Annotated in this window: 102 protein-coding genes and 1 pseudogene (1 of these 103 running past the window's edge); 54 read left to right on the forward strand and 49 right to left on the reverse strand. The window is 65.9% G+C overall.

The window, feature by feature from the left end:
- The 4 genes and pseudogenes from AC1DBN_RS11955 to AC1DBN_RS11970 all read left to right on the forward strand — a co-directional run.
- A pseudogene (locus AC1DBN_RS11955) lies at positions 1–188 on the forward strand (amino acid permease); the annotation flags it as partial.
- Between the two features lie 40 nt (positions 189–228).
- Positions 229–1944, forward strand: a complete 1716-nt coding sequence (locus AC1DBN_RS11960; RefSeq protein ID WP_477723266.1) for a thiamine pyrophosphate-dependent enzyme — start codon at positions 229–231, stop codon at positions 1942–1944.
- A 205-nt stretch (positions 1945–2149) separates the two neighbouring features.
- Positions 2150–4237 (forward strand): ABC transporter ATP-binding protein, encoded by a 2088-nt coding sequence (locus AC1DBN_RS11965; protein WP_477723267.1) that lies wholly within the window; start codon positions 2150–2152, stop codon positions 4235–4237.
- A 248-nt stretch (positions 4238–4485) separates the two neighbouring features.
- Positions 4486–5223 carry a hypothetical protein gene (locus AC1DBN_RS11970; RefSeq protein ID WP_477723268.1) on the forward strand — a complete coding sequence of 246 codons (738 nt, stop codon included), beginning with the start codon at positions 4486–4488 and terminating at the stop codon, positions 5221–5223.
- Between the two features lie 671 nt (positions 5224–5894).
- Here the strand turns inward: AC1DBN_RS11970 and AC1DBN_RS11975 are convergent.
- On the reverse strand, positions 5895–7661 hold the full coding sequence (locus AC1DBN_RS11975) for an ATP-dependent nuclease (RefSeq protein ID WP_477723269.1): 1767 nt from the start codon (positions 7659–7661) through the stop codon (positions 5895–5897).
- Positions 7662–7998: 337 nt separating this feature from the next.
- Between AC1DBN_RS11975 and metH the strand changes: the two genes are divergently transcribed.
- Together metH and AC1DBN_RS11985 are read left to right on the forward strand one after the other, a co-directional pair.
- Positions 7999–11643, forward strand: a complete 3645-nt coding sequence (gene metH, locus AC1DBN_RS11980) for a methionine synthase (protein WP_477723270.1) — start codon at positions 7999–8001, stop codon at positions 11641–11643.
- Positions 11644–11970: 327 nt separating this feature from the next.
- Positions 11971–12384, forward strand: coding sequence for an ester cyclase (locus tag AC1DBN_RS11985; protein ID WP_056077946.1), 414 nt, complete (start codon positions 11971–11973; stop codon positions 12382–12384).
- A 119-nt stretch (positions 12385–12503) separates the two neighbouring features.
- On the opposite strand, the gene AC1DBN_RS11990 is transcribed toward AC1DBN_RS11985, so the two are convergent.
- From AC1DBN_RS11990 to AC1DBN_RS12000, 3 genes are all read right to left on the reverse strand, one after another.
- Positions 12504–15125, reverse strand: a complete 2622-nt coding sequence (locus AC1DBN_RS11990) for a GH32 C-terminal domain-containing protein (protein WP_477723271.1) — start codon at positions 15123–15125, stop codon at positions 12504–12506.
- Positions 15126–15385: 260 nt separating this feature from the next.
- Positions 15386–15679, reverse strand: a complete 294-nt coding sequence (locus tag AC1DBN_RS11995) for a putative quinol monooxygenase (RefSeq protein WP_056077941.1) — start codon at positions 15677–15679, stop codon at positions 15386–15388.
- Between the two features lie 53 nt (positions 15680–15732).
- Positions 15733–16731 carry a LacI family DNA-binding transcriptional regulator gene (locus AC1DBN_RS12000; protein ID WP_314215107.1) on the reverse strand — a complete coding sequence of 333 codons (999 nt, stop codon included), beginning with the start codon at positions 16729–16731 and terminating at the stop codon, positions 15733–15735.
- A 165-nt stretch (positions 16732–16896) separates the two neighbouring features.
- On the opposite strand from AC1DBN_RS12000, the gene AC1DBN_RS12005 reads away from it, so the two are divergent.
- The 5 genes from AC1DBN_RS12005 to AC1DBN_RS12025 all read left to right on the forward strand — a co-directional run bounded on the left by AC1DBN_RS12005 (position 16897) and on the right by AC1DBN_RS12025 (position 22337).
- The gene (locus tag AC1DBN_RS12005) at positions 16897–18015 is read left to right on the forward strand and encodes a substrate-binding domain-containing protein (RefSeq protein ID WP_056077935.1); all 1119 of its coding nucleotides are present in this window, start codon (positions 16897–16899) and stop codon (positions 18013–18015) included.
- Between the two features lie 111 nt (positions 18016–18126).
- Positions 18127–19173: an ABC transporter permease gene (locus AC1DBN_RS12010; protein WP_056077933.1), complete on the forward strand. Its 1047-nt coding sequence runs from the start codon at positions 18127–18129 to the stop codon at positions 19171–19173.
- A complete protein-coding gene (locus AC1DBN_RS12015; protein ID WP_477723272.1) occupies positions 19170–19964 on the forward strand; it encodes an ATP-binding cassette domain-containing protein in 795 nt (264 codons plus the stop codon). Before AC1DBN_RS12010 ends, AC1DBN_RS12015 begins: the two co-directional genes overlap by 4 nt.
- Positions 19965–20068: 104 nt before the next feature.
- Positions 20069–21028: a carbohydrate kinase family protein gene (locus AC1DBN_RS12020; protein ID WP_477723273.1), complete on the forward strand. Its 960-nt coding sequence runs from the start codon at positions 20069–20071 to the stop codon at positions 21026–21028.
- Positions 21029–21104: 76 nt separating this feature from the next.
- Positions 21105–22337, forward strand: a complete 1233-nt coding sequence (locus tag AC1DBN_RS12025) for a saccharopine dehydrogenase family protein (protein WP_477723274.1) — start codon at positions 21105–21107, stop codon at positions 22335–22337.
- Between the two features lie 23 nt (positions 22338–22360).
- Here AC1DBN_RS12025 and AC1DBN_RS12030 read toward each other — a convergent pair whose 3' ends face one another.
- Positions 22361–23185 carry an alpha/beta fold hydrolase gene (locus tag AC1DBN_RS12030; RefSeq protein WP_477723275.1) on the reverse strand — a complete coding sequence of 275 codons (825 nt, stop codon included), beginning with the start codon at positions 23183–23185 and terminating at the stop codon, positions 22361–22363.
- 206 nt (positions 23186–23391) lie between these two features.
- Between AC1DBN_RS12030 and AC1DBN_RS12035 the strand changes: the two genes are divergently transcribed.
- Positions 23392–23544 (forward strand): hypothetical protein, encoded by a 153-nt coding sequence (locus tag AC1DBN_RS12035; RefSeq protein WP_015938498.1) that lies wholly within the window; start codon positions 23392–23394, stop codon positions 23542–23544.
- 135 nt (positions 23545–23679) lie between these two features.
- Here the strand turns inward: AC1DBN_RS12035 and AC1DBN_RS12040 are convergent, their stop codons facing one another.
- From AC1DBN_RS12040 to AC1DBN_RS12075, 8 genes are all read right to left on the reverse strand, one after another.
- Positions 23680–24630 (reverse strand): S1C family serine protease, encoded by a 951-nt coding sequence (locus tag AC1DBN_RS12040; RefSeq protein ID WP_314214943.1) that lies wholly within the window; start codon positions 24628–24630, stop codon positions 23680–23682.
- 446 nt (positions 24631–25076) lie between these two features.
- Positions 25077–27956, reverse strand: coding sequence for an ATP-binding cassette domain-containing protein (locus AC1DBN_RS12045; protein ID WP_477723276.1), 2880 nt, complete (start codon positions 27954–27956; stop codon positions 25077–25079).
- On the reverse strand, positions 27953–28507 hold the full coding sequence (locus tag AC1DBN_RS12050) for a hypothetical protein (RefSeq protein WP_477723277.1): 555 nt from the start codon (positions 28505–28507) through the stop codon (positions 27953–27955). Before AC1DBN_RS12050 ends, AC1DBN_RS12045 begins: the two co-directional genes overlap by 4 nt.
- Positions 28508–28604: 97 nt before the next feature.
- Positions 28605–28838 (reverse strand): hypothetical protein, encoded by a 234-nt coding sequence (locus tag AC1DBN_RS12055; protein WP_477723278.1) that lies wholly within the window; start codon positions 28836–28838, stop codon positions 28605–28607.
- Between the two features lie 146 nt (positions 28839–28984).
- Positions 28985–30082, reverse strand: coding sequence for a DUF6226 family protein (locus AC1DBN_RS12060; protein WP_477723279.1), 1098 nt, complete (start codon positions 30080–30082; stop codon positions 28985–28987).
- Positions 30083–30290: 208 nt separating this feature from the next.
- Positions 30291–32147, reverse strand: coding sequence for a BCCT family transporter (locus tag AC1DBN_RS12065; protein ID WP_477723280.1), 1857 nt, complete (start codon positions 32145–32147; stop codon positions 30291–30293).
- Between the two features lie 334 nt (positions 32148–32481).
- A complete protein-coding gene (locus tag AC1DBN_RS12070) occupies positions 32482–33939 on the reverse strand; it encodes an SLC13 family permease (protein ID WP_390896688.1) in 1458 nt (485 codons plus the stop codon).
- 12 nt (positions 33940–33951) lie between these two features.
- Positions 33952–35112, reverse strand: a complete 1161-nt coding sequence (locus AC1DBN_RS12075) for a PrpF domain-containing protein (RefSeq protein ID WP_314214951.1) — start codon at positions 35110–35112, stop codon at positions 33952–33954.
- A gap of 242 nt (positions 35113–35354) precedes the next feature.
- On the opposite strand from AC1DBN_RS12075, the gene AC1DBN_RS12080 reads away from it, so the two are divergent.
- Both AC1DBN_RS12080 and AC1DBN_RS12085 read left to right on the forward strand, forming a co-directional pair.
- Positions 35355–36293 (forward strand): LysR family transcriptional regulator, encoded by a 939-nt coding sequence (locus AC1DBN_RS12080; protein ID WP_091723250.1) that lies wholly within the window; start codon positions 35355–35357, stop codon positions 36291–36293.
- A 19-nt stretch (positions 36294–36312) separates the two neighbouring features.
- Positions 36313–37164: a hypothetical protein gene (locus AC1DBN_RS12085; protein ID WP_091723248.1), complete on the forward strand. Its 852-nt coding sequence runs from the start codon at positions 36313–36315 to the stop codon at positions 37162–37164.
- Between the two features lie 7 nt (positions 37165–37171).
- Here the strand turns inward: AC1DBN_RS12085 and AC1DBN_RS12090 are convergent, their stop codons facing one another.
- The 7 genes from AC1DBN_RS12090 to AC1DBN_RS12120 all read right to left on the reverse strand — a co-directional run bounded on the left by AC1DBN_RS12090 (position 37172) and on the right by AC1DBN_RS12120 (position 45519).
- Positions 37172–37708 carry a flavodoxin domain-containing protein gene (locus AC1DBN_RS12090; protein ID WP_477723281.1) on the reverse strand — a complete coding sequence of 179 codons (537 nt, stop codon included), beginning with the start codon at positions 37706–37708 and terminating at the stop codon, positions 37172–37174.
- A 172-nt stretch (positions 37709–37880) separates the two neighbouring features.
- Positions 37881–39116 carry an NYN domain-containing protein gene (locus AC1DBN_RS12095; RefSeq protein WP_477723282.1) on the reverse strand — a complete coding sequence of 412 codons (1236 nt, stop codon included), beginning with the start codon at positions 39114–39116 and terminating at the stop codon, positions 37881–37883.
- A gap of 122 nt (positions 39117–39238) precedes the next feature.
- On the reverse strand, positions 39239–40615 hold the full coding sequence (locus tag AC1DBN_RS12100; RefSeq protein ID WP_477723283.1) for a DUF3100 domain-containing protein: 1377 nt from the start codon (positions 40613–40615) through the stop codon (positions 39239–39241).
- On the reverse strand, positions 40612–41925 hold the full coding sequence (locus tag AC1DBN_RS12105; RefSeq protein WP_477723284.1) for a M20 family metallopeptidase: 1314 nt from the start codon (positions 41923–41925) through the stop codon (positions 40612–40614). The genes AC1DBN_RS12100 and AC1DBN_RS12105 overlap by 4 nt, the downstream gene beginning before the upstream one ends.
- 8 nt (positions 41926–41933) lie before the next feature.
- Positions 41934–43481: an aldehyde dehydrogenase family protein gene (locus AC1DBN_RS12110; RefSeq protein ID WP_477723285.1), complete on the reverse strand. Its 1548-nt coding sequence runs from the start codon at positions 43479–43481 to the stop codon at positions 41934–41936.
- A gap of 71 nt (positions 43482–43552) precedes the next feature.
- Positions 43553–44650, reverse strand: coding sequence for an NAD(P)-dependent oxidoreductase (locus AC1DBN_RS12115; RefSeq protein WP_477723369.1), 1098 nt, complete (start codon positions 44648–44650; stop codon positions 43553–43555).
- A complete protein-coding gene (locus tag AC1DBN_RS12120) occupies positions 44620–45519 on the reverse strand; it encodes a MurR/RpiR family transcriptional regulator (protein ID WP_477723286.1) in 900 nt (299 codons plus the stop codon). The genes AC1DBN_RS12115 and AC1DBN_RS12120 overlap by 31 nt, the downstream gene beginning before the upstream one ends.
- 439 nt (positions 45520–45958) lie before the next feature.
- Between AC1DBN_RS12120 and AC1DBN_RS12125 the strand changes: the two genes are divergently transcribed.
- The 7 genes from AC1DBN_RS12125 (at position 45959) to AC1DBN_RS12155 (ending at position 53022) form a co-directional block, all read left to right on the forward strand.
- Complete coding sequence (locus AC1DBN_RS12125) at positions 45959–46954, forward strand: patatin-like phospholipase family protein (RefSeq protein ID WP_477723287.1); 996 nt, start codon at positions 45959–45961, stop codon at positions 46952–46954.
- Positions 46955–47145: 191 nt separating this feature from the next.
- Positions 47146–47418 carry a hypothetical protein gene (locus AC1DBN_RS12130; protein ID WP_477723288.1) on the forward strand — a complete coding sequence of 91 codons (273 nt, stop codon included), beginning with the start codon at positions 47146–47148 and terminating at the stop codon, positions 47416–47418.
- Between the two features lie 229 nt (positions 47419–47647).
- A complete protein-coding gene (locus tag AC1DBN_RS12135) occupies positions 47648–47992 on the forward strand; it encodes a hypothetical protein (RefSeq protein WP_091723237.1) in 345 nt (114 codons plus the stop codon).
- Positions 47993–48049: 57 nt separating this feature from the next.
- On the forward strand, positions 48050–49711 hold the full coding sequence (locus AC1DBN_RS12140; RefSeq protein ID WP_477723289.1) for an HNH endonuclease signature motif containing protein: 1662 nt from the start codon (positions 48050–48052) through the stop codon (positions 49709–49711).
- Between the two features lie 1065 nt (positions 49712–50776).
- A complete protein-coding gene (locus AC1DBN_RS12145) occupies positions 50777–51511 on the forward strand; it encodes a hypothetical protein (protein ID WP_477723370.1) in 735 nt (244 codons plus the stop codon).
- Positions 51512–51675: 164 nt separating this feature from the next.
- The gene (locus tag AC1DBN_RS12150) at positions 51676–52281 is read left to right on the forward strand and encodes an ATP-binding protein (RefSeq protein WP_477723290.1); all 606 of its coding nucleotides are present in this window, start codon (positions 51676–51678) and stop codon (positions 52279–52281) included.
- Between the two features lie 243 nt (positions 52282–52524).
- Entirely contained in the window at positions 52525–53022 is a 498-nt protein-coding gene (locus AC1DBN_RS12155; RefSeq protein ID WP_477723291.1) for a hypothetical protein, read from the forward strand.
- A gap of 493 nt (positions 53023–53515) precedes the next feature.
- Here AC1DBN_RS12155 and AC1DBN_RS12160 read toward each other — a convergent pair whose 3' ends face one another.
- Positions 53516–54169, reverse strand: a complete 654-nt coding sequence (locus AC1DBN_RS12160; protein ID WP_477723292.1) for a GNAT family N-acetyltransferase — start codon at positions 54167–54169, stop codon at positions 53516–53518.
- A gap of 1456 nt (positions 54170–55625) precedes the next feature.
- A complete protein-coding gene (locus AC1DBN_RS12165; RefSeq protein ID WP_477723293.1) occupies positions 55626–56159 on the reverse strand; it encodes a GNAT family N-acetyltransferase in 534 nt (177 codons plus the stop codon).
- A gap of 143 nt (positions 56160–56302) precedes the next feature.
- On the opposite strand from AC1DBN_RS12165, the gene AC1DBN_RS12170 reads away from it, so the two are divergent.
- Complete coding sequence (locus AC1DBN_RS12170) at positions 56303–57028, forward strand: GOLPH3/VPS74 family protein (protein ID WP_477723294.1); 726 nt, start codon at positions 56303–56305, stop codon at positions 57026–57028.
- A 48-nt stretch (positions 57029–57076) separates the two neighbouring features.
- On the opposite strand, the gene AC1DBN_RS12175 is transcribed toward AC1DBN_RS12170, so the two are convergent.
- Positions 57077–57436: a VOC family protein gene (locus AC1DBN_RS12175; RefSeq protein ID WP_091723228.1), complete on the reverse strand. Its 360-nt coding sequence runs from the start codon at positions 57434–57436 to the stop codon at positions 57077–57079.
- 95 nt (positions 57437–57531) lie between these two features.
- Between AC1DBN_RS12175 and AC1DBN_RS12180 the strand changes: the two genes are divergently transcribed.
- Positions 57532–57828 carry a hypothetical protein gene (locus AC1DBN_RS12180; RefSeq protein WP_477723295.1) on the forward strand — a complete coding sequence of 99 codons (297 nt, stop codon included), beginning with the start codon at positions 57532–57534 and terminating at the stop codon, positions 57826–57828.
- 27 nt (positions 57829–57855) lie between these two features.
- On the opposite strand, the gene AC1DBN_RS12185 is transcribed toward AC1DBN_RS12180, so the two are convergent.
- Positions 57856–58284 carry a VOC family protein gene (locus AC1DBN_RS12185; RefSeq protein WP_091723225.1) on the reverse strand — a complete coding sequence of 143 codons (429 nt, stop codon included), beginning with the start codon at positions 58282–58284 and terminating at the stop codon, positions 57856–57858.
- Between the two features lie 157 nt (positions 58285–58441).
- Between AC1DBN_RS12185 and AC1DBN_RS12190 the strand changes: the two genes are divergently transcribed.
- Positions 58442–58756, forward strand: a complete 315-nt coding sequence (locus tag AC1DBN_RS12190; protein WP_477723296.1) for a hypothetical protein — start codon at positions 58442–58444, stop codon at positions 58754–58756.
- On the forward strand, positions 58753–58980 hold the full coding sequence (locus tag AC1DBN_RS12195) for a hypothetical protein (protein WP_477723297.1): 228 nt from the start codon (positions 58753–58755) through the stop codon (positions 58978–58980). The genes AC1DBN_RS12190 and AC1DBN_RS12195 overlap by 4 nt, the downstream gene beginning before the upstream one ends.
- An 80-nt stretch (positions 58981–59060) precedes the next feature.
- Here AC1DBN_RS12195 and AC1DBN_RS12200 read toward each other — a convergent pair whose 3' ends face one another.
- On the reverse strand, positions 59061–60935 hold the full coding sequence (locus AC1DBN_RS12200; RefSeq protein WP_477723298.1) for a Na+/H+ antiporter: 1875 nt from the start codon (positions 60933–60935) through the stop codon (positions 59061–59063).
- Positions 60936–61197: 262 nt separating this feature from the next.
- Between AC1DBN_RS12200 and AC1DBN_RS12205 the strand changes: the two genes are divergently transcribed.
- From AC1DBN_RS12205 to AC1DBN_RS12215, 3 genes are all read left to right on the forward strand, one after another.
- Positions 61198–61446, forward strand: a complete 249-nt coding sequence (locus AC1DBN_RS12205) for a hypothetical protein (protein WP_091723219.1) — start codon at positions 61198–61200, stop codon at positions 61444–61446.
- 105 nt (positions 61447–61551) lie between these two features.
- Positions 61552–61878, forward strand: coding sequence for an ArsR/SmtB family transcription factor (locus AC1DBN_RS12210; protein ID WP_091723217.1), 327 nt, complete (start codon positions 61552–61554; stop codon positions 61876–61878).
- On the forward strand, positions 61875–62675 hold the full coding sequence (locus AC1DBN_RS12215) for a cation efflux transmembrane domain-containing protein (RefSeq protein WP_477723299.1): 801 nt from the start codon (positions 61875–61877) through the stop codon (positions 62673–62675). The genes AC1DBN_RS12210 and AC1DBN_RS12215 overlap by 4 nt, the downstream gene beginning before the upstream one ends.
- A gap of 16 nt (positions 62676–62691) precedes the next feature.
- On the opposite strand, the gene AC1DBN_RS12220 is transcribed toward AC1DBN_RS12215, so the two are convergent.
- Together AC1DBN_RS12220 and AC1DBN_RS12225 are read right to left on the reverse strand one after the other, a co-directional pair.
- Positions 62692–64422 (reverse strand): DUF5671 domain-containing protein, encoded by a 1731-nt coding sequence (locus tag AC1DBN_RS12220; RefSeq protein WP_477723300.1) that lies wholly within the window; start codon positions 64420–64422, stop codon positions 62692–62694.
- A complete protein-coding gene (locus tag AC1DBN_RS12225) occupies positions 64419–64883 on the reverse strand; it encodes an LpqB family beta-propeller domain-containing protein (RefSeq protein ID WP_091723213.1) in 465 nt (154 codons plus the stop codon). The genes AC1DBN_RS12220 and AC1DBN_RS12225 overlap by 4 nt, the downstream gene beginning before the upstream one ends.
- Before the next feature lie 186 nt (positions 64884–65069).
- On the opposite strand from AC1DBN_RS12225, the gene AC1DBN_RS12230 reads away from it, so the two are divergent.
- The 12 genes from AC1DBN_RS12230 (at position 65070) to AC1DBN_RS12285 (ending at position 78537) form a co-directional block, all read left to right on the forward strand.
- Positions 65070–65675 (forward strand): helix-turn-helix domain-containing protein, encoded by a 606-nt coding sequence (locus tag AC1DBN_RS12230; RefSeq protein WP_091723211.1) that lies wholly within the window; start codon positions 65070–65072, stop codon positions 65673–65675.
- Between the two features lie 164 nt (positions 65676–65839).
- Complete coding sequence (locus tag AC1DBN_RS12235) at positions 65840–67171, forward strand: MFS transporter (protein WP_091723209.1); 1332 nt, start codon at positions 65840–65842, stop codon at positions 67169–67171.
- 11 nt (positions 67172–67182) lie between these two features.
- Positions 67183–68589, forward strand: a complete 1407-nt coding sequence (locus tag AC1DBN_RS12240) for an FAD-dependent oxidoreductase (protein WP_091723208.1) — start codon at positions 67183–67185, stop codon at positions 68587–68589.
- Positions 68586–69878, forward strand: a complete 1293-nt coding sequence (locus AC1DBN_RS12245; protein ID WP_091723207.1) for a CaiB/BaiF CoA transferase family protein — start codon at positions 68586–68588, stop codon at positions 69876–69878. Before AC1DBN_RS12240 ends, AC1DBN_RS12245 begins: the two co-directional genes overlap by 4 nt.
- Positions 69875–70696, forward strand: coding sequence for an enoyl-CoA hydratase-related protein (locus AC1DBN_RS12250; protein ID WP_172830007.1), 822 nt, complete (start codon positions 69875–69877; stop codon positions 70694–70696). The genes AC1DBN_RS12245 and AC1DBN_RS12250 overlap by 4 nt, the downstream gene beginning before the upstream one ends.
- 77 nt (positions 70697–70773) lie before the next feature.
- Positions 70774–71754 (forward strand): dihydrodipicolinate synthase family protein, encoded by a 981-nt coding sequence (locus AC1DBN_RS12255; RefSeq protein WP_091723205.1) that lies wholly within the window; start codon positions 70774–70776, stop codon positions 71752–71754.
- Positions 71754–72569, forward strand: coding sequence for an SDR family oxidoreductase (locus AC1DBN_RS12260; protein WP_091723204.1), 816 nt, complete (start codon positions 71754–71756; stop codon positions 72567–72569). Before AC1DBN_RS12255 ends, AC1DBN_RS12260 begins: the two co-directional genes overlap by 1 nt.
- Positions 72570–72593: 24 nt before the next feature.
- Positions 72594–74096 (forward strand): aldehyde dehydrogenase family protein, encoded by a 1503-nt coding sequence (locus AC1DBN_RS12265; protein WP_477723301.1) that lies wholly within the window; start codon positions 72594–72596, stop codon positions 74094–74096.
- Positions 74097–74351: 255 nt separating this feature from the next.
- A complete protein-coding gene (locus AC1DBN_RS12270) occupies positions 74352–74504 on the forward strand; it encodes a hypothetical protein (protein ID WP_477723302.1) in 153 nt (50 codons plus the stop codon).
- A gap of 312 nt (positions 74505–74816) precedes the next feature.
- Positions 74817–76187, forward strand: a complete 1371-nt coding sequence (locus tag AC1DBN_RS12275) for an MFS transporter (RefSeq protein ID WP_172830005.1) — start codon at positions 74817–74819, stop codon at positions 76185–76187.
- Positions 76188–76328: 141 nt separating this feature from the next.
- Complete coding sequence (locus tag AC1DBN_RS12280) at positions 76329–77585, forward strand: aminopeptidase P family protein (protein ID WP_477723303.1); 1257 nt, start codon at positions 76329–76331, stop codon at positions 77583–77585.
- Positions 77586–77646: 61 nt separating this feature from the next.
- Positions 77647–78537 carry an IclR family transcriptional regulator gene (locus AC1DBN_RS12285; RefSeq protein ID WP_477723304.1) on the forward strand — a complete coding sequence of 297 codons (891 nt, stop codon included), beginning with the start codon at positions 77647–77649 and terminating at the stop codon, positions 78535–78537.
- Between the two features lie 17 nt (positions 78538–78554).
- Here the strand turns inward: AC1DBN_RS12285 and AC1DBN_RS12290 are convergent, their stop codons facing one another.
- Positions 78555–80276, reverse strand: coding sequence for a PucR family transcriptional regulator (locus AC1DBN_RS12290; protein WP_477723305.1), 1722 nt, complete (start codon positions 80274–80276; stop codon positions 78555–78557).
- A 108-nt stretch (positions 80277–80384) separates the two neighbouring features.
- Here AC1DBN_RS12290 and AC1DBN_RS12295 point away from each other — a divergent pair, with 108 nt between their 5' ends.
- From AC1DBN_RS12295 to AC1DBN_RS12305, 3 genes are all read left to right on the forward strand, one after another.
- The gene (locus AC1DBN_RS12295) at positions 80385–81950 is read left to right on the forward strand and encodes a purine-cytosine permease family protein (RefSeq protein ID WP_477723306.1); all 1566 of its coding nucleotides are present in this window, start codon (positions 80385–80387) and stop codon (positions 81948–81950) included.
- 67 nt (positions 81951–82017) lie between these two features.
- On the forward strand, positions 82018–82965 hold the full coding sequence (locus AC1DBN_RS12300) for a polysaccharide deacetylase family protein (protein WP_477723307.1): 948 nt from the start codon (positions 82018–82020) through the stop codon (positions 82963–82965).
- 115 nt (positions 82966–83080) lie between these two features.
- Positions 83081–83755, forward strand: a complete 675-nt coding sequence (locus tag AC1DBN_RS12305) for a TetR/AcrR family transcriptional regulator (protein WP_477723308.1) — start codon at positions 83081–83083, stop codon at positions 83753–83755.
- 882 nt (positions 83756–84637) lie between these two features.
- Here the strand turns inward: AC1DBN_RS12305 and AC1DBN_RS12310 are convergent.
- On the reverse strand, positions 84638–85258 hold the full coding sequence (locus AC1DBN_RS12310) for a hypothetical protein (protein WP_477723309.1): 621 nt from the start codon (positions 85256–85258) through the stop codon (positions 84638–84640).
- A 138-nt stretch (positions 85259–85396) separates the two neighbouring features.
- Positions 85397–85912 carry a GNAT family N-acetyltransferase gene (locus tag AC1DBN_RS12315; RefSeq protein WP_477723310.1) on the reverse strand — a complete coding sequence of 172 codons (516 nt, stop codon included), beginning with the start codon at positions 85910–85912 and terminating at the stop codon, positions 85397–85399.
- Between the two features lie 257 nt (positions 85913–86169).
- Between AC1DBN_RS12315 and AC1DBN_RS12320 the strand changes: the two genes are divergently transcribed.
- The gene (locus AC1DBN_RS12320) at positions 86170–86586 is read left to right on the forward strand and encodes an SRPBCC family protein (protein WP_477723311.1); all 417 of its coding nucleotides are present in this window, start codon (positions 86170–86172) and stop codon (positions 86584–86586) included.
- On the opposite strand, the gene AC1DBN_RS12325 is transcribed toward AC1DBN_RS12320, so the two are convergent.
- On the reverse strand, positions 86580–86993 hold the full coding sequence (locus tag AC1DBN_RS12325; RefSeq protein WP_477723312.1) for an Hpt domain-containing protein: 414 nt from the start codon (positions 86991–86993) through the stop codon (positions 86580–86582). The two genes, AC1DBN_RS12320 and AC1DBN_RS12325, sit on opposite strands and share 7 nt — an antisense overlap.
- A 206-nt stretch (positions 86994–87199) precedes the next feature.
- On the opposite strand from AC1DBN_RS12325, the gene AC1DBN_RS12330 reads away from it, so the two are divergent.
- Positions 87200–88006, forward strand: a complete 807-nt coding sequence (locus AC1DBN_RS12330; protein ID WP_477723313.1) for an oxygenase MpaB family protein — start codon at positions 87200–87202, stop codon at positions 88004–88006.
- Positions 87999–88925 carry a DUF817 domain-containing protein gene (locus AC1DBN_RS12335; protein WP_477723314.1) on the forward strand — a complete coding sequence of 309 codons (927 nt, stop codon included), beginning with the start codon at positions 87999–88001 and terminating at the stop codon, positions 88923–88925. The genes AC1DBN_RS12330 and AC1DBN_RS12335 overlap by 8 nt, the downstream gene beginning before the upstream one ends.
- Here the strand turns inward: AC1DBN_RS12335 and AC1DBN_RS12340 are convergent.
- The 7 genes from AC1DBN_RS12340 to AC1DBN_RS12370 form a co-directional block, all read right to left on the reverse strand.
- Complete coding sequence (locus AC1DBN_RS12340) at positions 88913–89335, reverse strand: universal stress protein (RefSeq protein WP_477723315.1); 423 nt, start codon at positions 89333–89335, stop codon at positions 88913–88915. The two genes, AC1DBN_RS12335 and AC1DBN_RS12340, sit on opposite strands and share 13 nt — an antisense overlap.
- Positions 89336–89433: 98 nt before the next feature.
- Positions 89434–90828 carry an LLM class flavin-dependent oxidoreductase gene (locus AC1DBN_RS12345; RefSeq protein ID WP_477723316.1) on the reverse strand — a complete coding sequence of 465 codons (1395 nt, stop codon included), beginning with the start codon at positions 90826–90828 and terminating at the stop codon, positions 89434–89436.
- Entirely contained in the window at positions 90828–92207 is a 1380-nt protein-coding gene (locus AC1DBN_RS12350) for an LLM class flavin-dependent oxidoreductase (RefSeq protein WP_091723175.1), read from the reverse strand. The genes AC1DBN_RS12345 and AC1DBN_RS12350 overlap by 1 nt, the downstream gene beginning before the upstream one ends.
- A gap of 25 nt (positions 92208–92232) precedes the next feature.
- Positions 92233–93054: an ABC transporter ATP-binding protein gene (locus AC1DBN_RS12355; protein WP_477723317.1), complete on the reverse strand. Its 822-nt coding sequence runs from the start codon at positions 93052–93054 to the stop codon at positions 92233–92235.
- Entirely contained in the window at positions 93030–93887 is an 858-nt protein-coding gene (locus AC1DBN_RS12360) for an ABC transporter permease (protein ID WP_477723318.1), read from the reverse strand. Before AC1DBN_RS12360 ends, AC1DBN_RS12355 begins: the two co-directional genes overlap by 25 nt.
- The gene (locus tag AC1DBN_RS12365) at positions 93884–94984 is read right to left on the reverse strand and encodes an ABC transporter substrate-binding protein (RefSeq protein WP_477723319.1); all 1101 of its coding nucleotides are present in this window, start codon (positions 94982–94984) and stop codon (positions 93884–93886) included. The genes AC1DBN_RS12360 and AC1DBN_RS12365 overlap by 4 nt, the downstream gene beginning before the upstream one ends.
- A 516-nt stretch (positions 94985–95500) precedes the next feature.
- The gene (locus AC1DBN_RS12370; RefSeq protein WP_477723320.1) at positions 95501–96388 is read right to left on the reverse strand and encodes a hypothetical protein; all 888 of its coding nucleotides are present in this window, start codon (positions 96386–96388) and stop codon (positions 95501–95503) included.
- A gap of 143 nt (positions 96389–96531) precedes the next feature.
- On the opposite strand from AC1DBN_RS12370, the gene AC1DBN_RS12375 reads away from it, so the two are divergent.
- Positions 96532–97659 (forward strand): PQQ-dependent sugar dehydrogenase, encoded by a 1128-nt coding sequence (locus AC1DBN_RS12375; RefSeq protein ID WP_349034694.1) that lies wholly within the window; start codon positions 96532–96534, stop codon positions 97657–97659.
- Positions 97660–97712: 53 nt separating this feature from the next.
- On the opposite strand, the gene AC1DBN_RS12380 is transcribed toward AC1DBN_RS12375, so the two are convergent.
- Positions 97713–98597: a helix-turn-helix transcriptional regulator gene (locus AC1DBN_RS12380; RefSeq protein ID WP_056077776.1), complete on the reverse strand. Its 885-nt coding sequence runs from the start codon at positions 98595–98597 to the stop codon at positions 97713–97715.
- Between the two features lie 138 nt (positions 98598–98735).
- Between AC1DBN_RS12380 and AC1DBN_RS12385 the strand changes: the two genes are divergently transcribed.
- The 3 genes from AC1DBN_RS12385 (at position 98736) to AC1DBN_RS12395 (ending at position 101235) form a co-directional block, all read left to right on the forward strand.
- Positions 98736–99143, forward strand: coding sequence for a (R)-mandelonitrile lyase (locus AC1DBN_RS12385; protein WP_091723166.1), 408 nt, complete (start codon positions 98736–98738; stop codon positions 99141–99143).
- 111 nt (positions 99144–99254) lie between these two features.
- On the forward strand, positions 99255–100295 hold the full coding sequence (locus AC1DBN_RS12390) for an NAD(P)-dependent alcohol dehydrogenase (protein WP_091723164.1): 1041 nt from the start codon (positions 99255–99257) through the stop codon (positions 100293–100295).
- Positions 100296–100485: 190 nt separating this feature from the next.
- Positions 100486–101235: a hypothetical protein gene (locus AC1DBN_RS12395; RefSeq protein WP_314215028.1), complete on the forward strand. Its 750-nt coding sequence runs from the start codon at positions 100486–100488 to the stop codon at positions 101233–101235.
- Between the two features lie 12 nt (positions 101236–101247).
- Here the strand turns inward: AC1DBN_RS12395 and AC1DBN_RS12400 are convergent, their stop codons facing one another.
- Entirely contained in the window at positions 101248–101838 is a 591-nt protein-coding gene (locus AC1DBN_RS12400) for a GNAT family N-acetyltransferase (RefSeq protein WP_231994360.1), read from the reverse strand.
- Positions 101835–103931, reverse strand: a complete 2097-nt coding sequence (locus AC1DBN_RS12405; protein WP_314215030.1) for a penicillin acylase family protein — start codon at positions 103929–103931, stop codon at positions 101835–101837. Before AC1DBN_RS12405 ends, AC1DBN_RS12400 begins: the two co-directional genes overlap by 4 nt.
- Positions 103932–104086: 155 nt before the next feature.
- Between AC1DBN_RS12405 and AC1DBN_RS12410 the strand changes: the two genes are divergently transcribed.
- The 4 genes from AC1DBN_RS12410 to AC1DBN_RS12425 are packed head-to-tail and all read left to right on the forward strand — an operon-like array spanning position 104087 to position 108816.
- Positions 104087–105508, forward strand: a complete 1422-nt coding sequence (locus tag AC1DBN_RS12410) for an extracellular solute-binding protein (RefSeq protein WP_091723157.1) — start codon at positions 104087–104089, stop codon at positions 105506–105508.
- The gene (locus AC1DBN_RS12415) at positions 105505–106473 is read left to right on the forward strand and encodes a carbohydrate ABC transporter permease (RefSeq protein ID WP_314215032.1); all 969 of its coding nucleotides are present in this window, start codon (positions 105505–105507) and stop codon (positions 106471–106473) included. Before AC1DBN_RS12410 ends, AC1DBN_RS12415 begins: the two co-directional genes overlap by 4 nt.
- Before the next feature lie 8 nt (positions 106474–106481).
- Positions 106482–107387: a carbohydrate ABC transporter permease gene (locus tag AC1DBN_RS12420; RefSeq protein ID WP_091723154.1), complete on the forward strand. Its 906-nt coding sequence runs from the start codon at positions 106482–106484 to the stop codon at positions 107385–107387.
- Positions 107388–107421: 34 nt separating this feature from the next.
- Positions 107422–108816 carry a glycoside hydrolase family 32 protein gene (locus AC1DBN_RS12425; RefSeq protein WP_314215035.1) on the forward strand — a complete coding sequence of 465 codons (1395 nt, stop codon included), beginning with the start codon at positions 107422–107424 and terminating at the stop codon, positions 108814–108816.
- Between the two features lie 46 nt (positions 108817–108862).
- Here the strand turns inward: AC1DBN_RS12425 and AC1DBN_RS12430 are convergent, their stop codons facing one another.
- The 8 genes from AC1DBN_RS12430 to AC1DBN_RS12465 all read right to left on the reverse strand — a co-directional run.
- Complete coding sequence (locus AC1DBN_RS12430; protein ID WP_477723321.1) at positions 108863–109948, reverse strand: LacI family DNA-binding transcriptional regulator; 1086 nt, start codon at positions 109946–109948, stop codon at positions 108863–108865.
- 88 nt (positions 109949–110036) lie between these two features.
- Positions 110037–110498: a hypothetical protein gene (locus AC1DBN_RS12435; protein ID WP_477723322.1), complete on the reverse strand. Its 462-nt coding sequence runs from the start codon at positions 110496–110498 to the stop codon at positions 110037–110039.
- On the reverse strand, positions 110495–111076 hold the full coding sequence (locus tag AC1DBN_RS12440) for an anti-sigma factor family protein (RefSeq protein ID WP_477723323.1): 582 nt from the start codon (positions 111074–111076) through the stop codon (positions 110495–110497). Before AC1DBN_RS12440 ends, AC1DBN_RS12435 begins: the two co-directional genes overlap by 4 nt.
- Positions 111073–111660, reverse strand: a complete 588-nt coding sequence (locus AC1DBN_RS12445) for an RNA polymerase sigma factor (protein ID WP_231994359.1) — start codon at positions 111658–111660, stop codon at positions 111073–111075. Before AC1DBN_RS12445 ends, AC1DBN_RS12440 begins: the two co-directional genes overlap by 4 nt.
- Positions 111661–111789: 129 nt before the next feature.
- Positions 111790–112020 (reverse strand): CsbD family protein, encoded by a 231-nt coding sequence (locus AC1DBN_RS12450; protein WP_045731032.1) that lies wholly within the window; start codon positions 112018–112020, stop codon positions 111790–111792.
- A 63-nt stretch (positions 112021–112083) separates the two neighbouring features.
- Positions 112084–112704 (reverse strand): Asp23/Gls24 family envelope stress response protein, encoded by a 621-nt coding sequence (locus tag AC1DBN_RS12455; RefSeq protein ID WP_477723324.1) that lies wholly within the window; start codon positions 112702–112704, stop codon positions 112084–112086.
- The gene (locus tag AC1DBN_RS12460; RefSeq protein WP_477723325.1) at positions 112701–113282 is read right to left on the reverse strand and encodes a hypothetical protein; all 582 of its coding nucleotides are present in this window, start codon (positions 113280–113282) and stop codon (positions 112701–112703) included. The genes AC1DBN_RS12455 and AC1DBN_RS12460 overlap by 4 nt, the downstream gene beginning before the upstream one ends.
- Positions 113283–113375: 93 nt before the next feature.
- Positions 113376–113657 carry the 3' portion of a hypothetical protein gene (locus AC1DBN_RS12465; protein WP_477723326.1) on the reverse strand. It continues 24 nt past the right edge of the window, so only the last 282 of its 306 coding nucleotides appear in the window; its start codon lies off the right edge, out of view; its stop codon occupies positions 113376–113378.

Here is a 113657-nt window from a genome sequence, read left to right on the forward strand (position 1 = left end):
TCCTGGTAGGTGTCCTGGTCATGGTCTTCATCGACTCGCCCCTGACCATGATGGTCACAGCCATCGCCTCAGTCCTGATGGTCTTCGGCTGGTACGCCTGCCGCAAACGCATCCACGAAATCGCCGAAACCCGCGAAGGCCACACCGGCACCGCCCCCGTCATCGCCAACCGGACGCCCATCCGGTAATTCACCAACGCCAACCGATCCGCACTGCCAAAGAAAGCCCATGACAACGGAAACCGAAGCAACCCTGACCGCATCCCACACCCGGCCCGCCGCCGTCGTTCTTCCTACTGCTGACCCACGCCCGGCGCGGAAATCCGCCGGGCACGTGATTGTTGATTCGCTGCTGGCCCACGGCGTGGACCGCACCTACGTGGTCCCCGGCGAGAGCTTCCTCGACGTGCTGGACGGCCTGCACCACTCGACGATTGAAACCATCGTCTGCCGGCACGAAGGCGGTGCGGCCTACATGGCAGAGGCGGACGGGAAAATGCAGCAGCGCCCCGGGGTAGCCATGGTGACCCGGGGGCCAGGGGCGGCCAACGCCCATGTTGGCCTGCACACCGCATGGCAGGATTCCACCCCGATGCTGCTGTTCGTGGGCCTGATTCCGTTCGCGCACCGTGACCGTGAAGCGTTCCAGGAGTTCGACATCAAGGCCTGGTTTGATACCGGCGCCAAACGTGTCATGGTGCTGGACCACCCGGAACGGGCGTCCGAGATTGTGGCGGAGGCGATGTTCGCCGCCATGAGCGGGCGGCCGGGTCCGGTGGTGGTGGGGCTGCCGGAGGACATCATCCGGCAGCAGATTGACCCGGCGGTCCACCCCGTCATTCCGGTGGCGTCCGGCGGGATGAGCAGCACCGACGCCACCGCCCTCCGGGCAGCGCTGGCAGAGTCCCGCAAGCCGCTGTTCGTCACCGGCGGCAACGACTGGACGCAGGAGGCAGCGGACCAGCTGACCGGATGGCTGGAACGGCACCACATCCCGGCTGCAGCGGAATGGCGGACACAGGGCACGGTTTCCTTCGATTCCCCGTCCTATGTGGGACCGATCGGCTATGGCCGCCCCCGGCCCACGTACGACCTGCTGGAGGAAACCGACCTGCTGGTGTTTGTGGGGACAGTTCCGGGCGACGTGATCACTGACGGGTTCCTCTGCCGGCAGGACTGGAACAAGAAGAACTTCCTGGTCACGGTAGACCCCTCGCTCCGTGGCCGCTCGGGGCCAGTTTCGCGGCAGATCCTGGCCAAGCCTGACGCCTTTGTCCGCGACCTTGCGGGCATCGACCTGCCCGTGAAGGAGGAGTGGAAAGCGTGGACGGCCCGGATGCGCGGCGAGCAGGAGCAGTTTGCCGCGCTGCCCCCGGCGGAGCCGGCAGCGGGGCAGGCGAGGATGGACACGCTAATGGCGAACCTGGTCCCCAGGCTGCCGGAGAACGCGATGGTCACCTTCGGTGCGGGGGGGCACACCAACTGGGCGCACCGGTATTTCCCCACCCGCCGCTACGCCTCCATGATCAGTGCCCGCAACGGTTCCATGGGCTATTCGGTCCCCTCGGCCATCGCGGCCTCGCTGGCTGAACCACGACGCCGGGTGGTCACCATTGCCGGGGACGGCGAGTTCCTCATGAACGGCCAGGAACTCGCTACCGCCGCGCAGTACGGGGCCACGCCGCTGGTGATCGTGATGGACAACCAGGAGTACGGCACCATCCGCACCCATCAGGAGCGGCACTACCCGGCCCGCGTCTCCGGGACGCAGCTGAAGAATCCGGATTTCGGCCTGATGGCCCGGGCCTTCGGCGGTTTTGGGGTCACCGTCGCCGAGGACTGCGATGTTCCGGCCGCCCTGGACGCGGCGTTGGCGGCCATCGATGAGGACGATGTCTTTGCGCTGATCCACCTCATCGTGGAGCAGCGGGTCAAAGCCTATTGAGAGGGGCATTTCCTGTGGCGAATCTGTCCGGTGATTCCCAGCCTCCGGACGTAAACTGACCTTCGCATCACTTCCCGTGAGCTTCGAGTCAGGTTGGAGCCGGCATGCGCTGGAGACTGTTTCTTGAACACCTGCGGCCGCCGCGCCCGTGGCGGCAGGCAGTAAGTCGGCCCGTGTTCTTCCAGCTCCCGGCGGAGGAGACGGCATGAGCCCCGAACCCGCGTCGGCACCCGGCACCAAGGCCGCGGCCGGCACCAAAACCGCGGACGCCGACGTCGTACGCATCCCGCGTCCGGCCGGCGGACCCGGACGTGGCGGGCCCTTTGGCGGGATGAACATTCCGGCGGAGAAGGCGATGAACTTCGGCGCGTCCGCCAAGCGGCTGCTGGGGACGCTGCGGCCGGAACGTGCCTGGCTCACCCTGGTGCTGCTGATGGCCGTGGCGGGCGTGGTGCTGCAGGTGATCGGGCCGCGGCTGCTGGGCGAGGGCACCAACCTGATCTTCTCCGGTGTGGTGTCCAAGGAGCTGCCGGCGGGCGTGACGCAGGAGCAGCTGATTGCGCAGCTGCGCGCGGCGGGGGACAACCAGAAGGCGGACATGCTCAGCGCCATGACGCTGACGCCCGGTGCCGGGATCGACTTCGCGGCGCTGGGGAGCGTGCTGACGTGGGCGCTGGTGCTGTATGTGCTGGCGTCGGCGTTCATGTGGGGGCAGGCGTATGTGCTGAACGGGGTGGTGCAGCGGACGGTGTTCGGGCTGCGTGAGGAGATCGAGGCGAAGATCAACCGGCTGCCGCTGAAGTACTTTGATTCCATCCAGCGCGGTGAGCTGCTGAGCCGGGTCACCAACGATGTGGACAACATTTCGCAGAGCCTGCAGCAGTCCATCTCCCAGGCGGTGACGTCCGTGCTGTCCGTGGTGGGTGTGCTGGTGATGATGTTCATCCTTTCGCCCACGCTGGCGCTGATCGCGCTGGTGACCATTCCGCTGACGCTGGGGATCACGGCGCTGATCGCCAAACGGTCGCAAAAGCTGTTCGTGGCGCAGTGGAAGAACACGGGGCAGCTGAACGGGCAGATCGAGGAGACGTACACCGGGCATGCGCTGGTGAAGGTGTTCGGCCGGCAGCGCGAGGTGGGGGAGCAGTTCCGGCAGAAGAACCAGGAGCTGTATGAGGCGAGCTTCGGGGCGCAGTTCATTTCCGGGCTGATCATGCCGGCCATGACGTTCATCGGGAACCTGGTGTATGTGGGGATCGCGGTGGTGGGCGGTCTGCAGGTGGCGTCCGGGGCGATGCAGCTGGGCGATGTGCAGGCGTTCATCCAGTATTCGCGGCAGTTCACGCAGCCGCTGGCGCAGCTGGGATCCATGGCCAACCTGCTGCAGTCCGGCGTGGCGTCGGCCGAGCGGGTGTTTGAGCTGCTGGATACGGAGGAGCAGTCGGCGGATCCTTCTGGTTCTGGCGGTGCTGGTTCCGGTGTGGGTGCTGGTGCTTTGGGTGCCGCGGCGTCGGCTTCGGGGGAGGCGTACGACGGCGGCCGGGCGGTGCGCGGTCGGCTTGAGTTTGAGGAGGTGTCTTTTGCGTATTCGCCGGACAAGCCGCTGATCTCCAACCTGTCGCTGGTGGCAGAGCCGGGGCAGACGGTGGCGATCGTGGGGCCCACCGGGGCGGGGAAGACCACGCTGGTGAACCTTATGATGCGGTTCTACGAGCTGGACGCCGGCCGGATCACGCTGGACGGCGTGGACATCACCACCATGAGCCGGCATGACCTGCGCTCGCGGATGGGGATGGTGCTGCAGGATACGTGGCTGTTCGGCGGGACCATCCGGGACAACATCGCGTACGGCCGGCCAGGAGCATCCGAGGGGGAGATCCTGGAGGCGGCGCAGGCGACCTATGTGGACCGGTTCGTGCATTCGCTGCCGGACGGATATGACACCGTGCTGGACGACGAAGGCTCCAACGTATCCGCCGGGGAGAAGCAGCTGCTGACCATTGCCCGGGCGTTCCTGGCCCGGCCGTCAGTGCTGATCCTGGATGAGGCGACGTCATCGGTGGACACCCGGACGGAAGTGCTGGTGCAGAAAGCCATGAGTGCCCTGCGGTCCGACCGCACGTCCTTCGTGATCGCCCACCGCCTGTCCACCATCCGCGACGCCGACCTCATCCTGGTGATGGAGGCCGGCCAGATCGTGGAGCAGGGGACGCACGCTTCGTTGTTGGCAGCGGGCGGGGCTTATGCGCGGCTGTACGAGGCGCAGTTCGCGGCTCCCGTGGCGGAGGTATGAGCGGCATAGTCGCAGATGGAGAGCAACTCGACTCGCTAAGCATTAGGGCTGGAGGTTCGCGCTTAGTCGGTGTGTATTCGACCAAGGATTAGTTGGATTGGCGCTGTTGTTAAAAGGCGTGTATTCTCACCGTTGGGCGTAGGCGCACGGTGCGCATCTCAGGTTCGCCTGAGAAGGTTCTTGGTTCGACTCCTCGGCGCCAGTGGTTACGGCCTTAGTCCGTAGGCAGTGGCGTCCAGGAGTAGACAATGACATTCCCCAGATCCGTCCCTTTTTCACGCCATTCGGAAAATCTTTCCGAGGTAAAAAACACAATCGTACAGTTGCAGCGGCTGCACAAAGCCGAAATCAGGTCCACCGGAAGTTTCCGGAATCCTGATATCGCGCAACCATCCGTGTTGGCCATTCGTCGCGTTCACTTGCTGTTAGTGGGGATTATGGCTGAAGCGACTCTTAAGAAGGTAATCGCGGATCCCACTGGTTTTTCGGACCAGGAACGTGAAATTATTTGGGGACGGAATACTCAGGAACTGCAATGGAGAAAAACCGTTGAATTAGCATTCCGCCGCCACTACGGCGTCGCCAGCAGTGGAACCTTGAACAATTCATCATTAGGCGCAGTTCCGAACGCCCAGCGTCTAATGCTGCTTGCGCTTATCCGCGACCAGTTGCAACCTGTAATTACGGATAGAAACAAAATTGCCCACGCCAATTGGATTTGGCAACTCAAGAGTCAAAGTAATGATGAATTCGTTCTGAATCCCCGAAATCATGCGACTTACGATTATTGCAGGATTGAAGCGCTCAATAAGGCCACTCAGGCGCTAGGCGCTCTAGTGTACTTGCTGGCGGTTTCAGAACCTACATTTCAACGCGATTATGATAAGCAACTTGCGATAATTGAACGAGCGAAATTTGTCATCGATGATAGTGCTTCTTCTTATAAAGAACTATGTGATTTCTTGAGTAAAATCCGACGATCGTAGCCAGATCGGTAAATCGTTCTAGTCCTCGTAGGGGTGGTTGGCGGCGGAAGAATTCACGCCAGCCAACGAGAGTCAGTATTGCCATGCCCGGCTCTTCAATACTCATTGGTCAGTTCGGTTGCCCTTCTAATACTGTATTGAAACTGGCGGCGGCAGGTGGTTCCTCACGTGACTCTTCCAGTTGGATACCTGGCGGAAACTTGGACGCGAGCCTTTTGGAAAAGCGGGCATTGGCGAAAATACCGCCCAGCAACTAGTTCTTGTTGACTGGTTCAAGTTCCAAGCAGGGCGAAGCATGAGTAGCCTGCCAGTCCATGGGCCCTAGCCAGCCCGGCTCAGTTCCGCGGAGAGTTATGCAAAAGGCAGCGGGAGAGCTACCCAAGCTGTCCGCTGAGCAGTATCCTAATCCGGCGGCCAAGCGAGCTCACGACGTCAGGAATGTCAGGGGTACCTGCTGTACTAAGTGCCTACCGAGAGGAGTTGAGTTTGATGAGCACACACCACACAGTACATATCCGTCACGTCACGGCTCCGCCTCCCAACGCGTGCAGGTGGTGTGGCCGCGATGAACGGCATCACGCCATCGAATGGGCCAACTCCGTTGGCTACCACAACTGGGTTGTACCCACTCCTGCCCAGCGGCGAGCCCGTATGGTGGCTCGGCGAACGCGTCAGTAATCTGCGCGCGAAATCAGCTCTTGAAAAACGTCTCGCAGTTTTTCTGGAACTTCGTCAGCGTTTTGAAGTCCTAGTGCCAGTGCGGTCATTATTTCAGGCTTCCCACTAACCTCAGTCGTGCTGTTTTCGCGGATCATGGCTTCGACATTCGAGCTGAATTTACCGGCCCGGTGGGGCGAGAAATCAGCGTGGGCCCACTCGCGTTTATCCGTTCGCGGCCACTCTCGATTAGCGCATTCGACCCATTGGGCATCCGTGAATGTGTCTTCGAACTCCCTGACTCCAACAGTAAGAACGTCCGTTCCTAGCGCCAGGCCGTGATTTGCGAGTCGCTGCTCCGAGAACATTTTTAGATCGCGGGAATCTTCATCAACTACTAGTAAAACGTCCCGGTTGTGCGATCTTAGGTACTTGGCGAACCGAAGAGCGCCGTCATTGTTATCGCAAGGCCATATCGCGATGCCACAGGCTTGAAGTTGACGCCCAGTTGCGAGCTTGAAAAGTACTGGGAAGGCGCGGCTTTCCGTAGGACCCTCGACTCCTACGAAGAGTCGTTCGTGGAGCAATACGGTGTTTCTGAGTCCGAGTGAGGCCGCGATTGCCCCGAGGTGTGAGCCGATTTGAGTGTCATCGGTAATTTGGTCAGCTTGTGTACGACTCGCGACATGTCGCAAATGGACGATATTTGAGATGTCGACGCCGTCAATTAGGTTCATGGAATGTGTTGCGACAACAATCCTGACGTTCGATAAGGCAGCCTGCTCGTCAAGCAGCTTCATGAAGCCCCTTTGATGGCTGTAGTCGAGATGTGTGTCTGGCTCATCGTAGAGGAGTACTGTGTCTTGGTTCGACCCGCTCAGCAGATCGGCGTTGAACTCCCACACAGCTAGCGCAATGCGTCGGGATCGGCCAGTGCCGGATTGCCCTAGATGTACCTGCTCGCCACGAGCGTTTACAGCGCTTACCTCCAACGACTTGAGACCACTGTCCAAGCGCACCACAGGGTGAATTTGGATCTCGCCGATGTCAGCGCACTGCAGTTTGATGTGTTTGCGAAGATCCTCTGCATCCTTCGCGACCTTCCCTTGAAGTACGCTTGTTAGCTCCGTCAGATTTCCCTTGATTGTGTCGTCTTCCGTATGGGTGGTGTACGACGTGCGAAGGGTAGAGAGTATGGCCTCCTCGGGATTTTGCGTCGACGTTGCGTCGAAGCGCTGTATGCGCGGAAGTGATCGTTTGAGATCTGCAGATGCAGGTGTCCACATGTCATGCTTCTCTGCCGACTGAACTTGTTCCTCCAGACGCTCTGCGAGTTCCGCCTTGTTACCTATTTCCGATAGACCAAGTCCATTTAGCCTGAATTTGAGTGTTTTTACGTCCTGCGCGCGAATATCCCTCAACCTGTCGTCTACTGGAACAGCTGTCAGGACTTCGAGGGCAGTCCCAGTCTCCCGGTACGCGCGCCGTATTCTGACCGGCGACGGGAGAGACAGTAAATCTTGTTCTTCCTCTCGAAGCGCAAACTCACCTTCAACCACGGTCTCGGAAACGCGAGATGGTGTACCATCAGGCCCTGGTTCCCCGTAGGTTCGATCTCTATCAGTCAGCTTATTTGCGTCTAGCAGGAAACCGATGGCATCCATAACAGCGCTCTTGCCGGCATCGTTATGTCCAGCCAAAATAGTAGGGGACCCCACCCGGACGGCTAATTCTCCCTCTATTGAGCGAAATCCGGTGATTGTCACCTTGTCTAGAATCATCAATGTCCCCTAGTTTCGACTATCAATTTGATGCTTGGCAGAAATGCCAAGGTAGCAGACGGATTCTCTTGCGAAAGCGGCGTTTGGCTGTCAACGGGCAGTTTGCCCTGCTCGGCGTGCCGCAGCAGCCCTCTCAGGGCGGCCACATTGCCGATCAGGAGTCAGTGTTGCCAAGCAAAGCAAGCAGTGCCGCGCCTGCGGAAAGGTACATCCGTGGTCAGCCTACGGTGATCTTCGCATCGCACTCGAAGATAGAAGCGAAGGCCACCACTAGGCGTCGTACGTAGTACACGGACACACAGCCCAACGTTGGAGCCCCCAGACGTAACCTGTTTAGATGCCTCGTTTTGCGCTTGATATTGAGTCCGTGCCCCGTCCCGTCCGCGCCCAGGAGCTGCTGGACGCGGTGAACCACCGGGTGGTCATTGCCGACGGGGCGATGGGCACCATGCTGCAGGGCCGGGAGCTGTCGCTCGAGGACGACTTCCTGGGGCTGGAAGGCTGCAACGAGATCCTCAACGACACCCGCCCGGACGTCCTCGCGGACATCCACGACGCCTACTTCGCCACCGGCATCGACGCCGTGGAAACCAACACCTTCGGCGCCAACTGGTCCAACCTCTCCGACTACGGCATCGATGACCGCATCGAGGAACTGGCACACAAGGGCGCCAAGATCGCCCGCGAACGCGCCGAAGCCGCCGAAGAAACAGACGGCCGGATGCGCTGGGTCCTCGGTTCCATGGGCCCCGGCACCAAGCTCCCCAGCCTCGGCCACACCACCTACGAGTACCTCAAGCAGACCTTCGCCCTGCAAGCCGAGGGCCTCATCGACGGCGGCGCGGACGCGTTCCTCATCGAAACCAGCCAGGACCTGCTGCAGACCAAGGCCGCCGTCAACGGCTGCAAGCAGGCCATCGTCGCCAAGGGAATCCGCCTCCCCATCTTCGTGGAGGTGACGGTCGAAACCACCGGCACCATGCTCATGGGCTCCGAAATCGGCGCCGCACTCACCGCCCTGGAACCGCTCGGCGTCGACGCCATCGGCCTGAACTGCGCCACCGGCCCGGACGAGATGAGCGAGCACCTGCGCCACCTCTCCAAGCAGTCCACCGTCGCCATCGCCTGCATGCCCAACGCCGGCCTGCCCGTCCTCGGCCCCAACGGCGCGCACTACCCGCTCACACCCAGCGAACTCGCCACCGCGCACGAGCAGTTCGTCCGCGAATTCGGCCTCGGCCTGGTGGGCGGCTGCTGCGGTACGACGCCGGAGCACATGGCCGCCGTCGTCGAACGTCTCGAGCCCTTCCGCCAGCAAGCCGTGCCCGCCAACGCGGCAACAGAACCGGCCCGCACGCCCACCGAGCGCGAAGCCGGCATCGCCTCCCTCTACCACCACGTGAACTTCGACCAGGAATCCGCCTACCTGGCCATCGGTGAGCGCACCAACGCCAACGGCTCCAAGGCGTTCCGCCAGGCCATGCTCGAAGAGCGCTGGGACGACTGCGTGGACATCGCCCGCGAGCAGGTCCGCGTGGGCGCGCACCTGCTGGACGTCTGCATCGACTATGTAGGGCGCGACGGCGTCGCGGACATCAAGGAGATCGTCTCCCGTTTCGCGTCGGCCTCCACCCTCCCGCTGGTCATCGACTCCACGGAACCGCCCGTGCTGCAGGCCGGACTCGAGCTCATCGGCGGCCGCCCGGTGGTGAACTCCGTCAACTACGAGGACGGCGACGGTCCCAACAGCCGCTTCGCCCGCATCATGCCGCTGGTGAAGGAACACGGCACCGCCGTGATCGCCCTGACCATCGACGAACAGGGCCAGGCCCGCACCACCGAGGGTAAGGTAGCCATTGCCTCCCGCCTGGTGGACTCCCTGGTGGGGGACTGGGGCATGCGCGTCGAGGACATCATTGTGGACGCCCTCACCTTCCCCGTGGCCACCGGCCAGGAGGAAACCCGCCGCGACGGCATCGAAACCATCGAGGCCATCCGCCAGATCACCACCAAGTACCCCGGCATCAACACCACCCTCGGCGTCTCCAACGTGTCCTTCGGCCTGAACCCGGCGGCGCGCATGGTGCTCAACTCCGTGTTCCTGCACGAAGCCGTCCAGGCAGGCCTGACCAGCGGCATCATCGACGCCGCCAAGATCGTCCCGCTCGCCTCCCTCCCGGAGGAGCAGCGCAAGGTGGCCCTGGACCTCGTCTACGACCGCCGCGAATACGACGCCGACGGGAACGTCACGTACGATCCGCTGGCCATCATGCTGGACCTGTTCGCCGGCGTCGACACCGCAGCGCTGAAGGACCAGCGCGCCGCGGAACTCGCCGCCCTGCCCACCGGCGAACGCCTGCAGCGCCGCATCATCGACGGTGAAGGCAAGGGCCTCGAAGCGGACCTGGACCTGGCCCGCAGCGAAGGCATGAGCCCGCTGTCCATCATCAACGACCAGCTCCTTGAGGGCATGAAGGTGGTGGGTGAGCGGTTCGGGGCCGGCGAGATGCAGCTGCCGTTCGTGCTCCAGTCCGCCGAGGTGATGAAGAACGCCGTGGCCCTGCTGGAGCCACACATGGAGAAGTCCGATTCCTCCGGCAAGGGCACCATGGTGATCGCCACCGTCCGCGGCGACGTTCACGACATTGGCAAGAACCTCGTGGACATCATCCTCACCAACAACGGCTACAACGTCATCAACATCGGCATCAAGCAGGGCATCGCCGAGATCATGGCCGCCGCCGAGGAACACGACGCGGACGTCATCGGCATGTCCGGGCTGCTGGTGAAGTCCACCGTGGTGATGAAGGACAACCTCGCCGAGCTGCAGACCCGCGGCCTGGCGAAGAAGTGGCCCATCATCCTGGGCGGCGCCGCCCTCACCCGCGCCTACGTGGAGCAGGACCTGGCCGAGCAGTTTGAGGGCACCGTCCGCTACGCTAAGGACGCCTTCGAGGGCCTGGCCCTGATGGAACCGCTGGTCCGGGTGGCCCGCGGCGAGGACCCGGACACCGTGGGCCTGCCGCCGCTGAAGAAGCGCATCCACAAGGGCGGACCCAAGTTCACCGTGACCGAGCCCGAGGCAATGCCCGGCCGGTCCGACGTCGTAGCTGACAACGCGGTGCCCGCGCCGCCGTTCTGGGGTACCCGCATTGTGCGCGGCGTGGCCCTGAATGATTACGCCAGCTTCCTCGACGAACGCGCCACCTTCATGGGCCAGTGGGGCCTCAAGCCCGGCCGCGGCGAGGACGGCGCCTCCTACGAGGAATTGGTGGAACGCGAAGGCCGGCCGCGCCTGCGCTACTGGCTGGACCGCATCCTCGGTGAGGGCATGCTGGACGCTTCCGTGGCCTACGGCTACTTCCCGGTGGTCACCGAAGGCGAGGACGTGGTGGTGCTGCACCACGGCGAAGACCGCGACGGCGTCCTGGGCACCGCGGGCCTGCTCGCCCCGGACGGCGGTTCAGGCGGCCCCATCGGCACCGAGCGCTTGCGCTTCAACTTCCCGCGCCAGCGCCGCGACCGGCACCTCTGCCTCGCTGACTTTGTGCGCTCCCGTGAGTCGGGCCAGATCGACGTGCTGCCGGTGCAGCTGGTCACCGCCGGTTCGAAGATCGAGGAGTTCACCTCCAAGATGTTTGCCGCCAACCAGTACCGCGACTACTACGAGCTCAACGGCCTGGTCATGCAGCTCACCGAGTCCCTGGCCGAGTTCTGGCACTCCCGGATCCGCAAGGAGCTGGGGTTCGCCGCCGAGGAGCCCAAGGACAAGGCGGGCCTGTTCAAGCTGGACTACCGGGGCGCCCGGTTCTCACTGGGCTACCCGGCCTGCCCGGACATGGAGGACCGCCGCAAGGTGGTGGAGCTCCTCAAGCCCGAGCGGATGGGCGTGATCCTCAGCGACGAGCTGATGCTGCACCCGGAACAGTCCACCGACGCGTTCGTGTTCCACCACCCGGAGGCCAAGTACTTCAAGGTGTGAGTTGGGCCGGACCTTCAGCCTGCGCGGAACCGATGCATGATCGGTTCACGGCTCGAGCCGGCTTCCGATGTAGTTTCGGCCCGTGCGATTACCATCGGAGCACGAGCGAGCTCTTGACCGCGTGGAAAAGGCCGGACACTATCGTCGGAGGAAGAGCTGGACCGCAGGTCCTCCCTCATCGAGCCAATGGCCGATTGTCGAATGCTGTTGGCATGAGTCAGGAAGATGATCTCGTGGAACTGCTGGGCCGACTGCGAAATAGTCATCATCTACCCGCCACTAGCCACGGTGTACGGTCAGGAACTAAGGCGTGAAGGAAGCAAGCAAATGAGTGAAGAACTCCGTGAACGCATGGATCGTTTCGTCGAATTCATCAATTCAGCCGACGAAAAGATCGGTGTTGAGGTCATTTCACCGTCGGCGACGTTCCACGTGCCCTTCCTGCCGGAGCCGGTGCAGGGTCCAAGCGGCTACCTGAAAATAATCGGCATAATGCGGCAAGCGTTTCCCGACGTCCAGTGGTCACTGGAAGAAACCATTATTGAAGGAAACACGGTAGCCGCACGATTCATCCTTCGTGGCACACACCAAGGGGACTTCCTCGGCGTACCTGCAACAGGCAAACCAATCCAAGCGCAGGCGATGAACGTCTATCGATTCACAAATGGTCAAATCACTGAGGAGCACGGCCTCCCGGACCTCTTCGGGCTGATGATGCAAATCCGGCCAATCGACGCCTAGATGTAGGGAATCAGGACCTTGGTTGCTTCGCGAATATAGCTGAAGGGACTGGGCCCGGTTTAATACCGAACCCAGTCCCTTCAGCTCCAGCTCGCGGGGGAGCTGGCCCTACCGGTGTGTTATTTCTTTTCGGGAAGGAACATTGCCTTGTCCAGCTGCGTCACGGTGAGCGATTTGAGCTGGGCGGTACCGCCTTCGGCGAAGAGGGCCATCTTGTCGGCTCCCGGGTTGGGAAATACCTGGTCGGTGATGGTCTTCAGGCCGTTCTGGGCGAACACCTCAACGGAGGAGTGGTCGAGGTAGATCCGCATGGTGATGGTGCCGTTCTTGTCCGGCGTGACGGGGGCGTCCTCGATGGAGGCGAAGGCCGGGTGGAATGTTGTGTTGCCTGAGTTTCTGCGGTCAACGAACATCTTGCCGGTTGTGGCGTCGTAGCCGATGACGGTGGATGAGGTGCCGTCGCCGAGGACGGTGATGCCGGATTTTGTTGCGGTTCCGGGGTCGAAGGTGATGTCCACCTGCTGCACCTGCCCTGCCGACTGTGCCGGCAGCGGGTGCGTTCCTGCGGAGATCGGTCCGCCCTTCTTGTCCTTGTAGGCGGCTTTCCCTCCCAGTTTCTCCACCTGCTTTACGGCGCTTTGGGTAAGGCGGGGGCCGTCAGGGGTTTGGGTGAGTTCTACTTCGCGGGGAAGGGCCATGGCGCTGCGCCAGGGGTTGGTTGGGATGTTGTTTGCGTAGTCCCAGTTGCTCATCCAGCCGAGCATGATCCGCTTGTCGTCGGGCATGTTGGCGAAGGATACGGCGGCGTAGTAGTCCCGTCCGTAATCAAGCCAGTCGTAGGCCTCCAAGCGGGATGCCGCCGGTGTGGGGCTCGCAGTGAATTCGTCCGCGAGTATGTGTCCCCAGCCGAACCGGTTGTTGTCGACCACCTTGATGTGTGCCTGCCGGCCAACGAATTCCTTGACGTCCCATGATGCCCAGTCAAGGGATTCACTGTCGTTGCCGGTGGCAGTACGCACCACCTGTCCGTCGACTACCAGGTTCACCGTTTCTTCATCGGACCTGGGCACAGCTGCGGTGTCGGTGAGCATGACGTGGTCAAGGGTGAGGTGTCCCCACCCGCCGGTAGCTTGGTCAACGATCCGCAGCTGGGCGTTTTGCCCGGCGAATTCGGAGACGTCCCAGCCCTTCCAGTTCAGCAACCCGGCATTGTCGCCGGCCAGGGAGCGGACCACGTTGCCATTGATGAGCAGCTGGACAGCCAGGGTCTGTCCGGAGTCGGCGGTGCGGTTGCCGCCTCCCACCAACATGCTCATGAAGTTCTTCGTGAGGGGGAACGCGGGTGATGTCAGGGTGCCTTGGCGGTCATCACCGGGTACGGTGCCGGTTTCAAACGTGTTGATCCGTTTGGCGCCGATGTAATAGTCCCCGCCGCTGGTGGCCGGCTGGTAATTGGGCGTCAGGTCTCCTGTTCCGGTCCAGCCTGCTGCGGCCAGCGTCGTCCCGTCAGGAACTTCGAAGCCGTCAAACTTGAGCTCTCCTTCAGGCGGGTTGTTGTCCAGCTTGTCGGAGACGTGGGGGTGCTTGCCGCCGCCCACCAGGAAGTTCAGGTAGTCGTCGGTGACGGTGAATGTGGGCGACTGCATGGAACCGAGCGGCCAGTCCCCGTCATTGAAGGAGTTGATCAGTCCGCTGCCGCCGAATCCGGTCACGGGGCTCTGGCCGGAAATCGAACCGGTCGCCGGGGCGTCACCGAAGGGGCCGTTCTTCCAGTTGCCCGGTTCGTTGTTCACCGTCCAGCTGTTGTAGGTTCCGTCGTTGAATCCGGCCAGGACGGTGCCGGCCGGCGGGGCAACGGCTGGTTTGGTGGTTTCGGAGGTGAATGTGGTGCCGTCGAAGTTGCCCACGAAGTACTGGACGGCGGAGCCTCCAGCGACACCGCCGGGGTTGATGCTGACTGTCATGACCCATTTGACGTTGTTCGGGTCGCCATCAACAGCTAAGGGGAACAGGTCGGGGCATTCCCACTGCCCGCCGGTGGCGTTGGCGGGCCCGAATTCGCTCAGCACCGTCCAGTCCTTGAGGTTGTCGGACTTGTAGAGGACAACCTTGTGCTCCTGCGATTCCACGGCGGTCATGACCCAGTAGCCGCCACCGCCGGGCTTGTCGTACCAGAAGACCTTCGGGTCACGGAAGTTGGCTGAGTTCCGGCTCAGCACCGGATTGCCGTCGTACTTGGTCCAGGTCTGGCCGTCGTCAAGGCTGTAGGCCAGGGATTGGGCCTGCAGGCCGCGGTGCGGAGACGGGTCCTTGTAGGCGCTGGTGTAGATCGCGATCAACGGGGGATTCTTTTTAGTGCCCAAACCGGACGTGTTGTTTTTGTCGACGACGATGCTGCCGGAGAAGACGTCCTCCTGGGCATCGGTGGGGATGGCCAGCGGCTGCTCTTCCCAGTGGACCAGGTCCTTGGATGTGGCGTGGCCCCAGGACATGTTCCCCCAGGTGTTACCGGAGGGGTTGTGCTGGTAGTACATGTGGTAGACGCCCTTGTAGAAAACGAGCCCGTTGGGGTCGTTCATCCAGTTCTTCTCCGGCGTGTAATGGATCGCCGGCCGGTGCTGCTCATCCCCAAGTTCAGCGGCGGACGCAGGCATGGCACCGGCCAATGCAGTGGCGAGCGAGAGGCTGGCCAGTGTCAGTGCAGAGACGCTGCGCGTGCTCCGCATGGTGGATTGTTTCATGTTGCTTGTGTCGCCCTTCATCGCGCGTGTCCAGTCAGTAGACAACGTTGTCAATCGATGCGATGGACTCTAAAAGATGTCCATCAGACAAGTCAACGGTCATTTTGCCACCGGTTTTTTCGCGTATGAACAGGCCGCCGGGATGAGGGAACGACGACTGGCCCCGCGTCCGCAGGACGGGGGCTGAGGCGTGCGAAGGTGCGGTCTCTAAGGGAAAGGCCCTCGGTGGCGCCTACCCTCTGGCCGCTGTTTGCAACTGGCTATAGGACCGGGTTCAGCCAGGTCAGCTCCGAGCCGTCACCTTCGATGTGGCGGACCAATTCCTCGTTGAACCTGGCTCCGTAGTCCGCGGTGATGTGCTCCTGGAATGCGGCTTCATCCCGGTAGACCTCGAAGACGAAGTATTCCCGCGGATTTTCTTCGCGGGTGTAGGGAAGGAACAGTTCGTTGCCTGGTTCGTTGCGGACGTGCCGGGTCAGTTCGACCATCATTTCGGCAACGCGGGCCTCACTGCCGGCTTTGACGGTGAATTCGGCATACAGGGTTTTGGTCATGATCTCTCTCTTCAGGGGGATTTGCAGAGGTCTATCTCGTTTGGGGGAGGGGGTTATGCCGGTGGGCGGATTTCGCCGGAGCCTCTTTGGATGAGCTCGGAGGGGACAACGTAGGTCTGCGCAGGTTGTTCGTCGCCGTCGATTCTTGCCAGAAGCCGTTCGGCGGATTTGACGCCAATCCGCTCCGGGTGTTGGGCGATGACAGTGACCCCGGGGTCCATCATGTCGGCCAGCGTGAAGTCGTCAAAGCCGACAAGTGCCACACGCTTGTGTGCGGCAAGCTCCTTCAGCGCGCGCATCGTTCCGAAGGTGACGAGGTTCTGGCTGGAGAAGATTGCCGTCGGAGGATCCTCGGAATTCAATAGTTCAAGGGCCGCCCGCCTCGCTGCTTCCTCATCATGAAGCTCGTCGACGACGGGCAGTGCGGAGGTGGGAAGGCCTGCCCGGGCGACCTCCTCGAGGAAGCCCCGCCGCCGCTCCCGTGCGGTTTGAATGTCTGTGCGGTCGCCCAGGTAGGCCAATTTGGTGTGTCCGTGCGCCAGCAGATGTGCGGCCGCTTTGCCCGCGCCCACTGCGTTGTCAGTGACCACGGCATCAGCCTCCACGCCTACCGGCTCACGGTCAATAAAGACCATTGGCAGGTTTCTGGAGTGCTCAGGAATCATATAGGCCTGGTTTTTTGCGATCGGCGTCAGGACAAGGCCGTCCACCCTCCTGCCCAGGAAGGCCGCGATGATGGCCTGCTCCCGTTTAGGGTCGTCGTCGAGGCTGGCGGCGAAAACTGCTATTCCCCGGGCGCCAAGCGCATCCTCCATGGCCCGGTGTATCTCACCGCTGAACGGGTTCGAGACGCTGGGCAGCAGGAGGCCAACCGAGAGGGTCCTTCTTCCAGCCCGGCGGAGGCTGCCGGCTGTGACGTCCAGCTGGTAGTTGAGCTGGGCGATGGCATCGAGCACCTTTTGCCGGGTGGCCTCAGATACCCCGGCCTCGTCGTTGATTACCCGTGAAACGGTTTTGATTCCGACGCCCGCGAGTGCCGCCACGTGGCGCATCGTGGGTCGCGTCGGAGACAGGGGTGGCTGGTAACGATCGGACATCGTTGTCAAGAAAGTCGCTCCTTCTCGTTCTTTTCCTATTGACTCTAGCCTGTGATCCTGATTACCTCTGTATGACATCGTTGTCGAGGCCAGCTAGGGCCTCAAACACCAGGAGATTCAATGTTGAGTTCCAAAGCACCTCGTTCAATGGCCACCCGCCTGTTCGCGGCAGGAGCGGTCCTGACGTTGGGAGCGGTCAGTCTTTCTGCCTGTGGCGGCAGTTCCAGTGGCCCCTCGGCCAGCGGAGGTTCCGCTGACGAGAAGGTGGGCGTCTCCCTGATCGTGAAGACCACCACCAACCCGTTCTTTGTTTCCATGCAGGACGGTGCAAAGAAAGCCGCCGAAGCAGACGGGGTTGACCTGAAGCTGGCAGCCGGCAAGGCCGACGGCGATGAGGAAACGCAGATCCAGGCGATCGAGAACGCCATCTCCAAGGGGGATAAGGGGATCCTGATCACGCCCAACGGCCCTTCCGTGGTTGATGCCCTGAAGAAGGCGAAGGATGCAGGCCTGTTCGTCATCGCCCTGGACACTCCGCCGGACCCCGCCGATGCCGCCGACATCACGTTCGCGACGGACAACTTCGCCGCCGGCGAGCTGATCGGTAAGTGGACTGCCGCGCAGTTGGACGGCAAGAAGGCCACCATCGCGCTGCTGGACCTCTTCGACGACAAAGTCGTCTCGGTGGACTACAACCGGGACCAGGGCTTCCTGACCGGGTTGGGCATCGACACCGCTGACAAGAAGAAGAACGGTGACGAGGCCAAGACCGGCAAGTACACCGGTGGCAAGGGCGGAGAGTACGAAATCGTCGGCAGCCAGGCCTCCCAGGGCGCCGAGGACGGCGGACGCACGGCGATGGAAACCCTCCTCGCCAAGAACCCGAATGTCAACGTCGTCTACACCATCAACGAACCCGCCGCCGCCGGCGCCTTCGAGGCACTGAAGTCAGCCGGCAAGGAGAAGGACGTGCTCGTGGTTTCGGTTGATGGCGGCTGCACGGGCGTGAACAACGTGAAGTCCGGCGTTATCGGTGCCACCGCCCAGCAGTACCCGGTCAAGATGGCCGAACTGGGCGTGAAGGCCATCGTGGATCTGGCCAAGACCGGTAACAAGCCTGCCAACTCGCCCGGCCTGGACTTCTACAACACCGGCGTCGAACTCGTCACTGACAAGCCGGCCGACGGCATCAAGAGCATCACCACCACCGAAGCGTCCGAGATCTGCTGGGGTAAGTAGAACCCTGCAGCCATGCGCCCGGGGAGGCCGCGCTCCGCTCCGGCCTCCCCGGTGCACCACTTCCGCGTTAGCTACGCGTCAGCAAACCATCATCGAAGATCAGGACCCATCGTGACCCAGCAACAGACCGCCGGCCCGCCCAGCGCCGGGCATGCCGACCTGGCGGAGGAATTCCTTGACCGCCAGACCCCGCTCAGCCGGATACGCAACATCCTCCACCGCTACCCCGCCCTCAGCCCGGCCCTCGTACTTCTCATCGCGGTGGTGGTGTTCGGCCTGCTCAATGACAGGTTCCTGCGGGTTGAAAACCTCTCGCTGATTACCCAGCAGGTTTCGGTCGTCGGCACCCTGGCCATTGCCCAGACACTCATCATCCTCACGGCCGGGATTGACCTGTCCGTCGGAGCCGTGATGATCCTGTCCTCCATGGTGGTGGCCCAGCTCGCCGTCAACAACGGACTCCCCGCGCCAGTTGCCCTGTTCGCGGGCCTGGTGGTGGGACTCGCCGCCGGAGCGGTGAACGGATTCCTGGTCACCAGGTTCCGGCTCCCGCCGTTCATCGTCACCCTCGGTACCCTGAACATCTTCATCGCCCTGACACTGCTGTACTCCAACGGGGCTACAGTGCGTGGCTCGGCAATGCCGGGCCTGCTGACCTGGACCGGAACCACCTTCCCGGTGGGCGGCGTCAGGATCTCCACCGGCGTCGTCGTGATGCTCCTGCTCTACATCGCCATCGCCTTCATCCTCGGCAAGACCGCCTGGGGCCGGCACGTCTACGCCGTGGGCGATGACAAGGAAGCCGCCCGCCTGGCCGGCATCGCCGTGAACAAAGTCCTCATGAGTGTCTACCTCGCCGCCGGGGCCGTCCTGGCCATCGGCGCCTGGATCCAGATCGGCCGCACCAACGCAGCCAGCCCCAACGCCGGCGTGGACCTGAACCTCGACTCCATCACCGCCGTCGTCATCGGCGGAACCAGCCTCTTCGGTGGCCGCGGCTCCGTCTGGGGAACACTCCTCGGCGCCCTGATCGTCGGCGTCTTCCGCAACGGACTCTCCCTCGCAGGCCTGGACGTTCTGTACCAGACCCTCGCCGTCGGTGTCCTGATCATCCTCGCTGTGTCCATCGACCAGTGGATTCGAAAGGTCAAGTCATGACCATGACAGAATCAGCAACCTCCCACACCGCGACCCGCGAACCCATCCTGTCAGCCAGGAACCTGGTCAAGACCTTCGGCCGCGTTGTTGGCCTGGACGGTGTCAGCCTCGACCTGTATCCGGGCGAAGTCCTGGCAGTCATCGGCGACAACGGGGCAGGCAAATCAACCCTGATCAAATGCCTGACGGGAGCAGAAGTCCCTGATTCCGGCGAGCTCTTCGTCTCAGGCCAGCCGGTGCACTTCAAGCGGCCGCAGGACGCCAGGGTGCACGGCATCGAAACCGTCTATCAGAACCTGGCGGTATCGCCGGCTCTCGATGTCGCGTCGAACCTGTTCCTCGGCCGGGAAGAGCGGGTCCCCGGTCCGCTGGGCAAGCTCTTCCGCGTCCTGGACACGAAGGGAATGCGCCGCAAAGCCAAGGACGAGCTCACGCGGCTCGGCATCTCCACGCTCCAGGACGTCACAGTCCCTGTGGAGAACCTCTCCGGCGGGCAGCGCCAGGCCGTTGCCGTGGCCCGGGCAGCGGCGTTCGGTTCAAAGGTTGTCGTGCTAGATGAGCCGACGGCGGCGCTCGGCGTGCGCGAATCCAACCAGGTCCTGCAGCTGGTCCGGGACCTCCGGGACCGCGGCCTGCCCGTCATCCTGATCAGCCACAACATGCCCCACGTGTTCGACGTGGCAGACCGGATCCACATTCAGCGGCTCGGCAAATGCGCGGCTACCATCACCCCGCAGTCCCACAATATGACCGATGCAGTGGCCATCATGACCGGCGCAGCCACCGCCTGACCAACTGATTGCCCCCGACGTCAGTCCGCGGACCAGATCACCGGTCCGCGGACTGACGTCGCTTGAACAGCCCCACACCATCAGCTCCACACGAGAGACAGACCATGGATTACCTCACAACAGCCCGGCAGGACATTCACTCGACACTTGACGTTACTGTCGTAGGCGAAGCGTTGATCGACGTGGTCACAACCTCAAATGGCCAGGTGGAACACCCGGGCGGATCGCCGGCGAACGTCGCCTACGGACTCGGCCGCCTCGGCGTCACCACAGGTCTGCTCACGGCCATCGCCCCGGACGCCCGGGGGACCGCCATCGAAGACCATCTCCGCAGCGCGGGAGTCACACTCCTGCCCGGTTCAAAATCCCTCACGCGGACGCCGTCGGCAACAGCAACCCTCGCTTCGGACGGCTCCGCCACGTACGAGTTCGACATCTCCTGGGACCTGGCTCCCACCCCGCCCGCCTACTTCCCCAAAATCCTGCACACGGGATCCATCGCCACTTTCCTAAGCCCGGGTGCCACCGCAGTGAAATCCCTGCTGGAACGGGCCCACCGGCACTGCATGATTACCTACGACCCCAACATCCGGCCGGCGCTGCTGGGAAGTCACTCGGAAGCGAAAGCCATTTTCGAAGAGCTCGTTGCCTTCACGGACGTGGTCAAGCTCAGCGATGAGGATGCCCAGTGGCTGTACCCCCGGAAAAGCCTGGACGAAACCGCAGCGCACATCCTCGGACTGGGCACACGGTTGACGGTCATTACTAAAGGTGCCGAAGGATCGCAATTCACCACAGCTGCCGCCACCATCAGCATCCCTGCCGTGAAAACGACAGTCGCAGACACCATCGGCGCCGGCGACTCCTACATGTCAGCCCTGATCCTCGGGTTCCTGACCCGGGGAACCGAAGGCTTCGCCCCGGCTGTCCTGGAGCAGCTTGCGCACACCGCAGCTGCAGCAGCGGCCATCACCGTGCAGCGCCCCGGAGCAAATCCGCCGACCCTTGAGGAACTAAACGCTGCGGTTGAAGCCAACGCCCCCGCTCAGTACGCAGGTGCCTGAAACGCATCCATCAACGAGGGCTCGTCACGACGGTTTCGCTGGTGTAAGAGCAACGCCGCTGTGAGAGGCTGCAGTCATGGACACCTCATCTCGGGAACATGACCTCGTTCTCTACGGAGCGACGGGTTTCGTTGGCAGACTGATCGCCGCCTACATCGCCGAGCATGCACCGGCCGGTATGAGGGTCGGACTCGCGGGCCGGTCCACGTCCAGGCTCGAGGCGGTTCGGTCGCAGTTGCCGGCCGCGGCTCACGGATGGGCCCTCATCGAAGCCGACTCCGCGGACGCGGACTCAATCGCCGCCATGGCTGCGACCACACGCGTCCTCTTCACCACCGTCGGTCCATACGCGAAACACGGACTGCCCGTCGTCGAGGCTTGCGCCCAGGCCGGCACCCACTACGCCGACCTTGCCGGTGAGGTGTCCTTCATCCGGGAGGCGATCGACCGCTACGACGATCTGGCCAAGATGAACGGGGCCCGGATAGTGCACTCCTGCGGCTACGACTCCGTGCCGTCCGACCTCGCCGTGCTGCTGCTTCATCAGGCGGCAGAAGCCGATGCCGCTGGCGGTTTAGCCGAGGTCCAGCTCGTTGCGACGGCCAAGGCCGGCATCAGCGGAGGCACGCTCGAATCGATGCGCGGGCAGCTCGACGCAATGCGATCAAACAGCGCCCTGATGTCACTGGTTGCGGACCCCTACGCCCTGAGCCCCGACCGTACACGGGAGCCCACGACACCACAGCCGCCTGACGCCGGTCCCGTGCACCGTTCCGATGACGGCACCTGGACTGCGCCTTTCATCATGGCCCCGTTCAACACCCGGATAGTGCGCCGCAGCAACGCACTGCAGGACTGGGCCTACGGCCGCTCCCTTCAGTACGGCGAGGTGATGGGGGTGGCACCCGGACCGGCAGGAGCGGTCACCGCCAGGGCAATGGCACTCGGGCTCCGGTCATTCATGGGCGCAATGGCGTTCCCACCCAGCCGGAAAGTGCTCGACCGCTTTCTTCCGGCACCAGGTGCGGGCCCGAGCACCGGCACGCAGCGCGCGGGCTGGTTCCACTCACAGGTGACCGCCCGGACCGAATCCGGCCAGCGCTACCAGGCCATTGCTGCTGGCCCCGGTGATCCCGGCTATGCCGCCACCGCCGTGATGGCAGGGGAGAGTGCACTTGCTCTTGCCCTCGACGGTGACAGGCTGCCCGCCGCTAAAGGGTCGCTGACACCGGCCACTGCACTCGGCAACGTGCTCATACAGCGGCTCCGTGCCGCCGGCCACACCTACCAGGTAACCAAACTGGCCTGAACCCGGGTCCTGCAGCTCGCTTGTCACGAGCGGGTGTCGAGGTACTGCAGAATCGCCCGGGCCGTTTCCTCCGGAGCGCTGAGGTGGGGGCAGTGCCCGGTGGCCTGAAGCTGCACCAGGGTGCTGTGTTCCAGATTCTTGTGCAGGTAGGCGCCCACTTCCGGCGGGGCAAGCCGATCGTCGGAGCACTGCAGAATTAGGCAGCTGGTGCGCACCTTTCTCAGTTCAGGCCGGGTATCGGAGAAAAAGGTTACCCCGGCGAAATGCCGTGCGATGGTCGGATCTGTCCGGCAGAAACTGGCCCGCAGGTCCTCCGCTAATTCCGGCTCCTGCGGGTTGCCCATGACCATGGGCGCCAAGGCTGCGGCCCAGGCGAAATAGTTGCTGTCCAGGGATGCCAGCAGGCCCTCGATGTCTTCCCGCGAGAACCCGCCCACGTAACCGTCGTACGGGTCATCCGTATGACGGGGTGAAGGAGCAAGCAGGACCAGGTGGGAGAAACGGTTGGGGTCCTGCACGGCGGCGGACACGGCGATCATCGTGCTGACACTGTGGCCCACCAGGATGACGTCCTCCAGCTCAAGGGCGGCGCAGATCTCCAGCAGGTCCGACGCGTACCCGTTGAGGGACCCGTACTTCTCCCAGTCATAGGCGCTGATATCCGAGTGTCCTGCACCCACATGGTCGAAAAGCACCAGCCGGTAATCATCAGCGAAATAGGGCAGCAGCTTCCGCCACATCGCCTGATCGCAGCCAAAACCGTGGGCAAACATCATCACGGGCCCATCATCCCGCCCGGATATGGTCACGTTGTTCCGGCCAATTACCGCAGCAGCTGCTTCGATCACATTCTCACTGACCCTTCGTCGGGCGGCGTCCAATCCCAGACTGTCCACGGGAAACAACGAATCCTAAGGATCCTCCCACTATGACCTTCAAGGCTGTTTCGATCCAACCCATTACGTACTGACGCGGTTCCACCACCCAGAGGCCAAGTACTTCAAGGTGTGAGTTGGTGCCCGTTTCCGCAGCTCAGAGGGCCTAAGCTTCCCGTATGGGAATTATCATCACATTGCTTATTATCTGGCTTGTCCTCTCCGTTCTCGGATTCGTGGTGAAGGGACTGCTGTGGCTGGCCATCATCGGCCTGGTCCTGTTCGTCGCCACGGCCGTATGGGGCTGGCTGAAACGGAAAACTCACGCCTGACCTGAAGCGTCAGAGCTAAAGAAGCGGACGACGGCGGGTGCCCACCCGCCGTCGTCCGCCTTTTTGTGTGCGCTGCAGCTTTCCCAAGCTGCCACCGCTGCCCCGGCGCCTTAGTGATTCCCGAGAGCGGCAGTCCTAGTTGCAGGGCTGGGGCTTGCCGTGAGGCAAGGAAGTTCCCGCTATGCGCCAAGCTGCTCCGTCCCACACGATGGTGTAGGTGATTCGCCAGTTGGAACAGGTTTGTCCATCGACTCCATGTCCGGCGTCCTGTCGTGTCTGCAAAAGAACGTTAGCTTCCAGGGAATCTCCTGCTCCTGTCACGTTGACTACCTCGAGCTTCGTCCAGTAAGACGAGCCGAGTCCTTCACTCCACTTTGCCTCGCCACCGAAACTTGCCCCCAACTCCGGTGTGAATTGTTTGAAAGCTGCAGAGTAAGCGCCGCGGTTGATGCCTTGGCCGTGCAGTAACAAAGCCTGGCCGATGTTGTTGGCCTGATCATGGTTCGAGCTGACTTTCATGGGGAATATCCCGGAATTTGGCGCGGGAGCCTCCCCGCAATCAACGGGTGCCATCGGTACTCCCCGTTTTTGCCATTCTGATACCGCTTCAGTAACTCTAGGTGCGGTGACTGCGTAGGCCATGCCTTCCGAGTCCTTCCGGGTTGCGCTAACTACTCCAGTGACTTTCCCTTCCAGGTTGAGCAGAGGTCCACCGCTGTTTCCTGGATTGATTGCGGTGTCAGTTTGCAGCATGTTGCCGATAACTCCGCTCCCGAAGTTGATATCGCGGTTCAGCCCGCTTACAACACCCCTGGTAAGGGTTAACGACTCTCTCTGAGGAAAGCCGAGGGCGGCAACTTCGGTTCCAATTGGTGGCTCCGAGGATTGAAACTGGAACTGATGGCCTGCCGCTTTAGACTCCAGGCGTACTAGTGCCAGGTCTGCAAGTTCATTGAACCCCAAGATCACGCCGCCGACCGAGGTGCCGCCAAAGTCGATGCTGATGGCTGCAGCATCGTCAACGACGTGGGCCGCAGTGACCACAAGATCGGGAGCGACCAGAAAGCCGGTGCCGGTGGAGTTCACGGCGCAGCCTGTGACGCTCAGTTGTCCCACCCCGGACTGCACTTCGGCCACCACCTCCGGCCAGGACGCCGGCGCCGCCCGCTCCGATGACGTGGGCAGTGCAGTCGTCGGCGAAGGACTCGGGGCGGGGCTGGTCGGTGACGGTTGTTGCGTCACCGTGGCAGATGTTGTTGGTGAACTTTCCCGAGGCGGTGACGCGACAGGCGCAGTACATCCGGCGAGCAACAGCGCGGACAGGGAAACAGCAGTGATATATGGAAGAATTGCCGGGGCTAGAAGCTTTCTGGTCTTCATTGAATTTGGTCCTAACGCTCGGCGGGCAGCCGCGGAAGACGACTACCTAAAAGCTAATCCGCGAAAAGAACAATTTCCGTAGCAAGACCCCCCTATTTTTCTGGACCGTAAATAGGGGGTTTTGTTTGACGTCTCAATAGCTCAGCAAAACCCTAGGACGTGAGCTGGTGGCGGGTCCCATTCGAGGATGACTCAGGTGACTGGACCTCTCGGGCGCGGTCTTTCGAAATTCCGCCGGAGACCGGCTTCACCCGGCGCAGAGCCGCGAGGATCGCCCGGCCCACCACGACGATCCCGACGACGGTGGTGACGGCCCGCAGTGTGTCCCACCCCGCCGTCGAGGTCAGGAGCGAGTAGAGCAGGAAGCTGCTCAGGTTGGTGCCCAGCGGCGCCCCCGGCACGTACGAAATGCCGGTGCCGGCACCCACCGCGAAGGGCCAGAACCACAGGTTGGTCAGCAGCCCGAACAGGTACGACGCCACAATCCCGTACCCGCACAGCATCCACAGTTCGGCCTTCCCGCGCACCTTCCTGGGGAGCAGACCCGCCCCGGCGCCCACCCACGCACACGCGAAAACCTGGAACGGCGTCCACGGCCCGATTCCGCCCCACAGCGCACTCGACAACGCGATGGTCGCGGCACCAAGGAGGAGTCCGAACCGGGCCCCGAACGCCCGGCCGGCCAGGACCAGCAGGATGAACACCGCTTCCACGCCCCCGACGCCGGTGCTCGCCACCCGCACCGCCGAACCCACCGCTGCGAGCACACCGAGCAGTGCCACGGTGTGCGCCGAGCGCACCGATCCGTCCAGCAGAACCACGACGGCGACAGCCGCCACGGGTGCGATGGCCAGGGCCGCGTAGGGGAGGGCTGCGGCGGCATCCGCCGGGAGGGCCGCGGCCAGCAGGGGCCAGCAGAAAGCACCGAGCGCCAGCAGGTTCGCGGCTGCGAGGACAGCGAGCTCAACAGGCCGCGGCATCCGGAGGCGGTGCGACTTCTGCCGGGCCGGGACGTCCGGCAGCCTGTCGAGGAAACGGGGAACCGTGAGCGGCCGGGCCGCGGTGGCAGGGACAGGAGCCGCGGATTCCGCGGGCGCCAACGCAACCGCGGGCACCACGCCGTCACGCATCGGCAGGATGCGGGCGCCGAGGCCGTGGGCGAAGGAGTGGTCGTGGGTGGCAATCAGGACTGACGTGCCGTCGTCGGCCGCAGCACGCAACGCCGCCGCCACTGCAGAACGGGCTGCCGGGTCGAGCCCGCGGGTGGGCTCGTCGATGAGGAGGACCTGGGGCCGGTCCAGGGTCTGCAGCGCGATGGCGAGGATCCTGCGTTCACCGGCGGAAAGGTCCCGGGGATGCTCGTGCCCGATCGGCATGCCGCCATTCCCGCGCAGCCGGGCGAGATGCTCAGCGGCGTAGCCGGGCGGCAGCGGTGCGGCGTTCGTCCGGCGGGCCAGGCGCCGCTCGGCGGCCTTGAGTTCGCCGGCCACGGTGTCCCTGGTGAAGAGGTCGTCCGAGGCGTCCGGCACCAGGGCCACCCTGCCGCCGTCGGCTGTTCCCCTCCGGATTGTTCCCTTGCAGGCCTTGCCCCGGGCACCTTTGACTTCGCTGAGCGCCAGCGCCACCAGGACGGAGGACTTCCCGGCGCCGTTTGGGCCCACCAGCGCCACCACTTCGCCGCGGTGCAGGGTCATGGATGCGTCCTGCACCAGCGGCTTGCCGTCGCGGTGCACGGCGAGGTTCTTCGCGGCCAGTACGGTCACGGCAGCCGGGTCAGGAAGGACAACGGGAGGAACCTCAAGGGCGGGAGCAGCAGCCGCCGGGGCCGCCCCCGGAACCAGTGCGCCGTCGCGAATGGTCCACCACGAATCGGCGATGGGGACCAGCGCCTCCGCCCTGTGCTCCGCCACGATGACGCAGACACCGGCGTCGCGGGCGAGGGCGTGGAGCACGGCGATGACGCGGGCACGTGCTGTGGTGTCGAGGTCGGCCAGGGGCTCGTCCACCAGGAGCAGGGCCGGCTGTCCCACCACCGCGCCGGCGATGGCCACCAGCGTCGCCTCGCCTGCGGAGAGCGTGCTGATGGTCCGGTCCAGAAGGGCTGAAATGCCGATGCGGTCCGCCACCTCCTGCACGCGGGCCTTGGAATCGGCCGCTGAAACGCCGCGGAGGTCAAGGGCCAGCGCGATCTCGTCGCGGACCCGGGTGGTGGCGAATGCGGCACGGGGGTTCTGCAGGACCACCCCAACAACCCGGGCCGTCTCCCGCGGCGGCGTCGACACCCGGTCCACCCCGCCCACGCGCACCGTCCCGGCCACCCCGCCGCCGTCAACATGCGAAAGGAGCCCGGCGATGCCCCGCAGGATGGTGGACTTGCCGGAGCCGGTGGGCCCTGTCATCACCGACACTGTCCCGGGGCGCGGCTGGAAGTCAGCCACGCCCAGCTCAGTGTCACCAATGCGGAACCGGGCGCCGCGCACCTGAAGCGGGCCGCCGTCGTCGTCAATGGAAGCAGAAGAACCCCGGCTGCCGAAGCCGCGCAGCTCCAGGGCGGCGGCAACCCGGCTGGCGTGCTCCAGCGTCCGTTCCAGGATGGGCACCAGGGCGCGCGGACCGAACCGTTCGCCCCGCAACCGGAACGCCAGGCGGACGGAGGTGACGGCGTCGGCAAGCGCCGGGAGGGCCGACCATGCCACCACCAGCATGCGGGCGATGCCCTGCAGGGGGCCGCGGCGGGCCAGGTGCACGAAGCCTCGGGCCACGTCCACCCAGGCGTTCAGCAGGCCGAACGCCAGGATGGTCGCGGCAATGGGGAGGGCGGACAGGACTGCCGCCCACACCCCGGGCGCCGACACCGGGCCGAGGAGGACCACATGGGCGTAGGGGGCCGGCAGCCGCAGCGGGGGCAGGTCGAGCAGGAGCGGCGCACCGATGCCGGCACCGTTGAAGAGAACCCGGTAGATGACCCGCGCCGCGATAAACACAACGGCGAGAACCGCCGCTGCGCGTAACGGCGCGGGCCGGAAGGTCATGCCGCGGGGGCTGCCGGTTCGTTGTCCACCGTGTAGAGCAGTTCAAGGCTCTCGCCGGGGTTGAGCTTGAGGCTGTCCAGGCCTTCCTGCGCGTAACCCCATGCGCCGGCGGCGGGCTTCACCCAGAGAGCCCAATACGAGACGGTGTTCTTGTCGTCGCACGCTTCGCGGGTGGTGCCGCCCTTGTGCTTGATGTCGAAGTCCGCGGCGGGCACACCGTTGACGCGGCATGCGAAGCTCGTGGGGTACTTGGCGGTGCCCTCGATCTTCACGTCGGCTTTGCCCAGCACGTCCGAGGCAAGGGTGGCTCCGGCCACGTCCACGCAGGCGGAGGTGTCCGCGGCGGCCTGGTCCAGCGAACCGGAATCGACGATGACCTTCACGCCTTTGCAGGGGCCGGCGTCGGTGCTGGCGGACGCGCTCGCGGAAGAAGCGGGGGCGGAGGAGGAGGGCTGGGAAGTGGCCGTCGTGGAACAGGCGGCGAGGGTCAACAGGAGTCCGGCGGCGGCGAGGGAGCTTGCGGCGGCGGTGCGCGTCTTAGTCAAAGTCACGTGTCAAGGGTAGGACGTTGCCCGTGTGGATACGGGTGCCGTCGCGTTGTGTGACGCTGCGTTCCGGGCCGGGTTCCCGGTCAGCAAGACCCCGGCGCTACTGCCCGGCCCTGGATTGGCTGAGGAGGTCCTGGTTGACCCACTTGCGGAGCAGGACGATGTCGAGCGCTATCCCGGCCACCACGATGGCGATGAACAGCCACAGTGGCATGCTCCAGAAAATGACAGCCAGGATCAGAACGACAATGATGGCCGCGGAAACATAGCCGTACAGCCGGCGGCCCGGTGTTGCCCGCCTGGCCTCCGCTGCCTCGCGAAAACTGTTCAGCACTGCACTTCCCCCTGTGATGGCTGGTATCCGCCAGTGTAGCGGTGCGGCGTTTGCGGGCTTCGGCCCCGCGCACCAAAACAGAAAGCGTACGACGCCGGGTAGGCACCCGTCGTCGTACGCTTTCCGTCAGTACCGTGCCCCGGTACTCAGCGCTGCCGCAGCGGCCAGGGCTCCCAGCCGCCCGGGACGTCCCTGAGCTGGATTTCCGCCTCGCTGAGCCTGGCTTCGTCGATGGGGCCGGGCTCGCCTTTGCCGCTTTCCGCGCCGGAACCGTCGAACGCCGAAAGGGCATACTCCTGCCACCGCCGGCGTCCCACCGGGTAGCGTTCGGCATATCCGCCGGCCGCCACGCTGAGAACCATCCGCTCCAGCCTGTCCGCCTCCGTCTGGACGGTCTCGTCGCACGCATCGCAGCCACATACGGGAAAAGGAAAGTCGTGCAGCACCCCGGCATGGACCACAACCCCCGGAAAACCGGTCAGCACAAACGTCAGCGGGGCGGCGCCGGCAGCCCGCGGCATGACCCTGATGGGGGCCACCACATCCCGGACATCCACCACCAGGTCTGCAGCCACCGCATTGTCCTCGCGGACCTCCACGTCGTACACGGCCGCCAGATGATCGATGAGGGCGCGGGCCACCAGGTGCAGCCCAGCGAACCTCTCGGGGTGGCTGGTCACGCTGTACGAATCCGTGTCCGGCGGTCCGTCGCCCCACCTCCGGCCGTAGGGGATGACGCTGCCGTCTTCCGCGTAGTACGTATCCTCCGGGAGAACGGGCCGGACATAAGCGCGGGCTGCTGGCAGGGGTGCCGGCTGCGGCTGCACTATCGGCTCGTCGGGCCGGTCTCCGGCCCACTCGGACACCTTCGTGATGAACCCCTGGAGCGTTGCCTCGTCCGCTTCGCGCAGGGCGTCGAGCAGGCGGCCCACTTCGAACCGCAGTTCGTCCGTTCCCACCATGGCGGGCGCGCCCTCGTACGCTGTCCATTCCGCATCCGGCCTGGCCCGTGCCAGCGTGTTGCCCGCAAACACGCCCGCTGCATGCTTGAGGGCTGCGTCGGCCGCGATGTCCTGAGCGACGTCACGCAGGTACCGAAAGAGCCTGGCGGGATCCGCGGCAAGCTCCGCGGCCTCGACGCCCTGGCCCGTGCAGAACTCGACGAACGGCTCATAGCCAGCAAGGTGCCTGACGGACGGAGCCGGGTCCGACGCCAGCTGGTAGGTCGCACTGCCGCGCGCCATGGGCTCCGGCAATACTTTTGGTTCTCCCTCGAACAATTCCCCCGTTGACCCCATGCCGCGATCCTAGCCGGAGCTTCCAGCACGGTGCAGCGTTACGAACCAGCGCCGGTTGCGGGCTGCGGCCCCACGCACCAAAGAGGAAGCGTACGACGCCGGGTGGGCACCCGCCGTCGTACGCTTCCTGTCCCGCTTACTTGCCGGAGTCCGGCTAGCGTTTGCTCCGCCCGGCGACCGGTTCGCGGGCCGGTGCATCGGGTTCGGAAGCCTCGGTGGCCGCCCGCTCGCTCAACTGGGCCTCCACGGCTTCGCTGATCTGGTCCTGGACCTGGTCTGCCAGATGCTCCTGGTAGTGCTCCTGGACCGAATCGGCCATCGTCTCCTGCACGTGCTCGGTGACGTGGGCTGTCATCTGGTCGCGGGCCAGTTTCCGCTGCGCCCGCATCAGGGTTGCGTGCTCCAGGTGGAACGCCTTCGCCGTGGAGATGCACATGAGGATGATGACCACGCTGAACGGCACCGCCGTCAGGATCGCGGCCGTCTGGATCGCTTCGAGGCCGTTGGCCAGGAGCAGGGCGATGGCAGCGGCCGCGGAGGCCAGGGCCCAGAAGATGCGGAGCCAGTTCCGCGGTTCAACGTCGCCGCCGGTGGAAATCATGCCCATCACCAGCGCGCCGGAATCCGCGGAGGTGATGAAGAAGATGGCGATCAGCAGGATGGCGCCTACGGTGAGGGCGCCGCCGCCGGGAAGGCTGCCCAGGAGGCTGAAGAGGGCTCCTTCGGTGTCCACGGTGCCGTCGCCGCTGACCAGGCCGCCGGCGCCGAACAGTTCGCGGTGGATGGCCGAGCCGCCCAGCACCGAGAACCAGAGGAAGCCCACGGTGGTGGGTACCAGGAGGACGCCGCCCACGAACTGCCGGACCGTGCGCCCCTTGGAGACGCGGGCGATGAAGATGCCCACGAACGGCGCCCAGGAAATCCACCAGCCCCAGTAGAACGTGGTCCACGCTGCCTGCCAGGCTTCACCCTCGGCGCCGGAGAAGGCCATGGTGTTGAACGTCAGGCCCAGGACGTTCTGCAGGTAGTGGCCGATCGACTGCACGAACTCGCGCAGCAGGAACAGCGTGGGGCCGGTGAACAGCACCACCAGCAGCAGCAGCCCGGCCAGGATCAGGTTGATGTTGGAGAGCCACTTCATGCCCTTGCCCACCCCGGACACCACCGAAATGATGGTCAGCGTGATGATGCAGAGGATGAGGCCGATCTGCGTCATGGTGGTGGCCTCGGCGATGTTGGCCTGCTCCAGGCCGGACGAGATCTGCAGGACGCCAAGTCCCAGCGAGGTGGCCACGCCGAAGAGCGTGCCTACCAAAGCCACAACATCGATCACGTTGCCCCAGGCGCCGGCAACCCGGCGCCGGCCCAGCAGTGGCTCGAGCGTCCAGCGGATGGAGATGGGACGGTTCCGCCGGTGCACCGTATAGGCGATGGACACTCCCACCACCACGTAGATGGCCCAGGCATGCAGGCCCCAGTGCAGATACGTCTGCGTCATTGCATGCTGCGCCTGGACCAGCGGCGAGCCCTCCAGGCCCGGGCGCGGGGAGGCGAAATGGTTCAGCGGCTCCGCCACGCCAAAGAAGACCAGCCCGATGCCCATTCCGGCAGCGAACAGGAGAGCGAACCAGGACATCACCGAGAACTCGGGTTCGTCCTCATCCTTGCCCAGCTTGATGTCGCCGTACCGGCTCAGGCCGATCCACAGGGCGAACACCACGAACACGGCAATGGCCGCCACGTAGTACCAGCCGAACCACTTGATGACGTTGCCCTGGATGGTGCCGAACAGATCCGTGGCGGCCGCAGGGAAGATCGTGGCGAACAGGACAAACAGGAAGATGATGGCTGCTGCGGGCCAGAACACCCACGGGGTGACCTTGTGGTTGGCGGCCCCGGGCGGTTGCCCCGTGCCTTTCCCGTCCGGCGCCTTCCCGGCTGGCGCTGTCCCCGTTTCGGGCGGCTGCCCCGGTGGTTTGCTGATGGTCCTTGTGCCTGGTGTGGCGGACATGTCCCCAATTTCCCCTTTTGCGCCCTCTGCAACGCTCAGACTGCTGTTTCGGACGCTCATCGTGTGTCGTATCGGTCTGTTCGGTGCTTTGTGTGCCCTGCAACTCTACTGACCGGGGATGGCGGAGCCGGGGTGGGAGGGGTGTGCGACCGCGCACACATACGGTGCCCGGACAGGCTGAGCCAGGACCCGCTGAGCCCGGTCCCGCGGTCCCGCACCAATGCCAAAAGGCAGGACCCGTGGTGGGTCCTGCCTTTTGGCTGACGGATGCGCGCTCCTGCGCCCGACTTTCGGGGTTCCTGTTGCGAAGGGAGTGCGGGAGCGGCATCCGGGTTTACATGATGCCTGTGGGAACCAGCAGGGCCCACGCCAGTGCCGGGGCAACCAGCACCACGCCGCCGGCGTACATCATCAGCTGCTTGTACACGCGCTGGCGGTCGTCCTCACGGGCGTTGGCCACCACCAGGGCGCCGTCGGTGGAGAACGGGGAGACGTCCACAACAGTGGCCGCGATGGCCAGGGCAGCCACCGTGCCGGAGGCGCTCAGCGAGCTGGTGGCCAGCAGCGGTCCGGCCAGCGGGATGAATGCGGTGAGCAGTGCCGTCGAGGAGGCGAAGGCCGAGCCGACGCCGATCACGTAGCAGAGCACCAGTGCCACCAGCAGCGGGGCGCCCAGGGCGAGGGCCTGCTCGGCGAGGGTGTCGATGACGCCCACGTGCTGCAGGAGGGAAACGTAGGTGATCATGCCGGCCACCAGCAGGACGGTGGACCAGGAGACCCCGCCGATGAAGGTCTGGTGTTCCTTGATGTTCACCAGGGCCAGCAGGAGGCCAGCGGAGAGGGCCACGAAGCCAATGGGCATGTGGAAGCCCAGCGCGCAGACCAGCATGGCAACGATCAGCACCAGGGTGAGGATCTGCTGGCCGTGCGGGCGGCCGGTGCTGCCGGTTTCGAGATCGGCGTGCCGGCCGTCGCCTTCGCGCAGCTTGCCCAGCAGGGCGAACAGCACCACGGTCAGGATGGAGAGGATCAGGTTGATCGCGAAGCTGGCGGTGAACAGTGCGCCCTGCGAGATGGGGAAGCCGTTCTTCACGGCGATGTCGTGCACCAGCACACCGGCCACGGAGAGCGGGGAGAAACCGCCGGCGTGGGCGCCGTTGATGAGGAACGCGCCCATCACTACCGGGTGGATGCGGGACTCGTACGCCAGACCGATGGCAGCAGGTGCCAGGAGGGCGACGGCGGCGGGGGAGAAAGTGCCCAGCGAGGTCAGGGCTGCGGCCATCAGGAAGAACACCCAGGGGAGCAGGAGCGTCTTGCCCCGGACCAGGCGGACGCAGGTCTGGACGATGATGTCGATGGTGCCGTTGCGCTGCGCCATGCTGAAGAAGTAGGTAACGCCGATGATGGTGATGACGATGTTGGCGGGGAAGTCCGCCAGGATTTCCTTGTCATCCATGCCGAGCATGAAATAGCCGACGCCGAAGGACGCTACCAGCCCCATCACGCCGATGTTGAGCGGCCATTTGGTGGCGACGACGAACATCACCACCAGGATGATCAGCGGGATGATCTGCACTGCGGTCATGCTCGGCTCCGATCCTGCGGTTGGCGCCTGGTTGAAGACGCCTCCCGCCAGGAACAGGGCAAGCGCACCCAAGAGGGTGATGCCCACCACCGCCATCAGCAGGATACGGCGGCGGCGGTTGGGGCGCGGTGACCGCTGCTCCGGTGACTGCTGGTCCCGGGTTTCCTCAACGGTTTCGGTGGGCTGCTGCACGGTGTTAGTCATGGCGGGTACTCCTCATCGAGTGGCTCCCGCGAGGGCTTCTGCGGCAGCGTTGCCGAGGGCCTCGGGGAGGTGGATAACGGTAGTGGCGATGGTCCGGGCCGTGCGGTCGACGCCGACGAGCACTCCATCGCCGTTCTCTTCGGTCCAGGTTTCGAGGACCCCGGCGGGGGTCCGCAGCTTCAGCGCGGCGCCCTGGGTGCCGCCTGTCATCTGGTGCAGGACGGTGCCCGGCGTGCGGGCCGCCAGGGTCAACGCGATGCTGCCGGTGATGGCCAGCGCCGGGTGGGGCCGGCCCATCGAGAGCATCATGACGTTGAGGTCGCTGGCGTCTGCTCCTGTCGGAGCCGAGCCTGCCGGAGCCGAACCCGCCGGAGCTGAACCCGCAGGAGGGGCTGCGGCGATGGCAAGCTTCGGGATGGCCCGCGCCGCGCTCGCCGTGGTGGCGGCCAGGCCCATGCGGACGGCGGCCTGGCGGCGGATCTGGTCCAGGGTGTCGAGTTGGAGTTCGACGCCGGGCAGCCAGCTTTCGTACCGGGCGGGGTCCAGGCCGAGGTCCTCGGCGCGGACAATCACCACGGGGGCGCCGGCGTCCACCATGGAGACCGTCCAGCGGGTTCCGCCGGCGGTGATGGTGTCCGTGGCTGATCCGGTGGGCAGCAGGGCGCCGGTGGTTTTCCCGGCGGGGTCCTGGAAGCCGAGCCCCACGCGGTAGCCGGGGAACGGGACGCCCGGCATCTGCGCGTCGGGCACGATGGGCAGGGCGCCGGCGGGGGTGGCTACCCGCTGGACGATGACCTGGCCGGTGTTGGTGTTGCGGGTGACAATTTTGGTGACGTCGCCGGTGGGGACCACCCATCCTTTTTCGATGGCGTAGAGGCCCACCACGGCGGAGCAGTTGCCGCAGTTGCTGCCCCAGTCCACGGCGGCCTCTTCAATGCCGACCTGGGCGAACGTGAAGTCGACGTCGATGTCTGCGTCGTCGGGACGGTGCAGGATCATGGCCTTGCTGGTGGTGGAGGTTGCTCCGCCCACGCCGTCGATCTGCCGCGAGTCCGGGCTGCCGAATACGCGGGGGAGCAGCGAGTCCAGGCTGGTGCCGTCGCCCAGATGGCCGGCTTCAAACACCCAGCATTTGCTGGTGCCTCCGCGCATCCACTCTGCTTCGATCTTCATTGGTCTTTCACATCTCCTCATTGCCTCGGGTACTTCGAGGGGCCCTGATAAAAGATTGATCCGGATCACAAGTTAAGACAATGTTCAATAATTGAAGGGGGATGTAGCATTGCTTCAATCACTGCCGTTGCAGACTCTCAGCGTGGTTGATCGGCTGCTTACGGTGTCGGGTGGGCCGTTGCCAGTGCAGGGATGCAGGTCCGTATGAACCGTTTGAACCAATTCCGCCAAGGGGTAAAGCAATGCTTCACGACGACGAGACGCAACTTTTCGATGTACGCCGCCTGGCGGTGCTGCTGGAGGTAGTGGAGCAGGGTTCCATCACGGCCGCGGCGGACCTGATGATGTATTCGCCGTCCGCGGTGTCCCAGCAGCTGCGCAAGCTGGAGCAGGAAGTGGGGCAGCCGCTGCTGACCCGCCGTTCCCGCGGGGTGGTGCCCACCGAGGCGGGCCAGGTGCTGGCCGGCCACGCGCGCCAGATCCTGCGCCAGATGAAGGCGGCGCAGTCAGACCTGGACCAGATCGCCGGCCTCAAGCGGGGCGCCCTGACGGTGGGCACGTTCCCCACGTTGGCGGGGTCCTTCCTGCCGATCGTCATCCGTGCCTTCAAGAAGCGGTACCCGGCCATCAGCCTGTCGCTGCGCAGCGCCCGCTTCGACGAACTCGTGGCAGACCTGCAGTCCGGGGTGACGGGACTCTGCCTGCTGTGGGACTACCCATGGAACAGGTTCCAGAACGACTCCATCCGCGTCACCGAGGTGTTCCGCGAGAGCACCGTCATCCTGGTGGCGGCCAGCCACCCGCTGGCCGGCAAGGAGCAGGTGAGCATGGAGGACCTGCGCAATGAATCCTGGATTGTCCGTGCGGAGGCGCACCCGGTGGTGGAGGTCCTGCAGCGTTCCGCGCACGACGCCGGGTTCGAGCCTGCCATCGGATTCCTCGCCAACGACTACCAGGAAGCCCAGGCCATGGTGAGCGTGGGGATGGGCGTGGCCATGGTGCCCAAAACCGCCGTCGCGCTTCAACACCCGGACGTCCGCGTGCTCAGCCTCGGCGACGAAGCGCCGCTGCGCCGGGTCCTGCTCGCCCAGCGCCAGGACAAGGTCTACGCCCCGGCCGAAGTGGCCTTCCAGACCACACTGCTGGAGATTGCCCGCGAACGGGCCGGCGACTACCTGTAGGTCACCTACGCTTGGACTTATGGGGGTTAAGGATTTACTGAAGAACGACGTGTGGGCCGGGCGGATTTTCTACGGCACCCTGATCGCGGTGTTGCTCGGAGTGTTCGCGTGGCTGGCCGGAGGCAGGATTCTGGAGACCCTGCCGTTCCTCGCTATCGGCGCGGTGTACGCCTTCGTGCTGTACCGCGTGGTCTCGCAATCTGGCAGGGCTTTCGTGGTGATGCAATGGACCCTCCTGCTGAACTACTTCACCCTGATTTCCATCGACGTGTCGGACCGGCTGGCCATCCCGGCATCGGCGCCGTGGTTCGTCGGGTTCCTGGTGGGCGGCATCATCGGGGGCCACGTTTGGTCCGGGCGGGGGACGGGCGCGGAGTTCCGGCAGCCGCGCAAGCGCGTCCTTAAAGAAGACGGCACGTACGACGGCGGATGGCGGCTTGCGCTCATCAATGCCGCCTGTGCGGTGGTGCTTTTGGCGATGGGAACTGTCCAACTGCTGCTGCTCTCGCCGACACCGGCCAGCGTTGCCGTTCTGGCCGCGGCCACCTTGGCGGGGTGGGCGCTTTTCCGGTTCCCGCCTCGACTTGGTGTCAGGAACGGGCTCCTGCTGGTGATCCCCGTCGTCTTCTTCGCTCTGATTTTCGTTGGTGGCGCCAGCGGCCAGATGGGAATGCCGGCCGCGTGGGCGTACGGCGTCCTCGCTGGCATCCTGATCGGCGGGCGCTACTGGTCGGGGCCGAGGCTGGGCGCTCCGCGGCCGCCGTTCGTCGTCCCCGGCCACCGCCGGCGGAGGCGGAAGCGCCGTCCCAAGGCGAAACAGGCGACGCCACGCGCGCCGAAGAACCAGGCGACGGAGCCCGCAGCGCGGTAACAGGACGTCAGCTCGCCGGCTGGAGCCGCGCCAGGAAATCCTCCGCGAAATGCTTCACGCCGTCCCACTCCGTGTAGACGTAGTCGCGGGACGTGTCCGTGTCTGGTGAGCCCTGGCTGCTGGCGATCCGCTTCATGATGAGGCGTTTGACGAACTCGTAGTGGGTGTAGGGGATGGCGCCGCTGAACAGCCCCACCTGCGCGGGCCGCCAGCCGGTCTCGTCCTCGAATTTCCCCACATAGCCCTCGGCGCTTTCGGTGTCGCCGTGCGCGGCCATGCTCACCGAGAACAGCGCGGACGGCAGCCGCTCCAGGGTGTCGCGGTTCTTTCGGACGAAGTCTCCAACGTACTTTTCGTGCTTGCCCACGTGGACGGACCCGCCCACCAGGACAGCGTCGTACCCGTCAGGGATGGCATCGCCGGCGTCCTTGATGTCCGCGGCTGCGGCGTCATGGCCGTGCGCCTGGAACACGTCCGCGATGAACTCGGCGATCTTTGCCGTCTGCCCCTCGGTGGTCCCGTAAGGAATGTAGATCCTGCTCATCGCCGGCCTCCTCGAGATGGCGTGCCTGTCGAATCCACTCTGCCAAGCCCCGCTCCGCGGACGTAGGGCCGAACGTCCTCGGCGCGCACGGCTTTCCGGACGTGTCACCGAACGGAAGCGGACAGACGCTAAGGATGCGCCCGCCGTCGTCCGCTTCCGTTGCTTGTGGCCGCTACTTGTCCAGCAGGCCGCCGCTGGCCCAGCGCCGGACGGCGAGCTGCTCGGCAGCATCGAACTCCAGCAGGGCAACCCGGCACAGCTCCTCCACGTACCGCGTCCAGGCCCCTGCGAGGTCCTGCACCGACGCGTCATCGGTGAGCGTGAAGTTGGCGTCATCGAGGCCCTGCAGCACGAAGCTCACTGCGTTCCGGGAGACCGGCTCACCGGCGCTGACGCAATCGTCCCTGACCTGCCGGGACAGCTCGGTCCGGTTGGCCGGATGCTCCTGGAGGCGGGTTGCCATGGCCTGGAAGATCTGCCGGAACTGGCCTGCCGACAGCGCCGGCACGTCCGTGACCCGGGCTACCTGCTCCTCGACGCCCGGCTGCGTCGAGGCCGGGGCGGGCAGGTCCTCGCTGGAGAAGCGCTTGGCATCCCACACCCAGCCGCCCTGCACGGCCGAGTACTCCACGTCCTTGCCAATCTGGGAAACCCACGTCCCGAATTTTCCGAAGCCACCCCAGTCAGTCTTCAGGGATGGATCTGCGGCGAGTGCCCGGTGCGCCACCATCGCACCCACCACCGGCCCCGGCGCGGTGCGAACGAACTCCAGCACCTCGCGGACCCCCGGTGACGCTGCCTTGGTTTTCGACGTGGCGGTGGCGGGAACCTGGCGCTGCTTCGCGGAGCCCACGGCATGGATCGGCTCCGCGGTGGAGCCGGTGAGGATGGAAACGAAATCATGGGATTCCACCACGTGGTCCGCCATCTCCCGGTAGGCGAATGCCACGGCGCCCGCGGCAATCACGGTGGTCATCCGGTCTGCCGCGCGGAACCGCTGGATCAGCGACGTGAAGTCGGCGTCGGCCGAGGCGATGAAAAACTCTTCGATGCCCACGCTCCCGGACAGCGCGTCCATGGCGTCGAGCACCAGGTTGATGTCCGTGCTGCTCTTGCCGCGCTGGGTCAGCGACGGGCAGTCGATCACCCGGAACCCCGCGCGGGTCCAATAGGTCCGGTACTTCGAGTACACCATCGGGTTCAGGTAGCAGTTGCGGATCAGGAAGCGGCGGTTCCCGTCACCGGATCCACCGGTGGACAAGGCATCGGCCCAGTGCTTGGGGTCTTCGGCGAAGCGCTTGGCCGCTGCGGGGTCGATGGCCTGCAGTCCGGTAAACACGTTGTCGAAGTCCACGAACATTGCGGCGCGGATGCCGGGCCGTCGGGTGGGTGGGAGCGCCTCGTTCATGGGGCCAGTGTGCCAGCATCGTCCGGCAGCGACTAGCTTGGCTTGCACGCATAGAAGCGGACGACGCCGGGAGGTCCCGCCGTCGTCCGCTCCTGTTGGGTGCCGCTATGGCCGTGCGCGTGTCAGTGCCAAAGCCCCAGGGCGAACTCGGCGATCACCGTGGAGAGCAGGAAGGATGCCGTGATGGCCACCAGGCCCACCGGGATGATCTTCCAGCCGATGTTCTTCAGCAGCGGGATGTCCTTGCCGAGGGACAGGCCGGCCAGCGTGAGCATCACCGTGGCGATGGACAGGAAGTCCACGGTCTTGACGGCGGCGTTCAGCGGCTCGGCCCCGAAGAACCACGGGCTGGAGATGTAGGCGCCGATGGTGGTGATGAAGACGATCGCCGAGATCTTCCGGGTCAGTTTCGCCAGGACGATGCTGACCAGCACCAGCGCCAGCATCACGGCGTAGCCGCCCACAATGCTGAGGCTGAAGCCCTTGGCCGCCACCGACGCCGTGCCGATGCCGAGGACCGTCAGCACGGACAGCGAAAGCCACAGCGGCAGCTTGATTGCCGCGGACGATTCGGCCACGCGCTCGCGGAACAGCCGGTTTTCCTCTGCCTGTGCTGCCTCACGCTCGAGGTCGGCAGCGCTGGGCCCTGCGGTGGGTCCGGCGGCACCGGCTGCCACTGCCTGCCGGCTTTCCTGCTTGCGGGTCAGCGCCCGGTAGAACTTGTCCGCCAGCGGCAGCGCAACGTAAATGCCCACGTAGACGCCCAGCACCGTGGTGATCAGGTTGGACACGGCGGCCATGCCCAGCACTGCTTCCTGGTCGCCCGGGTAGGCGGCGGTGATGCTTGCCACCGAGGCAGCCATCATGGAACCCGACCCCACGCCGGCGCCCATGGCCAGGGCCAGGGGATCGAAGATCTTCCAGTTGGCCACCAGCGAGGTCAGCAGCGTGATGAACACGGCGCCGAACAGCGTCCCGAACACGTACATGGCCAGCACGCCGCGGTACTGGTCCGAGTCCGGCCCGTACTTCTCGGAGACCATGGCGAAGGACGGTTCGCGGTCCAGCGAGAACGTGGCACCCACGGTGGCTTTGCCCATGCGCAGCAGCACGGCCAGGGGCAGCGCCAGCACGATGGTGCCCAGCAGGTGGCCCACTTCCTGCAGCAGCAGCGCGGGGCCGGCCTTCAGCAGGGTGGGCAGGCTGGGGCCGATGTTGAACGCCAGCCGCGCCACCAGCAGCAGCACCGCCACGCCCACCAGGGCGGCGGCCACCCGCTGCAGGTCGATGCCCAGCGGCTTGAACTTCTGGACCGAGACCAGCAGGCCCAGGATCAGGCCCCACACCATGGGGAAAATGATGATGGCGCCGATTCCAAGATCGATCTTGGCCTGCCCAATGAACTGGACAGCCAGGGCGATGACGAACGCCAGGGCGGCGATGGGGATGGTCAGCCTGGTGCCGGCCTTATCGGTCCGGGCTGTTTTGGCAGTGCTCATGATGCGCCTTCCTGGGTGACAGCTTCCTGGGGGGAAGTACGACGGCGGTACGCCGCCTGGGTGAAGCGTTCCCGTTGGGTGGGGGTTGAGGCAGCGGCGGCGACGGTCCAGGCCAGGGCGGTGCCTGCCTCGAACATCACGCCGTATGCCGGGGGAGTGTCCGCCAAAGCGGCGAACGCATGCGAATGGATGGGGACGTCCGCTCCGGGAATGCTCAGCCACGGGTGCAGGGACGGGATGATCTGGGAGATGTTGCCCATGTCCGTGGACCCGCCGCTGAGGCCGGAGGACCGGGACGTGTCCTTGCCGAACGCGTCCATCGCGGAGGTCCAGTGCGCGGCGAGGTCGTCGTCCTGGAGCAGCGGTTCATACAGCGGCTCGGTGTCCTCATACTCCAGCGTGGTTCCGGTGGCGATCGCTGCGCCCTCAAAGCAGCGGCGGACGCGTTCCAGCAGGGCATGGAATTCGGGCAGGGTGAAGGCGCGGCATTCGAACTCCACCACGGCTTTCTCCGGAATGATGTTGGTGACGTGCCCGGCCTCGGCCACGTAGCAGGCAATCCGGTGGTCGGACGGGATCTGCTGGCGGAGCAGGCCGATGGCCACCTGGCTGAGGACCGCAGCGTCGGCTGCGTTCACGCCCTGGTGCGGTGCGGCCGCCGCGTGGGCTGCCTTGCCGGTGAACGTCGCCTTATACCGGCCCACGGCCTGGGCGCTCGTCCCGGCCGGGTTGTAGGTGAGCCCGTCCTGGACCGGGTGGACCATCAAAGCCAGCCCCACGCCGTCGAACGCGCCCCGCTCCAGCATCAGCGCCTTGCCGCCGCCGTGCTCCTCGGCCGGGGTGCCGATGGCCTTGAGCGTGATGCCGAGTTCGTCCGCATATGGCTGCAAAGCCAGTGCCGCCGCCACCGAAGCTCCGGCGATCAGGTTGTGCCCGCACGCGTGGCCGATGCCCGGCAGTGCGTCGTATTCCACGCACAGCGCGACGATGAGGTCGCCGCTTCCGGCGCTCGCGGTGAAGGCGGTGGGCAGCCCGGACGTTCCGCGCTCCACGGTGAAGCCGCCGTCCTCCAGCAGCGCGCTGATGGCCTCTGCTGACTGGACTTCCTCGAAGGAGATTTCCTTGTAGCCGTGGATGTTCCGGGCCAGCGCCTCCACTTGGGGCTTCCAGCGTTCGACGCCGTCCGCCAGGGCCGCGCGCAGGGCGCCCGCCGGGGTTGGGTTAGTGCTGGTTGCGCCGGTGCCGGTTGTTTCGGTACCGATGATTTCCGTACTCGCGGGTTCAGCGCCGGGTGTGTCGGTGGTATCCATGGGGCCTCCTAGTAGGACAGCGACGGGAACGGGGAGCCGGCCGCGCGGGTGGGCACCCAGATGGCCTTGGCCTGCGTGTACTCGTCCAGCACGCCCGGCCCGGAGGAACGGCCGTGGCCGGAATCGCCGAAGCCGCCGAACGGCACCGCCACGTGGATGGTCTTGTAGGAGTTGATCCAGAACGTGCCGGCCTTGACCTCGCGGGCCACGTGGTGGGCGCGGGAGACGTCCGAGGTCCACACGGCGCCGGCCAGGCCGAAGTTGGTGTTGTTGGCTCGGGCGATGGCCTCGGCTTCGGTATCGAACGCGTCGGCGCCCACTACCGGGCCGAAGACCTCCGTGGTTTCCAGGCGGTTCGCCGGGGTGACTCCGTCCAGGAGCGTGGGCATTACCCAGTGGCCGCCCTTCAGCGCCGAGCCGCTCAGCGACTCCGGCAACGTGGCCTGTGTGAGGCGACGGCCGCCGTCGTCCACTCCCGCCTCGATCAGGCTGGTGACCGTGGCAAACTGCTGCGGCGTGATGATGGGGCCCACCTCGGTGTCCGCGCTGAGGGGATCGCCCACGCGGAGGAGGGCGGCCTTCGCGGCCACCATTTCCACGAACCGGGCGTGCACGCTGCGTTCCACCAGCAGCCGGGATCCGGCCACGCAGGACTGGCCCGCGCCGGAGAAGATGGCGGAGATGGCGCCGTCCGCGGCCCGGTCCAGATCGGCGTCGGCAAACACGATGTTGGCGCTCTTGCCGCCAAGCTCCAGCAGCGCCGGGATGCCCGCCTGGGCTGCGGCCACTGCCACGCGCCGGCCCGTGGGGACGGAGCCGATGAAGCTGATCTTGCCCACGCGCCGGTCAGTGGTGAGGGCTGCGCCTACGGTCTGTCCCAGGCCTGCAGCCACGTTGAAGACGCCTTCCGGAAGGCCTGCCCCGTGGGCGATCTGGGCCAGCCGGACGGACGACGCCGGGGTGAACTCGCTGGGCTTGATGATCACGGCGTTGCCCGCGGCCAGCGGGGCGGCGGAGTTCCACCCTGCCGTGAACATGGGCGCGTTCCACGGGGTGATGGCGACGACGACACCCCACGGCACGCGCTCGGTGTAGGTGTGCCAGTTGCCCGGGACGGGGATGGTCTGGCCGGTCAGTTTGTCCGCCCAGCCGGCGTAGTAGCCGAACATTTCCGCTACCTTGGCGGCCTCCACGCGGGCGTCCCGGATGGGCTTGCCGGTGGTGGCGGATTCCAGGATGGCCAGTTCCTCGGCGTGCTGCTCCACCGCGCGGCTGACGTTGCGGAGTATGGCGGCGCGCTCGAAACCGTTCAGTGCGCCCCACACTTTGGCGCCCGCCGTCGAACTTTCCAGGATGGCGTTGGCACCTTCGGCGCCGGGGTCCGCGTAGGTGGCGAAGGGTTCGCCCGTGGCGGCGGCGGTGAGGGTGATGGCGTCGCCGCTGCCGGTGGCGACGCGTCCCGCGACGAAGGCGCCGAGGCCGTTGGGGAAGGTGGCGTCCAGGACTGCCTTGGCGGTGGCCGCCGAGGAGGATGTTGGTGCTGTGGTGCTGCTCAAGATGCTGTGTCCTTACGGGCTTTTGGGGCGGTTGGCTTTGGGGCTGGAGGGATGGTCTTTCAGGCGGTGATTCAGGCCGCTGGGGACGTGGCGTCCGGGGTTGCTGCGCTTGCTTTTGTGCCTGTTCCAGCGCTTGTGCCTGTGGCTGGTGCACCGGCGGGGGTGATGGCGGGTGCCACGGTGCGGGCAATCTCGGTGAAGTCGGCTTTGGGGCCGAGCACTGCCAGGGCGTCCTGCCACTGGTTGGCCACCGTTGCCAGCAGGGCCGGTTTCTCCCCGATCTGCTTTGCGATGTCCACGGCGAGGGACGCGTCCCGGGCCATCAGGCCCATGGAGAAGCCGGAATCGTGGGTGCCGGTGAGCACCCAGTTGGGGTACATGTTGGCCGAGACCTTGCTGCCGCCGGACGCGCCGCTGATGCTGGCGGCCGCCGTCGCGGGATCGATGCCGTAGGCCTTGGCCACGCCCAGCGCCTCACCCACGGAGGCGAGGTTTGCGGCTGCCAGGACGTTGTTGAGGAGTTTGACCACGTTGCCGCTGCCGGGCCCGCCGATGTGGCTGTAGTTCCCGCCGGTGAGGGCGAGCAGGACCGGCTCTGCGGCGGCCAGGGCGGCGTCCGTGGCACCCACGAAAGCGCTCAGCGTTCCTGTTGCGGCGCCGTCGCGACCTCCCGAAACCGGTGCATCGATGAAGGCGGCGCCCTGTGCTTCGGCGAGCCCGGCCATGGTCTTGCTGGTGGCCGGTTCGGACGTGGTGGTGTCCACGATTGCCACCGTGCCCGGGGTGGCGAGGAGCTGCGGCACCGTGGTTTCCACGATGCTGGCTGCGGGGAGGGAGAGTACCGCGTAGGGTGTCCCGGCTACGGCGGCGAGGCTGTCAGTAGTGCTGATGCCGGTGCTTGCTGCCGCTGCGCGGGCTGTGTCCGAGGGGTCGAATCCGGTGACTTCCCAGCCGGCTTTGTGCAGGGTGGCGGCCATGGCTCCGCCCATGGCGCCGAGGCCGATGACGGCGATGCGGCGGTTTTGTGGCTCGTTCATGCGGGTACTCCTGTGGCGGTTTTTGTTTGCTGGTGCGGATTTGCGCGGAGCGTTCTTGCCCGGGCGTTGCCGCTTACGTGCGCGTGCTTGGTTGGGGACGCTTAATCGAGGTAGATGTCCAGGTCTTTCCAGAGCTGTTGGGTGCGGCGGATAGCAGCCCGGCTGCGTTCCGGGTGGGCGGCTTCCATGCCGGCGAGCAGGCCGTAGACCAGGGAGTTGGCGGCGGTGACCGACTGGAAGAAGGAGATGCCTTCGGAAGCGACCACCAGCAGGTGGTCGGCGGCGGAAGCCAGGCGGCCGCGGCGGAGGTCGCTGATGGCGATGACGGTGGCGCCGGCCTGCTTGGCGGCTTCGGCGGCGATGATGATGTGCTTCACCGAGCGCCACATGTTGATGACCACCAGCACGTCGCCGGGGCCCAGGCTGTTGGTGCTGGAGGCCAGGTGGACACCGGCGCGGTTTTCCAGCGAGATGGGGTAGCCCATGGTGGAGCCGAGGTGGGCCATGACGCCTGCCGGTCCGGCGAAGGAACCGATCCCGACGACGGTGATGGACTTGGCCGCGGCCATCGCCGCAATGGCTGCCTCGGCTTCCTCGGAGGTGTTGGAATCCAGCGTCAGGCGCAGGTTTTCGATGTCGTGCGTGATGGCCTCACGGAGGGGGCTGCGGTGCTCGCCGTGTTCGGTGAGGGTGTCTTCCGTGGAGATCATGACGAGGTAGCGGGAGCGGAGTTCGCGCTGCAGGTCCGGCCAGCCGCGGTACCCGAGGTGCTGCGCGGTGCGCACTACGGAGGAATTGTTCACGTCCGCGCGCTGGGCGATTTCGGCGATGTCCGCATAGGAAGAGAGCTGCGGGTTGCGGGTGATGATCTCCACCACGCGGCTCTGGGCCTTGGTGAGCGGAACATCCGGCAGCGCATCGCCCAGCCAGGCGCCCGACGAGGTGCCAGCCTCGCCGGCTTCTCCCGCTATGGCCTTCTCGCTGATGGCGTTGGTGTTCAAGGTGTACCCGTCCTGTAACGCTGGTTTGGTCTGCTGGCCTGCCTTGTCTGCTTGTGCCGTAGATCACTCTGCAAACCTGATTGCATCAAATGTACTCTGCAATTTTGTTTGCGGCTAGGTGTTTTCGTTTCGGGAATGTAAAACCTTGGCCATTGCGCAGCGGCGTCTGTTGTGCGACGATTCCGGTGATCGTGACCCGACTGCAGGAGGTGAGACCCATGAACGCTGTATCCGTAATGGGTGCTCCCCGGCAGTCCACGATCACGCGGCTGAGCTAGCCGCCGCCGGGAGCGCCACATCAGGCAATTCGCGAAAGGCGACTCCCATGTCTTCACCTTCTTCTTTACCTTTTGATGCTGTTTCGGCGATCTCTCCTTCGGGCGCTTCGGCACCTCCTCTAGCTGCGACTTCTACCGCGGGCATTGATGCCACCCCACGAATGCCCGGGTCCGGTGAACGGGCGCTGGTTCTTGGCGGCGGCGGGTCCACCGGCAATGCGTGGCTGATCGGCGTCATGGCCGGTTTGTCCGAGGCCGGGCTGGATGTCACCGACGCCGACCTCGTTATCGGAACATCAGCCGGCTCGACGGCGGCGGCCCAACTCTCCGGCGCAACCCCGGCTGAGCTGCTGGCCGCGATCCTTGACGCTCCGCCCCTAAGCCGCAGGCCGGCGTCGGGCGCTGTACCTGCGGCTCCGGCCGCACCCGGACCGGCGGCAGGAGGGGCAACTCCCGGAACGGTGGATGCAGGTTCCCGGCTTGAGGTGGATTCCGCCGGCTCAGGTTCAGGCTCCCAGCGGCCGTCTCCCGCCGGTGGGGTAGTGAACCACCTGGAGCGGACGGGCAGGATCATCGCCGAGTCCGTGGACGTGGCCGACATGCGCCGCAAAATGGGCGCCGCAGCCCTGGACCTGGCCGCGGATTACGACCCTTCAGGCCGCTGGCGGGCCACCGTGGCGGCAAGACTGCCTCACCAGCTGTGGCCGGACCGGTACACGCTCATCACGGCGGTGGACGCCCGCACGGGCCATCCCGTGGTATTCGACCGCGACAGTGGGGTGGGCCTCGTGGACGCCGTGGCCGCCAGCTGCGCCAGCGGGTTCGCGTACAGCGCCGGCGGGGGCGTCTATATCGACGGCGGCTACCGGGCCAACGCCGAGAATGCCGACCTGGCAGCGGGATATGCACGCGTGCTCGTCCTCTCTCCATTTGGCGGCAGGTCGCGGACCCCGGCTGACTGGGGGATGCATCTCGCATCGCAGGTCAGCGGGTTGCGCGCCGGCGGCAGCAGGGTGGAAACGGTCTTCCCGGGCAGCGCTTCCGAGCACCTGTTCGGCGCCAATGCGATGGATGTGTCGTTACGGCCGCCCGCTGCCCGCGCTGGATATCAGCAGGGACTGGACCTCGCCGAAAAACTTGGCGAATTCTGGCGCTGACTCTCCGGAAAACGTCCTGGGTGGGTTTTTAGCGGCCTAACAGCTGGGGATTTTCCTTGGATTTTCATGACCCAATTTGTGCTAATTCTGGAGAATCTGGAAAGCCAGGGCGATGCCGGTCTTTTTCTGTAACCCGACGCTTACAGAAAAAGACCTGGCAAGCGCTTTTCGGTGGAAAGGTGTCAGTCGGGTTGACGGCAGCAGTCACGCCTACATGCCCGTTGTTGCAGGGATGTGCTCCGACGGAGGGTGCTTCCCGGCAGGACTGGCATAAAAATAAAAAGTGGGTATGGTATCGGTTAACGCAAGCACAGAAAGGCGTGATTCCGATGTCCGGAAAATCCCCCAAAGGCAGCGCCGCAAAAAAAGCGGGCAAGTCGATTCTTGAAAAACGGGCTGACAAAAAAGCCAGGCACGAACACAGTGAGCTGAATTTCGCCAAGCCGCGCAAGAACCAGCGCTAAAAGCCCGCGGGCGGCTGGATGGGGAACTCCTAGCCCCGTCTGGCCGCCCGCGTCATTGCGCGGCAACCGCCCTCCGGCGCCCGGAGCCGGTGCCTATCGCTCGACGTCCGGCTTATGGCTCCCTTGCTCCGCGATGGGCTACGGCCTTGTCGCGCAGCCATCCGCGCAGGGCGCTCCGCGCACATCGCCCAGCAATCAGCGGTCAGCGTATGGACGAAAGACGCAAATCATGAACCCCCTCCTCAACGCCCTGGTGATCCCCGCCAGGCTCAACCACCCCGTCCACATCCGGCCCTTGCAGTTGGACGCCGCTTCACAGCAGCGTGTAGCGGCAGGGGAAGTTGCGGTGCTGGCGGGACAGGACTGGCGCGCTTACTTGAGCAATGAGTCGGGCCGGATCTTCCATAACGTGCGGGCGGAGGTCCTTCTCCGCGAGGCCGGCGTGGACGTGGAGAGCACTATCCACGGGACCGTCACGTTCCTTGGCCACGCAGAACCGTGGGAGGACGCAGACGCTCCCCGCCACTTGATCAGGCTGGCCGAGCAGCTGTTCGATATGCCGCTCGCCGCCTAGCTGTACCTAGCCGAGCAGCCCACTCAAAATGTCAGACCCTCCTGCCATGCTTCAGGTATGGAAACCGGAGCGGTCACGGGTGCGGGAGGCAAGGCCCCGATGGCCGCTGCCGTTGCATCGGTGGCCGGATTGGTCGATGAACTGGCCCGTATTGTGCGTGGTCCTATGGCGGCACCAGGCAATGAATGCTGTGACACCACTGGCCGCGATGGCACCCACTGCGGCGTTGTCACCGACCGCGATTCACGCGGTAGTAGCCCCCATCGAAATGCCCATAGCAGCGGCGTCAGCGATAACGCCCGAAACCACGGCGTCGGTAGCCATGGCGTAGGCCGTAGCGGGGCTCCCATCTCTGGTGACCCGTTGGGGGAGTTGGCCGAGTCGTGCTTGGCAGGGCTGGAAGTGCTGGCACGGGTCGAAGCTGCCACGGCGGCTGCGAAGGTCCGGCTGGTAGCCGCCTACGCTGAGGCGTCAGCCCAGATCGAGGGCCCGGCCGCCAACGCTTATGAGGCCTCGGCGCGTGAGAAGTCTCTGGTGGCGGAGGTCGCATGTGTACTCACCGTCGGCGAGGGTGCGGCCTCTGTCTTGATGGGTGAAGCGCACGCGTTGACGAGTTCCTTGCCTGCGGCGTTGGCCGAGCTGCAGGCGGGCGCCATCTCGTGGCAGCATGCCCGGATTCTCGCTGATGAAACAGCGGGTCTGGAACCTGCGCGAGTCCAAGAACTGGAAGCGCACTTCTTCGATCCGGACGCGCCCCATGCTGCCCGTGGTGCCGCTCCCGGGGAACTGGTGCCGTCGCGCTTCCGCAGGAAGGTTCGGGCATGGCGGGAGCGCCAGTATCCCGACTCGCTGGAGGTGCGGCGGGCCTTGAGCGTTGCCGAGCGGCGCATGGAGTATCGCCCCGAGGCTGATGGCATGGGCCGGATCACCCTGATACTTCCGGGTGAAAATGCCTGCGCAATCTGGAATAAGGTCACCTCCATCGCGCGTGGTTTGCAGAGTCCCGATGACCCGCGCACACTGAGTCAGCGCCGGGCAGACGTCAGCGCCAACCTTCTCCTGGGCTGTGTCGGGCTGGACCTGGAAAAGCTTCCGGCGCCGAAGGCTGACATTTTGATGACCGTCCCCGCTTTCTCAGTGTTTGGCGTTACGGACGAACCAGGGGAAGTGGACGGTTTCGGGCCTGTCCCTGCGTCGGTGGCACGGAGGATCGTTGCCGAGGGGGCGGGGTCGTTTTACCGGGTTTTGGTGGACCCCCGGGACGGGGCGCCGCTGGAAATCGGCAGGACGAACTACCGGCTCCCTGAGAGTTTGAAGCGCTGGTTGAGGATGCGGGATGGCAAATGCACCTTCCCGGGCTGCAGCAACCACACACCGGACAATGAGAACGACCATCTCACCGCCTGGCAGCACGGCGGGGCAACGGGAGTCAGTAATTTGGCACAGTTGTGCCCCAAACACCACAGGCTCAAGCATCAAAGCGCCTGGACCCCCACACCGGCCAGCAAGAATGAACCGCCAGGCTGGACCTCACCCACCGGGCGCCACTATCCGGCGGAACAACCGGACTGGGTGCCACCACGGCTGCCGCTCGCGCTGCTTGCCGGGAGTTCGACCATGCCACCAAGCCTTGACGGCGGAACTCCCGATGTAGGTGGCGGCACCTCCGGGGACGTCAGCCCGCTCGAGGATGCCCTGATTGCGTACCTCGCTGCCTAGCGCTTACAGGTAAACGTCGTTCAGAAGTCGCCTGAACGCGCTCCCGCGAATTCCGAGGGGGCCGCTCTACGCAGTCGTCCCTCGGCATGCCACCACCGCTTCGCTGCGCTCCGGGCGCACCCGACTCGCTCCCGTAAGTCCGGGATCGACCAGGATCTGCCGGCTTTCAACGCCAAGAGCAACGGGTGCGTTGCGTGAGCGCTTTGGTCCTGGTCTATGTGGTCAGAAGATGAGCGCGCGTGTCATTAGCGACTTGGTGATAGGAACGCGAGCCGATGGTGCGGCGCCCAAACATACGTGTCATCGCATCGATAACCCCTCAGCCAGGCCTGCCCGTCCACGACCCGAAGGTAGAATCCTTTGGGGTACTCCGCGTCCTCGCTTAGCGGCTCGGAAGCGACGTGGATCGCTCCGGTCGGCGCACGTCCTGCCGACAAAACAGAGTCCGGGGCGTTCGATTGGCCCATCATCGCCAATCGGAGATAAGGGCCCGTCACCAAGGGACAAAGTGCGAGGCCGTGGTTCCGCGCAGCACTGAAGATCTGGGACTGAACCGCGCCATGTGCGAAGCCAAGCTCTTCTACCGTTCGCTCTACGATTCGTAGGTTTTGACGCACTGGGTTGTCGAATGCGGGGTGAGCGAGCAACGTCTCGGCATGGACATTGACCAATACATCCGCACTGCGCAGAAACCGTAGGATCTCAACTCGTGAATGACCCCCCGCTCGAACCACGAAACCGTCAACCTTTGCTGTGCTGATCATGCACCGATTCTCCATCAACCCCGGCCGAACAACGACTCCCGTGGTGATTGGTGGATGCCCGTTTGAGGATTCTCAGTCGGCACCGAATCCTCTGTTAGGCCAGAGTTCAGAGAGCGACTTTCAAACGCATTGGGGCCTGAGGCTATGGCGAACCAGCAGGGATGACCACACTAGCCGGCGGCGGAACTCACCGTCCGTTTCCCGCTATTTAAAATGGGGGTGCGTTAGCTGCTGGGTCTCTTGCAGTCAGTGTTGGCTGCGCGTAACGTCCGCAGCATAAGGTTTGTTGTTGGAGGCCGCCATGCGGGCGCTGCTACGCCATTTCATCTCCATGACATCAGTCTTGGCCGTCTGCTTAGGCTTGTCGGCGTGCACCCCCGCCGAGGCGCCATCCCCCGCACCCTCTACGGAGGCCCGCACAGCGCCAGCGTTGCCCACGATCCCACCGCTACCTGCCAGCGGCGACATCGACGCCGGTAAATACGTCGTCACCAGCTTCGCCGAGAATTTCGAGGTCACCGTCCCAGATGGCTGGGTGAGTGAAGACGGCGACGGACTGCGTAAGGACGACCCCGATCATCCGGGTGATAGGGCGGTCTTCGTTGGCTGGTGGCACTCCGACCATGTGCCGAGGGACGCATGCGCGTGGCAGGGCGCGCTGGTCGAGGTCGATCCGTCGGCTAAGGCGTTCGTCGACGCATTGACGGCGCAGGCGTCAACGGCGAGCACCCCTCCCGCCGAGGTCGTGGTGGGCGACTACCACGGCGTCGAATTCGACCTCTCCGTCGAGGGCGACGTGGACATCAAAGCCTGCGACAACGGTCAGTTTTGCGTTCACTCAGATTATTCGAACCTATGCACCCGCTGGTACTCAAGCGTCGCTGAGCGCGAAACCTACCGGGTGGTCAACCTGCACGGCCAGCGCGCTATGTTCTGGATGGTCCAATTCCACGAATCGATCAATCCGGAGCTGACACGAGAGGCACGAGCCGTCTTCGACTCGATCGTGTTCAAGCTCCGACAAGTAACCAGCTGATGCCGTAGCGCTCCCTAACCGTCGCAAGATAAAGGATCCCCAAATGGGCGCTTAAAGCGTCCGGTGGGCCACGGGTTTATGGGCCCAAACGCCTGCTTTGCGATCTTCTGGACAGACCACTCCAGCGCGGGAATGACGGCAACTCCCTGTGGCAGAGTTACTGCATGCGCTTGCTCGTGATATTCGGTCCACCCGCCGTCGGAAAGATGACCGTCGGACGTGAGGTCGCTCGGCAAAGCGATTATCGCTTGTTCCATAACCACGCGCTTATCGAGCCCCTGCTCGAGGTTTTCAACTACGGGACACCGCCGTTCAATCGGCTACTTGCCGATTGGCGGGAGGGGGTCGTCAAGGAAGCTGCCCTTTCAGGCACCGACTTGCTGTTCACATTTGTCTGGGGCCTTGAGCTGCAGACAGACGCCGACGAGCTTAGGAAATACATCCGCCCTTATGTCGAAAAGGGTGCAGAGGTAGCGTTCGTGGAACTGGCGGCAGATCTGGATACGCGGCTGCAACGGAATCGAACCGAGCTGCGACTGGCTGAGAAGCGATCGAAGAGAAACGTGGATTGGTCTGACACGAATGTTCGCGAAATGGAGCGTTTTCTCATGAATACTGACCTCGATGCCAGTTTGGATCAGTCTTTGCCAGCAACCGCCGTTCTGGCTGAACACCGGCATATGCGGCTGGACAACGGCGGCCTCGCACCGCAGGAGGCAGCGGCTCGGATTCTTGCCTGGTTGGACAGCTTCCCAACGCTCCGCTCGTAGCCGGCGGCAAAAGCGAGGCCGGAGATGGGGGCGGCGAACCGTGCCACCAAAGCAGCGTCCGTTTCTTAGGATCACCGCAAATTCCTGACCGTCCGTCAAAAGAGGTCCTTCACCAGCGCTCGACCCCCTTCTGCTCTGGTTAGCACCTGTGTCGCGCTGAAGTCCTTTACAGCGAGATACCAAGGCGCCCATGCTGAGGGCGCCACTATTACCTGTAGGCGTTGCAACTTGGGGGATAAAAAAATGCAGTTGGAAAAGTCGACGTACTTCAGGCAATCAAATGACTCCGAGAATTCGTTCCCATTGGCCGCGTTGGGTGCTATTCCTTTTGCCCTGCTGCTGTGTGGTTGCCTGGCATCCGCTCCCGAGTCTTCGTCAATCGCTACTATGCCGGGCCAGACCACAGTCAGCCAGACTGCTGCGCCCCCTGACTTCATTCCGAACGCACCCCACGGCGGGGACAAGACTGCAGACTTCAAGATGGCCAAGAAGAATGCGCCTTGGTGGGGCAACATAAAGTCCGTAACCGAAATTGAGCCGGGCAGAATTAGCGTGGAAACCAGTCTTATGCACCCTCGCGATGCAGAAGTTAGCGAAGAGGCCAAGAGCGCGATTGATATCTGCCGATCGGTTGTTGCTCTTTTCGGCACGAGGCACGTCTCCGTCTTGGAAGATGACGGCACGAACTTCGTTCTGTTCGGGCACCCCTCAGTATCTGGGCGTTCTTGCGCTGAGGTCTGACAGCCGAATTGCCGGTCAACTGATTTCTTGGGGAGCTTAATGGCGGAGCGAATCGGACGGTTGGGTGCCCCGGGCAGAATCGGCTCACGTATGGGGCCATACGGTCACGCCTGATTTGTGCCATCGATCAGACAGGTGTGTCTTCACGCTTACCTGGCTAGGGCTCAACTCGACATCCTGTCCGCAAGCCGGTGCATCGTTCTTGCCTGAATTATGAAGAGGGCGCTGATGGGGAGCGCGATTATCCCTGCAACCAACAGACTGGCATTGGCGGCCGTCGGCGGACACCCCGCCGAACTATCTTCACCCTCGCAGGAAACGCCGGGTTGCAAAAAACCGAAAACGACCAAAGCTATCGCAGTGCAAAACAGCAATGCTCCGGCGGCTCCCCAAACCCAGACCTTCATATGAATATCAAACCATGTGAGTATGGGCCGCCCCGCCCTCCGCTCGTCCACACGTTGGCCATACGCCGGCAGGACCAGCGACACGGTTACTGTGAGTGATCTGCTGACGTAGACGTTGTAAAGATGTGGTCAGCCGGTCTGCCGGCCAACCGCTCATCGAGAACGCTGCGTACATGGAGCCATTCCTCGCGCAGAACGGAATAGACGACCGTGTCACGCCAACTGCCATCCGCCCGCCGCTGGACGTGCCTGAGCACGCCTTCTTCTTGGGCGCCGATCCTCTCAATCGCCGCCCGGGACCGGGCGTTTAACACGTCGGCCTGCAGCCGGATCCGCTCGAATCCATGGGTAAAAGCCGTACATAGCAGGAGTCGCTTGGCGTCAGCGTTCACCCCGCTTCCCCAAACTTCCGGGGAGTAAGCTGTCCAGCCGATGTGCGCAGACTCATTTTGCAAGTCGAAATCACCGAGCGTGGTCGTTCCAATCACCCTGTCATCCAGTGAACGCAGGCAAACGGCGTACACGTTGCCTTGTTGCAAGGGCAACCACTGGTTCAAAAACTCCGACCACTGCTCGAAGTCCTCTCGGTAAGCCCCCATACCTCCACCCCAGCCGCCAGCGAATATCTCGGGCCTTCCGATGGCTGTGAACAGGTCGGGGAGATCATTCTCCGTCAGCCCGCGAAGAACGACGATAGCGCCTTCAAGACGTGCCTGAGGATCGGGACGGGAAGCAGCCATGCTTCTCATCATGTCAGCTGGGAATGAGCATGCCGGGTTTGTCGACTTAGCGACGACAACGCCGGCAACAACTCAACGAGCCAGCCCGCGACATGAACCTGCGACTCCCTCTGGGCCTTTGCCAGTTGCTTCTGGACGGGTTCCTCTAGGTGGCGCTGAGAGTGTAGCGAGATAGCCGACGGCCCGGTTGCCTGGCGCTCGCGATGACTTCCCGGACAGTGAGTACTTTCCTCGGGCTCATCCAACCTTGCGACGGTTTGTGAAGTGCATAGCCGCCCCCGATCGTGACTGCAGCATGTTGGGCTACGCCGCTGGGTGAGCGCCAGATGAGCAATGTTCCGGGATCGTCATCATGTCCACCTGGGACGGCGACGGCAGAGAGCCAGTCCTCGAACGGCGCTTGCCGCATCCACACCTCGGCAGCGTCGTACCGTCCAGCTGCAGCCATGACGGTACCGAAGCAGTTAGGCCCGCTGGCGTGTGGGAAGGTGCCTGCCAGTGCCCTGGCCCCCGGCAGAGTCGGATGTGCGTTCTCCCAAATGCTGGCGGTGACCTCACCATGCCGGCTGGGCCGCCGTCCGAACCGAAGGTAGTCGCCCAGGACATGTTCCTGGTGTCCCTGTAGAAGCGAAGGCCACCACACGAAGCGATGCCCATCAGCTTGCTTGGTTACCTTTTCGCGCACGGCGGCCGGGGCGCTTCGCACGGTCGGGACCACTTCCCGTCCGAAGTTGAACTGTCTACGCACAAGATCCGCGCGGGTACGCTGCCCCAGGGCGGTGAATTCCTCTTCACTCGCAAGTACGCAGACCACACCGTCTGGCACGCCGTAGATTTCGAAGGTATCCCTGAGCTCAGCCTGAAGTTCTCCATTCAAAGGATCTGTACCCGTCCAGTCCGTGTTTCTCTCACAGACGAGGAACGGCTGGCGAGCCGGGGCAAACCAGCTGGCCTGCCGGGCTACGAGTTCAGGTTCTATTTCAATTCCAAGTGAGAACATCGCGTGGCGCCCTATTCGCTCCCATAGCCGGCATTGGTTCCCCGCATCACGCTGTAGTGCAAGACGTTAGCGGTGCTTCACCGATGGATTCCCGAACGGCCTCTGGCAACCGGCGAGAAGGCAGGAAGCCTGCACCAATCTTCAACGCCTGGCCGCAGCCCAGCGGAAGAAAAGGACAACCACAACAGCGACCACAGCCCCGACGAGCAACGCTTGGGCCGCCCCAAGAACTTGCCAGAGCAACGCCCACGTCACAAACCCAGCGAGAAAAATGCTCAGCGACCTAAAGACCTTGTTCGGCATCCCCATAACTGGAAAGTAACAGAATGCCTGGCTATGCGGCAGTCAAGAGGGCGGACGAGACACTCGGCATGAGCGCGCTGCGTTCAGTTCACGCATGCCTAACGTCTGCATTCGTAGCATTGGCACGTCTGTCCCCCTTGTCTGCGGCAACGGCTAGAGGCGTAGCTCCATAAAAACGCTGTTCGGGTCCAGGACGTAGTTGGCAAAAGGCGCGCATTCCGTGAAACCGTGGCGCGAGTAGAGGCGCCGGGCCGGAGCGAAGTAGTCCTCAGTTCCGGTCTCCAGGCAGACGCGCTCGAGCTCCTGGGCCCTGGCATGGTCGATGATGTGGTTGAGCATGAAGGTAGCCACCCCACGCCCACGAGCCGCCGCTGCCGTACGCATGGACTTGATCTCACCAAGCCCGCTAGCGCTATGAAGTTCGGTTCCGAGAACCGCGGGGCCGTGGGCTTTTAGAGATTCGACGTCACGCCCGGACTCGAGATCATGAAGCTTGAGGGCGCCGCACCCCAGCAACTCACCGTCTTCGCGCGCTGTCCAGAAGGTGATCGAGGGCACGGACAGGGCAGAGTGGTCCAGGGCGTGCACGCTCTCGGCAGGCGAGGTGGCGAACATGTCCGCCAGATGTTCGCTCAGGAGCTGGTGGACATCACCGCGTACGGGATCGTCCCGGTCAATATGGATCATTCACTCAAATTTACCGGCTGGTTCATGCCCGTCCGGACCCGGGAGCCACCAACCAAACCCTAACCGCCAGCTGGATGCTTCTTTGGAGCAGATAGGTACGAAAGGCCGTTGTTGGGACGGCCCGGCAGGTCCACCATGGCCGTATGAACGCTGAAGCACCCGCTGCGGTGAACCTCAACTTGCCCCAGCAATTCCTGCTGCTGGCAACGAATGATAAAGACGGAAAACCCGAAGTGCCACTGTTCGCCCTCAGGACCGGGGTGGCCGGCGCCATCCTGGCCGAGCTCGACCTGACCGGCGCGATCGAGCTGCAGGGCAAGCACATCCGGGCCACAGGATCGGCCGCCAGGGACGACCTTGCCCCTGAACTGGAACTGATCCGCGGCAAGTCCCGTCCCCACGCTCCCGCCCGATGGGTTTCCTTCATGGAGGGCCGTGCCCAGGTTCACCGGATCTACGAGGGAATGGCGGCCCTCGGCATCGTGGAACATGTGGGGGAGAGGCACCTCGCGCGCTTCCGGCCGGTGCGTTATCCGGAAAAGGACCACGAACCCGAAGCAGCTCTCCTCAGCAGGATCGAGTCAACCCTCAGCGGAGTCACCCCATCAACCGTGGTGCCAGACTCGCCGGCCGACGGCGCACCGAAGGAATCGGCGACGCAACCCGACAATCCAGCAACCGGGGCACAGAGGACCAGGACCCTGGCCCTCATCGCACTGCTTGAGGCAGCAGGGTTGCTGCACAAGCTGTTTCCGGACGCCGACAGGAACTGGGCGAGCGGTCTGGCGAAGGACTACTGGCCGGCCCGCGCCGTCGAGGACGAGTTGCGGCTCATCCGGCTGGCGGAGGAGGAAACCGCGATGCTCTAGGACCGCGGAGGGCGGCACCGGAGCAAGAACCGCGTAAGGCGGCCATACTCAGCCGTCGCTCTTGTCGATGACGCAGAACCGGTTTCCGTCGGGATCCTCCAGGACGATGAAGTCCGGGTCCTCCGGGTAGAGATCCCAGTCCACGCGCCGGGCGCCAATCGAGACGAGGCGCTCCACCTCGGCTCCCTGGTCCTCCGCATACAGGTCAAGGTGGATCCGCGGGCGGTCCTGGACAGGGGTTTCGCTCAGCATGAGCGAGAGCAACGCGCCAGGGCCCGACGGCGGCGCGAGGGTTACCCACGTGTCGTCACCTGGTTCCCGCGGGACGTAGCCCAAGGCTGAGTTCCAGAATTCGGTAGCGGCGGCGACGTTGTTGACGCCGAGGACGATGGTGCCGATGGTCAACATCCGCCCAGCCTAGACCCGTCCTGTGCTGGGTGTCAGGACCTCACTGGCAGCCTTTCGCGCTGGTGGGACGGGCGCGCCCCGCTAGACTCGCCCTCATGGGGGAGCACAACACACCTGATGACCGCATGCCGTCCAAGCGCACCAAGTGGCGTGCCGCCGTCGTACCTTCGCTGGCCGTTGCCGTGGTGCTGGCGGGGTGCCTGATCGCCTGGCTGAACCGGAACGGTTCCTTCAGTTTCGCCTACGCGCCGAACAGCAACCGTCCGTTCACCGGCATCGGCGCGGACCTCATCACCGAGGGAACGCAGGCGGGCCTGGCCATCGCCGTCGTGGGCCTGTTGGTGCTGGCGTTCTGGGCCGGTTTCAGGATGGGCAGGCGGCCCGGCCGGTAGACAGCCCCGCCGCAGCTGATTCCGCAGCTAGTCCTCGTACCCGATGAGCCAGTGGAGCCCATGCTGGTCGATGACCTGGCCGTCCGAAGCGCCCCACGGTTTTGGCGCGAGGGCATCAACCACGGTGCCGCCGTCGGAAAGCCTGCGAAACCATTCGTGCAGCACTGACGGTTCCGCGGTCCCCAGCAGCGAGAGCATTACGCCTTCGGTGCGGACGGACGCCTCGCCGGCTGCCGCGTCCGAGCCCCCAAGCGCGACGACGCCGCTGAGCGTTCCGTGGGCGATGGCGTCCGGGGAGCCGTCGCTCCTGCTGAAGTCCTGGTAGGTGTACAGGGTAAGTTCACCGCCGAAGACATCGCAGTAAAAGGTCAGGGCTTCCCGCGCGGTTCCGGGAAAGCTGACATAGACCTGAGGCCCTGGCGTGCGAACGGTGTCCTGCGAAGGGGTACTGGTCATCATCCATCCTCGGGTTCTGGGGGGCAATGGGCTGTTCCGGAATCTCATCCGGGTGCCGGCCGCGGGTGTAGCCGCTTACGCCGGGCATCCGCCCAGCCTAGACCGGGAGGGCTGAGCCGGGAAGGGCGGTCCGGCGCCCACGATTAGACTCGCAGGCATGGGGGACAACGAAATACCGGAACATCGAAAACCGTCCAGACGCACCAGGCTCAGTGCCGTCGTCGTGCCTTTTCTCGGTGTCACCGCGCTGCTGGTGGGGTGCATTGTCGCGTGGAACCAGCAGGCGACCGCCAGCTTTGGCTGGTTCGCCTACGCGCCGCTAAGCAACGACACCTTCAATGGATCCGGGATGACCTTCGTGACGCAGGGGACGCAGATCGGGTTGGGCATCGCGGTGCTGGGTCTGCTGGTCCTCGCTTTCTGGGCCGGTTATCGGAGCGGCCAGCGGCGCGGGCGGACGACGAATCGATGACACGCCGCACTGATTTCTGGGCGCTTGCCTTGGTGGCCAGCGCCACACTGCTGGTGTGCGGCGCCGTCGCAACCTGGAACTTCGCCCTTATTGCCGATGAAAATGGCATCAGGGAGGGAGGGTTCCCTTTCACCACCCCGCTGGGCCTCGGCGTCGCCGCCTTCATGGTCAGCCTGCCGGGCTTTTTCGCAACCAGACGCCGTGCACGGGCGCCCCGGGACTGACGGCGAGCTTTCGGCCCCAGCATCACCCCAGCCAAGCGCACCCAGGCACGCACCCGCCCACTCACCCAACTAGAGCCCATTCACCCCAGCAGGTCGTCCTGGTAGCACCAGCGCCAGTCCTCGCCGGGTTCGATGCTGCGCATGACGGGGTGCCCGGTCGATTCGAAGTGCCTGGACGCGTGGGTGGCGGGGGAGGAATCGCAGCACCCCACGTTGCCGCACGCCAGGCACATACGGAGGTGGACCGTCGTCGTTCCCTCCCGGACGCAGTCCTCGCAGATCGCGCCGCCGGGCACTTCCCGCGGTTCCGCGGACTCCAGGTGGTCGCACTCACCGCCGGGTTTGGCCACGCCTTCGCCTCCGCCCCCGCCGGACGGGTCAATCTCGTCCAGGGACACGTCCAGCATCGATTCCTCAACGTCCAGCCGCTCGAGCACAGCGCTCAGGACCTCGTGCGCGTACTCGCCACCCCGCCGGAGCTCCAGCACCTTCTCGCGCTCAGCTTCCAGCATTGCCAGCCGCAGCCGGGCATAGCGCTCGCTGGGCGTGGACGTTTCCGCCGACGGCCGCCCCAGCCGCTCCCACGCCGCCAGCCCGCGTTCCTGCGTCCGGCGCTTCAGCATGGACACCACTTCCGGCGGGTCGTCATCCGTCCTGAGTTCATGCAGCTTCGCGACGCCCGCGGCGGTGGCCAGCTGCATGAGCGATGCCTGGTTCAACGCGTCTTCGCGCTGGTCCGGCCCCTGCACCCGGAGGATCCGCACCAGCGCCGGCAGCGTGAATCCCTGCAGCGTCAGCGTGCCGCCCACCACCACCAAGGCAGCGAGGATCAGCACTGACCGGTGTTCCAGGTCCTCCGGCAGCACCAGTACGGCGGCCAGGGTGACCACGCCCCGCATCCCGGCCCACGACACAATGGCCGCAAACTGCCACGGCGGAGCCGGATCCTGCTGCCGCACCGACGGGATAAGCCGCGGCAGGTAGGTGGCTGGGAACACCCAGACCGGCCGGAGGAACAGGACGGCCAGCAGGATGACCGCGCAACCGACCCAGATCCTGCCGGCGCCCAGGGAATCGTCCTGGACGCCGTCCACAATGGTGCGCACCTGCAGCCCGATCAGCAGGAACACCGAATTCTCCAGCAGGAACTGCACGGTGTTCCAGTTGCTCCGCTGGCTGAGCCGGGCCGCGCCGTTGGGCATGGACGGCGCCTTGGTGCCCATGATGAGGCCGGTGACCACGACGGCGAGCACACCCGAGGCGTGGATCGCCTCCGCCGGCAGGTACGCCACCAGGGGCGCCGCCAGCGACGTCGAAGTATTGATGGCAACGTTGCGGATCCGTTTGCGGAGCATTGTGAGCACGTACGCCGCGGCGATGCCCACCACCAGTCCGCCGCCCACAGCCAGTACGAAGTCCCCCGCAATCCCGGCAACGGACACCACCCCAGAGATGGCGGCGATCGCGGCGCGCAGGCAGATCAGGGCCGTGGCGTCATTGACCAGGGATTCGCCCTCGAGGATGGTGACGATCCGGCGCGGCATCCCCACCTTCCGCGCGATCGCCGTCGCAGCCACCGCATCCGGCGGCGCGAGCACGGCCCCCAGAGCAAACGCCGCGGCCAGCGGAATCTCCGGAAACAGCCACCAGACCACCATCCCCACGGTGAGGGTGCCGAAGATGACATACCCCACCGAGAGCAGGCCGATGGCGCGGCGGTTGGAGCCGAAATCATACAGCGATGTGCGCAGCGCAGCCGCATACAGCAGCGGCGGCAGCAGCCCCACCAGCACCAGCTCTGGGTTCAGCTCGATGTCCGGAATGAACGGGAGGAACGAACCCGCCACACCGATCAGCACCAGCAGCAGCGGCACCGAAACGTTAAGCTTCCGGCCGAGGGCGCTGCCGGCACACACCACGGCAACGAGGACCAGAAGGCCCAGCGCGATTTCCATGGGGTCATTCTCCCAGCAACGCCGCCAAAGGGAACGGAAGACCAGGAGAACCGAAGACCAGGGGGACGGAAGGCCAAAGGGAACGGCCCACGCACGACGGCGGGGCGCGGCCGCCCCCGCGAACGGGCAACCCACGGAGCAATCCACGAAGGAGAACGCACGACGGCGGGGCGCGGCCGCCGTCGTCCGCTTCCTTGGCGACGTTCCCGGCCTGAGCGCCGGTGACCGTTTACTCCGGCGCGCGGGCGGGTAACCATGGACTATGACTGATTCCGGAACCGGCGGCGCCGACGACCCCTTCGATGGCAGCGACGAAATCGTAGGAGGATCGGCCCCGGAAGAGACACCCGAGTCCATTGCCGACGACGTTCGGCACGAAATCCAGCTGGGCCACGTCCAGGACGACGTCAGCACTGTCCTCGAGGAACGGTTCGAGGAAGCCGGCATCGATGCGCGGCCCGAAGAGGTGGACGACCTCGCGGAGGAGATCGAACGGGACGCGTCCAGCTGACCCGCGTCTCCGGCTGACCTGCCGAGCCGGCAAAGCCACGGGCCCAGGAGGCTCGGCCGTAATACAGCCTTGAATGGATACATCGCACGATGTACCGTCAAGGACATGGAGACCCTCACCCACGCCCCGGTCCTGGCGCGCTTCGGATACGCCGTCTCGGACCCCACCAGGGCGCAGGTCCTCCTGGCCCTCGCCCAGGCGCCGTCCTACCCGTCGGATCTGGCCGACTCCATCGGAGTGTCCCGGCAGAGCATGTCCAACCACCTCACCTGCCTGCGCGGCTGCGGGCTGGTGTTATCGGTCCCGGACGGCCGCCGGACTCGTTACGAACTCGCTGATGCCCGGCTGGGCCACGCCATCATGGACCTGCTCGGTGTTGTCCTCGCGGTAGACCCTGCCTGCTGCGCCCCCGACGGCGAGTGCCTGGCATGAGCGGAACCCTGGCCCACCAGCTCACATCCGGGCGGCGGGCCATCCTGACGCGCCGGATCCGCCTCTTCGCAGCCGCCACCATCACCTACAACGTCATCGAAGCGGTGGTTGCGCTCTGGGCCGGCGGCGTGGCCGATTCGTCGGCACTGATCGGGTTCGGACTGGATTCGGTCATTGAGGTCGCGTCTGCCGCTGCACTGTCCTGGCAGTTCTCCGCGAAGGACCCGGAACGGCGTGAACACCTCACCCTGCGCATCATCGCCATCTCCTTCTTCGCGCTCGCGGCCTTCGTCACCGTGGATGCCGTCCGGTCGATGGCTGGCGGGGGAGAGGCCCGGCACTCCACCCCCGGCATCGTGATTGCGGCCCTGAGCCTTGCCATCATGCCCGTCCTCTCGTGGGCGCAGCGCCGGGCAGGACGCGAGCTCGGTTCGAGGACCGCCGTCGCCGACTCCAAACAGACGTTGCTCTGCACCTACCTGTCCGCGGTGCTGCTGGTGGGGCTGGTCCTGAACAGCACGCTGGGTTGGTGGTGGGCGGATGCTGCAGCGGCCATCGTGATCGCCGGCATTGCGGTCCGCGAAGGCTTCAACGCCTGGCGCGGGGACGTCTGCTGCGCGGTGCCCCATGCAGAGCCTCACGCCGAGTCGCCTGCGGTGTTCCGCGTAAACGGCAGCGCGGCCCAGGATGCCGCCGCCAGCCAGGCCGGCAGCGGGCAGGACGCAGATGCGTGCTGCCCCGGGTGCGCTCCAGCGCAGCCGCAGTCCTTGGGACTGACCATCCGCAGCAAGAACTGAGTAGCCGCCGAAAACCTCAGCCCTTAACTTCGGGAGTTGGCGCGGCCAGCGGGATCACGTCCAGGCTGCCCGGACCCACCATGACCAGGACGTGAGGCGCGGCCACGTCGTCCAGTGCCGCTGCCACCTGCTGGATGACTTCGTCGGGCTGGGCAGCCGGCGACCCCGGCGCAGGGACGGACGACGGCGGCAGGCCAGTGCCGCCGTCGTCCGCCCTTAGCCAGGCGGTCACCTTGGCACCTCCCGTGGCGTCAGCGATGCCGCGCGCCAAAGCGCTGACGTCAATGGTGCCCGGGGGATAGCCGCTGACCAGCGTGACCTGGTCAATCGTCCGACGCCGGGCGGGCGCCGCGGCCGCCAGCAGCGTGCGGTCGTGCCGCCACAAGGCGAAGTGGTATCCGGCCACCAGGCCAGCCGCCACCAACAGGCCCAGCGGTGCCCGGATCCGGTCCACAAAGCTTCCGCCGGAGACGTCGCCGAGCAGGTACTGGAACACCCGGTAGCCCGTCACCAGCAGCGTAATCAGGGCCACCACTGCGCTGACGCCGAAGAACGCCACCAGGTAAATGCGCCGGCCGGGTGGGATTTCGCCTGCCGTCCGGGGCTGGTGCCGCGGCTTCCACGCCAGCCACCACACCGCGCCGCCCACCATCAGGGAACTGATGCCGCCCAGCAGCAGTGTGCGCGCGGCGCCGCCGGCGAGTGGCGAGACGACGGCAGCCAACAGCGCGTTCACCACCACGCCCACACCGGACGCCGCCGCGGCCAGCGCAACGGCTGAGGTCACCAGGAGGCTGGCGCGCCTCGTTGCGGTGGAACGGGAAACGGCCACCGCCCGGTGGTAGCGCCACACCACAGCACCGATGGCCGCGGCCGAGATTGCCGGCGCCAGGGGCTCCAGCAGCAGGTTCACAGGATCGCTGCGGTCGAACGCGAGCCGCAGGAGCACGAACGCCACCACGCCCGCGCCGCCCAGCGCTGCAATGCCCGCGATAAAGATGCCGACGGCGATCATGGCCACGTCCGCCAGTGTGGTCCGGAGGCGCCGGCCGCCTTCCCTGAACCAGTGCCACCACCACACCAGGGCCCCGCCCGCGGCCCACACCAGCGAACGGACCGGGGCAAACCACCACGGCTCAACCGCTGCGCTGAGCGGCAACCCGCGGATGGCCACGTCCAGCAGGCCACTGAGGGCGGCAACCGCCGCGCCGGCGCCCAGCAGCAGGCCGAAGACCGAGCCGAGGAGTGTCCTGACGTCTTCCAGGTGCGTCGACGGCTTGGCGGGGTGCTTCCACATCCACCGGTGCCAGAGCCAGATGGCCGCCCACACCAGGCCGTTGGCGAGCGGGGACTGCCACTGGCTTTCCTGCGTATCAATGGAGGACGTTGCCAGGTTCAGCAGCGAAGTGGTGGCGATGATAAGCGAAACGGCGTACATCCCGGACAGGTACAGGCCCCAGCCGGCAGCGGTGCGCTCCGCCGCGTCGTCGAGGCGCCGCCAGGCAAACCACCACAGCAGCAGTGCCAGCGGACCGCCGATCAGGGTGAACGCCAGGGGCAGTGCCAGGCTGGCAGGATCGCCGGTGACCAGCACGGACGACGCACGGAAGAGCCGTTCGAGCAATCCGCTCACACCTGAGGCCGCAATCACCACCAGGGCGAACAGCAGGACATAAAGGATCAGGCGGCGGAGGGTGGCCAGGCCGCCGGCCGGAGCGCGGGTGGTGGTGGCTGCCGGCGAGGTCATTGTTTGGCCGGAACCACGGAGCAGGCCGTCAGGATGTAGGGTGGCTGGTCGATTTTCCAGGCGCCGTTGACTTTCAGGAGCGAGAAGGCGTCCTCCATCTCGTACTCGGACGGGTCAAACGGTCCGCCCTGGGACTGTTGGACGATGGAAACCCGCACCGTGGCTGAATTGGTGCGCTCCGCCGTCGACACCAGGACGACCCGCGCCGGCCGGGGCTCGCCCTGAAAGCCTCCCCGGCACCTGCTCCGGGCGCCGTCGGTGAGGTACAAATCCGCGGCGGCGTTGTCGCCATCAATCACGGCCTTGCTGTACCGCTGCACCACCCCGGCGGGGCTGGCCTCGTCCAGTTGCGCGGGGTCGCCGCGCGTGAAGACCACGGCCAGCGCCACCACCACCAGCAGGCTTACGACGCCGATCAGCACGAAAAGGATCCGGTCCGGTTTCCGCGCGGCGTCGCTCATGGCGACAGTATGCGCCCTGGTCAGGGAGTTCTAAAGGTGTCTTTTGGCCCGGCGCGAGAGGCGCAGCCTGAGGACCTTCCCGGGGTGCTGAAGAGCAAATCTTCAATATAGTTAGGAAAATCCGTTGACTGGCCGGAAATCTTCACTATAGTTGTGTGAGTAGCATCACCCAGTGAAAGACAAACGATGACCACCGAGACTAGCACCACCGCCCCGCCGGCCACCAGCGAACTGCTGGCCACAGTCGGCAACAAGGTGCGGTCCATGCGAAAGGACCGGGGAATGACCCTGGCCCGGCTCTCGGAAATCACCGGACTCAGCCAGGCGATCGTCAGCCAGATCGAACGCGGAATGGCCAACCCGTCCTTCACAACCCTCGCGCAGCTGGCCCACGGACTGGACATCCCCGTGGGACGGTTCTTCATCGGCCAGGACCAGTCCAGGTCCCCGGTGGTCCGGAGATCCGCGCGGCGCAACCTCCAAAACGTCACCCGCGAGTCCGTCGGCGAAGCAATTCATGAGCTGCTCACCCCGGACCGCGATGGCGCCATTGAAGCGCAATGGATCAGCACGCCCCCAGGGCACGACACCAGCGCAACACCCTTCACCCACAGCGGCGAAGAGTTCTGCTACATCATTTCGGGCCGGAAGGACGTCTACCTTGATGGCGTCTGCTACAGCCTCGAAGAGGGCGACTCGATCACCTACTCTTCGGAAATCCCCCACTGGTACAAGAACAGCTACGAAGAGGTATGCGTAGCCATCTGGGTCAACGCTCCCCACGCGTTGTAGGCCTGCCGGCCTTAACCTGCGCCGGCGCTGACCCCTAACCGTCCGGACACGTTTCCGTGGCCGCTGACACTCCTTGCCACTTTCGCATCAGGCGCCTCCTCCAACAGGCGTTCCTGCGTCATACCCTCTTACGCCCTCCGGGGCGCAAGCGTAAGGAAAATCCCATGCTTGACACCCAAACCACGGACAATGCCGTCCCGACCTCCCGAACCACCGCTTCATCCCCCCAAAAGCACGAAAAGTTCACCCCCGAAGTCCGCAAAGGCCTCCTGGGCCTGGGCCTCGGCAACGCCCTCGAATGGTACGACTGGATGGTCTTCGGCCTCCTGTCCGCCTTCATCGGACCCAACTTCTTCCCCAACACGGACCCGCTGTCCGCAACGCTGAACGCCCTGGCCGTGTTCGCCGTCGGGTTCGCCTTCCGCCCCCTGGGCGGCATCCTCCTCGGCACCCTGGCCGACAGGATCGGCAGGCGCCGGGTGATGCTGCTGTCCATCATGCTGATGGCCGGCACCACCCTGATCATCGCCGTCACCCCCAGCTACGCCACCATCGGCCCCCTGGCCGGCATCATCCTGCTGGTCTGCCGGGTCCTGCAGGGCATTTCCACAGGAATCGAAGCCCCGCTCTCCACCTCGCACGCCGTTGAACTGGCGCCGGAGGGCCGCGAAGGCTACGTGGCCGGCATCATGTCCTTCTACGTGAACATTGGCATCCTGCTGGCCTCGCTGGTCAGCTTCCTCTGCAGCCTGGTGATCGGCGGGGCGGCCATGGGGGACTGGGGCTGGCGTGTGCCTTTCATCCTCGGCGCCCTCTTCGGCTTCGTGGTCCTGTACCTCCGCCGCTCCCTGCCGGAAACCCTCAAAGAAGAGGAGATGGCCACCAACACACCCCGCGCCGTCTGGTCCGGCGTCCGCAAGCACTGGCTCTCCGTCATGGCCATCATCTTCGTGGTGGGCGCAGCCCAGGCCTACAACTACGCCTGGAACGTGGGCCTGCCCAGCGCAGCCCGCAGCGGCTTCAAGGAAGACCCCACCTCCGTCTTCGCCCTCACCACTGTCCTTGGCGTCATCCTGGTGGCCGGCTCCTGGATCATCGGCAAGCTCGCCGACGGCAAGGCCATGTCCCGCTGGTTCCTGGTGACCCGCATCCTGGCCATCCCGTCAGTGTTCCTCATGCTGCTCTACGTACAGCCCGGCATCGGCGCATTCGCGGCGGTCCTGCTGGGCGGCTCGGTGGTACTGGTGCTGAACATGACCCTCTACAACGTGGTCAGCTCCTCCCTGATGCCCAAGAACATCCGCGGAACCGGAGTGGCCCTGGGCTACGGCATCGGCGTCGCCCTCTTCGGCGGCACCGCCTCCTACCTGCTGGTCTGGTTCCAGTCCCTGAACCTCACCTGGATCTTCCCGGTCTACGTGGCCGTCCTGTCCATCCTCAGCATCGTCTTCTACATCGCCGCACGCCGCTCCAACGGCATCTTCGTCGGCAAGTAAGGAACCCTCCCATGAACACCACACCCAGCTTCGCCGCGCCCGAAAACGGCTTCGCCGGCTCCCTGGAACTCGCCACCACCACGGCGGATCTCACCGCCCCCGTCATCTCCCGCTCCAACGTGCTGGTGGTGGGCGGTGGCCCCGCAGGCGTTGCCGCGGCCGTCACCGCGGCCCGCTCCGGCGCCAAGGTCACCCTGCTGGAACGCTACTCATCCCTGGGCGGACTCGCCTCCGGCGGCATGGTGCTGGTGCTGGACGACATGATCAACGGCCAGGAAATCACCGTTACCGGCATCGTCTCCGAGTACGTGGAGCGGCTGCAGAAGCTGGGCCTGGCCATTGTCCCGCCGGCGGATGACCGCAAGACCTCGGAGGAACTCTGGAACAAGTGGGGCCGCTACGGCACCTTCGACTTCCACTCCCACACCAACCCGAAGCCCATCTGCTACGCCGCAGCCTTTGACCCCGACGGCTGGAAGCGGGTCTCCAACGACCTGGTCCGCGAAGCCGGAGTGGACCTCCGCCTGCACTCCTGGTTCTCCCGCCCCATCGTGGACAACGGCGTGATCAAGGGCGTCATCACCGAGACCAAGCTGGGCCCGCAGGCCTTCATGGCGGACGTGGTCATCGACACCACGGGCGACATCGACGTCGCCTCCCGGGCCGGGGCCAGCTACGCCAAGGACAACTACATCACCACGCTCGTCTTCCGCCTGGGCAACGTGGACACCCGGGCCGCCGAAGCATTCGAGCAGGCCAACCCCAAGGAAGCCCGCGCCATCAACCGCAAGATCAAGCGCCTCCTCGGCGGCGCCTGGGAGCTGTGGTGGCTCAAGACCCCCATCGACGGCGTGGTCTGGTGCAACGCCCCGCACATGTCCGGCTTCGACGGCACGGACCCGGCAGACATGACCGCCGCCGAGTTCGCTGCCCGCGACAGGATCTCCGAGGCCGTGGACTACGTCCGCGCCCACCTGCCCGGTTTCGAAAACTGCTACATGCTGGACGTCGCCTCCCAGATGGGTGTCCGGCAGACCCGCCTGCTGCAGGGCGAGTACGTGATGACCAAGGACGACGTCACCCAGCGCCGGCACTTCGCCGACACCGTGGCCCGCGGCCGCGACTACTACTACCCGTACCGTTCGCTGTTGCCCAAGGAGGTGGACCAGCTGCTAGTTGCCGGGCGCCACTACTCCGCCACCCCGGAAGCGCAGAAAATGTCACGTGAGATTCCGCCCTGCATGGCCATGGGCCAGGCCGTCGGCGTTGCTGCCGCGCTCGCAGTCGAGAACAATGTCCTGGTCCGCGACGTCTCCGCCCTGGACATCCAGCAGGGCATGCGCCGGCACGGCGCAGACCCGGGCGACGTCCCGTCGTCGAACGCCACCATCGACCAGGACGCGGCGGTGCCGGCATGAGCAGCGCGACGTTGGAGCAATTCACGGACCGCACGGAACAGGCCGCAGGACGTACGACGGCGGCAGGCGCCACCGCGTCACCCCTCGCCGGGGATGCGCGGCCGGCCACCCCGCTGCCGCTGGACGGCATCAAGATCGTGGACTTCACCCAGGTGTTCATGGGCCCGTCCTGCACCCAGATGCTGGGTGACTATGGTGCGGACATCATCAAGGTGGAACGCCCCGGTGCCGGGGACATCTCCCGGAACTCGTTCCCGGACCAGGACGGCCAGGACAACCCGATCTTCCTGTCCATCAACCGCAACAAGCGCAGCGTCTCCATCGACACGCGCACGGAGGAAGGACGGAACGTCCTGCACGCCATCATGGCGGACGCGGACGTGGTGGTCAGCAACTTCCGCTCCGGCGTGATGGAGCGGATGGGCTTCGGCTACGAGGAGCTCACGCAGGAGAACCCGGGCATCATCTGGGCCTCCGGCACCGGCTTCGGCCCGGTGGGACCGTACTCGCACAAGGGCGGCCAGGACGCCATCGCCCAGGCCTACTCGGGCGTGATGTGGCGGCGCGAATCGGACGACCAGAAACCGGCCATCTACCCCACCACCCTCTGCGACTACATCACCGGCATGCACCTGATGCAGGGAATCCTGCTGGCGCTGCGCACCCGGGAAACCTCGGGTGTGGGCCAGAAGGTGGAGGTGACCATGTACGACTCCATGCTGCACCTGCAGATGCAGGAAGCCTGCATGCAGCTCAACCGCGGCTACGAGGTCAACTGGGGCGCCATGCCGCTGAGCGGCGTCTTCGAAACCACCGACGGTGCCGTGTGCATGGTGGGCGGCTTTACCCCGGACCCGCTCGCCCGGATCTCCGACGCCCTGGGCCTGGACGAGGACCTCACCCAGCGCCCGGAGTTCGCCAACCTGGAGCAGCAGTTCAAGCACAAGCCCGCGCTGCAGGCCATCTTCCGGGAGCACATTGCCACCAACACCACCGAGTACTGGACCGGCAAACTCGAGGAGCAGGGTCTGCTCAACGCCCCCGTCCACACCCTGGAACAGGCGCTCGCCGATGCCCAGACCGAGGCCAACGGCATGATCGTGGAGGCGGAACACCCCGGCGTGGGCACGGTAAAGATGCTCAACGCCCCCATCCGGCTCTCGGCCACCCCGCCCTCAGTCCGCCGCGTGGCGCCCCGCCTGGGTGAGCACAATGTGGAGGTGCTGCTGGAAAACGGGTTCGATCCCGAGACCATCGAACGCCTGCAGCAACTGGGGGTCCTCCGGTGAGCATCACTGTGGAAGAACCCGCCGTCGAAGAACGGGTAGACCAGGTCACGCTGGCCATCACCGATGGCCTGGCCACCGTGACCATCGACCGGCAGCACGTCCTCAACGCCGTGGACGGCACAGCCCAGGCCCGGCTCAATGAGATCTGGGACCAGCTGGAGCAGGACGCGTCGGTGCGGGCCGTGGTCATCACCGGCGCCGGCACCCGCGCGTTCTGCGTGGGAGCGGACATGTCCGCGTCCGCCGTGGACAAGACCGGCCTGGAGTACTGGGCCGGCCTGGACCCCAACGGGTTCGGCGGCCTCAGCCTGCGCACCACGCTGGACGTGCCGGTGATCGCCCGGGTGAACGGCTACGCCTTGGGCGGCGGCATGGAAATGGTGCTCGGCGCGGACATCGTGGTCGCCGCGGACAGTGCGAAGTTCGGGCTCACGGAGCCCCGCGTCGGGAGGTTGGCGCTCGACGGCGGCATCCACCAGCTGGTGCGGCGCGTCCCCTACACGCAGGCCATGGGCATGCTGCTCACGGGCCGGAAGGCGGACGCGGCGGAGATGCAGGCCATGGGCCTGGTCAACGAGGTGGTCCCCGCGGAAGAGCTCGACGCCGCGGTGCAGCGCTGGGTGGACCAGATCCTCGCCTGCGCGCCCACCTCGGTCCGGGCCGTCAAGCAAATGGTCACGCAGACCAGCCACCTCACCGCCACGGAAGCCCGCGGCCTGCGGCTCCCGGCCCTCATGGCCGCCCTGGACAGTGAGGACTCGGCCGAGGGGGTCCGGGCGTTCCAGGAAAAGCGCCGGCCCGTGTGGCCCGGCCGCTGACCTGCCGCCGTCCCTCCGCCCCTACCTTCACGCTTCGCCCCACCCCCCCACGCTTCGCATTGAAAGGAAGCAGAACAATGCAGCAACCCCTTGCGCCCAACAACCTGGCCCCTGACGCACTGCCCGCAGGCGTGTGGGGTGTGGTGGCCACGCCCTTCCAGGGCAGTACCCTCGACGTGGACCTGGACAGCCTGTCCGAACTGGTGGAGCACTACGAAGCCATCGGCGCCACGGGCCTCACCGTCCTGGGCGTGTTCGGCGAAGCCGCCGCACTGACGGCTGAGGAACGGCGCCACGTCCTGGAAACCGTTGTCGAATGCACGTCGCTTCCGCTGGTGGTGGGAGTGACGGCGCTGGCCACCAGGCCGGCCATCGAGGAGGTCCGGGCGGCGCAGGAGATGGCTGGGGGACGCCTGGCAGCAGTGATGGTCCAGGCCAACTCGGCCCGGGCGGATGCGGTGATTGCCCATCTGGATGCCATCCACCGCGCCACCGGCGCCAAGGTGGTGCTGCAGGACTACCCGCTGGCCAGCGGCGTCAGCATCGCCACGGCCGCACTGATCTCCGTGGTCAACGCCTGCCCGTTCGTCATCGCGGTCAAAGCCGAGGCCCCGCCCACCAGTGTGGCCATCGCCGAGCTGAGCGCCGCCGTCGGCGTCTCCATCTTTGGCGGCCTGGGCGGGCAGGGGCTGCTGGACGAACTCCAAGCCGGCGCGGCGGGAGCCATGACCGGATTCTCCTACCCGGAGGCGCTGATCGCCTGCGTCGCCGCATGGCAGGACCGGGGCTACGAAGCCGCCCGCACCGAACTGCTGCAGTACCTGCCGCTGATCAACTTCGAACAGCAGGCCAAGGTGGCGCTCGCCATCCGGAAGGAATGCCTCCGCGAACGCGGCCTGATCAAGGACTCCGGAGTCCGGGCCCCGGCGGCAGCCTTCCCCGAAAGCCTGCGCGACGCCATGCACACCCACCTCAGCGAGGCCGCCGATGCGCTCGGCAACGCCAAGGCCCGGGCACAAGCACAATCCCCGGCACTGACCCCAGCAAGGAGCTACTGATGGATCTCGGAATCGCCGGCAAAACTGCCCTGGTGGCCGCCTCCACAGGCGGGCTTGGCCTGGCCGTGGCCCGGGCGCTTGCTGCGGAGGGCGTCCGCGTGGCCATCGTGGGCCGGCGCCGGGACCGCGCCAAGGAGATCGTGGCCGAACTCCAGGCCGCGTACGGAACCGGCAGCGGCGCCAACACTGCCGGATTCGACACCGTGGCCATCGAAGCGGACCTGACCACGCCGGAGGGCATCGGATCAGCCGTCGAGCACACCGTGGCGGACCTCGGCCCCATCGACATCCTGGTGCTCAACGGCCCCGGGCCCAGGCCGGGTGCCGCAGCGACGCTCACTGCGGAAGACATGGCAGCCGCCTTCGATCTCCTGGTCAAGCCGCACCACGCCCTGGTGTCCCACGTCCTGCCGGGCATGCGCGAGCGGCGGTGGGGGAGAATCCTCGCCATCGGCTCCAGCGGCGTCACCGCGCCGCTGCCCAACCTGGCCATCTCCAACACCGGACGGGCCGCGCTGGCCGGTTACCTGAAAACCCTCGCAGCGGAAGTGGCCCTGGACGAGGTCACGGTGAACCTCCTGCTGCCCGGCCGGATCGCCACGGACCGGGTCACCCAGCTGGACCAGGCCGCAGCGAAGCGCCGCGCCACCACGCTCGAGGAGATCCAGCTCGAATCCCGCAAGACCATCCCTGCCCGCCGCTACGGGGAACCCGCCGAGTTCGGTGCGGCCGCCGCCTTCCTGTGCAGCGCGCCGGCGTCGTACATCACCGGCGTGGCGCTCCGCTGCGACGGCGGCCTGATCCGCAGCCTCTAGCCCCAACATTCCAAAGGACCCACCATGACCTCCACCGTTATTGACGCCGAAACCAACCAATCCACTGACTCCCGGGAAGCCATCACCGCCCGGCACCTCATCAACGGCCAATGGCTGGGTGACGCGGACACGGTGCGGATGAACCCGGCCCGGCCCGGCGAGATCGCCGCGGTTTCCCCCAGCGGCACCGCTGCGGACGTGGACTCAGCGGTCACCGCAGCGGCGGCGGCCCAGCCTGCCTGGGCGGCGCTGCCCGCACCCTCGCGCGGCGCCATCCTCATCGCCGCCGGCAACCTGCTGATCGAGCGGCAGTCGGCCATCGCCGAGGACCTGGTCCGTGAGGAAGGCAAGACCCTGGCCGAGGCCAAGGGCGAGGTGAAGCGAGCTTCAGACGTGCTGCGGTTCTTCGGTTCGCTGGGCTGGGCGGCCACCGGGGAGGTGCTGCCCAGCGGCCTGCCGGACACCACCATCACCACCCGCCGTGAGGCGTTGGGCGTGGTCGGGCTGATCACGCCGTGGAATTTTCCCATCGCCATCCCCGCCTGGAAGGCCGCCCCCGCGCTGATCAGCGGCAACGCCGTGGTGATCAAGCCAGCCGAGCTGACCCCGCTGTCCGCCACCCACCTGGCCCGGGCCCTGCAGGATGCCGGGCTGCCCGCCGGCGTCTTCAACGTGGTCCACGGTAAGGGCCGTGTTGTGGGGGAGGCGCTGGCCCGGGATGCCCGTGTCGCCGGGCTCTCCTTCACCGGTTCCACCCGTGTGGGCCTGGGGCTCCAGGAAATCCTGAACGCGCGCCGCGCCCGCGTCCAGCTTGAGATGGGCGGCAAGAACGGCGTCCTGGTGCTTGATGACGCAGACCCCGCCAAGGCTGCGCAGGTGGTGGCCGCCGGCGCGTTCGGCCTCACCGGCCAGGCCTGCACCGCAACATCGCGGGTCTATGTCACGCCGGGTGTGAAGGAGAAGTTCCTCGCGGCGCTGGTGGCCGAAGCCTCGCAGTACACCGCCGGGGACGGCCTCGACGGCGCTGGCACAGGCGGAACATCGCGCATGGGTGCCGTGGTGAGCCGGCAGCAATTCGAGCAGGACCAGGAAGCGGTGCGCGCCGCCGTCGAACGCGGTGCCACCCTCCTGCACGGAAAGTACGACGGCGACCGCTCCGGTGCGCTGTTCTTCCCCGCCGCCGTGCTCACCGACCTGCCCGCGGACGACCCCGCTGTCACCGAGGAAATCTTCGGCCCCGTGGTGGCGGTCCTTGAAATCAAGGACTACGAGGCCGGTCTGGCCGCAATCAACGATTCCCGCTACGGCCTCACCGCCGGCATCTGCACCGATTCCCTGGCCCTGGCCACCGATTTCGCTGCCCGCGCCCAGGCCGGCGTGGTGAAGGTGAACAGGCCCACTGCCGGGCTGGACCTGAACGTGCCTTTCGGCGGCGTGAAGGACTCGTCAACGAACACGTTCCGCGAGCAGGGCCGGTCCGCGCTGGACTTCTTCACGTGGGGCAAGACGGTCTACACCGGGATCTGACCGGACCCGGAAGAAGGCGGGGTTCCAGGCGCTGGCCCGGGATCCGCACCCAGGGGCAACCCAGCACCGAACGGCCGCCAGGCAGATGCCTGGCGGCCGTTCGCGTGCCCGCGAGCCTTGTCCCGAAGCCGTCCGCCTGCCCTTTCCGGGCCCCCGCACCGGTGGGACGATGTTCCTATGCAGGAAAACAGGGTTGACAGCCCGAATGATGCAGGCCCGCATCTGCATGCCCACACCGCGCCCACCACGCAGCAGATGCGCACAGTAGGCCAACGCCGCCGCGACGCGGAGGAGAAGCTGGAGCACCACCTCCAGGAAGCCCGCCACAAGGACCACCCGCACGGGGAGGAGCCTCCGCCGGATCAACCCCGCACCGATGGGGACCAGCAGAGCGGCAGCTCCACCTAGGACAGAGGAACCACAACAGGCGACGACGGGACTTTCCCGGCGTCGCCTGTTTCTTGCTGCCCAACGGCAGGGCCGGGCCGCGTGCCTGTTCGCGTAGCCGCAACGGGTATCCGTTTCGTTTCAACAATGTTGCTTTGAGTGCAACGTTGTCATATTTCGCTGAATTGCTGCCTCCAGGCGATGAATGCCCGTATCGCCTGTCTAGTCTCCACGGAAATAGTCTGCGAAGCTCTTGACTGTGTTCGCGGTCACCACCTATCTTGAAACAACGACGTTGCAATCAGTGCAACTCCGACTTTCATTGGTGGTTCTATGAGTCACGAAACAACACCGCCCCAGGCGGGAGTCATCGCCAAAGATGCCGATGGTTCCGCACTGGCAGGCGGCGGCGTTAGCCCCCTAACGCCCAGCAAGGACGTACGACGCCGGGTGGTCACCGCGAGCTTCATCGGCAACTTCGTTGAATGGTTCGATTACGCCGTCTACGGCTACCTCGCCGCTGTCATCTCATCGGTTTTCTTCCCGGAAGCGGACCGGCAGACGGCGCTGCTGGCCACTTTCGGCGTCTTCGCGGTCTCGTTCTTCGTCCGGCCGCTGGGCGGTTTCTTCTGGGGCCACATCGGCGACAAACTCGGCAGGCGGAAGGCCCTGTCCCTGTCCATCGTCATCATGTCCGTCTCGACGTTCTGCATCGCGCTGATTCCCGGCTACGCATCCATCGGGCTGATGGCTCCGGTCCTGCTCCTCCTCATCCGCATCGTCCAGGGCTTCTCAGCCGCCGGCGAGTATGCGGGCGCCTCGGCCTTTCTGGTGGAGTACGCCCCGGCGAACCGGCGCGGCCTCTACGCTGCCGTGGTTCCGGCCAGCACCGCGGCCGGCCTGCTCCTGGGCTCCCTCATAGCGGCTCTCCTGAGCTCGGTGCTCACCACAGAGCAGTTGCACGAGTGGGGCTGGCGGCTGCCGTTCCTGCTGGCTGCCCCCATGGGGCTCATCGGACGCTACATCCGCACCAAACTCGAGGACACCCCGGCCTTCCGGGAACTGGCCGCGAAGGAAGGCACCGAAGAGAAGGCCCCCGCGCTGGCCATGTTCAAGACCTACCGGAAGCAGCTCGTCATCGCCTGCGGCGCGGTACTGCTCAACGCCGTGGGCTTCTACGTCATCCTCAGCTACATGCCCACCTACCTCTCCGAGGAACTGGGCTTCGGCCCCACCGAGTCCTTCCTGGCCACCACCATTGCCCTGGCCAGCTACATCGGATTCATCTTCCTTACCGGCATGGCCTCGGACGTCTTTGGCCGCAAACGGATGCTCATCACGGCATCCATCCTTTTCATGGTCCTTACCGTTCCGGCGTTCATGCTGCTGGAAACCGGAGATTTCCTGGTCATCGTCCTGGTCCAGATCCTCCTGGGCGGCATGCTCACCCTGAACGACGGAACACTCCCCAGCTTCCTGGCCGAGCTGTTCCCCACCAAGGTCCGCTACAGCGGGTTTGCCGTCAGCTTCAACCTCTCCAACGCCCTCTTCGGTGGCACCGCGCCGTTCATGGCCACCCTGCTGATCGCCATGACCCAGAGCAAGATCGCCCCGGGCTGGTACCTGGTTGCAGCTTCGGCCGTGTCCCTGGCGGCAGTCCTGTTCGCCACTGAGACGTCGCGAAAGCCCCTGAAGCACCTCTGACCCCCGGTATTGCCGGACCCACCGGCATGTGCCAGACCCGCCAGCACGCCCGGCCCGCCGCAAGGCCCCCTGACCACCCTTCCGATCCACACCACATCAACTGCACTGGACAATCCAGAAGCATCAACGAAAGGCACCACAGTGACTATCACCGCCGATAACGCCTCGTCCATCGCCGACCTCGAGCGCCTCAAGGTCCTCCACAACGGCACCAAGGGCAAGCTCACGTTCTCCGACGTCGAGTTCGAGCGCCGCCTGGGCGGCCTCCGCCAGATCATGGCCGCCAAGAGCCTGGATGCTGTCATCCTGACCAGCTACCACGGCATCAAGTACTACTCCGATTTCCTGTTCACCACGTTCGGCCGCAACTACGCCCTGGTGGTCACCGCCGACGACTCGGTCACCATCACCGCGAACATCGACGCCGGAATGCCGTGGCGCACCTCCTACGGCGAGAACATCGTCTACACCGACTGGCGCCGGGACAACTTCTACTTCGGCCTGCAGGAAGCACTGCGCCAGCGCGGCGTCAAGGCAACCCGCCTCGGCGTCGAGGATGACTTCCTCCCCGGCCTGACCCGCGAGAAGATCGCCGCCGCGTTCCCGGGCGCACAGCTCCTGGACGTCTCGCAGGACGCCATGCGCCAGCGCATGTTCAAGTCCGCCGAGGAGATCGAGGTCATCAAGCACGGCGCCCGCATCGGCGACCTGGGCGGCGAGGCCATCCGCAACGCCATCCGCGAAGGCATCTCCGAGTACGAGGTTGCCCTGATCGGCACCGAGGCCATGGTGCACGAGATCGCCAAGACCTTCCCGGACCGGGAAGTCCGTGACACCTGGGTGTGGTTCCAGTCCGGCATCAACACCGACGGTGCCCACAACTGGGCCACCACCCGCAAGCTGCAGCAGGGCGACATCCTCTCGCTCAACTGCTTCCCCATGACCTCCGGCTACTACACCGCCCTGGAGCGCACCCTCTTCCTGGGCCAGCCGGATGAGCGTTCCCTGGAACTGTGGAACATCAACGTGGAGGTGCACAAGCGCGGCCTGGAACTCATCAAGCCCGGTGCCGTCTGCAAGGACATCGCCGCGGAACTGAACGAGATCTACATCAGCCACGGGCTGCTGGCCAACCGCACCTTCGGCTACGGGCACTCCTTCGGCGTCCTCAGCCACTACTACGGCCGCGAAGCCGGGCTGGAACTGCGCGAGGACATCGATACCGTCCTGGAGCCCGGCATGGTGGTCTCCATGGAGCCGATGATCACCGTGGCCGACGGCCAGCCGGGCGCCGGCGGCTACCGCGAGCACGACATCCTGGTCATCGGCGAGGACAACTCGGTGGAGAACATCACCAAGTTCCCGTTCGGCCCGGAGAAGAACATCATCGGGGCCTAACCGTCCAGCACTGGAAGCGGCGTCACGCACACGTGGCGCCGCTTCCGCCGTTTAGGGAAAGATGGTGTCCACCATGACTCCTGCAAAGACCAGCCAAAAAGACGCCGCAGACAACGACGCCGCAGACAACGACGCCGCAGGTGACAACGGCAGCGCCGGCACCGGCACCAATGGTGGGGCGGACGCCAAAGGTGCCTCCGTCGTCGTCAACGCCATCGCCGTGCTGCGCACCTTCAGCGCCGAGGAACCCCTGCTGGGAGTTACCGAAATCGCCGGCCGCGTGGGAATGCATAAGAGTTCCGTTTCCCGGATCCTGGCCACCCTGGAGCAGGAAGGCCTGGTGGAACGGGACCCCGAAACCCGCCGGTTCCGCCTGGGCCTGGGGCTGATCGCCGTGGCCGGGCCGCTGCTGGCGGAAATGGACGAGCGCCGCGTGGCGTACCCCGTGCTGCGCCGGCTCACCGAGCAAACGGGGGAGACCAGCGCCCTCATGCTGTGGAATGGCGACGAGGCAATTTGTGTGGAGCAGATCGCCAGCCCCCACCAGATCAAACACACCACGCCCCTCGGCGCGCGCTACCGGGACGCCATGAGTGCCTCGGTGCAGGTCTTCCTCGCCCACCAGCCCGCCGAGCGGGTCCGCGAACTCCTGCGCAGCGGCGCCGTCACCTTCCCGGGAATGGACGACGCCGGACTGGCGGCTTACGAAGCCCGGCTCAAGGAAGTTGCGGGGCGTGGCTGGGCCGGGAACTACGGCGAGTCCTCCATGGACGAAGTGGGGGTCGCCGCGCCTGCCTACGACCACCGCGGCGACGTCACCGCCGTCGTGCTCATACCAGCCCCAAGGTTCCGCGTGTCACGCGAACGGCTGGAAGACCTCGGCGAAGCCTGCATGGCCGCGGCCGCCCAGGTCACCACGCGGCTTGGCGGGCGGGCCAGCCAGAACTCGTAAGCGGGCCAGACGGTGGGTCAGGGCAGACCGGCCATCCGTACCGCCAGGTGCAGCGCCGCCAGCCTGCCGGTGCCGCGGGGATCGCCGCCGCACAGATCGAAGATGCGCTGCAGCCGGTGGTGCATCGACTGCCGCTCCAGGTGCAGTTCGCGGGCCGACTGGGCCGTGTTGCAGCCCGAATCGAGCCAGACCTGCAGCGTCTCCATCAGCTGGGACTGCCGCTGCGCATCATGCTGCAGGACGGCACGCAGGTGATGGTTGACGAAGGCTTCCCGGGCTGACGCCGGCAGCCCCGTCAGCGCCAGGCTCTCCACGGCTGCGTCGTCGGCGTCGATCACCACCAGGCCGTGGGCCGGCGGCCGCCTGCGCGGTGAGGCGTTGCGGCGCCGCACCTGGCGCACATCCAGGGCGCGGCGTGCCTCGGCCAGGGACCAAGCGGCATCGGCCACCCCGTCAACCATCGGGCCGACGGAGATCACCGCGTCGTGGTTGCCTTCGAGTGCCTGCAGCGAAGTGAGCAGCTCGCGCCGCACCCGTGCTGTGTCGGCGCAGGGGAGTCCCGCCATCACCACCAGTTCCGCGTCGTCCAGGTAGGCGGCGCTCGGGATCCGGCCGGCGCCCAGGAACGCCTCGATGGCTCCGCGGAGTTCCTGCGGGGATGCTGCGTGGACGGCGGCCACCACCAGCGGCGAATCAAGGGGAAACCCTGCCCCCGGGGCCAGCTGTTCCAGGCGCCATTCGGGGGCGGACGTGAGGACGGCGCGCATGAGTTCGGCCCCGGCTTGGGCGTGCAGGCCGGGCGGGGTGTGCTGCAGCAGCGCCAGGCCAAGGATGTCCACGGCGCGTTCCCCGGCCACCTGCGCCAGCGCAGTGTCCCCGCCGTGCGGGACGAGGACTTCCAGCCTGCCCATCAGGACACCGCGCACCGGGATGTCCACGCTCATGACAGTCCCGGCGGGCGCCTCGGGAGCTGCGGGCGCCGCCGGAAGCTCCGGCGCCTCGATGCCCGCGTCCGCCCCGGACCCGTCCGTACCTTCGAGGGTCCCGGCGGCGTCGCCCGCCCTGCCGCCGTCGAACGCCGTGCCGCTGCCATGGCCCGCGCCGCCGTCGGCCGTCCCGCCGCCGTCCGTGCCGGCGTCGTGCGAAGCCTCGCGTTCCGCTGCGTCCAAACCTTCCGGCAGTGCGCTGCCCAGGTCAACGCCCCACGGGGAAATCAGGCGGACCGCGGACGCAGTGATGCCGGCCAGGACGCCAAGGATCTTGTCCAGGGACGCGCCGTGGGCCAGCTCGGCAGCCATGGCACGGGTGGCGGCGTCCGCCTGGTGCAGGTGCCCGGCCGACTCGCTGACCAGGATGGAATTGATGGCCTGCATGACGCCCACGAAGGGCACCACCTTGCGCAGCTCCACCACCGGAAGCCCGTACTCGGCCGCCGTTTCCAGCATGTTGGCGGGTACCTCGGGGAGCACTCCGCCGGTCTCGATGGCCAGGGCCGCAATGCCGCGCTGGGCCAGCTCACGGACGTAATCCCCGCGCCTGGCGGGCGTGGCCGTGGCCAAGGTGATGCCGCCGCATAGCAGCAGTTCGCCGCCGCGCAGCAGCGGCGCGATGTCCAGGACTTCGCTTGAGTGCACCCAGCGGACGGGCTGTGCGGAGGTGTCCGTGCCGAGCGGATGGACCACGGGCCCGGCTGCTGCGAGGGCTGGGTGGGCGAGTATTTCACCAAGAGAAACTGACACGACAGTCCGTAACGTAGAAGTGGAATCTGTTCGACACATCGTATCTTGTTTACTGTGATTGGGGCCACATAGCCTTGTGAGTACGAAATCCACCTCACGGAGGCCCCCATGCAAGAAAAGCTTTCAACTTCAGCGCAAAGGCGCGCTGGTTCTGACGCAAACGGCCACACAGACCACTCCACCACAGACCACTCCGCCGTCGACCACGAAGCCTGGCTTCAGCCCATCCCCGAGTCCGCCCGCACCCGCAAGGTATCCGGCCAGTTCTGGATCTGGGCCGGCGCCAACCTGGCACCCATCAACTGGGTCCTCGGGGCGCTCGGGATCCACCTGGGACTCGGCTTCGCGGACACCGTCACCGTCCTTGTCCTCGGCAACCTGATCGGCATGCTGCTCTTCGGCTGCTTCGTACTTCTGGGCCAGAAAACCGGAGCCACCGGCATGGTCCTGGCCCGCGCAGCCTTCGGCCGGCGCGGAAACTACCTCCCCGCCGCCATCCAGGCGCTGCTGGTAATCGGATGGTGCGCAGTCAACACCTGGATCATCCTTGACCTGGTAATGGCACTCTTCGGAACGCTCGGCTGGGTGGACCCCGAAGCCCACAACTACGCCTGGAAGATTGGCGTGGCCACCACCATCATGGCTGCCCAGGTTGCCATTGCCTGGTTCGGCTACAAAGCCATCGCCGCCTTCGAAAAGTGGACGGTGCCGCCCACCATCATCATCCTCGCGGTCATGTCCGCCGTGGCCTGGTTCGGCATGAAGATCGACTGGGGCTACGCCGGCCCCGCGGGCAACATCCTCGAAGGCTCGGAACGCATCGCAGCCATGAGCGCCGTGATGACCGCCATCGGCATCGGCTGGGGCATCACCTGGTTCACCTACGCCGCTGACTACTCCCGCTTCGTCAGCACCTCGGTTCCCAAAAAGAAGGTCTACCTGGCCTCGGTCCTGGGCCAGTTCATCCCGGTGGTCTGGCTGGGCATCCTTGGCGCCAGCCTTGCCACGAACAGCGGCGAAGTTGACCCCGGAAAGCTGATCGTCCAGAACTTCGGCGTCATGGCGCTGCCGGTCCTGCTGATGGTGCTGCACGGCCCCATCGCCACCAACATCCTGAACATCTACACCTTCTCGGTCGCCACGCAGGCCCTGGACATCTCCATCAGCCGCCGCAAGCTCAACCTGTTCGTGGGCGTCTTCTCCCTCGCCGCCGTCGTGTTCTTCATCTTCCAGGAGAACTTCGCCGAGGTGCTGGACGCCTGGCTGATCGGCCTGGTGGCCTGGGTGGCTGCGTGGGGCGGCGTCATGCTGGTGCACTACTTCTGGCTGGAGAAGCGCTGGCCGGGCGGAGCCGAGCGGCTCTTCGACGGCATCGGCACCCGCCGGCTCCCGGGCGTCAACTGGGCCGGCGTCACCTCGCTCCTGGCCGGCATCTTCGCCACCTGGATGTTCATGTACGGCCTTGTACCCGCCATGCAGGGCCCCATCGCCGTGGCCCTGGGCGGCTGGGACCTCTCCTGGCTGGCCGGCGGACTCACCAGCGCCGGCGTCTACGCAATCCTCGGCCCGCGGGTCCACCGCCGCTACGTCACCGGCGCCAGCACCGACGCCAAGGCCGCGGCTGCCCTGGCCGCCGAAAACCCGGACAGCGCCGCAGCACTCCCGGTCATCTGACCCGCACTTCCACTCAACACCCCAGCTGTACAGGCGGGCGCACGGCGCCCGCCGAAAGGAATCCATCGTGAACCAGCCCGCCATCGCGGACCTCCTGCACCCCATCACCTGGCCTGAAGCCTTCAAGGCCGCAGCGTCCTTCACGTTCGACGTTGACGCCGAGTCCTGCACCATCGCCCACGACCCCACCAGCACGCGGCGGATGTCGCTGATGACCCACCAGTCCTACGGGCCCAAAGTGGCGGTGCCGCGGCTGCTGAAGATCCTTGAGCGCCAGGACATCCGGGCCACGTTCTTCATCCCGGGATTCACGGCGGAGTCTTACCCGGACATCGTCCGGCAGATCGTGGACGGCGGGCACGAGGTGGGCCACCACGGCTACCTGCATGAGCCGATGCAGGGCATCGACGCCGCCACCGAGGCCAGCTACATGGACCGCGGCCTCGAAGCCTTGGCCAAGGTGGCGGGGGTGCGGCCGGTGGGGTACCGGGCGCCGTGGTGGGAACTGAACTGGCACTCGCCGGGCCTGCTGGCGGACCGCGGGTTCCTCTACGATTCGAGCCTGCTCGACGGCGACGCCCCCTACCGCTTCGCCGTCGCCGCCGACGATCCCCGGGACATCGTGGAGATCCCCGTGGACTGGACGCTGGACGACTGGGAGCAGTACGCCTTCTACCCGGGAGTCACCGGCAGCGGCGTCATCGAAAGCCCCGCCAAGGTCCTCGAAATGTGGACGCTCGAGGCTGAAGCCCACCACTCGCAGGGCAGCTGCTTCGTCCTCACCAACCACCCGTTCATCTCCGGCCGGCCCTCCAAAGCCTTGGCCCTGGAACAGCTCATCGAGCGGGTCAAGGGCATGGACGGCATGTGGGTGACCACCATGGACGAGATCGCCCGGCACACCAAGGCCTCGGTCACCGAAATCCACACCCACGCCCGGATCGACGTGCCGGTATTCCCGGGCGCGGGTGCAGCGTTCACGCCGGCGGCAGTGCGGGAGGGGGCGCTGAAGTAGGCCAAGCCAAAACAGCAGCGGACGACGGCGGGAGGTTCCCGCCGTCGTCCGCTTGCGTAGTAGGTCTTGGACCAGACAGACCGGTCTGTCTGGTTTTGGTGTAGTGTCTGCGGGGATGGTAAACGCAAACAGCTCTGTGGCTGACCCGATAGGCGCCGATGCCCGTTCACGGCCCATGCAGGTTGGTGCGCGGGAGCGTATTTTGGCTGCCGCTGATGAGCTGTTCGCGCAGCGCAGCATTCGCGATGTTGGCGTAAATGAGCTGATTTTGCGTGCGGGGGTGGCTAAGGCCACGTTCTACGGGCACTTCGCCTCCAAGGATGATGTGGTCCTGGCCTTCTTGGAACGCTGCCATCAGAGCCTTACTGTCGAGGCGATCATCGCTGAATGCAAAAGGACAACCGACGACCCAACAGCCCAGTTGCTGGTCATTTTCGACGTTCTGGACGGGTGGTTCCGCCGGGATGACTTCCAAGCGTGCGCATTCGTGAGCACGATGCTTGAGATGGGCCCCACCCACCCCTTAGGAGAGGCGTCCATCAGCTATTTGGCCCAGGTGAGGGACTTCATGCGAACCCTCGCTGCGGACGCAGGTCTTGACCAGCCGGATGAATTTGCCCGGTCCTGCCACATTCTGACTAAGGGCTCCATTATTTCTGCAGTGGAGGGAGACAGGGAGGCAGCCGTGCTGGCCCAAAGGATGGCCGCTTCCCTCATTTCCGTCCACGGAGGCACCGCCGCTTTGGCCGGGAGCGGACCGTCGGCCGCCGGCAAGCTAATCCATTGGTAGCCACGCTCCACTCTCGCATTCCGGCTCCCGGGCCAGGATGCGGCTGATTCGGCCTCACCTTTGTTTTCACGCCGGAGGATTACCCGGTGGTTCCGCTTCGCGTCGCTTGCGCGGGGCACCGAGTTTTGACGCTGTAGAAAAAACGGCGGACACACCACTTTGTCGAAAAGAGCCACTATGGCGTATTCACAGTTCGATCATTTCCTTCAGGAAGCCACCTATCGTGATCAGGAGTCGGAATCGACTCTTGATGGGGATTCGCTTTATGGGCTCTACACCAGCTGGTGCAGCCTATCCAGCAGCGCCCCTCGGACGGAGCACTCATTCTGGGCCGCGATGAGACTTCGCGTTGGTCCCGGACAGGGCTTGCGTATGAAGGGACCGGCTGCCGCCGACTATATTCTCACCAGCTACCCGGCCCTGCTATGAACCCCACCGCGGCCGCATCGGCAGGCAGCTACGTTCCCCGACACGCTCATCAGCCGCGGGGCAAACGGCCCTGGTGCCCGACGTGTGACAACGATCCGTACCTTGAAGTTGAGTCTCCGACCGTTTCGGGTCGGCAGGCAGGCACTCTCGCTGTCGCTGTTGCCTGTTCCAATTGTCGCGGATCATGGGTTCTCGACACCACGGCAGAGCATCTTGCCGCCCTCCCGCGCCTCCAACCGAGCAAGAGGGTACAACCCATCGGAGCCGCTGCTCTTCCGAGTGCGAAGAACGCGTGCTCCGGCCCCGTCCCCCTGGCCAGGACCACCGCGTTGCCGGGCCCCTGATTTGTACGTTTACCCCGAACGATAAAATCCACGGTGAGAGTGCCGCGTGCACTGAGCTACCACCATTGTGATCTGCCGCAGGTAGACGCTCCCTTTTGCGAACATATCGCTACCAATCCTTTCGGAGTGTCTCGTCCGGAACGACATAGGAGCTGGAGTAGTGAACCCAATCGTCCCTGCGTCCCTCCCTGAAAAGGCGATCTGCGACCATTTGGCACTCCTGCCAGTCTTTCCGGGAGTCCTGCGGCCCATAGCCGACGGCTTGACCGAGTTGATTTAAAGTCACCAGCTGTGTGACTCCCGGCGCAGTCGCTACTTCGTAGGTGAAAGTTCCTTCGAGGGAGAACCACCTCTTGCGGATGGGAGTTTCGATCAGACGGAAGTAAGCGCTTCCGTTGGCGAACATGGCAGCAGCCGCGCTCTTTTTCGATTCAGGCTCAGCATTGACGAAATCCGTGAACTTCTGGAGAAGTTCTTCGTACTCGGCGTTGAGGACTTCATCCACCGCTCCGTCCTTCTGCACGTACCGGTCACTGAGGCTTCCGCTGCCGCCCTTCATTGACGACCGGAGCCACAGTCGGACCTCCTCCACAGACTCTTCCGATGGTTCGCTCTGGAGCGCTCTGGCAAGCGATTCGTACTTGAGCGCCACGACAGAGAGGTCCATGTGTCTTAGCAGGGACGCAAATCGCATCATGTCGGCTGCCAGTACTTCAGTGTCCGTTTCCATCCGGCTCCTTTCGCGGGTAGGGGTAAAGCTAACCACCGGAGGACGACGCCTTCACGGTTTTCCGGTCTGAGGAAGCCGATCCGCTCGGGGCCCTCAGAAATCGTGTCGGACGCACTTCAGCGTCCGACAGGGGAATCCTCAGCGGGCAGCCTCAAGGGCGACCAGTCGCTTCTCCATGCAAAGAAGTCGTGGCCGATCTTCCCAGGATGGAACAGGGATGAACCCACGTTTCCCATACAGCCGAATTGCATCGTCTCGCCAATCCCACACCGTCAGACGGATAGGAAGATCCTGCTGTCTGATTGCGGCATCCATCAAGGCGGAGCCCACGCGATATCCTCGCGCGCCGGGTTCAACCCAAAACCGCTTGATCTCGCGTGCCTCTGCTGTCTGCTGTACGACCACCACTCCGACCGGAGAATTTCCCAGTTCAGCGACGTAAACATCCGCGCTCAGGTAGGCACGCTCTGGGCGGTCGACTTCCTGGCGATAGCGTTCGGGGAGGTCTGCGTCTCTGAAGGTGCCGCCCAAGTAGGTAGCTTTCTCGCGTTCGGTTTGTATCAGGTACGCCTCGACCAGCCGACTTACCGCTTCGGCGTCCGGGCCGCTGAGATCCGCTGGGCGGACGATAAGCGATCTAAGTTCGGTTCCCATCGCTTCATTCTGGCAAAGACTCGAGCAATCACATCAGAGGTGCCCGTAAGCCAGTCCCTTACTGCAACTAACAGGGTCTGACCTGCCTCTGGCACCCCCGATTCACGCAAGATTTCCAGCGCCTGGCGTTTCCCAGAACCACGTCTCGAAGCTGCCCGAATCGGCAGGCTTGTAGCTGGATGTCGGGCTTAGGCGGGCCGGGTGTCCTACCGGCGTGCTAGACAGGTCCCTAAGAACCCGGACCAGGAGAACCCGCCATGACCAATGCCATCCGGCTTGAACGCCGCTTCGAACATCCCCAGGACGCCGTCTGGGCTGCCCTGACCACACCGGAACTGCTGGCCCGCTGGTGGGCGCCGGGAAACATCGCGCCCGTCCCCGGCCACCGGTTCACCCTGGACATGGGCAACTGGGGCCAGCAACAGTGCGAGGTCCTCACCGTGGAGCCGGGCACTGCCATCAGCTTCCTGTTTTCCGAGGGCATGCTGGGCACCACCATCACCTGGACGCTGGAATCCGCGGCGGACGGAACGGTGCTCCACTTCGAGCACGCCGGCTTCAACCCGGAAACGCCCATGGGCCGGACCGCCTACCAGGGGATGGGCAGCGGCTGGCCCGGCCTGCTGAACCGGATCGACGGGGTCCTGGCCGGCCAGCCTGACGGGCGTCAGTAACCGCCGGGCCGCTCCTGAAGGAGTGCCCGCAGCAGGTTGGTGGTCTGGTCCGCGCACTGCTTGATGCCGCGCAGGTGCTGGGCCGCCAGCCGGGGGAGGGCCGAGGCCGAGCCGTTGCCGCGGGAAGCGGTGCGCAGCGCCCGCTCCAACTCCAGGGCCAGGCCGGCCAGCCGCTCCGCACCGATCATCTGGCTGGAGGTCTTCAGACTCAGGATGGCATCGAGGGCACCCGGAGCGTCGCCGGTGGTGAACGTCAGGCGCACCTTCTGGATCCGGTGCGGCAGGTTGGCGATGAAGTCCTGGATGAACACCTGCCACACGCCTTCGTCGTCGTCCAGGTCGGAGCGGAGCCGTTCCAGCACCGCCTTGTCCAGCAGCGGCAGCGCGTAGCCGTCTTCCTGCGTCACGGTCCCCCACCCCGCACGTCCCGCTGCCGGCCCATGATGTGCCTCCCGCTGTCCGCATACCTGCGCGATGCTGCGGCAGGACTTTCAACGGACGGTACGTGCCCGCGGGGCCGGAGCGCATGAGTGGTGGGTACTCGCATTTCCGGGTACCGACCCCTGCTTACAGTGGTGTTTACCTCCGGTAGCCTGTTGGGATGGTTCGGGGAATGGCTGAGTTCGGCGGCGAGGGCATCATGCTCGCCGGGGCTGGCCGTGCCCTGCTGCTGCAGCTGGCCAACCCGGCCGTGGGACGCGGCGTGGCAGAACACAGCACCTTCGAGGGCCGCCCGGTCAACCGGCTCAAGGGCACGCTCACCTACGTGTATGCCATCGTCTACGGCACCGACGAACAGGTGAAGGAAGTCCGCCGCCGGGTGAACCGGGCCCACGTGCCGGTCCGGCGCCCGGACACCGCGGAGTCGCCCGGCTACAGCGCTTACGATCCCGAACTCCAGCTCTGGGTGGTGGCAACGCTCTACGACACCGCCCGCACCGTCATTGAAAAGGTCTACGGCCCGCTCGACGCCGGCACGGCCGATGCGATGTACCGCGACTATGCGCGGCTAGGTACAGCCCTGCAGGTTCCCGAAGGCATGTGGCCGCAGGACCGGGCCGCGTTCGGCCGCTACTGGGACGAACAGGTGGCCACCCTCCAGGCCGGACCAGCCGGCATCCGGGTGGCGCACGGCCTGCTCTACCCCAAGCACACCGCCCTCTGGTACCGGGCTATCATTCCGCCCGCCCGCTTCCTCACCGCAGGGTTCCTGCCGGAGCGGATCCGCCAGGACTTCGGCCTGCCGTGGAACGACCGCCATGAGCGCCGCTTCAACAGCACCATGCGGATGCTGTCGCTCACCTACCCCAGGCTTCCGCGGGGGATCCGGCACGGGCTCAAGGACTACCTCCTGGGCGAACTGGACAAGGACATCCGCCGGAACAGCCAGTCAGCCAAGCGTCAGGGAGTCAGTGCGTAGTTCCACCCCGGTTGAGCAGCGGATCGACGAAAGCGCCCGCCGCTTCCTTGCCACCGCGCCCGCCAACGGCGCCAAAGCCAAGCTCACGGAGTTCGTGGTGTTCGGCCTCAAACAGGGCTGGGCCTGCATCTTCGGCGCCGGCCTCCTGGCGGTGCTCATGGCGGCCCGACTCTGGTACCCGGACAGCGCGGCGCTGGCCCGCAACGACCTCCTGACCCTCGCCGCCGTCGTGATCCAAATCCTGATGGTCGCCTTCAAACTCGAGACACTGAAGGAACTGCGGGTCATCGTGCTGTTCCACCTGGTGGGGACCTGCATGGAACTGTTCAAGACGGACGTGGGTTCCTGGTCCTACGAGGCCGAGGGCGTGCTCCGGATCGGCGCCGTGCCCCTCTTCAGCGGCTTCATGTACGCGGCAGTGGGTTCCTACATGGTGCGCGTCTACCGGCTCTTCGACCTCCGGTTCGCCAACTACCCACGCAGGTGGATCACCGCAATCGTGGCGGCGGCCATCTACGTCAACTTCTTCAGCCACCATTACATCTGGGACCTGCGCTGGGTGCTGCTCGCCGCCGTCGTGGTGGTTTTCGGCCGCTGCGTGATGCACTTCCGGGTCTTCCGGCGGAGTTTCCGGATGCCGTTGGTGGTTTCGTTCCTGCTGGTGGCGCTGTTCATCTGGATTGCCGAGAACATCGCCACCTGGTCCGGGGCGTGGCTCTATCCCAGCCAGGTGGCCGGCTGGCACCCGGTGGGCCTGGAGAAGCTCGTGGCATGGTTCCTGCTGATGATCATTTCCGTGGTGCTGGTGGCCTGGGTCTACAAGCCGGCGCCCCCGGACGAAAAAAGCGGACGACGGCGGGAAGTTCCGCCGCCGTCCGCCACGCTGCCCGTGGGCACGGGCGAGGGTCAGTCCTCGTAAGTGTTGGCGATGTACACATCGCACGGGGCGTTGTGCGCCACGCTGTTGGCCACGCTGCCCAGGAGCCGGCCGATGCCGCGCATCCTGCGGTTGCCCACCACGATCAGCTGGGCATCCAGGCGGATGGCTTCCTTGATGAGCGAATCGGCGGGCTTGCCGCGCGCAGCGAAGTGGGTGACCTGCACTCCCGGCCTGGAGACGCCCAGGGATTCGGCAACATGCTGCGCGCTGTCACCCCGGAAAACCGTCACCTGGTCAGAGCCCGAACCGAAGGTCTCGGGGCTCTCCGACTCGAACCCGGTCACCACGTGCAGCGACGCTCCGAGCGACTCCGCCAGGTCCAGTGCCACTTCTGCAGCTTTACGCGCTGATGCGCTGGCATCCACGCCTACAACGACTACTCCACTCATGGGGGCTCCTTCATTCGGGGGCAATACCGTCAAGGGGCCAGTCTAAAGGAGGGGCCCGCGGATGCGGCGGCGCATGGAACCGAGGTTGCGGTGTCCGGTCAGGTGTTTGCCGCCAGCATCGGCTCGCCCGGGGAGTGCTGGCTCCGCTGGACTGCGCCGGGTTGGCCCGGCGTATGCCGGCCCCGGCTGTACTGGCTTTCGGGACGGGCCAGGCCGAAGTGCTCACGCAGCGTCCATCCGGAGTACTCGGTGCGGAACAGGCCGCGGCACTGCAGGATGGGGACCACCTCGTCAGCGAACGCATCGAAGCCCCCGGGCAGCCACGGCGGCATGATGTTGAACCCGTCCGCGGCGCCGCCCTCGAACCAGCGCTGGATCTCGTCCGCCACCTGCATGGGAGTGCCGGCAAAAACGTAGTGTCCCCGGGCACCGGCGAACCGGTGCAGCACCTGGCGGACGGTGAGGTTTTCGCGGCGGATGATGTCCAGCACCAGCTGGCTGCGGCTGCCCGCCTGACCCGCGGTGGCCAGCAGCTCCGGCGGGAACGGCCCGTCCAGCGGCACCCCGTCCAGGTCGATGCCCAGCAGCTTCCGCAGGATGCCCAGCCCGTATTCCGGCTGGGTGAGCTCGTCGAACTCCTGCTTCAGGGCTTTCGCTTCCGCCTCGGTGGAGCCCAGGTACGGGCTGATGCCGGGCAGCACCAGGAGCTGGCCGGGGTCCCGGCCGAACGCCGCCGCCCGGGCTTTGATGTCCGAGTAGAACTCCTGCGCGCTGCCCAGTGACTGATGGGCCGTGAACACCGCTTCCGCATGTTCGGCGGCAAAGGCCTTGCCGTCTTCGGACGAACCTGCCTGCACGTAGACGGGCCGGCCCTGCGGGGAGCGCGGTGTGTTCAAGGGCCCTGCCACGCGGAAGTACCTGCCCTCATGCTCTACCGGATGGATCCGTGACGTGTCGGCGAAAACTCCCGTGCCGGCATCGGCCACTACTGCGTCGTCCTCCCAGCTGTCCCAGAGCTTGCCCACAACGCGGACAAAGTCGTCAGCCCGGTCGTAGCGTTCAGCGTGCGGCGGGTGCTGGTCCAGCCCGAAGTTCTGTGCCGCCCGCTCCGCGCCGGTGGTCACGATGTTCCAGCCGGCGCGGCCGTTGCTGAGGTGGTCCAGCGAGGCGAACAGCCGGGCCGCGTTGTACGGCTCCAGGTACGTGGTGCTGGCCGTGCCGATCAGCCCGATCCGCTCCGTGGCCACCGAAATCGCGGACAGCCACGTGAACGGTTCGATCCGGAACCGGGTGGCGAACTGGACGTTGCTTTCCAGCGCCGGGCCGTCCGCGTAGAACACCGCGTCCAGTTTCGCGGCCTCGGCCCGCTGCGCCAGCTCCTGGTAGAACCGGATATCCAGCAGCCGGTCGGTGTGGGACTTCGGGTGCCGCCACGCTGCCTCGTGGTGGCCGCCCGGGTAGATGAACAGGTTGAGTTTCAGCTGCCGGCCCATCAGAACGCGGAGCCGATCGATGCGAGCTCCGGCGCTTCAGCACCCTCGTACCGGTTCTCCGGGCGGGCAAGGCCGTAGTGCTCCCGCAGCGTCCGCCCGGCGTACTCGGTGCGGAACAGCCCGCGCTCCTGGAGGATGGGCACTACCTGGTCCACGAACGTTTCCAGCCCGGAGGGGAGCACCGGCGGCATGATGTTGAACCCGTCCGCCGCGCCGCCGTCGAACCATTCCTGGATGGCGTCCGCCACCTGCACCGGGGTGCCCGTAAACGTGCGGTGACCGCGGCCCCCTCCCAGCCGGCCAATTAGCTGCCGCACCGTGAGCTGCTCCCGGCGGGCCAGCTGCACGATCAGCGTGTAGCGGCTCTTGGCGCCCTCGATCTCATCCTCGCTGGGCAGGTTGTCCGGCAGCTGGCGGTCCAGCGGCAGGTCCTCCGGCTCCACCCGCAGAGTCTTGGCCAGCTGGATCCGGGCGTACTCGGGCTTGATCAACCGGTCCAGCTCACGCTCCAGCTCCAGGGCTTCCTCCACGGTGGCGCCAATGACGGGCACGATTCCGGGGAGGATCTTGATGGTTTTCGGGTCCCGGCCGGCAGCGGCGGTGCGGGCCTTGAGGTCGCGGTAGAACTCCTGCGCGTCGGCGAGGGTCTGGTGCGCGGTGAACACAGCGTCCGCGTACTTCGCGGCGAGATCCTTACCGTCCTCGGACGAGCCTGCCTGCACGATCAGCGGGTGGCCCTGCGGGGAGCGGGGCACATTGAGCGGTCCGCGGACCTTGAAGTGCTTGCCCTCGTGGTCCACGGTGCGGATCCTGTCCGCGTCGCCCCACACGCCCTCTTCCTTGTCGGCAAGGACGGCGTCGTCCTGCCAGCTGTCCCACAGCTTCTGCGCCACCTCAATGAACTCGCCGGCACGCTCGTACCGGACGGCGTGGGCGGGCTGATCGTCCACACCGAAGTTGCGGGCGGCGTCCGGGCCGGCCGTGGTCACCACGTTCCAGCCGGCCCGTCCGCCGCTGGCCCAGTCCACTGAGGCGAAGCGGCGGGCCAGGTTGAACGGCTCGTTGTAGGTGGTGGACGCGGTGGCGATCAGCCCGATCCGCTCCGTGGCACCGGCGATGGCGGTGAGGAGCACCGTGGGTTCGAGCTTGCCCGCGGGGCGGCGGCCCACCTCGCCGAACAGGACGGGGGAGTCGGCGAAGAAGATCGAGTCCAGCTTGCCGCGTTCGGCGGTGCGGGCGAGGTTCTTGTAGTGCTCCACGTCGGTGCTGGCCCGGGGGTCGCTCTCCGGCAGCCGCCAGGAGGCTTCGTGGTGGCCGGTGCTCATGAGGAAGGCGTTGAGGTGGAGGTGGCGCTGCGGTTCAGTGGGCGTGCTGCTCATGGAAGTCTCCTTGGAAAGTTCTGGGTTAGCGGCCGACGCCGGCGGGCTGGGCGGGGTGGACAGGCTTCGGAGCGTGCGCGGCTTCGACGCCCAGGGCGGTGAGCAGGTCGCGGCGGAGCGCTTCGTGGCGGGCGGCATCGGCTGACGATCCGATCTCCGGTGCAACAGTGCGAACGGTGGCGATCCGGCCGTGGTCCAGCACCACGATCCTGTCGGCCAGGGCGATGGCCTCATCCACGTCGTGGGTGACCAGCAGGACCGCCGGCCGGTGCGCGGCCACGAGGTCCTGGAGCAGGCCGTGCATCCTGATCCGGGTCAGCGCGTCGAGGGCGCCGAACGGTTCGTCTGCCAGCAGGAGCTGCGGCTCACGGACCAGGGATCGGGCCAGGGCGACGCGCTGCTGTTCACCGCCGGACAGCTCGTGCGGCCAGGCTTTTTCGCGGCCCGCGAGCCCCACCTCGGCGAGGGCCCTGCGCGCCCGGCTCTCGGCGTCGTGCTCTCGCAAACCAAGGGTGACGTTGCCCAGGACCGTGTCCCACGGCAGGAGCCGGGAGTCCTGGAACACCACTGACACGCGGTCCGGGACGCTGATGACGCCGCTGCCGCGGACGTCGTGGTCCAGCCCTGCCAGGGCGCGGAGCAGGGTGCTCTTGCCGCAGCCGCTGGGTCCAAGGAGTGCCACGAATTCGCCGGGTGCGATGTCCAGGTCCACGCCGTTCAGGACGCCTTTGGGCCCGAAACTGCGGACCACGTCCCGCACGGACACCGCGGCCTTGGCGGCGTCCGCGGAGGGGTTGGTGAGTGGACGGGATGCGACGGCGGTCAGCCCGCCAGGGTGCGCTGCCATGAGAGGGCCTTTCGTTCGATGAAGCGGACAATGCCGTCGGAGAGCAGGCCAAGGATGCCGTAGACAGCCAGGCCGAGGACGATGATGTTGGTTTGGCCGTAGGTGCGGGCGAGCTCCATCATGTAGCCGATGCCGCTGGTGGCGTTGATCTGTTCCACCACCACCAGGGACACCCACGCGCCGGTGACCGCGAAGCGCAGGCCCAGGAAGAACCCGGGCAGGGCGCCGGGGAGTACCACCTTGCGGATGAAGCCGGTCCGGCTCAGGCCAACGGTCTGTGCCAGTTCCACGTAGCGCAGGTCGATGCCGCGCAGCCCGGCGTGGGTCTGCAGGTAGATCGGGACGAACACGCCCAAAGTGATGGTGAGGACCTTCATGGTCTCGTCGATGCCGAACCACAGGATCAGCAGCGGGATCAGGGCCAGGCCGGGGATGGCGCGCTTGATCTGCACGGGGCCATCGATCAGTGCTTCGCCGATCCGGCTCAGCCCGGCCAGGAGTGCCAGGGTTGCGCCGACAACGATTCCGAAGAACAGCCCCAGGCCCGCGCGCTGGGCGGAGATGGCGAGGTTCTCCTGGAGCCGGCCGTCGGCGATCAGCTCCCCTGCGGTGGCCACCACGGTCCAGGGTTCGGAGAGGATGCGTGGATCGAGGATGCCGGTGGCGGACGTGACGGTCCAGAGTGCCAGCAGCGCTCCGGGGCCGAGCAACCAGGCGAGCCGGCGGCGCCTGCCCGGGCCCAGCCGCTTGCCGGTGGGCCGGACGTCGTCACGCTTATCGAGGTCCGGGTCCAGGTGGGGTTCGACGGCGGGACGGTCCAGTACGGCGCTCACGCGGCACCTGCCGTGGCGGCCGCGGCGAAGGACGTGCCGCCGATGGCCTCGAACCGGGTGTCGTAAAGGTCCGTGGCCTTCAGTTGCGGCTTCTTCTGTTCGCGGGACAGCAGGTCGATGGTCTGCTGGTGGCGTTCGATGGCCTCGGTCCACGAGGTGGGGATGTCCCGTTTGCCGGTGGCTTCGATCAGGTACTGGCCGTCCTCGCGGGACAGGCCCTGGTCCTTGACGTAGTAGCCGGCCAGCCATTCCTCCGGGTGGTCTTCCACCCAGCGCTGGGCCTTGCCCCATACCTCCACGTACTTTGCCAGTGCCGCTGCCTTGGCGGGGTCGGCCAGGACGCCGGCGGGGGAGTAGAGGTGGCCGGGGTCATCCCGCAGGCCGTGGCGGAGGGTGGTGGCGCCGTCGTCCTTGTATTTGGCGAGGTAGCGCTTGATCTGGACTCCGCCCAGCGGTGCGGCGTCCACCTGCTTGCTGGACAGCGCGGAGGCGTAGGCGTCGCCGGTGCTGGGCAGTTCCACGAGCTTCACGTCCTCTTGGTTGAGGCCGGCCTTGTCCAGGATGCGCAGGACCAGGGCGCCCTGTGCCTGGCCGGGGCTGTACGCCACCTTCTTGCCGCGCAGGTCCTCCAGCTTCGTGATCCCGGCCCCGGGCGCGACGCCGAGTTCGTAGATGGGGTGGTTCACGGCGTCCTGGCGGTAGACGGCGGCGATGATGCGCACGTCAAGGCCGGTCCAGGTGGCGTGGATGGGCGGGATATCGGCCACCGAGCCGACGTCCAGGGCATTGGCCCGGAACGCTTCGGTGGTTTGTGGCCCGCCGGAGAGGTTGGCGAACTCCACGTTGATGCCGGCCAGTTCCTTGTTCAGGCCGTAGAGTTCCAATGCCACGCGGATGCTGGGGTCGCCCACCGTGATGGTGGTGCCGGGCGGTACCGATGACGCCAGCGGGGCGAGGGCTTCCTGGCTGATCCGCTCGCCGCCGGCGGTGGCGGAACCGCCGCAGGCCGTAAGGAGCCCGACGGCGGGAATCGCCAGGAGTGCCCCGAGCGCACGGCGCCGGGTGAAAGGGGGTGGGGAGGATGCTGCGAAGGACATGGGTGCCTTTCGGAAGGAATGCGGGCGAATCCGGGCAGGGCAGGCTAAGGCTCGTGGCCCGGAAGGCGGGAAAGGGGTGAAAGGGGAGTGCCGGCGTCGGGCGAATCAGGCCCGACGCGCCGGCCCCCGCTGCAAGGAAATCTGTGGGGCTGCGGCCGAAGCTAGCGCCGTGTTGCTGCCATTCGGCGGGGCGGAGATATTCGGGAGCAACAATGCGGACCCCATGTGGTGCTGCCGTGCATTCGGCTGGATGAATCAGACATCAGGTCCTCCTGTCTTTGATGGGGCCGGGTTGGGCTGGCGCGGGTTGAAGCTGGTGGGTGCTGCAAATCGGCCTGGCCGGGACCGTGAAAACTACCTAAGCACGCATCTCAGGGGCTTGGCCAGCACTTTGCGGCGGACGCTCAACGGGACGCAACGGCGCTACATATTCGGGTGCTGCACGGTCAAAACAGGCAACCCTGCGCCACGAACCGCAACGGGGTGTCATGTGACTGGAACTGCGGGCTAGTGAGGCTAGCGGGCCAAGCGCGTCCTCTCGACCAAGTTTCCGGTGACCCATGCCGGCGCCGCCGGCGTTGCCGTGGGGTCGGCGAAGAACTCTTCCATCGCTGCCACGGTGCGGTCCAGGGTGTGCACGTTGCGAGCCGCCACGGAGGCTGTTCCGTTCGCCACCGGCACCTCGACGGTGCCCGTGGCGGACCCGGCACCGGGCCCGAAGTCCTGCAGCTCCGACCACCGGTCCGCGTTTCCGGTGTCGCTGTTCCGGTGGCACACGAAACCCACAGTGGCAGAGCCAACGGCTTCGAACCGGGAGGTGCCGTACTCCACAACGAGCGCTCCGGGATTCGTCCCGTCCAGGGCGCGGAGGGCGGCCAGGGCTGCATTCTTGGCATCCTCTTCCGAGCCGAACGCCGCGCCGTCAACAATCCAGTCGCTGTAGACCCGGTACCCGCGGGCCGTGGGCATGATTTGCCTCATTTCCACACCCAAAACGCGGGAAGACCATCCCATTTCGAAGTCGTATTCGCCTGGCGTGATTGAGGAGGCAATTTGGTCACGGTTCTCGAAGGACACGCCGTCGGAGTAGTGCACCGGACCGCAGTCCGATGTTTCCAGCTGAACCCCTGCGGTGGAAGCGGAGCCGCGGGTTCCGCCGGAACTGGTGCTCGGTGCGGCAGACACCACGTCGCAGCGGACGGTCCGGACATCCCAGGAATCCCCGAAAATGGTTACCACCATGGCAAGGGCAAAGAGCAGGAAGGCGCCGCCGCACAGCCGCCAAATCCAGGGTGAGGCAGCCTTGAAGGCCCTCGCCACCGGCGAAAGCGCCCGGGGCTGGCGTTCATCACCCGCGTCCGTTACAGCCAGCCGCGTCCCACCGTTATCGTGTGTATCCCCCATGACGGCAAGCCTAGTAGGGCGGCGTCGGGGATGCGCATCGATTGAAGGCAGGCGATGATCTACCTATGACTACACGCCGGCCTGTGGTGAAAGCGCATCAACCTGTCCGGCGTGCACCGTCCGCTGCCCTGTCGGTGCGGTTCATGGTTGCCGCAGCGCTCGCCGCCACCCTGGTGGCCGTGGCAGGGTGCACGGTGGACCAGTCGCCCCCGCCTGCAACAGGAACGCCGGCTTCCCCTACTTCGTCTGCACCGGCACCGTCCTCTCCGGCCTCCTCCACTGCGGACAGTCCATCGCCCACCGTGGCAGCCACCATCGCGGGCACCCCGCAGCCGGTGGCCACCGGCATGGAGGCTCCGTGGTCGGTGGTGTTCCGCGACGGCGTTCCGCTGGTCAGCGAACGCAACAGCGGCCGGATCCTGGAGCTTGCCGCGGACGGCTCGGCGCGGTCCATCGGCACCGTGGACGGCGTGGCCGCCCGCGGGGAAGCCGGTCTGCTCGGCCTCGCCGTGGGCAACGGCGGTGACCTCTTCGTCTACTCGACGGCGGAGGACGGCAACCGTGTTCAACGCTTCCCGGTCACCGGTACGCGTGGCTCGTTGTCCCTGGGGCAGCCGCGGACCCTCCTGGACGGGATCCCGGCGGCTGGCAACCACGACGGCGGCCGGATCGCCTTCGGGCCCGACGGCATGCTGTACGTGACCACCGGGGATGCCGGGCGGCGGAATGACGCCCAGGACCGGGACGCGCTGGCCGGAAAGATCCTGCGGATGACGCCCGAGGGCACCGTTCCAGCCGGCAACCCCTTCCCCGGATCCCTCGTCTACAGCTACGGACACCGGAACCCGCAGGGAATCGCCTGGGCTGATGACGGAACCATGTTCGCCACGGAGTTCGGGCAGAACACGTGGGACGAGCTCAACATCATCACCGCCGGAGCGAACTACGGCTGGCCCACGGTGGAGGGCATCGCGGACCGGGACGGCTTCGTGGACCCGGTGCAGCAGTGGCAGCCAGGTTCGGCCAGCCCCAGCGGGATGGTCCACACCGGCGGGACCCTGTTCATCGCGAACCTGCGCGGGCAGGTGCTGCGGTCCGTTCCGGTTTCGGATCCGTCCACCTCTGGCGAGCACTTCGGACGGGAGTTCGGCCGGCTCCGCGACGTCACGGTGGCACCGGACGGCAAGCTGTGGCTGGTCACCAACAACACCGACGGGCGGGGCAGCCCACGGCAGGGCGACGACCGGATCCTCGCCGTTCCATTGGGATAGCACCTACAAGGTTGGGGCCCGTTGCGGCGGGCACCGCCGGTCCTGATGCCGGGTCAGTTCCGGGCGCCCGCGTGGGCCAGTTCCACGATGTTCTCCGTCACCGCCCAGGACGCGAGCAGCTTCAGGGCCTGGTCCGAGGCGCTGCCGGGGGTGGCCGGATAAACCGTCAGGGAATGCCCGGGGTCTTCCTCCAGCCCCAGGACCTGGTAGTTCAGTTCCAGCAGGCCCACCACGGGGTGCTGGAAAAACTTGGTCCCCGCGTAGTGGCGCCTGACGTTGTGGGCAGCCCACCGGGTGCGGAACTCGTCGCTGCGCATGGACAGCTCGCCGATGAGTTCGGCAATGCCCTTGTCGTGCGGGTTCCGCCCCGCCTCGCGCCGCAGGATGGCCACATTGGTGTTCGCTGCCCGCTCCCAATCGGTGTAGAACGTGTGGGCCCTGGGGTCCAGGAAGATGAACCGTGAATGGTTCGCAGGCCTGGCGGGAACCCGGTACATGTCCGAGTACAGCGCGTACCCCAACGTGTTCGCGGCCACGATGTCCAGACGGTTGTTGCCGATGAACGCGGGCGCTCCGGTGATGGTGTCCAGCAGGTACTGCAGCTCCGGGCGCACCCCCGCCGCCGGAGCAGTGGCGGCACGTTTGCGCCCCGACGTGTTGGCGGTGCGGGCAAGGTCATAGAGGTGGTCGTGCTCGGCACGGTCCAGTTCCAGCGCACCGGCGATGGCATCCAGCACGCTGTCCGAAACCCCCGTCAGGTTCCCCCGTTCCAGGCGCGTGTAGTAGTCCACGCTGACGCCGGCCAGCCTGGCCACTTCCTCCCGGCGGAGCCCTGGCACCCGCCGCCGCCCGCCGTAGGGCTCAATGCCTGCCTGTTCGGGCGTGATGCGCCCGCGGCGGGTGGAAAGGAACTGCCGTACCTCGGCTCGGTTATCCATACAGGACACGTTACGACGAATGCCCGGGCCCTAAGGAGGGTCTGCCATAACCCGTTACAGCAGGGCCCTCGCTACCGCTCCTCGGACCCGGTTTGATGAATGGAAGGCAAGTAAAGCCCCGAGGCGGAAGGAAACACCATGAACATCGAACCAGCACGCGAAACCGTCAAGAACCCGCCGGAGCAGTTCGCCGGTGACGTCTGGGTGGACCTCATCGCTGCCCCGAACGGACCCGAGCAGCGCGCCGTCGTCGCCAAGGTCCGCTTCGCCCCCGGAGCACGCACGGCCTGGCACTCCCACGCCCGCGGCCAGTACCTGCACGTCACCTCCGGGGTGGCCCGCTTCGGCAGCCGCGACGGCACCATCATTGAAGTACACCCCGGCCAGACCCTCTACACGCCGCCGGGGGAGGAACACTGGCACGCCTCGGCGAACGGTACCTTCATGGAACACATCGCCATCCTCGAAAACGATGAGGATCCGGCCGCCACCACCGCCTGGGCTGAGCACATCACGGACGAACAGTTCGAAGGCCGCCAAGGGTAGGACTGCCAGTACTAGGTACAACAGGGCCACCGAGGCAGGCCCGTTTCACAGATTCCACGCAGCTAGCGCCGGTAGCATTTTAGAGATCCCCCCAAGAAGCACAGGAGAACCATGACCACCGTCAAGGCATACGCATCCCCGTCCGCCACCGAGGACCTGGTTGCAACCACCATTGAACGCCGCGAAGTCGGACCCCACGATGTCCTGATCGACATCAAGTTCGCCGGCATCTGCCACTCCGACATCCACACCGTGCGCGGTGACTGGGGCCCCCAACAGTACCCGCTGGCCCCCGGCCACGAAATCGCCGGCATCGTCACCGAGGTTGGCTCCGAGGTCACCAAGCACAAGGTCGGCGACCGCGTCGGCGTCGGCTGCATGGTGAACTCCTGCCGCGAGTGCGTGAACTGCCTGAAGGGCGAGGAGCAGTACTGCCTCAAGGGCAACGTCGGTACCTACGGCGCCGTTGACCGCGACGGCACCATCACCCAGGGCGGTTACTCCACCCACGTCGTCGTCACCGAAGACTTCGTGGTGACCATCCCCGAAGGCCTGGACCTCGACGTCGCCGCCCCGCTGCTGTGCGCCGGAATCACCACCTACTCACCGCTGCACCACTGGGGTGCCGGCCCCGGCAAGAAGGTCGCCGTCGTCGGCTTGGGCGGCCTCGGCCACATGGCCGTCAAGATCGCCCACGCCATGGGCGCTGAGGTGACGGTCCTGTCGCAGTCCCTGAAGAAGCAGGAAGACGGCCTCCGCCTGGGCGCCGACAAGTACTACGCCACCAGCGACGAGAACACCTTCTCCGAACTCGCCGGACACTTCGACCTGATCATCAACACGGTCAGCGCCTCGATCGACATCAGCTCCTACCTGCAGCTGCTGACCCTCGACGGCGCACTGGTCAACGTTGGTGCCCCCGCCGAACCGCTCCCGGTCAACGCCTTCGCCCTGATCGGCGGACGCCGGTCCTTCGCCGGCTCCATGATCGGCGGCATCCGCGAAACCCAGGAGATGCTCAACTTCTGCGCCGAGCACGGCATCGGTGCCGAGATCGAGGTCATCCCGGCCGAAAAGATCAACGACGCCTACGAGCGCGTCCTGGCATCGGACGTCCGCTACCGCTTCGTGATCGATACCGCCACTTTCTAACCAGCAAACGCGCGCGGCGGCCCGTTCCGAAAGGAGCGCGGCCGCCGTTCGGCGTTAATGCTCGGCAGTGGCTTAGACCCCCTCGTTACCGGGCGCAACGGTTGGGCTGCAATCCTCCGCAGCCCGGCCCAAAACGGGGAAGCAGCCCCACAATTGAAGGACACATTTTCCGGGACAAGGGGAGGGTGTCATGAAAACGTTCCGCGGGCTGCTGCCCGTCCTGGTTCTGGCCGCCGTGGCCGTGGCCGGCTGCGGACAGCAGGCCAGCCCGCCGGTGGCCACAGCCACGGCGTCAGCATCCGTTCCCGTCACCACTGTTCCGCCCGACGGGACCGTTACGCCACCAGCGCCCACGCCCACCAGCACCTCGATGACCACCAGCCCGGCAAAGTCCTGGACAACGTTTACGACGGCGGACGGGCAGCTGGCGTTCGACCATCCCGCCGGCTGGAGCGTCAGGGATCCCGCCGGGGAACTGCCCGAAGGTGGCGGGGCCTTCGCCGAGGTCACCAACGAGGCCGGGAAACCGCTGGCGACGCTTCGGACGAACATGGCCACCGGCTCCACCTGCACGGAGAAGTATCCGTTCACCGAGTTTGAGTCCCAGCAGCTCCCTGCCCTGGCGCAGGCCGGAACAGTCCCGCGGTTCGTGTTCGAAACCCGCGGCAACAGCAGCGCCCCAGGCCCGGCCAACACCCCGGCGGCGGCCTACGGCATTACCGTTTCCGCTGCCCCCACCGGCGACCTGGCCTGCCCCATCTTCCAGTTCTTCACCTGGCCGCCCACGGCCGCCATGTTCGGTGCGTTCTACAACCCGGACAACAATGCGACTCCGGGCGCAGAAAACCTTCCGTACCTGGAGCAGGCCCGGAAATACATGGACACCACCGAATACCAGGACATCCGCCGCATGATCACGTCGCTCCGCCCGGCGGGTTAGCACTCCGGCGCGTTACAGCCCGGTCCGTGCCTCGAACGCTGCCCGGCCCAGGAACATCAGCTGTGCCTCCTTCTCGGCGAGCTGCACCACGGCTCCCTGTTCGAACCCGAAACCGGCCAGCCGGCTGATGGCCTTGCTGTTCCGGGCATCCGGCTCTGCCACCACCCTGTCCTTCGCCGGATCGGACAAGGCAAACCGCATCAGCCCCGCCACCAGCCGCGGCGTGTAATTGGGCACCGGATCTTCGGTGGGCGCAAGGAACAGGTGGATGCCGGTGTCGCCCGGCCGTGCCGGGTACACCTCGCCCACAGGATCGTGCTGCGGCTCGTAGGTCTGGAAGATGCCCGCGGGCTCACCATCCACTACCATCAGGTAGCCGTGATGGGTGTCCAGGCTGTCCAGGAACCGGTAGACATCCCGGACTTCGTCCCGGCTCCAGCCGTTCATGCCCCAGAACTTCGCCCGCTCCTCACGCACCCAGCTGTGGATCAGGTCCGCGTCGTCCTCCGGCGACAGCCGGAACAACCTGAGTATGCCCAGGCCCTCCAGCTCCTCCACGTAGACGGCCTCACTCGTGCGGCCTGAAGCGTCAGTGCCCATCATGATTCTCCTTCGTCATGGTTCTCCCTGCTCAGCTGGTCCCAGTCCGTGATGACCGGCAGCAGTTCGCCGGCGGCCCACAGCGGCAGCTGGCTGAGGAAGTTCGCATCTCCGGGATCTCCGGACGTCCCGAACGGGACCACCCACCTGCTCCGTGACCTGTCGCCGAGGTCCCATACGTAGCGGGCCACCGGTCCTCGGAACGATGCATCGGTGACGCCAGGCAGGCTTTCGGTGGACAGCACGCAGCCCGTGTCACCGGACAGCGCGGTCATGGGGACACGCGGTGCCTTTGCGCCGGCGGACGGGTGGTCCGCCAAGGCGTGCAGCGGCAGGACAGTGTGGGTGCTGCCCCAGGCCGCGGACGACGGCGACGCTGCCGCCGCCTCGAGCGCCTCGGCCGCCGCTGCTGCCACATCCAGGCCCGCGGCGTCACCTTTCGCCACGAGGGTTTCCAGTGCAAAACCCACCCTGGACACCGGGTCCAGCCAGGGACTGAACAGCGGCGAGTGGCCCGCGGGTTTGGCCAGCGGAGCCAGCAGGGGAGCGGAGGCCAGGGCGCGGACGAACGCCGAGCGCCAGGCGGCAAAGGAAGCTGCCCGGGAACTGTCCGCCCGCATGTCACCGTCCCATCCGAGCAGGCTGCTGCGAAGGTCCGCCGCTGCCGCCGACAGGGGAGCGGCATTTCCGCACCGTTCCAACACTGCCCTTAAGGCGGGCCAGGACCCCAGCCTGGTGTCCGTATGGATGCGCTGCATGGCATCGGCATCGAGGCCGCTCCCTGCTTCCTCCAACAGCTCGCGGATCCTGTCTGCCCTGTGCGCAGGGGCAAACTCCAGTCCGGTCAGGCGGCCGCCGCCGGACGCGCGGTCGTTGGCGTTGACCGCAAGCCTTTCCACGTCAGAGGCCGGCAGCGCCACCCAGCCGCCGGTACATTGATGCTCCCGGGATTCGGCGGGCACGGGGCGCACCCGGTTCCCGGGGTGCCGCTCGGGGACTGCGCCGGCCACGAACTGCCGGACGCCGCCGCCCGAATCGGCGGCCAGGACACAGTTGACCGGCTCCACCCAGCCGCCGAATGCCGCCTCCACATCCACTGCGGTCCGGCTCCGCAGCAGCGGCAGGAGGGCCTCGAAACCCAGCCGTCCGCTAACCCGTGAGGGCATCCGCAGGCTCAACGTGCCGCCGTCGTACCCGCTGGTGATGACGGGACCGCGCACGGTCTCCACAATCTGGACCGCCTCGGTGGCGCCGCCGCGGACCCGGATCTGCTCCTCATGGTCCGCCGCCACCGGTTCCCAGCCGTCGGGGCCAAGGGCGTGCTGGGTCCCGCCGTCCCGCCGCAACTGCTCGCGGTAAAGATCCTGGTAATCGGCCATGGCGTTGGTGACCGCCCACGCTGCCGCGCCGGCATGGCCGAAGTGCGGCAGCCCGGGAACGCCGGGAAAAGCCAGCCCCACGGCGTCGAACTCGGGGCAGGCAAGCCGCACCTGCTGGTAGACGCCGGGCAGCTCCATGAGCCGGTGTGGGTCGCCGGCCAACAGGGGAGAGCCGCCGGCGGTCAGACCGCCAGTTACCGCCCAGGCGTTGCTGCCGGCCCACACCGGCGCCTCGATACTGAACAGGTCCACCTCATCGGGCCCGAGCGTGTGGGCCACATGGTCGCGCCAGAGCTTGTTCGGGAACGTGCTGAACAGGATGTGGTGGACCAGGAAGACGCCCAGCGGGGTCCACGGCTCCCACGGTCCGGGTTCGGTGCCGGTGTCCCGGAACTCCTGCGCCTGCCGGCGTCCGCGGGACAGTGCGTCGTTGACGCCGTCCACGTAGGCCGTGACCCAGCGCTGCGTTTCCCGGTCCAGGTTGTCGAAGCAGCGGCGGGCGGTGTCATTGATGCGCGCCTGGCGGGCGAACCTGTCCCACAAAAGGCCGTCACTGCCAAGGTGTTCGGCGGTGCGGCCCTCGGACCGCCAACGCTCCACCTCGATCTGCCAGGAACGGTCAGCTGCGGCGTTACTGCCCTGCAGGAACGCCAACTCATCCGCGGAGCCGGCGCGAAGATGCGGAATGCCCCAGGGGTCGCGGTAGGTCACAGGCACTGAATGGATCCTTTTTCTTAGGTAATCCTAAGTAGGGTACGGCCCCGGCGTGGACTGCCCAAAAAATGACTCTCGAAGGCGAAGGCTGTGTGACGCTTGACACGTGTTAGGTGGCAGGTCTACAGTTCCTAACACGTGTTAGGAAGGAACTAGACATGACCGGAGCCATAAACGGGCAGCTGCGGCAAATCACCCGCCGCACCGCCCTTGGTGCCCTGGGAGCTGGAATCATCGGAGCATCCGTGGCGTCGTGGCCGCGGCTCTCCGGGACGGACATTCCCGGCCGCGGGGACAACAGCCTCAGCATCGCCATTTTGGGCACCGCGGCGGACGCCGCCGCCCGTCAGCGAGCCATTGACGCTTTCAGCCGCATCCACCCGGATATCAAGGTGAAGGTCCAGGCCATCCAGGCCGTGGACTGGAAGGACTTCTTCACAAAGATCCTCACCATGGTGGCTGCCGGCACCCCGCCGGACGTGGTGTACGTGGCCACCGAAGGCGCCCAGCTCTTCGCCGAGAAGCTGGCCCACCCGCTGGACGACTACATCCGCCGTGACGCCGCGGACATGCGGGAGTTCTTCACCGATGTCCACCCCAGCCTGGTGGAAGCGTTCATGTACAAGGGCAGCCTCTACCAGCTCCCCATGGACTGGAACGCGGCCAACATGTACTACAACACCGCGGCGTTCGCGGAAGCGGGACTGGACCGCCCCGCGGACGACTGGACGCATCTCGATTTCCGCAGCAACCTCGCCGCCATGCGCAAGGCCCGGCCCTCGGACTTCACCCCGTACTACTGGACCAACCGGCTCTTCGGCGGCGTGGTGCCCTGGCTCTACGCCAACGACACCAGCTTCCTCAAAGAGACCCGGTCCACCGGCGGAGACTGGCTCTGGGACGGCTTCTACGCCAGCGATCCCTCCCGCAGCCTCCGTTCCGGCGGCTACCAGTGGCTGGAACCAAACGCCAACGATGACCGTGTCTTCGAATCCTTCGACTACCTCCGCGGCCTGGTCAAGGACGGTCTCGGTGTCCGCCCCGAAGAAGGCGGCGGCAACTCCCTGGTGGGACTGTTCGCCTCCAACCGGATCGGCACCACGCCTGCCGGCGGCTACTGGGTGCAGGGCCTGCACGAGGCAGGCATGGCCGAAGACGGCTTCGATGTCCAGTTCTTCCCGCGCTGGAAGACGCAACGGCACCAGTTCGGCACCGCCGGCTACGCCATGATGAAAACCGCCAAGGACAAAGACGCCGCCTGGGAATGGATCAAGTTCAGCTCCAGCCGCGAGGCAATGGAACTGATCTTCCCCAACCCCGCCACCACGCCGGCCCGCCGCTCCATGGTCAACGAGAAGCTTTACGCCGGCAAGGGACCCGCGCACTGGAAGGTCTTCTACGACACCCTGGACAGGTTCCCCACCACCGGCCCCATCCCGGCGCCGCCCCAGCAGGCCGCCGTCGAAACGGCCCTGATGAAGAACGTCTCACTCGCCGTCAGCGGCGACGAACAGCAGCTCAAGCAGGCCCTGGCATCGATGCAGCGCGACCTTGAAATTGCCTTGAGGAGGCAGCCATGAGCACCACCATCCCGCCGCGGGAGAGGCCGCGGCAGGCAGCCCGGCCGGACAAGCCCGCGCCGGCCCGGGGCAGGAAAGGCGCCCCCGGCAACCGCCACAGCCAGCGCTGGCTGGCCTGGGTCTTCCTGGCCCCCACCATCCTGGGCATGGGCCTGTTCACGCTGATCCCCATCGTGGCGTCCGTGGTCCTTGCCTTCTTCCGCTGGGACATCATCTCGGCCCCGTCCTTCGTGGGCTTCAACAACTTCGCCGAAGTGGTGCAGGATCCCACCGTCCGGGTGTCGTTCGTGAACACCATCGTGTTCGTGGTGGTGGCCGTGGCCCTGCAGCTGGGGCTGGCCCTCGCGCTGGCCATCATGGTGCAGGAGAAGATGCCGGCGTGGATGCGGGTGTTCTTCCGCTCCGCCTTCTTCTTCCCGCTGATCCTCTCCGCAGCATCGGTGTCCATCTTCATGCGGTACCTCTTCAACGAACAGTTCGGCGTGGTCAACTGGCTCCTGTCCCTGGTGGGCATCCCTGCGGTCCCGTGGCTGACCACCCCCGGCGGGTCCGCCGCCGTCGTGATCCTGGTCTACGTCTGGCAGAACTTCGGCTTCTCGTTCCTGCTGTTCATCGGCGGCCTGGCCTCCATCCCGGTGGAGACCTACGAGGCCGCATCTATCGATGGCGCCACCGGTTGGCGCAAGCACCTCCACGTGACGCTTCCGCTGCTCAGCCCCACCACTCTGGTGGCGTCCGTGATGGCCATCATCAGCGCCCTCCAGGTGTTCGACCAGCCGTACGTCCTCACCCGGGGCGGCCCGGGCGACTCGACCCGTACCGCCGTCATGGTGATCTTCGAATCGGCCTTCCAGCGGCTCGAATTCGGCCAGGCATCCGCCATCGGCGTGCTGCTCACCCTGATCATCATGGCCATCACGGCCGCGCAGTTCCGGCTCAGCAAACGATTCGTCTTCTACCAGTAAGGCCAGTCATGACCACCACCACTGAGCACGGCCTGGCCTCCGGGCCCACGCCCCGGCTCTCCGCGGGACTCCCCGCCGTCCGCACCAACCGGCGCAGGTTCAGCTGGAACACCGCCCTCCGCGTGCTCCTGCTGCTGATCGCCGCGGCCCTGACCCTGGGACCGGTGCTGTGGACGCTGTCCACCTCGCTGCGGTCGCCGTCGGAATCCTTCAAGCTGCCGCCGTCGTTCATCCCCTGGAACCCTGACTTCACGTCCTACGGCCAGGTGTTCCAGCAGCTGAACATCTTCCTCCTGGTCCTCAACAGCGCCCTGGTCACCGGCCTGATCGCCGTGGGCCAGATGGTGTCCGCGGCGCTGGCCGGCTACGCCTTCGCCCACCTGAAGTTCCGGGGCCGCGGCGCACTGTTCTCCATCGTGCTGGCCACCATGATGGTGCCGGTGCAGGTGACCATCGTGCCCGTGTTCATGCTGATCCGCGGCATGGGCCTGTCCGATACCCTCCTGGCGCTGATCCTGCCGGCCATCCCGACGGCGTTCGGCACCTTCCTGATGCGGCAGTACTTCCTGGGACTGCCCACGGAGTTGGCCGAGGCCGCCTCGATCGACGGTGCCTCACCCTGGCGGACCTTCCGCTCGGTCTACGCGCCGCTGGCCATGCCCGGCATGGCGATCGTGGGGATCCTGGCGTTCAACTTCCACTGGAACGAGTTCTTCCGGCCCCTCATCCTCACCATCTCCGAACAGAACTTCACGCTTCCGCTGGGCCTCGTCTCGCTCCAGGGCAACCTGGGCACCGGCAGCATCTCGGTGGTCCTGGCAGGCGTTGTCCTGTCCATGATCCCGGCGCTGGTGGTCTTCATGTTCGGCCAGCGCGCACTCCAGGCCGGCCTCACCGCCGGCACCGGCAAGTAACTTCCTCCCTTCCTCCACCCTGAAAGGCTCCACCATGCCCACCCCGGACCTCGCCGCCATCTCCTTCGACGACGTCGCCGCCGCCCACCCCGATGCAGCCTTCCCGCGGTTCCACCCGCGTCCTGCCCAGGGCTGGATCAACGATCCCAACGGCATCAGCTTCATCAACGGCCGGTACCACGTCTTCTTCCAGTACAACCCGGATTCGGCCCGGCACCACCGGATCGCCTGGGGCCACGTGAGCTCGGCGGACCTGATGCGCTGGGAAGAACACCCCGTGGCGCTGCGTCCCCAGCCGGGCGGGCCGGACGAGTACGGCTGCTGGACGGGCGTGGTGACGGACGACGCCGGTGTCCCCACCGCAGCGTACTCGGGCGTCCGCGGCGACGGCGGGCACTCAGAGGTGGTCATCGCCCGCGGTTCGCAGGACCTGGTGGACTGGGACCAGACAGGGCACGTTGCGGCACGGATGCCCGACGGCGGGGACGTCACGGCCGTGCGGGACCCCTTCATCTTCCGTTTCAACGGCAAGCGGTACGCCATGCAGGGCGCCGGCCTTGCGAACGGACACGCTGCGCTGCTCCTCTACACGGTGGAGGACCTGTCCGACTGGAAGTACCAGGGCATCTGGCTCACCACGGAAAACCCTGTGGCATCGCAGTTCACCCCCGCTGAAATCTGGGAGTGCCCGCAGCTGGTGCGGGTCCCGGACAGCTCCGGCGCGGAGACCTGGGTGGCGATGTTCTCGCTGTGGCTCTCCGGCGACGCCCACGAGCACGCCAATGGGGTGGGCCACCTGATCGGCTCGCTCACCGAAGACCCCGCCACGGGACTGCCGGTATTCACGCCCCGCAGCGGCGGATCCTCGGACCAGGGCCGGGACTTCTACGCCCCGCAGGTTCTTGCCCTGGAGGACCGCGCCCTGCTGTGGGGCTGGGCCAACGAGGGGCCCGGCCGCGACGGGCGCCGTGGCCGTAGCCAGGAAGAGATCGACGCCGCGGGCTGGGCCGGGGTGCTCACCTTCCCGCGGGAGCTGTCCGTAGTGGACGGGACGCTGGCGGTAGCACCGGCCCCGGAAATTGAGGCCTACCGCGGTGACCAAGTGGCCCGCTCGGCCGAGGGCCGCGTGGAACTGCCGCCCTTCGCGGAAGCAGTGGTGACCCACGCCGCCGGCGCGCTGGAAGCCGGCGCCGGGGACGCCGTCGTCGAACTCCTGCTGGCGGCCGGGGACGGGCAACAGACCGTCTTCAGCGGACCCCTTGCCGACGGGGAGGAACTGCGGATCTACGTGGACGCCTCGCTGGTGGAGGTTTACCGCGCCGGGGCCGTGGCCACCACCCTCCGCGCGTACCCGGCGGCGGGGGAGAAGTGGCAGCTGCTGCTTCCGGCCGGCGCCGCGGCAGACGTGTGGGAGCTCAGCCAGCCCTAGCGCTGGGCTCTAGCGCCGGCAGCCAACGTCCGGTTCTATCGCCGGTTTAGCGTCCCTCGGGAACCGGGCCGGTGGACTCGCGGACCACCAGGCGGCAGGGCACCATCGTTTCGGTGCCGCTGCCGCCTGGCGCGCCGTCTGTCTCACTGCCTTCTGCCACATGCGTCCGGTGCTGCGTGACATCGCCCAGCAGGGCGGTCATGGCGGCGGCGCCCATCTCGCGCAGCGGCAGGGCCATGGTGCTCAGTGCGGGCACCATGGATTTGGCCACGCGGAATTCGTCGTCGTAGCCCATGACGGAGATGTCCTGTGGGACGCTCAGGCCCAGCCGGTAGCAGGCCAGCACCACGCCGATGGCCAGGCGGTCGTTCGCGCACAGGATGGCGGTGGGGCGGCGTGCGGCCTCGGCGACGTCCAGGAGCTTCATGGCACCGTGGAAACCGGCGTCGATGTCCCATCCCACCTGCAGGACCCTGGCCTCGTTGACGGGCAGCCCTGCCCGGAGGAACGCGTCCCGGTAGCCCTCGATCCGGCGCGGCGCCGCGGGCGTGAGCGAGTCACCGGCCAGGAACGCGATGTCCCGGTGGCCCAGCGACATGACGTGCTCGGCGGCCTCCCGCCCGCCCCGGACCTCGTCCGGAATCACCGCTCCAACGCCGGCTTCGGGCCGGTCATCAAAACAGTTGGCCAGGATGGACGGCACCCGCTCCATGTTCGCCGGCACGTGCAGGGGACGTAGGCCCACCGTGACGTACATCAGCCCGTCCACCTGCCGGTCCAGCAGGGTTTCCACCGCACCTTCGTCCCGGGAGCCGTCCAGTTCGGTGTCCATCACCACTGTGACGAAGCCATGTTCACGGGCCACGGCGTCCGCTCCGGCGATGATGTTGCCGTCGAATGGGCTGGTGACCACCTGGTCCGAGACAATGCCGATGATCCGGGACTGCCGGTTCCGCAGGCTGAGGGCGATCTTGTTGGGCGTGTAGTTCAGGGTGGCCGCAGCTTCGCGGATACGCTGCTGGCTTTCCAGCGCCACGTTGCCGTCGCCCCGTCCGTTGAGGACCAGGGAGACGGCGCTGCGCGAAACACCGGCCAGCTTGGCGACGTCTAGTGCGGTGGCCTTGCGATTCATGGTGATCCTCTGGTGGCAAACAACAGTGATGCTGCAGTTTACCTAACGCGTGTGAGGATGCGCTGCCGCCGCACGTGCACAGCTGCCGCTACTCGGGGGATATGCGCGCCACGGTGACCTTGACCGAAACCTCCGCGGGCGCTAAGTGGGCGCGGACCACCGAGGCCACCGCCCGCACCACGTCCGGAGTCCGGGAGTCGGCACCCACGCCGATGCGGACTGTCACGTCCGTGGCACTGCCGTCCGCCCGGGCTTCAACCAGCGGGCCGTCGTCGGGATCCCCGGCGCCCTGGTCGCCGGAACCCTGCTGGCCCGCTGCCTGCTGCAGCCGGGACAGGGCTCCGGCGGGCAGCCGCTGCCACAGTGGCCGGGACGGAAAGACGTCAGTGACGCCCTCCACGCCCAGGACGGCGGCTCGCAGGGAGTCCGGCGCAGCGGCGCCCGGTGTCCCTGCCTGCCCGTTTTCGCGTTCCACTTCCTGGCTGCTGCCCGGAAGTTCGTCCCGCACATCTTCCCGCTGCGGGGGAGTTGGCTGCATCGGCACTGTCATGGTTCCTCCCGGGGAGTGTCGATCACGTCCGTGATGGTGATGTCGATGGCGGCGATGTTCAACTCGGTGTGCCGGGCCAGGGCTTCCCCGAGGTGCTGCCGGAGCGCTTCCGCGCTGCCCAGCAGTGGATTGCCGAAGGCGACGGCAAGGTCCAGGTTGACGGTGATGGCTTCGCCGGGAACGGTGACATCTCCTTCAAGCCGGACCCTGCCTGCCACGGCCCCGGGTGCCAGGTCTGTGACGGAACGGACCAAGGCGAGGACCGAGCCTTCCGTTTCGGTGAGGGTGTCCGCCGGGTGCCCGGACCGCAGCGGGATGGAACGCCCGGGCCGGAGCTCGAGCTTGAGGTTGGCCAGGATGTTCTTCATCCAGTCGTCGTTGCCGCTGCCGGCCTCGGCGAGGTCGTTGCTGAACAGCTCGCTGCCGGCGGTGGAGAGCCGGCGCAGCGAGTCGAGGCCGTTGCGGCAATCAGGGCAGGTCTCGAGGTGGCGGGGATCGGGGAATTCGCCGGTATCCAGGTACTGGCTCAACTCCTCGAGCGTGTGCCCGCACTCGAACGTGTCGTGGGGGATGCTCATCGCCATCCTTCCATTTCGCGGACCAGTGTAATCCGGGCCCGGGCAAGGCGGCCCCGGACACTGGCTGGGCTGATGTTCAGGGTCTGCGCAATCTGCTCATAGCTTTGTCCGTTGAACTCTTTAAGTACCCAGCAGCGGCGCTGTTCCTCGGGCAGCCGGGACAAGGCGGCCTTCAGGGCTTCGGTACCCGACGCCGCCACGGCGGACGACTCGGGGCTGGGCCCGGTGGCTGCAGGTTCCATTCCTGCTCCGCCCTCTTCCAGCGCCGAGAGGCTGGTGTGGTTCCTGCGCCGGCGCAGGTAGTCGATGCTCCTGCTGCCCGTCAGCCGGAGCAGCCAACCCTTCACTGCAGCGGGTTCGCGCAGCGATTCAAGCTGCTTCCAGGCCTGGACCAGGGCTTCCTGGACCACGTCGTCGGCATCGGCGTACTGTCCGGTCAGCCGGCGGGCGCATGCCCGCATGTGCGGCCCGTACCGCCGGGCGAGGGCCTCGAAAGCCGCTGTATCGCCGTCGGCTGCCCTTCCGGCCAGGATGGCATCGGGGACCAGGTCCAACTGGTCCCGCACCAAGGGTGTTCCTGTCACCTGACTCTGCTTTCATTATCGGCGCTATCATGCCTGCTGGGCGTGAAAGAAGTGCGCCGTTCGAACGGACTGACGGCAGGGCGCGTTGCGCCGTGGTTGGCTGCAACGCGCCTGCCGTCCAGGGGCTGGCTACTCCTTGCGGAAGCTTTCCTTGACCTTCTCCGCAGCTTCCTTGAGGTTGTGGCCGATGTCCTTGGCAGCGTCCTTGACCTTCTCGCCGGCTTCCTGGACTTTCGCCTGGGCCTGGTCGTGCTGGCCTTCGCGCTCGAGCCGTTCGTTGCCCGTGAGCTTGCCTACGCCTTCCTTGGCGGCGCCCGCGTGGTTGGTGGCGGCGTTGTTGATCTTGTCGTCGAGTCCCATGGTGATGCCCTTCTCTCGGTGTTCCTGTTGTGCTCCTGTGTGTCCGAAACACAGCAGCCTTTGCTAGCTGGTGCGGTGTGCACCCGCCAGCCGGGTCCTGGTTCCACCTTCTATTCGGACCAGAACGGTGGTGCGATGGCCCAGCAGGGTTTCCATGCCGGTGACCAGTGCCTCGGCGAGGTCGGCCACCTCACGCGGAGATGCTCCGCGCCGTGCCTGCAGGGTGATTCGCAGTCCTTGGGTTGTGGTGCTCCGCCGGCCGCGTCCGCGCCAGGCGGACACTGAGCTGCCGACGACGGCCCGGTTGCCTTCCAGCGCGGCCTCCACGGCGGATTCGAGGTAGGAAATGTCGACGGCGGTGTCCCCGAGTTCGGGGTCCCGTTGCCTGCCTGCCTCGCTGGTCCGCCCGCCGCCCTGCCGGGTCAGCCACATGATGCTGACAGCGGCGCCGAGGAGCAGTACGGCGGGCACGGCCAGTGCCCACCAGCTGCCCAGGGGTTCCTGCAGGGGTGCGGTGCCCCGGAGGTTCCGCCAGCCCCCCAATAGGCTGGTGCTGACGGAACTCCAGCGGTCCCGGACGCCGGCGTCCATGCCGGCACCCGCGGTGAGGGTGCCTGCGGCAAGCAGGACCAGTCCAGTGGCGGCCAGGAAGAAGCGGTTCAGGGCGCGGTTGGTGTGGTTCATCGTCCCAGTGCTCCTTCGGTGGCGATGCGGATATCGGTGTTGAGTTTCCGTCCCAGGCGGCAGGAAGCGATCTCCTCTTCGGCAGCCCGGGTGACAGCTTCACGGTCCAGGGGGGCGCCCGACGTCGGCCGGATGGCTACCTGGGCGCGGGCCCGGCTGATGGTGGTGGCAACCTGCTCGGGAGCGAGTTTGGCGGTCAGCTGCACCTGCCGCGACACTGCTGCGGCGATGACCTGGTCATCAACCACCACCGCCGCCCGTTCGGCCTGCATGGCCCGGCGTCCCTTGCGGCCGCCCTTGAAGGCCGCCACCAACAAGGTGAGGCCCAGGACGCCGGCGGCAACTCCGGCCGCGGTCAGTTCGGCCGGTTGCGTGGTTTGCGGCGCTGTGGCCGCGGCGTCGGCAAGCCGGCCGGGGCTGGCCACCAGGGCGTCCTGTCCCAACAGGGCGAGGACGCTTTCGGTTCCCAGCCAGAGGAAGGCGGCCAGGAGGAGCACCGCAGTGGCGGCGGACAACCCGGCGCGCGATGAATGCGTTTCCCGCCGGACAATCCTGCTATGGGTTCGGGCCGTGCCCACGGTGACCTCCTGGTGGGTTGCTGGATGTGCTGCTGATATTCGGTGCTGCCGCCCTGGCCGCGGGCAGCCTGTGTGCCGCCGCGGGAAGGCTTCTCATGCAGCCCCGAGCCTGATGTTGATTTTTCCGATCTCCATGCCCGTGACCTGGCGCCCCATGAAGGAAATCTTCAGCCGGGCAATCTCCGCCTGTTCAAACAGGGGTGGCCGGCCCTCCGAGGCTGGCGTCGTCAGGGTTGGTGCCGGCAGGCGGACCAGGAGGTCCACCCCCAGCTTCCCTGCATCGTCCCGCAGCGACGCCGAAACGTCGGTGTGGGGAACGTCGAACGCCTGGCACGTCACGGCTTCCACGGTTTTCCGGAGGGCGGCCGGGGCGAT

The organism is Pseudarthrobacter sp. 10T415 (assembly GCF_056394175.1).

Excerpts from the sequence above, each read along its gene's own strand:
- AC1DBN_RS12100 (WP_477723283.1), bottom strand. The coding sequence starts at position 40,615 with ATGAGCACTGCCAAAACAGCCCGGACCGATAAGGCCGGCACCAGGCTG.
- AC1DBN_RS12270 (WP_477723302.1), top strand. The coding sequence starts at position 74,352 with ATGCGCACAGTAGGCCAACGCCGCCGCGACGCGGAGGAGAAGCTGGAG.
- AC1DBN_RS12185 (WP_091723225.1), bottom strand. The coding sequence starts at position 58,284 with ATGACCAGTACCCCTTCGCAGGACACCGTTCGCACGCCAGGGCCTCAG.
- AC1DBN_RS12065 (WP_477723280.1), bottom strand. The coding sequence starts at position 32,147 with ATGTCCGCCACACCAGGCACAAGGACCATCAGCAAACCACCGGGGCAG.
- AC1DBN_RS12195 (WP_477723297.1), top strand. The coding sequence starts at position 58,753 with ATGACACGCCGCACTGATTTCTGGGCGCTTGCCTTGGTGGCCAGCGCC.
- AC1DBN_RS12365 (WP_477723319.1), bottom strand. The coding sequence starts at position 94,984 with ATGTCCTTCGCAGCATCCTCCCCACCCCCTTTCACCCGGCGCCGTGCG.
- AC1DBN_RS11975 (WP_477723269.1), bottom strand. The coding sequence starts at position 7,661 with ATGATTCTAGACAAGGTGACAATCACCGGATTTCGCTCAATAGAGGGA.
- AC1DBN_RS12260 (WP_091723204.1), top strand. The coding sequence starts at position 71,754 with ATGGATCTCGGAATCGCCGGCAAAACTGCCCTGGTGGCCGCCTCCACA.
- AC1DBN_RS12375 (WP_349034694.1), top strand. The coding sequence starts at position 96,532 with ATGGTTGCCGCAGCGCTCGCCGCCACCCTGGTGGCCGTGGCAGGGTGC.
- AC1DBN_RS12390 (WP_091723164.1), top strand. The coding sequence starts at position 99,255 with ATGACCACCGTCAAGGCATACGCATCCCCGTCCGCCACCGAGGACCTG.
- AC1DBN_RS12085 (WP_091723248.1), top strand. The coding sequence starts at position 36,313 with ATGGGGGTTAAGGATTTACTGAAGAACGACGTGTGGGCCGGGCGGATT.
- AC1DBN_RS11990 (WP_477723271.1), bottom strand. The coding sequence starts at position 15,125 with ATGAAACAATCCACCATGCGGAGCACGCGCAGCGTCTCTGCACTGACA.
- AC1DBN_RS12105 (WP_477723284.1), bottom strand. The coding sequence starts at position 41,925 with ATGGATACCACCGACACACCCGGCGCTGAACCCGCGAGTACGGAAATC.
- AC1DBN_RS12285 (WP_477723304.1), top strand. The coding sequence starts at position 77,647 with ATGGTGTCCACCATGACTCCTGCAAAGACCAGCCAAAAAGACGCCGCA.
- AC1DBN_RS12225 (WP_091723213.1), bottom strand. The coding sequence starts at position 64,883 with ATGAGCGACGCCGCGCGGAAACCGGACCGGATCCTTTTCGTGCTGATC.
- AC1DBN_RS11970 (WP_477723268.1), top strand. The coding sequence starts at position 4,486 with ATGACATTCCCCAGATCCGTCCCTTTTTCACGCCATTCGGAAAATCTT.
- AC1DBN_RS12035 (WP_015938498.1), top strand. The coding sequence starts at position 23,392 with ATGGGAATTATCATCACATTGCTTATTATCTGGCTTGTCCTCTCCGTT.
- AC1DBN_RS12090 (WP_477723281.1), bottom strand. The coding sequence starts at position 37,708 with ATGAGCAGGATCTACATTCCTTACGGGACCACCGAGGGGCAGACGGCA.
- AC1DBN_RS12135 (WP_091723237.1), top strand. The coding sequence starts at position 47,648 with ATGAACCCCCTCCTCAACGCCCTGGTGATCCCCGCCAGGCTCAACCAC.
- AC1DBN_RS12265 (WP_477723301.1), top strand. The coding sequence starts at position 72,594 with ATGACCTCCACCGTTATTGACGCCGAAACCAACCAATCCACTGACTCC.
- AC1DBN_RS11995 (WP_056077941.1), bottom strand. The coding sequence starts at position 15,679 with ATGACCAAAACCCTGTATGCCGAATTCACCGTCAAAGCCGGCAGTGAG.
- AC1DBN_RS11985 (WP_056077946.1), top strand. The coding sequence starts at position 11,971 with ATGAGTGAAGAACTCCGTGAACGCATGGATCGTTTCGTCGAATTCATC.
- AC1DBN_RS12230 (WP_091723211.1), top strand. The coding sequence starts at position 65,070 with ATGACCACCGAGACTAGCACCACCGCCCCGCCGGCCACCAGCGAACTG.
- AC1DBN_RS12350 (WP_091723175.1), bottom strand. The coding sequence starts at position 92,207 with ATGAGCAGCACGCCCACTGAACCGCAGCGCCACCTCCACCTCAACGCC.
- AC1DBN_RS12245 (WP_091723207.1), top strand. The coding sequence starts at position 68,586 with ATGAGCAGCGCGACGTTGGAGCAATTCACGGACCGCACGGAACAGGCC.
- AC1DBN_RS12095 (WP_477723282.1), bottom strand. The coding sequence starts at position 39,116 with ATGAACGAGGCGCTCCCACCCACCCGACGGCCCGGCATCCGCGCCGCA.
- AC1DBN_RS12345 (WP_477723316.1), bottom strand. The coding sequence starts at position 90,828 with ATGGGCCGGCAGCTGAAACTCAACCTGTTCATCTACCCGGGCGGCCAC.
- AC1DBN_RS12160 (WP_477723292.1), bottom strand. The coding sequence starts at position 54,169 with ATGGCTGCTTCCCGTCCCGATCCTCAGGCACGTCTTGAAGGCGCTATC.
- AC1DBN_RS12140 (WP_477723289.1), top strand. The coding sequence starts at position 48,050 with ATGGAAACCGGAGCGGTCACGGGTGCGGGAGGCAAGGCCCCGATGGCC.
- AC1DBN_RS12305 (WP_477723308.1), top strand. The coding sequence starts at position 83,081 with ATGGTAAACGCAAACAGCTCTGTGGCTGACCCGATAGGCGCCGATGCC.
- AC1DBN_RS12215 (WP_477723299.1), top strand. The coding sequence starts at position 61,875 with ATGAGCGGAACCCTGGCCCACCAGCTCACATCCGGGCGGCGGGCCATC.
- AC1DBN_RS12380 (WP_056077776.1), bottom strand. The coding sequence starts at position 98,597 with ATGGATAACCGAGCCGAGGTACGGCAGTTCCTTTCCACCCGCCGCGGG.
- AC1DBN_RS12015 (WP_477723272.1), top strand. The coding sequence starts at position 19,170 with ATGACCATGACAGAATCAGCAACCTCCCACACCGCGACCCGCGAACCC.
- AC1DBN_RS12310 (WP_477723309.1), bottom strand. The coding sequence starts at position 85,258 with ATGGAAACGGACACTGAAGTACTGGCAGCCGACATGATGCGATTTGCG.
- AC1DBN_RS12450 (WP_045731032.1), bottom strand. The coding sequence starts at position 112,020 with ATGGGACTCGACGACAAGATCAACAACGCCGCCACCAACCACGCGGGC.
- AC1DBN_RS12320 (WP_477723311.1), top strand. The coding sequence starts at position 86,170 with ATGACCAATGCCATCCGGCTTGAACGCCGCTTCGAACATCCCCAGGAC.
- AC1DBN_RS12415 (WP_314215032.1), top strand. The coding sequence starts at position 105,505 with ATGAGCACCACCATCCCGCCGCGGGAGAGGCCGCGGCAGGCAGCCCGG.
- AC1DBN_RS12060 (WP_477723279.1), bottom strand. The coding sequence starts at position 30,082 with ATGGCGCGCGGCAGTGCGACCTACCAGCTGGCGTCGGACCCGGCTCCG.
- AC1DBN_RS11960 (WP_477723266.1), top strand. The coding sequence starts at position 229 with ATGACAACGGAAACCGAAGCAACCCTGACCGCATCCCACACCCGGCCC.
- AC1DBN_RS12400 (WP_231994360.1), bottom strand. The coding sequence starts at position 101,838 with ATGATGGGCACTGACGCTTCAGGCCGCACGAGTGAGGCCGTCTACGTG.
- AC1DBN_RS12045 (WP_477723276.1), bottom strand. The coding sequence starts at position 27,956 with ATGACCTTCCGGCCCGCGCCGTTACGCGCAGCGGCGGTTCTCGCCGTT.
- AC1DBN_RS12165 (WP_477723293.1), bottom strand. The coding sequence starts at position 56,159 with ATGATCCATATTGACCGGGACGATCCCGTACGCGGTGATGTCCACCAG.
- AC1DBN_RS12295 (WP_477723306.1), top strand. The coding sequence starts at position 80,385 with ATGCAAGAAAAGCTTTCAACTTCAGCGCAAAGGCGCGCTGGTTCTGAC.
- AC1DBN_RS12425 (WP_314215035.1), top strand. The coding sequence starts at position 107,422 with ATGCCCACCCCGGACCTCGCCGCCATCTCCTTCGACGACGTCGCCGCC.
- AC1DBN_RS12385 (WP_091723166.1), top strand. The coding sequence starts at position 98,736 with ATGAACATCGAACCAGCACGCGAAACCGTCAAGAACCCGCCGGAGCAG.
- metH (WP_477723270.1), top strand. The coding sequence starts at position 7,999 with ATGCCTCGTTTTGCGCTTGATATTGAGTCCGTGCCCCGTCCCGTCCGC.
- AC1DBN_RS12170 (WP_477723294.1), top strand. The coding sequence starts at position 56,303 with ATGAACGCTGAAGCACCCGCTGCGGTGAACCTCAACTTGCCCCAGCAA.
- AC1DBN_RS12370 (WP_477723320.1), bottom strand. The coding sequence starts at position 96,388 with ATGGGGGATACACACGATAACGGTGGGACGCGGCTGGCTGTAACGGAC.
- AC1DBN_RS12420 (WP_091723154.1), top strand. The coding sequence starts at position 106,482 with ATGACCACCACCACTGAGCACGGCCTGGCCTCCGGGCCCACGCCCCGG.
- AC1DBN_RS12200 (WP_477723298.1), bottom strand. The coding sequence starts at position 60,935 with ATGGAAATCGCGCTGGGCCTTCTGGTCCTCGTTGCCGTGGTGTGTGCC.
- AC1DBN_RS12180 (WP_477723295.1), top strand. The coding sequence starts at position 57,532 with ATGGGGGAGCACAACACACCTGATGACCGCATGCCGTCCAAGCGCACC.
- AC1DBN_RS12190 (WP_477723296.1), top strand. The coding sequence starts at position 58,442 with ATGGGGGACAACGAAATACCGGAACATCGAAAACCGTCCAGACGCACC.
- AC1DBN_RS12220 (WP_477723300.1), bottom strand. The coding sequence starts at position 64,422 with ATGACCTCGCCGGCAGCCACCACCACCCGCGCTCCGGCCGGCGGCCTG.
- AC1DBN_RS12080 (WP_091723250.1), top strand. The coding sequence starts at position 35,355 with ATGCTTCACGACGACGAGACGCAACTTTTCGATGTACGCCGCCTGGCG.
- AC1DBN_RS12210 (WP_091723217.1), top strand. The coding sequence starts at position 61,552 with ATGGAGACCCTCACCCACGCCCCGGTCCTGGCGCGCTTCGGATACGCC.
- AC1DBN_RS12205 (WP_091723219.1), top strand. The coding sequence starts at position 61,198 with ATGACTGATTCCGGAACCGGCGGCGCCGACGACCCCTTCGATGGCAGC.
- AC1DBN_RS12395 (WP_314215028.1), top strand. The coding sequence starts at position 100,486 with ATGAAAACGTTCCGCGGGCTGCTGCCCGTCCTGGTTCTGGCCGCCGTG.
- AC1DBN_RS12330 (WP_477723313.1), top strand. The coding sequence starts at position 87,200 with ATGGCTGAGTTCGGCGGCGAGGGCATCATGCTCGCCGGGGCTGGCCGT.
- AC1DBN_RS12020 (WP_477723273.1), top strand. The coding sequence starts at position 20,069 with ATGGATTACCTCACAACAGCCCGGCAGGACATTCACTCGACACTTGAC.
- AC1DBN_RS12025 (WP_477723274.1), top strand. The coding sequence starts at position 21,105 with ATGGACACCTCATCTCGGGAACATGACCTCGTTCTCTACGGAGCGACG.
- AC1DBN_RS12435 (WP_477723322.1), bottom strand. The coding sequence starts at position 110,498 with ATGACAGTGCCGATGCAGCCAACTCCCCCGCAGCGGGAAGATGTGCGG.
- AC1DBN_RS12240 (WP_091723208.1), top strand. The coding sequence starts at position 67,183 with ATGAACACCACACCCAGCTTCGCCGCGCCCGAAAACGGCTTCGCCGGC.
- AC1DBN_RS12410 (WP_091723157.1), top strand. The coding sequence starts at position 104,087 with ATGACCGGAGCCATAAACGGGCAGCTGCGGCAAATCACCCGCCGCACC.
- AC1DBN_RS12275 (WP_172830005.1), top strand. The coding sequence starts at position 74,817 with ATGAGTCACGAAACAACACCGCCCCAGGCGGGAGTCATCGCCAAAGAT.
- AC1DBN_RS12000 (WP_314215107.1), bottom strand. The coding sequence starts at position 16,731 with ATGCGCCACGTGGCGGCACTCGCGGGCGTCGGAATCAAAACCGTTTCA.
- AC1DBN_RS12125 (WP_477723287.1), top strand. The coding sequence starts at position 45,959 with ATGCCCGGGTCCGGTGAACGGGCGCTGGTTCTTGGCGGCGGCGGGTCC.
- AC1DBN_RS12315 (WP_477723310.1), bottom strand. The coding sequence starts at position 85,912 with ATGGGAACCGAACTTAGATCGCTTATCGTCCGCCCAGCGGATCTCAGC.
- AC1DBN_RS12355 (WP_477723317.1), bottom strand. The coding sequence starts at position 93,054 with ATGGCAGCGCACCCTGGCGGGCTGACCGCCGTCGCATCCCGTCCACTC.
- AC1DBN_RS12150 (WP_477723290.1), top strand. The coding sequence starts at position 51,676 with ATGCGCTTGCTCGTGATATTCGGTCCACCCGCCGTCGGAAAGATGACC.
- AC1DBN_RS11965 (WP_477723267.1), top strand. The coding sequence starts at position 2,150 with ATGAGCCCCGAACCCGCGTCGGCACCCGGCACCAAGGCCGCGGCCGGC.
- AC1DBN_RS12440 (WP_477723323.1), bottom strand. The coding sequence starts at position 111,076 with ATGAGCATCCCCCACGACACGTTCGAGTGCGGGCACACGCTCGAGGAG.
- AC1DBN_RS12075 (WP_314214951.1), bottom strand. The coding sequence starts at position 35,112 with ATGAAGATCGAAGCAGAGTGGATGCGCGGAGGCACCAGCAAATGCTGG.
- AC1DBN_RS12455 (WP_477723324.1), bottom strand. The coding sequence starts at position 112,704 with ATGAACCACACCAACCGCGCCCTGAACCGCTTCTTCCTGGCCGCCACT.
- AC1DBN_RS12340 (WP_477723315.1), bottom strand. The coding sequence starts at position 89,335 with ATGAGTGGAGTAGTCGTTGTAGGCGTGGATGCCAGCGCATCAGCGCGT.
- AC1DBN_RS12255 (WP_091723205.1), top strand. The coding sequence starts at position 70,774 with ATGCAGCAACCCCTTGCGCCCAACAACCTGGCCCCTGACGCACTGCCC.
- AC1DBN_RS12005 (WP_056077935.1), top strand. The coding sequence starts at position 16,897 with ATGTTGAGTTCCAAAGCACCTCGTTCAATGGCCACCCGCCTGTTCGCG.
- AC1DBN_RS12155 (WP_477723291.1), top strand. The coding sequence starts at position 52,525 with ATGCAGTTGGAAAAGTCGACGTACTTCAGGCAATCAAATGACTCCGAG.
- AC1DBN_RS12070 (WP_390896688.1), bottom strand. The coding sequence starts at position 33,939 with ATGACTAACACCGTGCAGCAGCCCACCGAAACCGTTGAGGAAACCCGG.
- AC1DBN_RS12175 (WP_091723228.1), bottom strand. The coding sequence starts at position 57,436 with ATGTTGACCATCGGCACCATCGTCCTCGGCGTCAACAACGTCGCCGCC.
- AC1DBN_RS12430 (WP_477723321.1), bottom strand. The coding sequence starts at position 109,948 with ATGAATCGCAAGGCCACCGCACTAGACGTCGCCAAGCTGGCCGGTGTT.
- AC1DBN_RS12235 (WP_091723209.1), top strand. The coding sequence starts at position 65,840 with ATGCTTGACACCCAAACCACGGACAATGCCGTCCCGACCTCCCGAACC.
- AC1DBN_RS12145 (WP_477723370.1), top strand. The coding sequence starts at position 50,777 with ATGCGGGCGCTGCTACGCCATTTCATCTCCATGACATCAGTCTTGGCC.